Origin of the sequence: Lacihabitans sp. CCS-44, assembly GCF_024343735.1 — a bacterium.
Classification (GTDB): Bacteria; Bacteroidota; Bacteroidia; order Cytophagales; family Spirosomataceae; genus Leadbetterella.
This window is the reverse complement of sequence record NZ_RJUE01000004.1, coordinates 1-115,343: the sequence shown is the minus strand read 5'-3', so window position 1 is coordinate 115,343 and position 115,343 is coordinate 1. Positions and strand designations below refer to the sequence as shown.

106 protein-coding genes and 1 tRNA gene (1 of these 107 running past the window's edge) are annotated in these 115,343 nt (G+C 35.9%); 67 read left to right on the top strand and 40 right to left on the bottom strand.

Features of this window, described 5'->3' with window-relative positions; genetic code table 11:
* The 4 genes in view from EGI26_RS04100 to EGI26_RS04085 are tightly spaced (each overlapping or abutting the next) and all read left to right on the top strand, a layout consistent with a single transcriptional unit that may run on beyond the window.
* On the top strand, positions 1 to 169 hold the 3' portion of the coding sequence (locus EGI26_RS04100; protein ID WP_255076582.1) for an undecaprenyl-diphosphate phosphatase. It extends 623 nt beyond the left edge of the window; 169 of the gene's 792 nt are visible here — the last part of the coding sequence; its start codon lies beyond the left edge, outside the window; its stop codon occupies positions 167 to 169.
* The gene (gene truB / locus EGI26_RS04095; protein ID WP_255076580.1) at positions 169 to 849 is read left to right on the top strand and encodes a tRNA pseudouridine(55) synthase TruB; all 681 of its coding nucleotides are present in this window, start codon (positions 169 to 171) and stop codon (positions 847 to 849) included. Before EGI26_RS04100 ends, truB begins: the two co-directional genes overlap by 1 nt.
* Entirely contained in the window at positions 836 to 1,771 is a 936-nt protein-coding gene (locus EGI26_RS04090; protein ID WP_255076579.1) for a bifunctional riboflavin kinase/FAD synthetase, read from the top strand. The genes truB and EGI26_RS04090 overlap by 14 nt, the downstream gene beginning before the upstream one ends.
* Positions 1,764 to 3,452, top strand: a complete 1,689-nt coding sequence (locus EGI26_RS04085) for a hypothetical protein (protein WP_255076578.1) — start codon at positions 1,764 to 1,766, stop codon at positions 3,450 to 3,452. Before EGI26_RS04090 ends, EGI26_RS04085 begins: the two co-directional genes overlap by 8 nt.
* Here EGI26_RS04085 and pheA read toward each other — a convergent pair.
* Together pheA and EGI26_RS04075 are read right to left on the bottom strand one after the other, a co-directional pair.
* Positions 3,449 to 4,522, bottom strand: coding sequence for a prephenate dehydratase (gene pheA / locus EGI26_RS04080; RefSeq protein ID WP_255076577.1), 1,074 nt, complete (start codon positions 4,520 to 4,522; stop codon positions 3,449 to 3,451). The genes EGI26_RS04085 and pheA overlap by 4 nt on opposite strands.
* Before the next feature lie 12 nt (positions 4,523 to 4,534).
* Positions 4,535 to 6,418, bottom strand: a complete 1,884-nt coding sequence (locus EGI26_RS04075; protein ID WP_255076575.1) for a DNA topoisomerase IV subunit B — start codon at positions 6,416 to 6,418, stop codon at positions 4,535 to 4,537.
* A gap of 159 nt (positions 6,419 to 6,577) precedes the next feature.
* On the opposite strand from EGI26_RS04075, the gene EGI26_RS04070 reads away from it, so the two are divergent.
* The 8 genes from EGI26_RS04070 (at position 6,578) to bshB1 (ending at position 16,576) form a co-directional block, all read left to right on the top strand.
* Entirely contained in the window at positions 6,578 to 9,079 is a 2,502-nt protein-coding gene (locus EGI26_RS04070; protein WP_255076573.1) for an SLBB domain-containing protein, read from the top strand.
* Between the two features lie 2 nt (positions 9,080 to 9,081).
* Positions 9,082 to 10,173 carry a hypothetical protein gene (locus tag EGI26_RS04065; RefSeq protein WP_255076572.1) on the top strand — a complete coding sequence of 364 codons (1,092 nt, stop codon included), beginning with the start codon at positions 9,082 to 9,084 and terminating at the stop codon, positions 10,171 to 10,173.
* A 10-nt stretch (positions 10,174 to 10,183) separates the two neighbouring features.
* Positions 10,184 to 11,023 carry an ABC transporter permease gene (locus tag EGI26_RS04060; RefSeq protein WP_255076571.1) on the top strand — a complete coding sequence of 280 codons (840 nt, stop codon included), beginning with the start codon at positions 10,184 to 10,186 and terminating at the stop codon, positions 11,021 to 11,023.
* Between the two features lie 13 nt (positions 11,024 to 11,036).
* Complete coding sequence (locus tag EGI26_RS04055) at positions 11,037 to 12,278, top strand: ABC transporter ATP-binding protein (RefSeq protein ID WP_255076570.1); 1,242 nt, start codon at positions 11,037 to 11,039, stop codon at positions 12,276 to 12,278.
* A gap of 53 nt (positions 12,279 to 12,331) precedes the next feature.
* Positions 12,332 to 13,414: a DegT/DnrJ/EryC1/StrS aminotransferase family protein gene (locus EGI26_RS04050; protein ID WP_255076568.1), complete on the top strand. Its 1,083-nt coding sequence runs from the start codon at positions 12,332 to 12,334 to the stop codon at positions 13,412 to 13,414.
* A gap of 2 nt (positions 13,415 to 13,416) precedes the next feature.
* Positions 13,417 to 14,544 (top strand): glycosyltransferase family 4 protein, encoded by a 1,128-nt coding sequence (locus EGI26_RS04045; protein ID WP_255076567.1) that lies wholly within the window; start codon positions 13,417 to 13,419, stop codon positions 14,542 to 14,544.
* 92 nt (positions 14,545 to 14,636) lie between these two features.
* Positions 14,637 to 15,857, top strand: coding sequence for a M23 family metallopeptidase (locus tag EGI26_RS04040; RefSeq protein ID WP_255076566.1), 1,221 nt, complete (start codon positions 14,637 to 14,639; stop codon positions 15,855 to 15,857).
* Positions 15,857 to 16,576, top strand: a complete 720-nt coding sequence (gene bshB1, locus EGI26_RS04035) for a bacillithiol biosynthesis deacetylase BshB1 (protein ID WP_255076565.1) — start codon at positions 15,857 to 15,859, stop codon at positions 16,574 to 16,576. Before EGI26_RS04040 ends, bshB1 begins: the two co-directional genes overlap by 1 nt.
* Here the strand turns inward: bshB1 and EGI26_RS04030 are convergent.
* On the bottom strand, positions 16,559 to 17,320 hold the full coding sequence (locus EGI26_RS04030; RefSeq protein ID WP_255076563.1) for a glycosyltransferase family 2 protein: 762 nt from the start codon (positions 17,318 to 17,320) through the stop codon (positions 16,559 to 16,561). The genes bshB1 and EGI26_RS04030 overlap by 18 nt on opposite strands.
* Positions 17,321 to 17,839: 519 nt before the next feature.
* Here EGI26_RS04030 and EGI26_RS04025 point away from each other — a divergent pair.
* From EGI26_RS04025 to EGI26_RS04005, 5 genes are read left to right on the top strand one after another with little or no spacing between them, the layout of a single operon-like run.
* Positions 17,840 to 19,945 (top strand): YfhO family protein, encoded by a 2,106-nt coding sequence (locus tag EGI26_RS04025; RefSeq protein ID WP_255076562.1) that lies wholly within the window; start codon positions 17,840 to 17,842, stop codon positions 19,943 to 19,945.
* A gap of 5 nt (positions 19,946 to 19,950) precedes the next feature.
* The gene (locus tag EGI26_RS04020; RefSeq protein WP_255076561.1) at positions 19,951 to 20,772 is read left to right on the top strand and encodes a class I SAM-dependent methyltransferase; all 822 of its coding nucleotides are present in this window, start codon (positions 19,951 to 19,953) and stop codon (positions 20,770 to 20,772) included.
* A gap of 18 nt (positions 20,773 to 20,790) precedes the next feature.
* The gene (locus EGI26_RS04015; protein ID WP_255076559.1) at positions 20,791 to 21,999 is read left to right on the top strand and encodes a glycosyltransferase; all 1,209 of its coding nucleotides are present in this window, start codon (positions 20,791 to 20,793) and stop codon (positions 21,997 to 21,999) included.
* Positions 22,000 to 22,003: 4 nt separating this feature from the next.
* A complete protein-coding gene (locus tag EGI26_RS04010; protein ID WP_255076558.1) occupies positions 22,004 to 22,738 on the top strand; it encodes a bifunctional 2-polyprenyl-6-hydroxyphenol methylase/3-demethylubiquinol 3-O-methyltransferase UbiG in 735 nt (244 codons plus the stop codon).
* Positions 22,735 to 23,955, top strand: a complete 1,221-nt coding sequence (locus EGI26_RS04005; RefSeq protein WP_255076556.1) for a glycosyltransferase family 4 protein — start codon at positions 22,735 to 22,737, stop codon at positions 23,953 to 23,955. Before EGI26_RS04010 ends, EGI26_RS04005 begins: the two co-directional genes overlap by 4 nt.
* Positions 23,956 to 23,964: 9 nt before the next feature.
* Here EGI26_RS04005 and EGI26_RS04000 read toward each other — a convergent pair whose 3' ends face one another.
* Both EGI26_RS04000 and EGI26_RS03995 read right to left on the bottom strand, forming a co-directional pair.
* Positions 23,965 to 24,720: a class I SAM-dependent methyltransferase gene (locus EGI26_RS04000; RefSeq protein ID WP_255076555.1), complete on the bottom strand. Its 756-nt coding sequence runs from the start codon at positions 24,718 to 24,720 to the stop codon at positions 23,965 to 23,967.
* A 52-nt stretch (positions 24,721 to 24,772) separates the two neighbouring features.
* The gene (locus EGI26_RS03995; protein ID WP_255076554.1) at positions 24,773 to 26,287 is read right to left on the bottom strand and encodes a lipopolysaccharide biosynthesis protein; all 1,515 of its coding nucleotides are present in this window, start codon (positions 26,285 to 26,287) and stop codon (positions 24,773 to 24,775) included.
* Between the two features lie 130 nt (positions 26,288 to 26,417).
* Here EGI26_RS03995 and EGI26_RS03990 point away from each other — a divergent pair, with 130 nt between their 5' ends.
* A complete protein-coding gene (locus EGI26_RS03990) occupies positions 26,418 to 27,065 on the top strand; it encodes a class I SAM-dependent methyltransferase (RefSeq protein ID WP_255076548.1) in 648 nt (215 codons plus the stop codon).
* A gap of 42 nt (positions 27,066 to 27,107) precedes the next feature.
* On the opposite strand, the gene EGI26_RS03985 is transcribed toward EGI26_RS03990, so the two are convergent.
* Positions 27,108 to 28,445: a DNRLRE domain-containing protein gene (locus EGI26_RS03985; protein WP_255076547.1), complete on the bottom strand. Its 1,338-nt coding sequence runs from the start codon at positions 28,443 to 28,445 to the stop codon at positions 27,108 to 27,110.
* A gap of 191 nt (positions 28,446 to 28,636) precedes the next feature.
* Between EGI26_RS03985 and EGI26_RS03980 the strand changes: the two genes are divergently transcribed.
* Genes EGI26_RS03980 through EGI26_RS03970 form a run of 3 tightly spaced genes read left to right on the top strand, consistent with a single transcriptional unit; the run spans position 28,637 to position 30,344 of the window.
* The gene (locus EGI26_RS03980) at positions 28,637 to 28,993 is read left to right on the top strand and encodes a hypothetical protein (RefSeq protein WP_255076542.1); all 357 of its coding nucleotides are present in this window, start codon (positions 28,637 to 28,639) and stop codon (positions 28,991 to 28,993) included.
* A 32-nt stretch (positions 28,994 to 29,025) separates the two neighbouring features.
* Positions 29,026 to 29,628, top strand: coding sequence for a phage holin family protein (locus EGI26_RS03975; protein ID WP_255076539.1), 603 nt, complete (start codon positions 29,026 to 29,028; stop codon positions 29,626 to 29,628).
* Positions 29,625 to 30,344 carry an alpha/beta fold hydrolase gene (locus EGI26_RS03970; RefSeq protein WP_255076537.1) on the top strand — a complete coding sequence of 240 codons (720 nt, stop codon included), beginning with the start codon at positions 29,625 to 29,627 and terminating at the stop codon, positions 30,342 to 30,344. Before EGI26_RS03975 ends, EGI26_RS03970 begins: the two co-directional genes overlap by 4 nt.
* Here EGI26_RS03970 and rodA read toward each other — a convergent pair.
* Both rodA and EGI26_RS03960 read right to left on the bottom strand, forming a co-directional pair.
* Complete coding sequence (rodA, locus tag EGI26_RS03965) at positions 30,341 to 31,615, bottom strand: rod shape-determining protein RodA (RefSeq protein ID WP_255076536.1); 1,275 nt, start codon at positions 31,613 to 31,615, stop codon at positions 30,341 to 30,343. The two genes, EGI26_RS03970 and rodA, sit on opposite strands and share 4 nt — an antisense overlap.
* Positions 31,615 to 33,480, bottom strand: a complete 1,866-nt coding sequence (locus EGI26_RS03960; RefSeq protein WP_255076535.1) for a penicillin-binding protein 2 — start codon at positions 33,478 to 33,480, stop codon at positions 31,615 to 31,617. The genes rodA and EGI26_RS03960 overlap by 1 nt, the downstream gene beginning before the upstream one ends.
* A 235-nt stretch (positions 33,481 to 33,715) precedes the next feature.
* Here EGI26_RS03960 and tsaE point away from each other — a divergent pair, with 235 nt between their 5' ends.
* Genes tsaE through EGI26_RS03945 form a run of 3 tightly spaced genes read left to right on the top strand, consistent with a single transcriptional unit; the run spans position 33,716 to position 35,762 of the window.
* Positions 33,716 to 34,126: a tRNA (adenosine(37)-N6)-threonylcarbamoyltransferase complex ATPase subunit type 1 TsaE gene (gene tsaE / locus EGI26_RS03955; RefSeq protein ID WP_255076533.1), complete on the top strand. Its 411-nt coding sequence runs from the start codon at positions 33,716 to 33,718 to the stop codon at positions 34,124 to 34,126.
* The gene (locus EGI26_RS03950; protein WP_255076531.1) at positions 34,126 to 35,343 is read left to right on the top strand and encodes an alanine dehydrogenase; all 1,218 of its coding nucleotides are present in this window, start codon (positions 34,126 to 34,128) and stop codon (positions 35,341 to 35,343) included. Before tsaE ends, EGI26_RS03950 begins: the two co-directional genes overlap by 1 nt.
* 14 nt (positions 35,344 to 35,357) lie before the next feature.
* Entirely contained in the window at positions 35,358 to 35,762 is a 405-nt protein-coding gene (locus EGI26_RS03945; RefSeq protein WP_255076530.1) for a hypothetical protein, read from the top strand.
* Here the strand turns inward: EGI26_RS03945 and EGI26_RS03940 are convergent.
* The 5 genes from EGI26_RS03940 to EGI26_RS03920 form a co-directional block, all read right to left on the bottom strand.
* Positions 35,734 to 36,453: a lysoplasmalogenase family protein gene (locus tag EGI26_RS03940; protein ID WP_255076529.1), complete on the bottom strand. Its 720-nt coding sequence runs from the start codon at positions 36,451 to 36,453 to the stop codon at positions 35,734 to 35,736. The genes EGI26_RS03945 and EGI26_RS03940 overlap by 29 nt on opposite strands.
* Positions 36,446 to 36,997 (bottom strand): hypothetical protein, encoded by a 552-nt coding sequence (locus EGI26_RS03935; protein ID WP_255076528.1) that lies wholly within the window; start codon positions 36,995 to 36,997, stop codon positions 36,446 to 36,448. Before EGI26_RS03935 ends, EGI26_RS03940 begins: the two co-directional genes overlap by 8 nt.
* A 161-nt stretch (positions 36,998 to 37,158) precedes the next feature.
* Positions 37,159 to 38,466 carry a Gfo/Idh/MocA family protein gene (locus EGI26_RS03930; RefSeq protein ID WP_255076527.1) on the bottom strand — a complete coding sequence of 436 codons (1,308 nt, stop codon included), beginning with the start codon at positions 38,464 to 38,466 and terminating at the stop codon, positions 37,159 to 37,161.
* Between the two features lie 104 nt (positions 38,467 to 38,570).
* A complete protein-coding gene (locus EGI26_RS03925) occupies positions 38,571 to 39,512 on the bottom strand; it encodes an SUMF1/EgtB/PvdO family nonheme iron enzyme (protein ID WP_255076526.1) in 942 nt (313 codons plus the stop codon).
* A 76-nt stretch (positions 39,513 to 39,588) separates the two neighbouring features.
* Positions 39,589 to 40,986: a PQQ-dependent sugar dehydrogenase gene (locus EGI26_RS03920; RefSeq protein ID WP_255076525.1), complete on the bottom strand. Its 1,398-nt coding sequence runs from the start codon at positions 40,984 to 40,986 to the stop codon at positions 39,589 to 39,591.
* A 74-nt stretch (positions 40,987 to 41,060) separates the two neighbouring features.
* Here EGI26_RS03920 and EGI26_RS03915 point away from each other — a divergent pair, with 74 nt between their 5' ends.
* On the top strand, positions 41,061 to 41,933 hold the full coding sequence (locus tag EGI26_RS03915) for a serine hydrolase (protein ID WP_255076524.1): 873 nt from the start codon (positions 41,061 to 41,063) through the stop codon (positions 41,931 to 41,933).
* On the opposite strand, the gene EGI26_RS03910 is transcribed toward EGI26_RS03915, so the two are convergent.
* The gene (locus EGI26_RS03910) at positions 41,930 to 42,550 is read right to left on the bottom strand and encodes a CoA pyrophosphatase (RefSeq protein WP_255076523.1); all 621 of its coding nucleotides are present in this window, start codon (positions 42,548 to 42,550) and stop codon (positions 41,930 to 41,932) included. The genes EGI26_RS03915 and EGI26_RS03910 overlap by 4 nt on opposite strands.
* Before the next feature lie 61 nt (positions 42,551 to 42,611).
* A complete protein-coding gene (locus EGI26_RS03905; protein ID WP_255076522.1) occupies positions 42,612 to 44,195 on the bottom strand; it encodes an NAD(P)/FAD-dependent oxidoreductase in 1,584 nt (527 codons plus the stop codon).
* Positions 44,196 to 44,249: 54 nt separating this feature from the next.
* Between EGI26_RS03905 and EGI26_RS03900 the strand changes: the two genes are divergently transcribed.
* The 4 genes from EGI26_RS03900 (at position 44,250) to EGI26_RS03885 (ending at position 46,614) form a co-directional block, all read left to right on the top strand.
* Complete coding sequence (locus EGI26_RS03900) at positions 44,250 to 45,671, top strand: 4Fe-4S dicluster domain-containing protein (RefSeq protein WP_255076521.1); 1,422 nt, start codon at positions 44,250 to 44,252, stop codon at positions 45,669 to 45,671.
* Positions 45,672 to 46,190 carry an NADH-quinone oxidoreductase subunit J gene (locus tag EGI26_RS03895; RefSeq protein ID WP_255076519.1) on the top strand — a complete coding sequence of 173 codons (519 nt, stop codon included), beginning with the start codon at positions 45,672 to 45,674 and terminating at the stop codon, positions 46,188 to 46,190. It begins immediately after the preceding gene.
* Positions 46,183 to 46,488, top strand: a complete 306-nt coding sequence (gene nuoK / locus EGI26_RS03890) for an NADH-quinone oxidoreductase subunit NuoK (RefSeq protein WP_255076518.1) — start codon at positions 46,183 to 46,185, stop codon at positions 46,486 to 46,488. Before EGI26_RS03895 ends, nuoK begins: the two co-directional genes overlap by 8 nt.
* Positions 46,489 to 46,540: 52 nt before the next feature.
* Positions 46,541 to 46,614, top strand: a tRNA-Arg gene (locus EGI26_RS03885).
* A gap of 387 nt (positions 46,615 to 47,001) precedes the next feature.
* Here EGI26_RS03885 and msrA read toward each other — a convergent pair.
* Positions 47,002 to 47,634: a peptide-methionine (S)-S-oxide reductase MsrA gene (gene msrA / locus EGI26_RS03880; protein ID WP_255076516.1), complete on the bottom strand. Its 633-nt coding sequence runs from the start codon at positions 47,632 to 47,634 to the stop codon at positions 47,002 to 47,004.
* A gap of 327 nt (positions 47,635 to 47,961) precedes the next feature.
* Positions 47,962 to 48,843, bottom strand: a complete 882-nt coding sequence (locus EGI26_RS03875; protein WP_255076512.1) for a 1-aminocyclopropane-1-carboxylate deaminase/D-cysteine desulfhydrase — start codon at positions 48,841 to 48,843, stop codon at positions 47,962 to 47,964.
* 22 nt (positions 48,844 to 48,865) lie between these two features.
* On the opposite strand from EGI26_RS03875, the gene EGI26_RS03870 reads away from it, so the two are divergent.
* Positions 48,866 to 49,909: an RluA family pseudouridine synthase gene (locus tag EGI26_RS03870; protein WP_255076511.1), complete on the top strand. Its 1,044-nt coding sequence runs from the start codon at positions 48,866 to 48,868 to the stop codon at positions 49,907 to 49,909.
* Positions 49,906 to 50,352 carry a GNAT family N-acetyltransferase gene (locus EGI26_RS03865; RefSeq protein ID WP_255076510.1) on the top strand — a complete coding sequence of 149 codons (447 nt, stop codon included), beginning with the start codon at positions 49,906 to 49,908 and terminating at the stop codon, positions 50,350 to 50,352. The genes EGI26_RS03870 and EGI26_RS03865 overlap by 4 nt, the downstream gene beginning before the upstream one ends.
* Here EGI26_RS03865 and EGI26_RS03860 read toward each other — a convergent pair.
* Positions 50,349 to 51,164: a ZIP family metal transporter gene (locus EGI26_RS03860; RefSeq protein ID WP_255076509.1), complete on the bottom strand. Its 816-nt coding sequence runs from the start codon at positions 51,162 to 51,164 to the stop codon at positions 50,349 to 50,351. The two genes, EGI26_RS03865 and EGI26_RS03860, sit on opposite strands and share 4 nt — an antisense overlap.
* A 124-nt stretch (positions 51,165 to 51,288) precedes the next feature.
* Here EGI26_RS03860 and EGI26_RS03855 point away from each other — a divergent pair, with 124 nt between their 5' ends.
* Positions 51,289 to 51,510, top strand: a complete 222-nt coding sequence (locus EGI26_RS03855; RefSeq protein WP_255076508.1) for a DUF2905 domain-containing protein — start codon at positions 51,289 to 51,291, stop codon at positions 51,508 to 51,510.
* Here EGI26_RS03855 and EGI26_RS03850 read toward each other — a convergent pair.
* The 9 genes from EGI26_RS03850 to EGI26_RS03810 form a co-directional block, all read right to left on the bottom strand.
* Positions 51,491 to 52,990: a hypothetical protein gene (locus EGI26_RS03850; RefSeq protein ID WP_255076507.1), complete on the bottom strand. Its 1,500-nt coding sequence runs from the start codon at positions 52,988 to 52,990 to the stop codon at positions 51,491 to 51,493. The genes EGI26_RS03855 and EGI26_RS03850 overlap by 20 nt on opposite strands.
* Entirely contained in the window at positions 52,987 to 53,484 is a 498-nt protein-coding gene (locus tag EGI26_RS03845; RefSeq protein ID WP_255076505.1) for a metallophosphoesterase, read from the bottom strand. The genes EGI26_RS03850 and EGI26_RS03845 overlap by 4 nt, the downstream gene beginning before the upstream one ends.
* A gap of 1 nt (position 53,485) precedes the next feature.
* A complete protein-coding gene (locus tag EGI26_RS03840) occupies positions 53,486 to 53,983 on the bottom strand; it encodes an NADH-quinone oxidoreductase subunit C (protein WP_255076504.1) in 498 nt (165 codons plus the stop codon).
* 4 nt (positions 53,984 to 53,987) lie between these two features.
* Positions 53,988 to 54,911: an aspartate carbamoyltransferase catalytic subunit gene (locus EGI26_RS03835; protein ID WP_255076503.1), complete on the bottom strand. Its 924-nt coding sequence runs from the start codon at positions 54,909 to 54,911 to the stop codon at positions 53,988 to 53,990.
* A 67-nt stretch (positions 54,912 to 54,978) separates the two neighbouring features.
* A complete protein-coding gene (locus tag EGI26_RS03830; RefSeq protein WP_255076502.1) occupies positions 54,979 to 56,172 on the bottom strand; it encodes an ROK family transcriptional regulator in 1,194 nt (397 codons plus the stop codon).
* Between the two features lie 42 nt (positions 56,173 to 56,214).
* Positions 56,215 to 57,480 carry a hypothetical protein gene (locus EGI26_RS03825; protein WP_255076501.1) on the bottom strand — a complete coding sequence of 422 codons (1,266 nt, stop codon included), beginning with the start codon at positions 57,478 to 57,480 and terminating at the stop codon, positions 56,215 to 56,217.
* A 27-nt stretch (positions 57,481 to 57,507) separates the two neighbouring features.
* A complete protein-coding gene (locus EGI26_RS03820; protein WP_255076500.1) occupies positions 57,508 to 57,822 on the bottom strand; it encodes a Dabb family protein in 315 nt (104 codons plus the stop codon).
* 3 nt (positions 57,823 to 57,825) lie between these two features.
* Positions 57,826 to 59,019 carry a S9 family peptidase gene (locus EGI26_RS03815; protein WP_255076499.1) on the bottom strand — a complete coding sequence of 398 codons (1,194 nt, stop codon included), beginning with the start codon at positions 59,017 to 59,019 and terminating at the stop codon, positions 57,826 to 57,828.
* A 57-nt stretch (positions 59,020 to 59,076) separates the two neighbouring features.
* Positions 59,077 to 59,529 (bottom strand): MarR family winged helix-turn-helix transcriptional regulator, encoded by a 453-nt coding sequence (locus tag EGI26_RS03810; protein WP_255076491.1) that lies wholly within the window; start codon positions 59,527 to 59,529, stop codon positions 59,077 to 59,079.
* An 87-nt stretch (positions 59,530 to 59,616) separates the two neighbouring features.
* Here EGI26_RS03810 and EGI26_RS03805 point away from each other — a divergent pair, with 87 nt between their 5' ends.
* The 4 genes from EGI26_RS03805 (at position 59,617) to EGI26_RS03790 (ending at position 61,662) form a co-directional block, all read left to right on the top strand.
* Positions 59,617 to 60,195, top strand: coding sequence for a Maf family nucleotide pyrophosphatase (locus tag EGI26_RS03805; protein ID WP_255076489.1), 579 nt, complete (start codon positions 59,617 to 59,619; stop codon positions 60,193 to 60,195).
* A complete protein-coding gene (locus EGI26_RS03800; RefSeq protein WP_255076488.1) occupies positions 60,192 to 60,437 on the top strand; it encodes a T9SS type A sorting domain-containing protein in 246 nt (81 codons plus the stop codon). The genes EGI26_RS03805 and EGI26_RS03800 overlap by 4 nt, the downstream gene beginning before the upstream one ends.
* 77 nt (positions 60,438 to 60,514) lie before the next feature.
* Entirely contained in the window at positions 60,515 to 61,042 is a 528-nt protein-coding gene (locus EGI26_RS03795) for a 5' nucleotidase, NT5C type (protein ID WP_255076487.1), read from the top strand.
* 8 nt (positions 61,043 to 61,050) lie between these two features.
* Positions 61,051 to 61,662 (top strand): lysoplasmalogenase, encoded by a 612-nt coding sequence (locus tag EGI26_RS03790; protein WP_255076485.1) that lies wholly within the window; start codon positions 61,051 to 61,053, stop codon positions 61,660 to 61,662.
* Positions 61,663 to 61,664: 2 nt separating this feature from the next.
* On the opposite strand, the gene EGI26_RS03785 is transcribed toward EGI26_RS03790, so the two are convergent.
* Genes EGI26_RS03785 through EGI26_RS03775 form a run of 3 tightly spaced genes read right to left on the bottom strand, consistent with a single transcriptional unit; the run spans position 61,665 to position 63,641 of the window.
* Entirely contained in the window at positions 61,665 to 62,237 is a 573-nt protein-coding gene (locus EGI26_RS03785) for a MarC family protein (RefSeq protein ID WP_255076483.1), read from the bottom strand.
* An 18-nt stretch (positions 62,238 to 62,255) separates the two neighbouring features.
* On the bottom strand, positions 62,256 to 63,332 hold the full coding sequence (locus tag EGI26_RS03780; protein WP_255076481.1) for an aminotransferase class V-fold PLP-dependent enzyme: 1,077 nt from the start codon (positions 63,330 to 63,332) through the stop codon (positions 62,256 to 62,258).
* Positions 63,333 to 63,338: 6 nt separating this feature from the next.
* Complete coding sequence (locus tag EGI26_RS03775) at positions 63,339 to 63,641, bottom strand: autorepressor SdpR family transcription factor (RefSeq protein ID WP_255076479.1); 303 nt, start codon at positions 63,639 to 63,641, stop codon at positions 63,339 to 63,341.
* A gap of 183 nt (positions 63,642 to 63,824) precedes the next feature.
* Between EGI26_RS03775 and thrA the strand changes: the two genes are divergently transcribed.
* From thrA to EGI26_RS03750, 5 genes are all read left to right on the top strand, one after another.
* Positions 63,825 to 66,275: a bifunctional aspartate kinase/homoserine dehydrogenase I gene (gene thrA / locus EGI26_RS03770; protein WP_255076477.1), complete on the top strand. Its 2,451-nt coding sequence runs from the start codon at positions 63,825 to 63,827 to the stop codon at positions 66,273 to 66,275.
* Positions 66,276 to 66,287: 12 nt separating this feature from the next.
* Positions 66,288 to 67,217: a homoserine kinase gene (locus EGI26_RS03765; RefSeq protein WP_255076469.1), complete on the top strand. Its 930-nt coding sequence runs from the start codon at positions 66,288 to 66,290 to the stop codon at positions 67,215 to 67,217.
* Between the two features lie 111 nt (positions 67,218 to 67,328).
* Positions 67,329 to 70,808: a ThuA domain-containing protein gene (locus tag EGI26_RS03760; protein ID WP_255076467.1), complete on the top strand. Its 3,480-nt coding sequence runs from the start codon at positions 67,329 to 67,331 to the stop codon at positions 70,806 to 70,808.
* Positions 70,809 to 70,924: 116 nt separating this feature from the next.
* The gene (locus tag EGI26_RS03755; RefSeq protein ID WP_255076464.1) at positions 70,925 to 71,527 is read left to right on the top strand and encodes a DUF4254 domain-containing protein; all 603 of its coding nucleotides are present in this window, start codon (positions 70,925 to 70,927) and stop codon (positions 71,525 to 71,527) included.
* The gene (locus tag EGI26_RS03750) at positions 71,524 to 72,567 is read left to right on the top strand and encodes a glycosyltransferase family 9 protein (protein ID WP_255076462.1); all 1,044 of its coding nucleotides are present in this window, start codon (positions 71,524 to 71,526) and stop codon (positions 72,565 to 72,567) included. The genes EGI26_RS03755 and EGI26_RS03750 overlap by 4 nt, the downstream gene beginning before the upstream one ends.
* Here the strand turns inward: EGI26_RS03750 and murC are convergent.
* Positions 72,557 to 74,023 carry a UDP-N-acetylmuramate--L-alanine ligase gene (gene murC, locus EGI26_RS03745; RefSeq protein ID WP_255076460.1) on the bottom strand — a complete coding sequence of 489 codons (1,467 nt, stop codon included), beginning with the start codon at positions 74,021 to 74,023 and terminating at the stop codon, positions 72,557 to 72,559. The genes EGI26_RS03750 and murC overlap by 11 nt on opposite strands.
* A 153-nt stretch (positions 74,024 to 74,176) precedes the next feature.
* On the opposite strand from murC, the gene EGI26_RS03740 reads away from it, so the two are divergent.
* From EGI26_RS03740 to EGI26_RS03725, 4 genes are all read left to right on the top strand, one after another.
* A complete protein-coding gene (locus EGI26_RS03740; RefSeq protein WP_255076458.1) occupies positions 74,177 to 75,655 on the top strand; it encodes an arginine decarboxylase in 1,479 nt (492 codons plus the stop codon).
* Positions 75,656 to 75,949: 294 nt separating this feature from the next.
* Positions 75,950 to 76,363, top strand: a complete 414-nt coding sequence (locus EGI26_RS03735; protein WP_255076456.1) for an FdtA/QdtA family cupin domain-containing protein — start codon at positions 75,950 to 75,952, stop codon at positions 76,361 to 76,363.
* Between the two features lie 3 nt (positions 76,364 to 76,366).
* Positions 76,367 to 77,455 carry a DegT/DnrJ/EryC1/StrS aminotransferase family protein gene (locus tag EGI26_RS03730; protein ID WP_255076454.1) on the top strand — a complete coding sequence of 363 codons (1,089 nt, stop codon included), beginning with the start codon at positions 76,367 to 76,369 and terminating at the stop codon, positions 77,453 to 77,455.
* Between the two features lies 1 nt (position 77,456).
* Positions 77,457 to 78,350, top strand: a complete 894-nt coding sequence (locus EGI26_RS03725) for a glycosyltransferase family 2 protein (RefSeq protein WP_255076452.1) — start codon at positions 77,457 to 77,459, stop codon at positions 78,348 to 78,350.
* Between the two features lie 3 nt (positions 78,351 to 78,353).
* Here the strand turns inward: EGI26_RS03725 and EGI26_RS03720 are convergent, their stop codons facing one another.
* From EGI26_RS03720 to EGI26_RS03710, 3 genes are read right to left on the bottom strand one after another with little or no spacing between them, the layout of a single operon-like run.
* Entirely contained in the window at positions 78,354 to 79,487 is a 1,134-nt protein-coding gene (locus tag EGI26_RS03720; RefSeq protein ID WP_255076451.1) for a MalY/PatB family protein, read from the bottom strand.
* A 7-nt stretch (positions 79,488 to 79,494) separates the two neighbouring features.
* Complete coding sequence (locus EGI26_RS03715; protein ID WP_255076447.1) at positions 79,495 to 80,262, bottom strand: glucose 1-dehydrogenase; 768 nt, start codon at positions 80,260 to 80,262, stop codon at positions 79,495 to 79,497.
* 3 nt (positions 80,263 to 80,265) lie between these two features.
* Positions 80,266 to 81,003 (bottom strand): SDR family NAD(P)-dependent oxidoreductase, encoded by a 738-nt coding sequence (locus EGI26_RS03710; protein WP_255076446.1) that lies wholly within the window; start codon positions 81,001 to 81,003, stop codon positions 80,266 to 80,268.
* Between the two features lie 106 nt (positions 81,004 to 81,109).
* Between EGI26_RS03710 and EGI26_RS03705 the strand changes: the two genes are divergently transcribed.
* Complete coding sequence (locus EGI26_RS03705) at positions 81,110 to 81,493, top strand: hypothetical protein (RefSeq protein WP_255076445.1); 384 nt, start codon at positions 81,110 to 81,112, stop codon at positions 81,491 to 81,493.
* A gap of 9 nt (positions 81,494 to 81,502) precedes the next feature.
* Here the strand turns inward: EGI26_RS03705 and EGI26_RS03700 are convergent, their stop codons facing one another.
* The gene (locus EGI26_RS03700) at positions 81,503 to 81,646 is read right to left on the bottom strand and encodes a hypothetical protein (protein ID WP_255076444.1); all 144 of its coding nucleotides are present in this window, start codon (positions 81,644 to 81,646) and stop codon (positions 81,503 to 81,505) included.
* A gap of 209 nt (positions 81,647 to 81,855) precedes the next feature.
* Here EGI26_RS03700 and hisS point away from each other — a divergent pair, with 209 nt between their 5' ends.
* The 16 genes from hisS to EGI26_RS03620 all read left to right on the top strand — a co-directional run bounded on the left by hisS (position 81,856) and on the right by EGI26_RS03620 (position 102,591).
* Positions 81,856 to 83,223 (top strand): histidine--tRNA ligase, encoded by a 1,368-nt coding sequence (gene hisS, locus EGI26_RS03695; protein ID WP_255076443.1) that lies wholly within the window; start codon positions 81,856 to 81,858, stop codon positions 83,221 to 83,223.
* Complete coding sequence (gene mltG, locus EGI26_RS03690) at positions 83,216 to 84,253, top strand: endolytic transglycosylase MltG (protein WP_255076442.1); 1,038 nt, start codon at positions 83,216 to 83,218, stop codon at positions 84,251 to 84,253. Before hisS ends, mltG begins: the two co-directional genes overlap by 8 nt.
* A gap of 7 nt (positions 84,254 to 84,260) precedes the next feature.
* Positions 84,261 to 84,668: a thioesterase family protein gene (locus tag EGI26_RS03685; protein ID WP_255076437.1), complete on the top strand. Its 408-nt coding sequence runs from the start codon at positions 84,261 to 84,263 to the stop codon at positions 84,666 to 84,668.
* A gap of 1 nt (position 84,669) precedes the next feature.
* Complete coding sequence (locus EGI26_RS03680) at positions 84,670 to 85,587, top strand: YihY/virulence factor BrkB family protein (RefSeq protein ID WP_255076436.1); 918 nt, start codon at positions 84,670 to 84,672, stop codon at positions 85,585 to 85,587.
* Positions 85,588 to 85,828: 241 nt separating this feature from the next.
* Positions 85,829 to 86,803 (top strand): sugar phosphate isomerase/epimerase, encoded by a 975-nt coding sequence (locus EGI26_RS03675; RefSeq protein ID WP_255076435.1) that lies wholly within the window; start codon positions 85,829 to 85,831, stop codon positions 86,801 to 86,803.
* A 150-nt stretch (positions 86,804 to 86,953) separates the two neighbouring features.
* A complete protein-coding gene (gene dctA, locus EGI26_RS03670; RefSeq protein ID WP_255076433.1) occupies positions 86,954 to 88,195 on the top strand; it encodes a C4-dicarboxylate transporter DctA in 1,242 nt (413 codons plus the stop codon).
* Positions 88,196 to 88,199: 4 nt separating this feature from the next.
* Entirely contained in the window at positions 88,200 to 89,252 is a 1,053-nt protein-coding gene (locus EGI26_RS03665; RefSeq protein ID WP_255076429.1) for an SMP-30/gluconolactonase/LRE family protein, read from the top strand.
* Positions 89,253 to 89,459: 207 nt separating this feature from the next.
* Positions 89,460 to 91,751: an NADP-dependent malic enzyme gene (locus tag EGI26_RS03660; protein ID WP_255076428.1), complete on the top strand. Its 2,292-nt coding sequence runs from the start codon at positions 89,460 to 89,462 to the stop codon at positions 91,749 to 91,751.
* A gap of 412 nt (positions 91,752 to 92,163) precedes the next feature.
* Entirely contained in the window at positions 92,164 to 93,402 is a 1,239-nt protein-coding gene (locus tag EGI26_RS03655; protein WP_255076427.1) for an HD domain-containing protein, read from the top strand.
* 30 nt (positions 93,403 to 93,432) lie between these two features.
* Positions 93,433 to 94,431: a UDP-3-O-(3-hydroxymyristoyl)glucosamine N-acyltransferase gene (lpxD, locus tag EGI26_RS03650; RefSeq protein ID WP_255076426.1), complete on the top strand. Its 999-nt coding sequence runs from the start codon at positions 93,433 to 93,435 to the stop codon at positions 94,429 to 94,431.
* A gap of 8 nt (positions 94,432 to 94,439) precedes the next feature.
* Positions 94,440 to 95,831 (top strand): bifunctional UDP-3-O-[3-hydroxymyristoyl] N-acetylglucosamine deacetylase/3-hydroxyacyl-ACP dehydratase, encoded by a 1,392-nt coding sequence (locus EGI26_RS03645; RefSeq protein WP_255076425.1) that lies wholly within the window; start codon positions 94,440 to 94,442, stop codon positions 95,829 to 95,831.
* A 6-nt stretch (positions 95,832 to 95,837) separates the two neighbouring features.
* On the top strand, positions 95,838 to 96,629 hold the full coding sequence (lpxA, locus tag EGI26_RS03640) for an acyl-ACP--UDP-N-acetylglucosamine O-acyltransferase (protein WP_255076424.1): 792 nt from the start codon (positions 95,838 to 95,840) through the stop codon (positions 96,627 to 96,629).
* Between the two features lie 5 nt (positions 96,630 to 96,634).
* Positions 96,635 to 97,255 carry an ATP-binding cassette domain-containing protein gene (locus EGI26_RS03635; RefSeq protein WP_255076422.1) on the top strand — a complete coding sequence of 207 codons (621 nt, stop codon included), beginning with the start codon at positions 96,635 to 96,637 and terminating at the stop codon, positions 97,253 to 97,255.
* Between the two features lie 10 nt (positions 97,256 to 97,265).
* Positions 97,266 to 100,709 carry a gliding motility-associated C-terminal domain-containing protein gene (locus tag EGI26_RS03630; RefSeq protein ID WP_255076417.1) on the top strand — a complete coding sequence of 1,148 codons (3,444 nt, stop codon included), beginning with the start codon at positions 97,266 to 97,268 and terminating at the stop codon, positions 100,707 to 100,709.
* 10 nt (positions 100,710 to 100,719) lie between these two features.
* Entirely contained in the window at positions 100,720 to 101,172 is a 453-nt protein-coding gene (locus tag EGI26_RS03625) for a DUF4920 domain-containing protein (protein WP_255076414.1), read from the top strand.
* A 126-nt stretch (positions 101,173 to 101,298) separates the two neighbouring features.
* A complete protein-coding gene (locus EGI26_RS03620; protein WP_255076411.1) occupies positions 101,299 to 102,591 on the top strand; it encodes a dienelactone hydrolase in 1,293 nt (430 codons plus the stop codon).
* Between the two features lie 85 nt (positions 102,592 to 102,676).
* Here EGI26_RS03620 and uvrB read toward each other — a convergent pair whose 3' ends face one another.
* Positions 102,677 to 104,707, bottom strand: coding sequence for an excinuclease ABC subunit UvrB (gene uvrB / locus EGI26_RS03615; protein ID WP_255076409.1), 2,031 nt, complete (start codon positions 104,705 to 104,707; stop codon positions 102,677 to 102,679).
* A 179-nt stretch (positions 104,708 to 104,886) separates the two neighbouring features.
* Between uvrB and EGI26_RS03610 the strand changes: the two genes are divergently transcribed.
* Both EGI26_RS03610 and EGI26_RS03605 read left to right on the top strand, forming a co-directional pair.
* Complete coding sequence (locus EGI26_RS03610) at positions 104,887 to 105,633, top strand: hypothetical protein (RefSeq protein ID WP_255076404.1); 747 nt, start codon at positions 104,887 to 104,889, stop codon at positions 105,631 to 105,633.
* 175 nt (positions 105,634 to 105,808) lie between these two features.
* Positions 105,809 to 106,264 carry a hypothetical protein gene (locus tag EGI26_RS03605; RefSeq protein WP_255076403.1) on the top strand — a complete coding sequence of 152 codons (456 nt, stop codon included), beginning with the start codon at positions 105,809 to 105,811 and terminating at the stop codon, positions 106,262 to 106,264.
* 1 nt (position 106,265) lies between these two features.
* On the opposite strand, the gene dprA is transcribed toward EGI26_RS03605, so the two are convergent.
* The 3 genes from dprA to EGI26_RS03590 are packed head-to-tail and all read right to left on the bottom strand — an operon-like array spanning position 106,266 to position 109,100.
* Positions 106,266 to 107,372, bottom strand: a complete 1,107-nt coding sequence (gene dprA, locus EGI26_RS03600; RefSeq protein ID WP_255076401.1) for a DNA-processing protein DprA — start codon at positions 107,370 to 107,372, stop codon at positions 106,266 to 106,268.
* A gap of 4 nt (positions 107,373 to 107,376) precedes the next feature.
* Positions 107,377 to 107,688: a MerR family transcriptional regulator gene (locus EGI26_RS03595; protein ID WP_255076399.1), complete on the bottom strand. Its 312-nt coding sequence runs from the start codon at positions 107,686 to 107,688 to the stop codon at positions 107,377 to 107,379.
* Complete coding sequence (locus EGI26_RS03590) at positions 107,685 to 109,100, bottom strand: leucine-rich repeat domain-containing protein (RefSeq protein WP_255076397.1); 1,416 nt, start codon at positions 109,098 to 109,100, stop codon at positions 107,685 to 107,687. The genes EGI26_RS03595 and EGI26_RS03590 overlap by 4 nt, the downstream gene beginning before the upstream one ends.
* A 133-nt stretch (positions 109,101 to 109,233) precedes the next feature.
* Here EGI26_RS03590 and alaS point away from each other — a divergent pair, with 133 nt between their 5' ends.
* From alaS to EGI26_RS03575, 3 genes are all read left to right on the top strand, one after another.
* Positions 109,234 to 111,915, top strand: coding sequence for an alanine--tRNA ligase (gene alaS / locus EGI26_RS03585; protein WP_255076396.1), 2,682 nt, complete (start codon positions 109,234 to 109,236; stop codon positions 111,913 to 111,915).
* 330 nt (positions 111,916 to 112,245) lie between these two features.
* Entirely contained in the window at positions 112,246 to 112,884 is a 639-nt protein-coding gene (locus EGI26_RS03580) for a gluconate 2-dehydrogenase subunit 3 family protein (protein ID WP_255076395.1), read from the top strand.
* A gap of 28 nt (positions 112,885 to 112,912) precedes the next feature.
* On the top strand, positions 112,913 to 114,619 hold the full coding sequence (locus EGI26_RS03575; RefSeq protein WP_255076393.1) for a GMC oxidoreductase: 1,707 nt from the start codon (positions 112,913 to 112,915) through the stop codon (positions 114,617 to 114,619).
* A gap of 71 nt (positions 114,620 to 114,690) precedes the next feature.
* Here EGI26_RS03575 and EGI26_RS03570 read toward each other — a convergent pair.
* The coding region (locus EGI26_RS03570) for a transposase (protein ID WP_255076391.1) at positions 114,691 to 115,343 on the bottom strand (653 nt) is incomplete at its 5' end.

Genomic DNA, 115,343 nt, shown 5'->3' with positions numbered 1-115,343 from the left:
GTTAGGTGTTGGCAATTTAGTAGCATTTATTGTTGCTGTTGCCGCCATTAAATTCTTCATAGAATTTCTGCAAAAATACGGATTCAAGGTATTTGGGTATTACAGAATTGTGTTAGGAATAATCCTATTGGCATTGCTTTATTCAGGCGTTGATTTAAAAATTGTTTGATGAACGACCATTACAATGACTCCGTTTTATTGCTTGATAAGCCCCTAACCTGGACATCTTTTGATGTTGTAAACAAAGTTAGGTACGCTGGAAAATTCAAAAAAGTTGGGCACGCCGGTACATTGGATCCATTGGCAACGGGTTTACTAATCCTTTGCACTGGAAAAAAAACTAAAGAAATAGACCAATACCAAGCTCAAGTAAAAGAATATACTGGAAAGTTTATTTTAGGAAAAACTACGCCTTCGGCCGATGCAGAAACTGAAGTAGATGCGACTTTTCCTACAGAACACATAACCGCTGAAATGCTAGAGACAGCAAGAAATAAGTTTTTGGGCAAAATTTCTCAAGTACCTCCCCTATTTTCTGCAATCAAAGTAAAAGGCAAACGTGCCTATGAAGCCGCAAGGGAAGGAAAAACACTAGAACTTAAATCTCGTGAAATTGAAATTCAAGAATTTGAGATAGAGATCAATAATTTCCCAGAAATTTCTTTTAGGGTGATTTGTTCAAAAGGAACTTACATCCGTAGCCTAGCCCGAGATTTTGGCACTGAAGTAGGTTCTGGAGCATATTTAAGCGAACTCAGGAGAACGAAAATTGGAGATTTTTCGGTGGACAATGCAGAAACCGTAGAAACTATGGTTCAAAAAATCAAAGACTCAAATGAAGATTTATAATAAACTCTCTGATTTTCAACCCAAAGGCAATGCTGTAGTGACTACAGGCACGTTTGACGGAGTTCACGTTGGCCATCAGAAAATCATCAAAAGGCTGATTGAAAAGGCCAAGGAAATCAATGGAGAATCTGTACTGCTAACATTTTGGCCACATCCAAGACTCATCATTTCACCCAACGACGATAACCTTAAGTTACTCACCACAATAGATGAGAAAACCGAAATTTTGGAAAAACTAGGCGTTGATCATTTTATAGTTTTACCTTTTACAAGAGAATTTTCAGAACTAAGCTGTGAGAAATACATTGAGGATATATTATTAGACGGACTAGGAACCAAAGCCATGGTAATTGGCTATGACCATAGATTTGGCAAAAACCGTGAAGGAGGAATAGATTATCTTAAAAAACATTCGGAAAGGTTTAAAATTGAGATTGAAGAAATTTCGAGGCAAGAAATTGAAAATATAACCATAAGTTCTACAAAAATCAGAAATGCCATACTTCATGGCGATCTGAAATCTGCCAGTGAATTACTGGGAAGAGATTATCAATTCTCAGGACCAGTAGTAAAAGGAAGGCAACTCGGCAGGACCATCGGTTTTCCAACCGCAAATATTCAGGTTCAGAAAAAATATAAGTTGATTCCTAAAAATGGAGTATATGCTACGAATGTTTTTTTGAGAAATCAAAAATATCAGGGCATCATGAACATCGGCAATAGACCCACTGTAGATGGCCTCGGAACAACGCAAGAAGTTCATATTTTTGATTTTTCAGATGATATTTATGGAGAAACCATAAAAGTTGAAATTTTGGAATTTATCAGAGAAGAAACTAAATTTGAAAGTATAGATGAATTGATCAAGCAAATAAAAGTGGATTGCAATTCTGCACTGGAAATATTTTCAAAAAATGCATAAAAAAAGTAAGTATATATTTTGGACAATTTCCCTATTACTGATTGCCGCTTTATGGCTTTTTCAAAATAAAATCTCTGTAAACATTCCTTGGTGGGATGATTTTCATGGAATCATACTTCCGGTTTTTCATTTATTTTCCGACTTACCATTTCTAGAAAAAATTAAACTTTTCTTTTCATTAAATAACGAACACCGCGTCGTTAATGATAGAATATTTCTGCTTTTAATATACTTAATATCGGGCAATTTTGAGTTAAAGGCCTTGGCTTTATTGGGTTTCATAAACCTTATATTGATTTTCTTGGTCTTGGTGAAGGTTTCAAAACCACTATTTGGCAATCGTTTGTATTTACTACCGATAGCATTACTGATTTTTCATGCTCAATATTTTGAAAGTCTTCAGTCATTGATGGTGCCCTTTCAAAACTTCTCGGTCATTTTATATGTGTTTCTGACCTATTACTTTCTCATTTATAGAAAAAACAAAGGCCTAATTCCCGCATTTATTTTTGCCCTTTTAGCAATTTTTTCTCACGGAAATGGTATTTTGGCCTTCCTAATTGGGGCAATTATCCTTTTTTTCAACAAACGAAATAAAGATTTTATAGTTTGGAGCTTCTTATCTGTTGCGAGTATAATTTTGTATTTCTGGGGATATAAAAAACCAGAATGGAGTTCAGGAGTATCGGCCTTTTCTCAGCCTTTGACTGCCTTAAGGTATGTTTTTGAATTTTTTGGTGCTTATGCATTAAATATAACTGACTTATCTACAAGAGCTAAAGAGGTTTATTCTCATCCAATATCAGAGCTTTTTGGTCTATTTTTAGTAGTGACATTCTTAGTTATATTTCTAAAAAAATACCCATTGCTGTCAAAAAGACGAATGGAGGCAACGGACAAACTGAGACATTCAAAGGCTGACCAATTTATTATTTGTGTTTTTGGGTTTGTATTTGCCACTGGTTTAATGATTGGTATCTCCAGAACTGGTTTTTCGATGCTGAGTAGATATACCATTAATTCTTCATTTATGGCCATTGCGGTCTACATTTTCTTAGTTTCAAACATAAAAAGAAAAAAGGCGATAGGAATTGTGACAACCATTTTTTGTTCTATCATTCTTATTATCAGCTATTTTAACAATTATGAAATCGCTCTTTTCAACCGTAAGAATGCGGTAGCGGATGGGATTAACTTTCGAAAAATGGGCACTTGGTCGAATCAATATATAGACTCCTCTCACATTTCCAAGCTAAATCCATTGTTGGCAGAACCATATAAACTAAAGAAATATATCTTTCCAGCCTCTGTTTTGGATAATTATTCAACTATAAATTCATCAATTACCACAGAAAAACTTTCTTACAGTATAAATGATGGTATTCTTGAAATTTCAGGGGTGCTGAAAGAAAACATCAATCCAAACGCTAAAGAAGATGGAATTTATTTCTCTTTAGAAAATAAAGAAAAGCAGTTTATTTTTCCAGCAATAAATCAGAAAAACAACATTCTGAAAAGTATCTTACAACGAAAATACTTTTCAGATTTTTATCGTACAATTTATCCTGTAAAACTGATTCCAAAAGAGAAATATAACCTATTTAAGATAATTGTAATTGACGATAAAGTTTACAAATACGACTTAGGTAAAACTTGTGGTCCCGATGCTATGATTCGTTAGGCATTTCTTACATAACTACCCAAGACCTTTATGCTGTCTTGGTGCTTTTTCAAAACTTCTTGAAATTTCTCATCTTTGAAATAGCCCAAAAGCTCAATAAAGAACCAAAAATTAAAATCCTCATCGCCTTTGTATGGTCTACTTTCAATTTTTGTTAAGTTGATTTCTTGCTCTTTAAAGTCTTGTAAGAAACTCGCCAAAACTCCCGCTTCGTCAGTATGAGGTAATCTGGCGATTAGAGTGGTTTTATCATTTCCTGAAGGTAAGTTCTCAAACTTTTTGGATAAAATAAAAAACCTTGTTCTGTTATTACTATTATCTTCAATATTATGGAATAAAACAGGAATTCTGAACAATTTAGCTGCTATATCACTACAAATAGCGGCAGCTTCAGGATCTTCAGCAGCCAACTTTGCGGCCTTTGATGTAGACTCTACTTGTATTTCTTCTGGATTATGCTGCTCAAAATATTTATTCAAGAACCCACGACACTGTCTAAAAGCTATGTCTTTTGAGTATATTCTTTTAATTTTGGCCGGGTTTTCTGCTTCTGTAGCTAAACAAAAATGAACAGGAATTTTCAATTCAGCGGCTATATTCACGTTGGTTTCATTGAGTAAATCTACGGTCTCATAGACAATACCTTCTTGATTATTTTCGATAGGCACCACCCCAAACCTCACCCTCTCAGTTTCTACAGCTTCAAAAACAGATTTGATTGTAGGCAGAGTCATGTATTCTGAAAGAGCACCAAATCTACTTTCGGCGGCTTGATGCGTAAAACTACCTTCAGGACCAAGATAGGCTATTCTTTCAGGAAGTTCTATATTTCTGGCAGTTGCGAAAATCTCTAAAAATATAGCTTCTATAGCATCTCTTGACAAAAGCCCATCTGACTGACTATTTAATCTTTCAATTATTTGTTTTTCGCGTTCTGGCCTATAAATTATTTCTTTCGATTTATTTTTTATCTCTCCAACTCTTTGCACCCAATGCATCCGTTGATTCAAAAGCTCCAAAAGATGGTCATCTATTTTGTCTATTTCTTTCCTTACCTCGTCTAAAGTCACAGTTTTGTATTTTTAATCTTCTATAATTAGTTCTTTTTCTTCTAAAATATCTTTCTCAATAATCAAATTATCAATAATAAATACCTGACGTTCTGGTGTATTTTTGCCCATGTAATACCCGAGAATTTTCGGAATGGATGACTCTTTCTCAAATATTACGGGGTCCAGTTTTATCTCTTTGCCTATAAATGCCTCAAACTCATGCGGAGAAATTTCTCCCAGTCCCTTAAATCTTGTTATTTCTGGCTTTCCACCCAATTTACTCATGGCCACTTGTTTCTCTTCTTCAGAATAACAATAAAATGTCTCTTTCTTGTTTCTGACCCTAAAAAGGGGCGTTTGGAGAATATATAAATGTCCTTCACGCACAACATCGGGAAAAAACTGCAAGAAAAATGTTAGAAGTAATAACCTAATGTGTGAACCATCTACGTCCGCGTCTGTGGCAATGATGATTTGATTATATCTCAAGGTTTCTATTCCATTCTCAATATCAAGAGCGTGCTGAAGAAGATTAAATTCCTCGTTTTCATAAACCACTTTTTTACTTAAACCATAGCAATTTAACGGTTTCCCTCTTAAACTAAATACAGCCTGAGTTTCTGGACTTCTTGCTTTGGTTATGGAGCCACTTGCAGAGTCGCCCTCCGTAATAAACAACATGGTATCTAACCTACCCTCAAACTTCTCATCCATCAGATGATACTTACAATCTCTGAGTTTCTTGTTGTGCAAATTCGCCTTTTTGGCTCTTTCATTGGCTATTTTCCTTACCCCGGCCAACTCTTTTCGTTCTCTTTCTGATTGCTCAATTCGCTTTTTCAAAGCATCCTTTACGTTTGGATGCATGTGTAAAAAGTTATCTAATTCTTCCTTAATAAAATCATTTACAAAGGTTCTGACTGTTGGTGCGTTATCTTCCAAAGATATATTGGTAGAACCCAGCTTTGTTTTGGTCTGAGATTCAAAAACTGGCTCTTGGATTCTAACAGAAACAGCACCAATTACTGACTGACGGATGTCTTCTGGAGCATAATCCTTGTTGTAATGGTCTCTGATGGTTTTTACAATGGCTTCCTTAAATGCCGAAAGGTGAGTTCCACCTTGCGTGGTATTTTGGCCATTTACAAAAGAGTAATATTCTTCTCCGTACTGATTTCCGTGGGTGAGTGCAATCTCAATATCTGGTCCTTTTAAATGAATTATATTGTAACGAAGCGTGGATTCATCTGTTTTCCTTAATAATAAATCCAATAAACCGTTCTGAGAAATATATTTTTTCTTGTTGAAGTTCAATGCCAGACCGGCATTGAGATAGCAATAATTCCAAATCATGTTTTCTACATAATGAGGAATAAAATGATAATTTTTAAAAACTGTATTATCAGGTATAAACTCTACAAATGTGCCGTTCTTTTCACTTGTAATTTCTATTTGAGATTCTTCAACCAGTACACCTCTCTCAAAAATCGCCTTTTTAGATTCTCCCTCTCTGTAAGCAATTACCTTAAAATAACTTGAGAGGGCATTCACGGCTTTTGTACCAACACCATTTAATCCAACAGATTTTTGAAAAGCCTTGCTGTCATATTTAGCACCTGTATTGATCTTAGAAACCACATCTACAACTTTTCCTAAAGGAATACCTCGACCAAAATCTCTAACAGTAACTTTGCCTTCGTCGATTCCAATTTCTATAGATTTACCATGTCCCATCGCAAATTCATCTATACAATTGTCCATGACTTCTTTCAGCAGCACGTATATACCATCGTCTGGTGAAGTACCATCTCCAAGCTTTCCTATATACATACCAGGTCGTAAACGAATATGCTCTTTCCAGTCTAATGATTTAATACTGTCTTCATCATATAACGCTTTACTTTCTTCTGACATAATAATTTTCTATAAAATATGAGTGTAAACAAATTTATATTTAACTTTGCAATTCAAAGTACTTTTTAAAATAAAGACTTTTTAATTTAATTAACCAAAATTCTTCTGTTAATTTTGCGATTTAACAAGCAAAACCTAGAAAGAGCAAATTTTTAATTTATGAAATCTCCCAAATTTAGGAAGACAAATCCAATAGCAAAAGCACTCGTATTAATATTAATACAAATTGCTATAAAAAACACCATTTTTGCCCAAACTATACCTGCTAATCAATTACCGGCAACAGTTCCAACTCAAACAAACACTCCGACAACAACTAAAGAAAAAACTGCTACAAACAACAGAACTAATACCTTAAATAGGACACCTATTAATGCTCCTGCTAATACCCGGGATATTGAACTTACTCCCGCAGATGAAGAAGCAATGCAAACCGAAGAGAAACAAAGGCTTGAAAAAGAGGCCGAACTTTCGGTGGATCTGGCAAAAAAGACCATAATTAAAAGAACATTTGGAAGCTCTATTTTTACTAATTCAAAATTTGACCCAAGTGCTACTGTAAATATTGCCACCCCAAACAATTATGTTTTAGGTGCTGGAGACAAGATTGTTATGGACATTTATGGATATTCCCAATTTAAACAAACTGCAACTGTAAATCCTGATGGATTCATTGTTTTAGAAAAAGCTGGTGTTGTTAATGTTTCTGGTCTAAATATAGAAGAGGCTGAAAAGAAAATAAAAAATGCATTCTCAAAGATTTTTTTGGGTTTAAACGGTGGGAGTGGCTATCCAGCAAACACATTTTTAAAAGTCTCTCTAACTGGATACAGGTCTATAAAAATAAAAATAACTGGTGAGGTTGTAGCCCCAGGAACTTATACAGTTACGTCTTTTACAAGTCTTTTAAATGCATTGTATGCATGTGGTGGACCAAATGATATCGGTACTTATAGAGATATAAAATTAATTAGGAACAACCGTGTGGTAAGCACCCTTGATTTGTACGATGTCATTACTAAGGGTTTTTCAAAAGGAGATATGCTTCTGAAAGACCAAGATATTATACAAGTGGGTCCATACATTTCAAGAATAGCTATGGAAGGAAATTTAAAAAGAAAGGGCCTTTTTGAAGTTTTACCTAATGAAAATTTAAATACAGTGATAACCTTTGCTGGAGGTTTTGATCAGTATGCCTATTCAGAAAGAGTAAAAATTTATAGAAACACTTCAAAAGAAAAACGAATAATAGATATTAAAAACTTAGACTTTAAATCTAGCCCTGTTTACAGTGGAGACTCTATAGTAGTGGAAAAAATATTAGATAGGTTTGAAAACCTAATTTCAATACAAGGAGCCATTTATCGACCGGGAGAATATTCTTTAGATTCAAACCCAACCTTGCTAACTTTGATTAATTCAGCCGAGGGATTAAAAGAAGAGTCATTGCAAGGTAGAGTCAATATTATTAGAACCAATGACGATTTATCAATTTCGAATGTAACCGTGAATCTCTTGGACATTAAGACTGGAAAAAGTGCAGATCAGCCACTAAAAAGGATGGATAGAATAATTATTCCGAGCATTTTCGATTTAACAGAAACTTCATTTGTGAAAATCCAAGGAGCAATAAACAATCCTGACGCATTGATAGGTGTAGAAGTTCCCTACATTAAGGAAATGACTATCCAAGATTTAATTGTAAAAGTTGGGGGATTAACAGAAGCTGCATCTTTATCAAAAATTGAGATTGTAAGAAGGAAACGTAACGTGGATGCCAAACAAATTGACGCCCAAATTTCAGATATAATTGAGTTTGAAATTCGTCCTGATTTAAGTTTTGACTCAAAAAGTGAAAGTGTAAAACTGCTCCCCTATGACGAAGTTTTCGTAAGAACCTCACCTAACTATGAAAAACAAAACTTTGCATCTACCAAAGGAGAAGTAATTTACCCTGGTATATACGGTATCAAATATAAGGATGAAAAAATCTCTGACTTAATATCAAGAGCGGGTGGATTATCTCCACAAGCCTACATAAAGGGAGCAACATTGGTTAGGAAGACACTAATAAGTGATTTCCAAAAAACTCAAAGAGAAGAAGTCCTGAACAATCTCAACATAAATGTTAAAGTTAAAACTGTAACTGAAGATCTTGAAAATGAAGAGCCAGAACTTACTGAAGAAGGTGAAGTAATAGACAATATAATTACTGAGTCTGTAGGAATTGACTTGGAAAAAATCCTGAAAAACCCAGGTTCGGTAGAAGACCTCATTCTTCAAGATGGAGACGAAATAAACATTCCAAAAAAGCTCCAAACCGTAAGAATAGAAGGTGAAATATTATACCCAACAACTGTTAAATACCACCCAGAACTGAAGTTCATCGATTATGTATCGAAGTCTGGTGGTTTTACGAAAAAATCTGCTCGTGGCAAGGCTTTTGTAATTTATCCAAATGGTTCTGTTGACAGAACAAGGAAGTTTATTTTCGTGAAGATACACCCCAAAGTTGAGCCAGGAAGTGAAATCATCATTCCTGGAAAAACGGAGAATACACAAGCCCAAATAGCTCAATTTGGAGGCTTGGTGGCTACATTGAGTGCCACCCTTACTACAATAATTACAATTTTCGGATTCTTAAAACTCAACCAAAATTAAGAATGGATCAAAATATAAAAGTAGATCAAGTTTCAACCAAAGAGTTTTTCCTTTCTGTTTTTAAGTACTTTAAATTTCTTGGAAACAATTGGCAGATATTATTAGTGGCTTTAATTACAGGGTCAATTTATGATACTATAAATAATACTTTTTTAGATTCTGAGGACACATACAGTGGACAAATAACATTCCACTTAGAACTAGAGGGGGGTGGTTCTCAAAATCAATTAGGTGGGTTTGCTTCGGCTTTTGGCTTAGGGGCAGGTGCTGGTCAAGCACAAGGAGGTAGCTTACTTGCATCTTCAAATTTTGAAGCAATAATTCTTTCGGGAAATGTTTTTCAGAATGCATTCATGAGAGAAGTGAAGATTGGAGACCGTAAAGATTTGTTTATCAATTATTTTATTGATAGCAGCGACATTAAACGCAAAGAATGGGCTGGAAACTTATTTAGAGGGCCTTCGCCTTATACAGCATATAGATTTAAAAAGAAAAACATAGCAGACTTTACCCCTTATGAGAATCAAATTTTGGCTGACATTTATACAAAATTATATAATGTAACAAGAGTTGAACCAGACAAAAATTCTAGTCTAATAAGTATTTATTCTACAACCTCTAACGAAAAACTAACCAAAGACTGGATAGAAACTTTGATGGGAGCCACCGAGGATTTTTACAGAGATATGAAAACCAAAAAGACTAGGCAAATTTTGAGAGTGCAAGAAGGTCGTTTGGACAGTTTAGCATATGCTATGAAATATAATGACAAAAGGATTGCTAGGCTAACTTTCGATAATCCAAATGTTGTTGACCCATCAGGGATAATGAAGCAACAGCAAATATCAAGAGATAACACATATCTCTCGAATCAGTATTATACTCAGCTAGCTAATGTTGAAAGCCTCAATAGGTTGATTATAGAACAAACGCCTATTTTTACAGTTTTGGAGCCTGTTAGGTTGCCACTTTCCGTAATCAAAAAAACAGGATTTAGTACTCGACTAAGTGGATTAATAGCAATGGTGGCGATGATATTTATTATTACCATCCGAAAAACATATCTTGATGTAATGTCAGAAAATAGCAATTGAAAATTATTATATGAATTCAAAGGAGCGAATAATTACTGCAAAAAAATCCATAACCGACTACCTTAATGAAATTTGGGACTTTAAAGAGCTTTTTTGGATTTTAGCCAAAAGAGATATATTGGTTAAATACAAACAAACTGTTTTGGGTATTGGCTGGAGTGTTATCAGACCCTTAATAACCATGATAGTGATGGCTTTTGCTTTTGGAAAAATAGGAAAGTTAGATACAAATACAGCTATTCCATTTACACTAGTGGTAGCCCCCGGAGTAATTATTTGGTTGTTTTTTTCGCAGTCCTTGCAAGCATTGAGTCAGAGCATTGTCTTAAACTCAAACCTAGTCTCTAAAGTATACTTCCCTAGGCTTATAATCCCACTATCTACTATTTTCCTAGGACTTGTAGATGTTCTAATATCTATTTTTTTATTCTTTATTATATGTATTTGGTATCAATTTTTACCAGATTGGAAGCTATTTCTAGTTCCATTTTTTATTCTGCTTACTTTTATGGCTGCGTTTGGTATTGGTTTGATTTCCGCAGTTTTAAATGTAAAATTTAGAGATATTGGTCAAATCATACCTTTCGTTATTCAATTTGGATATTTTATTTCTCCTGTTGGTTATTTGACAGAAAGTGTAAAATCAACAGATCATGCATGGTATTACAAACTTTTCGTGCTTAATCCGGTAACAGGATGTATAGATGCACTCAGATGGTGTATGCTTGATGATTTTGCAAATTTTAATTGGGACAGTTTTATTCCATTGATTTTATTCATAATCTTTACTTTTTTCTATTCAATCAGATTTTTCAGAAAACACGAAAACTCTTTTGTTGACCATATTTAATTCGATTTAATAAATGACCGTACTTAGCATAGAAAATGTTTCGAAGAGGTATCAACTCAACCAAAAGGGAAACTCAACAGATGATTTGAGAGACACAGTTACTCGTTGGTCTAACTCAATATTTAAGCCTTCAAAAAACCACAATAAAAAAGAAGATTTTTGGGCATTAAAAGACATTAATCTAGAAGTGAAACAAGGCGATAGACTTGGTTTAGTTGGAGCTAATGGTGCAGGAAAATCAACTTTGCTGAAGGTTTTGAGCCAAATTACAGAACCTACCAATGGAATAGTAAAGGTTAAAGGTAGAATGGCAAGCTTATTAGAAGTAGGTACAGGTTTTCATCCAGAGTTAACAGGAAGAGAGAATATATTCTTAAACGGAGCTATTTTAGGTATGCAAAAATCTGAAATAGTAAAGCATTTTGACGCGATTGTGGATTTTGCGGGAATTAGTAAATTCATAGATACTCCTGTAAAACGCTATTCGTCAGGAATGTACGTAAGGTTAGGCTTCGCCATAGCAGCACACTTAGAACCTGAGATATTGGTAGTAGACGAAGTATTGGCTGTGGGTGATGCTGACTTCCAAAAGAAAAGTATTGGCAAAATGAGAGATGTATCTAACAGTGGTAGAACTTTGATTTTTGTTAGCCACAATCTCACCGCTGTTCAAGGGCTTTGCAACAAAGGTGCCTACTTAAGAAACGGAGAATTAATAAAGTCAGGAAAAATTGACGAAGTTGTCAACGAATATGTTAAAACTGTTTCAAAATTTCAGTTAAAACAAAATTGGGCTACACCTGATGAAGCACCTGGCAACGACCAAGTTAGAATAAAAACGATAAGTCTGACGCCAAATCAAGAAATACTTACAGATAACTTCGATACACGCACACCTCTAAAAATGGTATTTGAGTATTGGAATATGATGGATAATGCAGAACTTAATGTGAGTATTTTCCTGTACAGTATGACTGGAGAGTGCATATTTAATATCGGAGATGATGCTAAATTTTATCAACAAGGAATTGTTAGAGTTGAGTGTGATATTCCTGGAGATTTCCTAAATGATGGGTCTTATTATATTTCAGCAATGATTGTAAAGGATAGATTGGCTCCAGTATTTTTCTTTGAAGATGCCTTGGCATTTGATATCTTAGATTACAGAGAGGGTACGGATTGGTATGGAAAATGGCCAGGAGCGGTTAGGCCAAAAATGATTTCCGTAAATTCTGTCCAGAAAGAATTGCTATAAATCATATTTTACATTTGAATTTTAGGCTAGTATTGTAAAAAAATCGAAAAGGTTTGGAAAGGATAAACGTTACAAAATCATTTTTACCCCCTAAGGAAGAATATCAAGTATATCTTTCAGAGATTTGGGAAGCTAGCTGGCTTACAAATAATGGACCATTAGTAGTTGATCTTGAAGGAAAGATTTCTAAATACCTGAATACAGAATACTTCTCTTTTCTTGGAAATGGCACAATAGCACTGCAGATTGCTATAAAAGCGTTAGAATTAAAAGGTGAAATCATCACAACGCCATTTTCTTACTGTGCCACTACCACTTCTATAATTTGGGAAAATCTTCAACCAGTTTTTGTGGATATAAATGCCCATGATTTAAATATCAATGCAGATTTAATAGAAGCATCAATAACTAAAAATACCTCAGCAATTTTAGCTACACATGTTTATGGAAACCCTTGTGATGTTGAAAAAATAGATAAAATTGCAAAAAAATACAATTTGAAAGTGATTTATGATGCAGCTCATGCATTTGGAGTCAAATATATGGGTAAATCACTTTTGGAATATGGTGATATATCAACTTGTAGTTTTCATTCTACAAAAGTTTTTCATACAGTAGAAGGAGGTTCAATTGTATGCCACACCAAAGAAATCCATGAAAAAGTAAAATTACTTAGGAGTTTTGGCCATATTTTAGACAATTATTATATAGCTGGCATAAATGGAAAGAATTCTGAGTTCCATGCTGCAATGGGACTATGTAATCTCAACCATCTCTCAAATATAATATCTGGCAGAGAAAGAATTTTCAGAATCTATGATGGCTTACTCAACTGGAAACATCTCTACAAGCCGACCGAAAAACATCAGAATTTGGTTTATAATTTTGCATACTATCCAATAGTATTAGAGAGTTCAGAAATTACCTCTAAAATTATAGAGGCCCTAAACAAAGAAAATATTTACCCAAGACGATATTTTTATCCATCGCTCAATAAACTTCAATATTTGGCTGAATATCAAAGCTGCCCAATAAGTGAGGATATTTCTTGCAGGGTACTCTCACTCCCACTCTATCCAGATTTGGAACATCAAATAGTTGAAAAAATTTGTAAAATCATAAACTCAATTTTTTGATTTTGAAGAAAATAAAAAAAATACTTTTTGTTAGTCATGACACCAATAGAGCTGGTGCACAGCTCTATTTATTGAGCATTATGAAGTATTTTAAGCAAAATGGTATAGAAATTATACTTTTAGCGATAAACGATTGGGGAAGTCTAAAAGAAGAATTTAATGATCTGTTTCAAGTATATTATTTTAATGTTAATTCCTCTTCACATAGAAAATCTTTTTTTAAGAAACGACAGAATGTAATACAAGAAATACGAATAGGACACACCATTGACTTGATTTACATTAATACCATTGCAAGTGTTGACTTATTGCCAGAACTTTCAAAAACATTCGAAGCTCCAATTGTGAGCCATATTCATGAGTTGCAATATTCTATAGCTCAGTATGGCTCTCCAAACTCCCTCGATAATCTATTTAATTACTCGAACAAGATTATCGCATGCTCTCAAGCAGTAGCAGATAATTTGCAAGAATTTAGAAATTCAAAAAATATACGAGTTGTCCATTCATTTGTGGAGAATAGGCAAGTAATCGAAACTTCAAAGAATACCGATAAAGTAGCTATAAAAGAAAAATATGGGCTAGGTTTTGATAAAATATGGATTTGTGCATGTGGAAATGCCGATTGGAGAAAGGCTCCGGATATTTTTCTACAGATTGCTTCTGCTACTTTAAAAAAGAGTAAAAAATTTGGCTTTGTTTGGATTGGAATTAAAAGTGAAGGAGATCTTTTCTTTCAACTAGACTATGATGCAACAAAACTTGGCATAAAAAATGAGATTAAATGGATAAGCCCAACAAGTGAAGCCGTTGAAATTATTGATAGTTGCGACATTTTTCTGGTTAGTTCCAGAGAAGACCCTTTTCCTCTAGTGGTATTAGAAGCGGCATTGTGTGAAAAACCTATTTTGGGCTTTAAAAATACAGGCGGTGTTGACGAATTTATTGACGAAAGCTGTGGCTTTAAAGTTGAATATTTAGATGTTCAGCAAATGGTAAATCAAATAATTAGTCTTGACCAACAAATGATAAAATCTCTTGGAGAAAAATCAAAAAGTAAGGTTTTAACTAACTACAGCTTCGAAATTTCAATAAAGAAAATTGAATCCATTTTTAATGAAGTTGTTTAAATAAAGTCATGATTAAACTGGAATGACAATTTTTTTTTATCAAAACAGTTATAATCTAATGATTTCAAAGTTTTATTTTTAAAAAGATTATTATGAAGTTACCTATAAGCATTTTTTTTCTTTGTGTATTATTTACGTTTTCAGCCGTTGCTCAAAAAGAAAAAGGGAAAATATTAAATGCTCCAAAAATTCCCAAAAATTCCAAATCCACCATTACTCCAAAAGACGGAAAGGAAAAAACAAATGATGAATTTGATTTTACATTTGAAGATGAACCTAAACTTCGTTTCTCAAATCAATACGAAAACAACAACAGTAACAAAGTACCGAATACTGAAAATGCATCTTCAAAAGGTCTTGAGGGCATCAAAACAGAACCATTGAGAGAATTAAATCAAATCGTTCATGAAGACACTTCAAGCATTGACGAGGGTGAGCTTTTAGTTGTGGAAATAGAAGAAGACGCTCAGTTTCAAGGTGCTGACAAGATGGTAGAAATTGCATCCTATTATTCTGTTTGGGATACCAAAACGCTCGATCCTTATGGAATTGACCCAAAGGGCTTTGAGGAGCTAGTACCCATTACCTTATATAATGTAAGCGAAGGACGTAATTGGGCTCCTGTATTAGATAAAAGCTTGGTTACTTCGCATTTTGGTTGGAGAAATAGAAGGTGGCATAAAGGTACCGACTTAGACTTAGAAACTGGAGATAAAGTATATGCTCCTTTTGACGGTGTAGTTAGAATATCAGGTGTACACTCGGGCTATGGCAGAACAATTATCCTGAGACATTATAATGGAATAGAAACTCTTTACGGTCATTTGTCAAAATTTAATTATGAGCCGGGAACTTTCATAAAAGCGGGAGAGGAAATTGGTAAAGGAGGAAACACGGGGAGGAGTTCAGGTTCTCATTTACACTATGAAACAAGATTTGAAGGCAATCAATTTGATCCAGAAAATATCTACAATTTCAGATCCAATCCGATGGAACTTAGAAGTTCAGAATTTGTATTATCTCCCAAAATATTTGATTACCTAAGAGGTGGCTCTTCTAGGCCAACAAATATTATTGCTGAGCCCACTTCTATACAAAGCAGCGGTACGGCAGAAGACATAGAAGAAGAAATAGAAGAAGAGGAAGAAGTGCCTGTAAAAGTTGAGAAGAAAGTATGGTATACTGTTAGGCATGGAGATAATTTAACTGAAATAGCACGAAAATTTCACTCCTCAGTTGGTGAAATCTGTAGATTAAACAAAATAAGTGCCTACAAAAAACTGTTTGTTGGCCTAAAATTGAGAGTGAAATAATGAAAGTTGATATATTAGTATTTGCTGTACATCCAGATGACGCAGAGCTAAGTTGCTCTGGGACAATCCTCAAGCACATAGAATTAGGCAGAAAAGTAGCGATTGTTGATTTTACTGCTGGTGAGTTAGGTACAAGAGGCACTGCAGAAATAAGACTCAAAGAAGCTAATGACTCTAAAAATATTCTGACTCTTTGTGCAAGAGAAAATTTAGGATTAAGGGATGGTTTTTTCAAGAACGATGAAGAACACCAATTGGAATTAATCAAAGCCATAAGGAAATATCAGCCTGAAATAATACTAGCAAATGCTGTCGAAGATCGCCACCCAGATCATGGCAGAGCTGCACAGTTAGCAATCGATGCTTGTTTTTATAGCGGGCTAAGAATGATAAAAACATTTGATCAAAACGGTGAAGAACAATCAGCTTGGAGACCCAAAAACGTATTTCATTATATTCAAGACAGGTATATTGAACCTGATTTTGTAGTAGATATTTCTGGATATTGGGAGACCAAAGTAGCATCAATAAAAGCTTTTAAAAGTCAATTTTTTGACCCAAACTCCCCTGAGCCTGCTAGTTATATCTCATCTGCTGAGTTTATAGATTTCATAGAAGCGAGGTCAAGAGAAATGGGGCACAAGATTGGAGCTAAATATGGAGAAGGTTTTACAAAGACAAAAACTATAGCTGTAAACAATTTATTTGATATACTTTGATATCCTAAAAATATTAAAAATATCTGCTCTAAAGATGATTTTGAGGTGATTCAAAATATTTGGCAAAAGTCCAAAGTGACTTTTAAGCACCAAATATCGGTCTCTCCAAGATTTAAAAAGCTGTTGATGAGAAGTGCCTCCTTCTAAATATTTTGCTAAAATACCTGGATACTTTACAGTGCTATTTGCCTGTTTTAAACATTTTATTTCCCAATCAATATCAGCACTCAGATTATTCTCGATGTATTTTGGTGTCAAATTTCGTCTTACAATGAATGACTGATGACAAATCAACATACCCTTATTATATCCCTCCCAAGTAAGCTTTTCAGGTATTTTATGTGGCAAAATGTCAGATCTTAGTCCAACAAAATCACCCTTATTACTCACTAAAATGGTATCAGAATAAATAATATCTGTTTTTTTTTTACTCAAAACCTTCAATTTTTCGACTGCGTCGGTTTCTGCTATTTCATCTCCAGCATTCATAAACCACACATAATCACCTTTTGCTTTTGACAAACCTTTATTCATGGCATCATAAAGTCCTTTATCTCTTTCTGAAATTATAACAGAGAATAGGTCTTTATTTTTCTCAACAATTTCCATTGTTCCATCTTTTGAACCACCATCTATCAAAAGATATTCAAAATCATTAATCGTCTGATTTCTAATACTCTTCAAAGTTCGCTCTAGGTAATCTTGAGCATTGTAGGTAATGGTGATAATGGATATAAATGGCATAGCTAAAATAAAAAAAACTCTTGAACAAAATTACATCAAATACTTTAATTCCAGCTCTAAAAAACTATTCCTAAAGAACAAATCGTGAATAAGAAGACATTTTGCTATCTTTGGCATATTTTTAGTGTCAAAATATTGAAAAAACATCTATCCTAATATTTAAAATCAGTCTTTATGAAAAGTAATTTCAATCTGAAGAATATTACACCATACCTAATAGCCCTTGTATCATTTTTGTTCATTATTTTTTTGTATTTCACCCCTCTACTTAGTGGCAAAGTCTTATCAATGCATGATGTAAACATGTACATTGGTAATTCTAAAGAACTTTTAGATTTTCACGAAAAAACTGGAACATGGTCTTGGTGGACTAATTCGATTTTCGGGGGTATGCCATCTTTTATGATTACAGGAGGATACCCTTACAGTTTGTCTTCAAAGATCGGCCCGCTTTTTTATGATTTACTCCCCGCTCCTGCGAATGTAATTTTCCTATTAATGATTGGTTTTTTCATTTTCATGAAAACTTTAAATAAAAATAATGCCATATCAATTATTTCATCAATTGCATATGCATTGGGAACATACAATTTACTATACACAGAAGCAGGACATTTAGCAAAAATAGTTGCTTTAGCCTATGCTCCTCCTTTACTTGCAGGTTTTATACTAATTTTCAACAAAAAGTATTTGGCTGGAACCATAGTTACCTCTCTATTTCTAGCTTTGGAATTGTATGCAAATCATTTGCAGATCACCTATTATTTCTTTTTTGTTTTATTGGCATATTCAGTATATCGGATATTTGATTTTATAAATGCCAAAAATGGAAAAGATATATATAAAGTTGCTTTAGCTTTATTTATAAGTGCACTTATTGGCATTGGCATGAATGGTCAAAGACTTTGGAGTGCATATACTTACTCCAAAGAAACTACAAGGGGTATTTCAGAATTAAAAACTTCTTCTTCTGGCGAAAATAGTTTGGATAAAGATTATGCCTTTGGTTGGAGTTATGGAATAGATGAATCATTCAATCTAATTATTCCTAATTTAATGGGAGGAGGTTCAGCGGGTTCATTGACTAAAAAATCGGAAACGTATAAAGTACTGACTTCAGGAGGAGTTGATCCGAGTATGTCGGAGCAATTCATACAGCAACTCCCACTATATTTCGGTGGGCAGTCTTCTACATCTGGACCAGCCTACTCTGGTATCCTAATTTTTTTCTTATTTACTTTGGGATTATTTCTCTCAAAAGATCAATTTAGATGGACAATATTGGGGCTCGCTGTATTCTTTTTATTGTTGGCTCTAGGTAAAAACCTGCCTATTTTTAATAATTTTATTTTTGATTTCTTACCAGGCTACAATAAGTTTAGAGCTGTCACAATGTCGTTGACAATAGTCCACTTCTTATTGGTATGGGGAGCTGCAAATTGCCTTTCAAATCTGTTCAATGAAGAAAAAAAATCTTGGGATGAAATAAAGCGGCCAACACTTTATACCGCTGCAATCTTAATTGGGTTGATGTTCATTGGGTACTCTCTGGTAAATTTTTCAGGACCAAATGATCAAGGTTTCAAGACTTCGTTGTCTGGTTCTCTTGGATCTGAATTCTCAAATAGAGTATTAGTGGCTCTTCAATCTGATAGGGCAGATTTGGCATTTAATGACATAATACGTGGCATAATCTTAATATTTATTATGCTAACCAGTATATTTTTCTTTACAAAAAATAAAATTGCAAGCTCTTATTTCAGCATAATTACTTTGCTACTGATAACTTTTGATCTATTTTCTGTTGGTAAAAGATATTTTAACAACAGTGATTTTATGAACAAATCACAAGCAAAAGTTGTAATTGAACCTTCTGCAGCAGATTTGGAAATATTGAAAGATAAGGACCCAAATTATAGAGTACTAAACCTAACGACAGCATTTTGGTCAGATGCTAGAGATGCATATTTCCATAAATCAATTGGGGGATATCATGGTGCTAAACTAAAAAAAATACAAGAACTTTATGATTATCAGATGGTAAAAGATGGAAAATTGAATTTTCAAATTTTGAATATGCTGAATACTAAGTACTTGATTAGTAATAATGAACAAAACCAACCAATAGTTCAAAAAAACCCTGATGTATTAGGAAACGCTTGGTTAATTGACACCTTAAAAGTTATTGAGACTGCCGATCAAGAACTTAATTATTTAGAAAAAATAAACCCAAGAACTACGGCAGTAACTCAATCAAATCAAGGATTAAAAGCTAATATATATACACCATCCGTTGAAGATAATATTAAACTTATCTCCTACGCTCCAAACAAATTGATATATTCTGTTAGTACCAAAGCAAATCAATTTGCTGTTTTTTCTGAAATTTATTATAGAGGAAACAAAGACTGGAAATCTTTCTTAGATGGTGCGGAAGTCTCGCATCAAAAAGTAAATTACATACTCAGAGGTATGGAAATACCTAGTGGAAAGCATGAAATCACCTTTGAATTTAGACCTGAATCGGTAGAGAAGGGTAAATTCATTGACTTGGCCGCTTCAGTTTCATTCATATTGATTGGTTTAGTTTCTATAATAATTACAAAAAAGAAGAAGGATCAGTAAAAGTTATGAAGAAAAAAATACTGCGGTTTTTAAAAAAAATATGGTTTCTGAATTTTGTACGCAGAATGTGGGCTGCTTCAAATTACTTTAACTACAGATATTTTCAAATTTTTAAGTGGGGCTTAAATTCCAATGAGGACACAAATTTCACTTATGACATTACTTCTGATAACCGGAAGGTACTTATTCATACTATCTCTGCTATAACAAACACTGAATATAATTTAGTTGAAAAATACATAGAAGAAATAGAGAACGATCAATACTTAGTTGAAATAATTTCGCAAGCCATTGAAAATTCAGATTTTAAACACGTAGCAGACAAAAAAGTCAAACTAGGCAGGAGAATAGGTTGGTATGCTTTCATTAGAATTCTTAGACCAAAAGTGGTAATAGAAACTGGCGTTGATAAAGGATTAGGCTCCTTAGTAATTTGTTCGGCTTTATTAAAAAACAAAGAAGATGGTTTCGAAGGCAAATACTATGGAACAGACATAAATCCAGATGCAGGTTACTTTTTACAAGGCAAGTTCAAAACTGTTGGCTCAATAATTTATGGAGATTCGATTACTTCATTAAAATCTTTGAATGAAACAATTGACTTATTTATAAATGACAGTGACCATTCAGCCAATTATGAATTTGAAGAATATATGACTATTGCTAATAAACTCTCAAAAGGAGCAATCATTTTAGGGGATAATTCGCATTGTACTAGTAAACTAGCAGATTTCTCGTTGATCAGTAATCGAAAATTTTTATTTTATCAAGAAATACCAAAAGATCATTGGTATGTAGGGAGCGGTATTGGAATTTCTTATAACTAGTTTTTAAAATAACATTTGATGAAATTAGTTTTTATAAATACTTTTAAAAATGGCGGTGGAGCAGCAATTGCATGTCAAAGATTGATAGAGTCTATTAATCTTTACCAGCCTGATATTGAAACAAAACTGATTTATCAAACTAACACCAGAATACTCCAAAAAATACAAAATTTAGCTTCGTTAATTATTGAAAAAGGTTTGCTTTATTTCAAAATCAAAAATAAAAATGACATTTTCAAGTTTTCAACTTCTTTGATAGGAAGGAATTTAGCAAAGAATAAAAGTATATTAGAAGCAGACATAATTCATATTCACTGGACAAATAATGCCTTTTTAAGTTTACAACAACTCAAAAAAATAGTTGAACTAGACAAACCTATAGTTTGGACAATGCATGACATGTGGGTTTTTACTGGAGGCTGCCACTATTCTCGCGGTTGTGAGGAGTTTAAAAAGGATTGTGAAAAGTGTATTTATCTCAAAAAGGATAAAATTTCTGTTGACCAACATTCCTTTAAAGAAGAAATTTTTAAAAACAAGAATCTTAACCTTGTAGGCTGTAGTAAATGGATTTCTGATCTTGCAAAAGAAAGCTCCATTGGAAATGATAAGAATATATTGAATATTCCTAATCCAATAAATGGAAATAAATTCAAATACACGATTCCTGACAAAAATGAGAATCTGAATTATAAAACAATTCTTTTATTTACATCAGCAAATCTAAACGACCCGAGAAAAGGCCTTGATGTACTTTTAGCAGCTTTAAACAATCAAAAAAATAATACAATTCACTTAATTTTGGTTGGAAAGTCTAAAACTCCCCTAAATATACCCAAACATTGTTCATATGAGACGCTTGGATTCATAAGTAACGAGGCCGAGCTAATAAAAATTTACAATAAAGCCGATTTTTTCGTTTGCCCTTCATCAGAAGATAATTTGCCAAACACAATTATGGAATCATTAGCTTGCGGAACTCCAGTTTTATCTTTCGATATAGGTGGGATAAGTGATTTAATTCAACACAAGGAAAATGGTTTTTTAGTAAAAAATTATGGCGATTTACAAGAAAATTTAGCTACTGCACTTGATTGGGCAGTAGAAAACAAAACTGAATTTCGTAAAAAAAAAGAAAGTATTTCGTTGGACGCACGTCAGAAATATTCTTATTTGAAAATATCTAACGATTATATAAATCTTTATAAAAGATTATTATCAAATTAAACAAATGTCTAAAGATACCTTTACCGAAAAAGCTACATGGGAAAAATATTGGGAAACTTATAGTCCCGAGGTAATTACCAATGAAAATCAATTTAGGAGCCTTTTTGAAAGGATTAAAGATAGCAGTAATAACCAAAAATTTATTGAAATAGGCGGTTTCCCTGGTAGTTTTAGTATCTATTTCTCAAAATTCAAAAAATATAAGGCAACACTTCTGGACTATTTTATTTCAGAAAAAGTGATAAATGGCCTTTTTGAAAAAAATGGAATAAAAAGAGAAGAAATTGAAATAATTGAAACCGATTTTTTTTCATACTCTAATGATAATTTCTATGATGTAGTTTTTTCTTCTGGATTCATTGAACATTTTGATGACACAAAAAATGTTATTTCTAAACACGTAGATTTAATTAAAAAAAATGGCATTCTACTTATTACACTCCCAAATCTTACAGGCCTTAATGGCCTAGTTCAGAAACATTTAGATAAAAAGAACTATGATATTCACAACATAAAAAGTATGAATTTATTGTTTCTAAAAAAAATTTGCAAGGAGCTTGATCTCAAAAATATTGAAATTGATTATTACGGTAAACCAATGGTTTGGCTTGAGGCGACTGCCCCTCAAAACTCTTTTGTAAAAAGACTAATCAAACTTTTTTCTTTAAGTCTGAAGCTAGTCCCATTTAAGGGAAGGTACTTTTCTCCTTACATTTATATCTTGGCTGATAAAATATGAAAGTGGCTTTTTTATTTGGAGGATTACCACATTATTATGTACTGCTGTTAAATAAGTTGAATTCTATTAATAAGAATTTAGAAATAATAGTGTATTATCCTGAATCAAATGAGTCTCATAGTTTAGGAAAAAATGTTTACCAAGATAAAAAAAATGTACTTTTTAAAACGTTTGCCCTTAAAGAAACTTTAAACCTTTTTGGAAAACCAAAAATTGTTGGACTAAAAAAGAGGCTAGAAATAGATCTTCCTGATTTGCTCATCGTAGTTTGGCCTTATACCCTTTCAATATTTCTAGATTTTAATCTCTTAAGTTTCTTGAAAAAGAAAAACATAAAAATATTTGAAAAATCAATTCCTTATCAAGTGCCATATTTTAATAAAGCTTGGGAGTATTATAAAAATCCGGATAAAATATTAGATGAAAACCTAAAACCATTAGCCGTCAAAGGTCTCAAAACAAGCTTAAAGTATTACTTATTGACATTGTACCGAAAATACCAATTTAATAAAGCTGACGGTCATGTTTGCTATTTACCAGAAGCATTTGACATTTTAGGTAGCTATGGTGTTTCTAAAGAAAAAATTCATGTGATACTTAACTCACCTATTACAGAAAACTTTCTACAAGCTTATGAGTTAGTGTCTAAAGAAGAGCAAAAATTGGATAAGAATCCTTTCAGAATTATTCATATTGGTAGGTTAGTAAAATGGAAAAAGGTGCATCTTCTTATTGATTCAGTAAAAAAACTTTATGAAGAATTTCCAAAAATCGAGTTACTAGTATTAGGTGATGGTCCTGAACTAGAAAATCTCTCAAAACTTGCAAAAGATTTAAACCTTGAATCAAACATAAAGTTTGTGGGAAGTATATACGATCCAATTGAAATTGCAAGATACTTTTCTTGTTCCACTATATATGTATTAGCTGGAACTGGTGGACTATCAATTAACGATGCAATGAGTTTAAAAATGCCAATAATTTGTTCTGAATGCGATGGAACGGAAAAAGTTTTAGTCAAAAATGGTGTTAATGGATATATTTTTGAAACCGACAATGTAAATGATTTATCACAAAAAATTAAAAAAATCCTTGTAAATCCAGCTCTGGGGTCAAAAATGGGAGAATACTCTCAAGAAATTATTAAAAAGGAAGTCAACGAAAATATCGTTATCCAAAATTATATCAAAGCTTTTAGACAAATTAAAAAGTTTTGAGCAATTAGACTAGCTCTTGAAAATTTCTACTTCATCATTTTCTGCATCAAGTAACAAAGTAATTGTATTAATAAATTTAAATCTGAAGTAATCTAAAGGAACATTTGATAAAATCAGCTTTCCGTAGTATATCAAATATGCTTTCAATTTAGTGATTAAGTCTTTTTTCATAAAAAGATAAATTTCCTTATCATATATTTTATACGATTCATTTAAAATTTTAAACCTTTCTGTTAGTAGTAAAAACTTCAATAAAGTTGGTGTATAAATATTGATATGTCCATATGACAAAAAATGTTTTATTTTGTTTTCTGCACCAGATCGGTAGTCTTTAGGAACCTCAATTACAAGTTTCTGTGTAACCCTGTGAATTTCTCTTAATAACAACCTCTCATGCTCTACATGTTCTAAAACATGTGTTAGTATAACTAAATCAAAATACTTATCTTCAAAAGGTAACTGGTAACCATCAAATAATTGAACTGAAACTAGATTTTTTATTTTTTTAGATTCTATTTGTAATAATCCACTTTTTGATATTTCAACAGCATAAAGCTCACTTGAAAATTCCTCATTACTTAAAAATCTCAAAATACTACCGTCCCCAGCTCCGACCTCAAGGACTCTTTTAAATATATATCCTTTTGTAATTTCTAATATATTTTTCACTTTCTTAATGGCTCCCAACTCTCTCCATCCCTCGGTTTCCTTGCTATACTGTGAGCTATAACTTTCTTTATAATTATCTTTTACTCCAACTTTCATATTTGCACAAAATAATAATTCATTAACACCTATATCATCTAACAAAATTCACTTATTTCAAAAATCTATTTCTAAAAATAGAATAACACTGATTAAAAATTTTATCCAACTCATCTGACATTTTGAAATAAGCGATACCGCCAACAAATAAGGTCAAAATAACAAACGATCTGACAACAATATTGAGTAAATTCATAAATACACTGTTGCCAAATGAAGGGACCATAGATGCAACAGCAAATGTAAAAAATCCTAATAAAAGAACATAAATCGTTTGAGCTCTAAAAGGCTGCATATTAAACTTTACGAAAATAAATATATATTTCACCACATTATAGAAAATCCCTGAAACTAACATTGCCCATGCTGCTCCCACATAGCTATAAATCGGAATCAAATATATATTCGCAAATGTTAGGAATGAAAATCGAAGTAGAAAAAAATAAAAATCATATTTATAAAATGTAGAATGTCTTATCATTTCTGAATTAAGTCCCGTAGCCATATCTATTAGACAATATAATCCAACTAGTAAAACAACTATCTTTCCTTTGCTATAGATATTAGTATTAGGAATAATATTAAATATGTTCTCGACATTGCACCAAATGCCTAAAAATAGTAAAACTCCAATAATGAGTAAATTGAGAGATGATTTTTTATAAATTTCCTCAATATTTTTTAGATTATTTTGATTCCAAGATTCAGCTATTAGCGGTTCGCTAATAGCTGCAACCGCATTCCTTGGTATTGATATAACTAATGCTATATTTAGTGCAATTGCAAAAATACTTGTCGGTTCTAATCCTCCCTTATTAGCGGGAAGGAAAAACTTCTCAATATGAGGAAGTGTACTTGCTGCACTTCCAGCTATAAAAATCCAGAATCCGTATAAATATATTTCTTTAAAAATTGGCTTTTTTACAAAACTGAAATCCAATTTCAGAAATAAACTATGCAATATGAACTTTATGTAAAACAAATACCCTAAAACACCAATCAACAATGATATTACCATACCGAAAATCAATTGATTAAAACTTATTAACTGATAGCTAAATATAATGGCTAATATTGAATTAAACCCCTTATGAAATATCTCACGAACAATTGCAGGAAAAACAATCCGCAAATGTACTCTACAGTAGGCTTCCAGATTTGATTGGAGTATAATGAAGAAGGTAAAAATTGGGAATACCCAAAAATACTCTATTAACAGTGGAGACTCCTTTCCGTAAATATTTTCAAATAAAGAATTTGATCTAAAATATAGTACTAAAAAAACACAGTATCCTGTAAGGGACAGGAAAAGAGAGTTGCCTAATATTCCATTATGTTTCTCTTCTGAATTCTTAAATCGATTAAAAAACCTGACTAAAATATTTGGTGCCCCAAGATTAGAAATACTTGCAAAAACAATTGGATAGCTTGTTAGTAAAGTATAAATACCGAACTGTTCTGTCGAGAGGAATTTATTAAAGAGAAAAAGAACATTAATAGTTCCGATTATTACGCCAATGTAAGTAACAAGAGAGTTTTTAACACTTTGACGTATGATTATTCCCATTTAATAATTAAATCTGTATTTAAGTAATCTTAATTTGAACACAAAAATATACCATTCTAAGCAATTCTTACGAGTATGTATTGGTAAAGATTTTTAAAAAGAAGTAAATTTGTTCCATTAAAACTTATAAATGCGACAATTAAAGAATCTAATTTGGAAAATATTAAATTTCACAGCTATCGGACCACTATTACAACTCTACTTAGTGGGTGAAATTAAATCAAATGGCTGGCTTCGTTCATTCAAGACTAAAAAATCTGAAGACAGTGCAGGAAATCCAATTCCATGGTATACTTATCCTTTTGTAGACTTCTTAAAGGAAAAACTCAATAGAAACCTAACTGTTTTTGAATATGGTTGTGGCGGGTCTACTAAATGGTTAGCTGAGAGAGTTAAAAACATTGTAGCTGTTGAAGATCATGAAGGATGGTATCAAGAAGTATCAAAAAATATCCCAAATAACATAAAACTAATTTTTCAGACTATTGAAGAAAGAAATGATTATGCAAAATCAATACAATCAGAAATAGGAAATTTTGATTTAATAATTGTTGATGGAAAAATCAGGAATTTATGCATTAAATATTGCACTTCTAAACTTTCAGAAAGGGGCGTTGTAGTACTAGATGATAGTTTTAGAGAAGACTATAAAACTTCATTTGAGTTTATGAAAACAAATGGTTTCAAGCATCTTAATTTCTGGGGAATGACACCAGTAATTTCTACAAAATCATGTACAACATTATTCTACAAAACAGATAATATCTTCAATATTTAAAACTATTATTTCAAGAAAAATTAGTTTTGTGATGTCTAAAAGCTAGTTTCCTAGCGTATAGGCAATTGTTAATCTTGGATGCTTTGTAGCATCTGGATGATCGCTCGAAGCAAAAATCATGGATCTATAAATCTGTTCAGTAACTAAGGACATCATAAAGCCAAAGCTTTGCTCTGGATAAGTATGCTGGTCCCTAATTAAATTTGTAATATCAATAGTAACATCTGTTTCCAAACCCGTATTACTAGGAATGAAAACCTGGTTTTCATTAGTAACAGAAGGTTGCGTTGCCCATGTAACTCCCAACTCTTCCCAAGGAGAGGTTACTCGCCTTAGAACAGATTGATTAGAGGTATTTGCTCCGAATTGTTGTCCTACGGATGCATAATCCAAAGAAGTTTTGTTAAAGAAAAGATCTAAAGTTGCTTCTTTTATAATGGCATTTGCAGGCAGTTCACTTAAATCAAAATATATCAACGTTCTCCTTGAACCTGCACCTAGTCCTGCTGCGTTCCACGTCCATGTCATCACATGAAAATCTAATGACTTTCCAATATTAAGGTTAGGTAAGACTGAAGTAAAATTTGCATCTTTACCATCAGTTGAGTCAGGTTGGAGAATTAAAAAGTTCTCTTGTTGGTCAGTTGTAGCCCTTACTAGGCCATACTCCAAAGGCTCACAGCATAATGGGCTTTGCCCAAGTTCAAAAACATAGGGACAACAACCCTGAGACGGGCAAATGAACGATGGACTTGAAAAGGAGTAACTACCTACTGAAGTAACCGGAAGTATATTAGAAGTCTGATTTGCAATAGTTTGTCCATCTTTTTTCCAAACAATGTTGGTGATTTTTGAATCATCCAGAATAATTTGACGACCAAAAGTCGAAGACGACACTTTTATTGGCATCGAAAAACACGACCTTGTAAAATCATCTTCAGAATCTATATTGTTATTTGGAGTAGAATCAGAATCTCTTTCGTTTGACGAGAATATCTCAGCCTCAGCGTACCAAACACCATATTCCATAGGTATGTATTTCAAAGTCAGACTGATCGTCTCTTGAGCATTCAACTCAGAAATACTCCATAAACCACTTCCTACATCAAAACTACCCTTTAAAGGGTTAGCAGAGGCAAACTTAACAAATGGTGGAAAATACGGAATATTAATAAATACTTTGATATTTGTTGCCTTAATAGAACTTTGATTTTCTAATGTAAAAATTATCTTGCCTTCTGCTCCCATCTGAACAGTCTGATTCTCAGAGGTAGATTGAAGCCTTAAATCAATACTAATATTCGATTGTCCAAAGCATTCATATGAAAATTGCAATATGACGACTATCATTGCAAGAAAGTATCTTTGTGTGTTTTTCATTATATATTATAATTTTATCAGGAACTTCAAGAAAAATACAAGAAGTGTGCCAAATTTTTTAGAATTAAAATTGATAAAAAGATTTTATTATGGTATGGAAAATAAACTAAATAAATCCAAAAAAAAACACTAAGCCATTTTTCTACAAATCATTATTTGTAATTTAGCTGTAATAAAAAAATCCAAAACAAATGAAAAATTGCCCAGAGTGCGGAAACATTATTTTAGGACGGGTAGATAAGAAATTCTGCTCTGACATGTGCCGCAATAATTTCAACAACAAACTCAAGGTTGTCGAAGTAAATTATGTCCGAAATATCAACAACTCACTGAAGAAAAACCGAAGAATTTTAGAGGAAATTTGTCCTGAAGAAAAAAGCAAAACAACTCGTAACACGCTCAATGACAAAGGATTTGACTTCAATCATATTACACATCTTAGAAAAACGCTAAAGGGATCAGTCTACTATTTTGTTTACGATTATGGATATCTGGAGTTAGGCAATGATTTTTTTTTGATTGTCAAAGACAATAGAAGCAAAGATTAAACGTAGTAAATTGCATCATAAAAATATTTTTCATGTTTAGACTCACTCTCGTAACGCTATTTTGTATTTCTCTTTTGTCATGCCAGAAAAAACACTATGGCGGTTTTCAGAAATCCACTAGAGAAACTTTCTCCACTAAAACCAATGGCACTAACCTTTTATTAACCTCTGAAAATCCAATTTTTATAGAAGACCTTTCCCCAGAACCTAAAGAAATAGAGGCTTCTACTGATACCGAGTTGAGAATAGAAACGCTGCCATCTGAAATTAAAAATTATCATAGAATAAATAAAAAGCTAGAAAACACATCAAAAATCGAAACGACTCAAACAGAAGTTGAATTACCTCATTTAGATAAAACTACCGAAAACCAAGAAGTTAAATCTCTTAAACGTAATCCTGTTTTTAATGATAGCCTGAAAGTTGGCTTGGTGTTTCTTATAATTGCTGCGGCGTTAGCATTTGTACCTGCCCTACTCCAACTTGCTGTATTATTTGCAGTGGTTGCTATGGTTTTCTTATTCATAGGTCTCAAAAAACTATTTAATCGTAGGGCAAAAATCAAGAAAAAGAAAGAAAGAAAAGAGAATAATCAAATGAGGAAAGAGAAAGTTAAAGAAATGTTCAAGAAATGAAAAATATAGTTTTTTTACACGGTTTTGGAGAAAACGCATCGGTTTGGACGGATTTTATAGAATTATTAAATCCTGAAAACCAATACTTTACCCCTGACTTTTCACCTAAAAAGGATTGCTTTTCTATACCCGAATACGCAGATTGGTTGAAAAATTATCTTGACAAAGAAAAAATCAGAAAAGCGGTAATCATTGGCCATTCCATGGGTGGTTATATCTCTGTAGAATTTTGTAATAGATATCCAGAAATGACCCTTGGGCTCGGCTTATTTCACTCTTCTGTGGCCGCTGATAGCGAAGAAAAAAAAGAAAATCGAGATAAAACCATTCAGTTTTTAATAAAACACGATACCAATCTTTTTATCAAGCATTTTTATCCAAACATGTTTACGGAGGAATTCAAATCTAAAAACCCCGAATTTGTTCAAAAAAATATTGAGAAATTTAGCAAAATACCCAATGAAGCACTGTTAGCGGCTACTTTAGCCATGAAAAGTAGAGTCAGTTATATCGATAACTTAAGCGAATTTGAATTTCCTATTTTCCAGATATTGGGCAAACAAGATACTTTCGTAAGTTACAAAGATGCTTTGGAACAAACATTTCTCATGAAATCTCCAAATGTTTTGCTGTTAGACAATATTTGCCACGCTGGAATGCTAGAAAGCCCAGGAATTTGTGCTCAGTTTATTGACAATTTTATAGCTTCTGTCTAAACTTTATAGCTCCGGTGAGCATCTAGTTTAAGAAAAACAAAAAGTAACATCGTAAAGGACATCAATGAAGATCCTCCAGAACTAACGAACGGAAGGGGAATACCAATAACAGGCATTAATCCAACGGTCATACCGATGTTTACTAAAATATGGAAGAATAATATGCTGGCTACACCATACCCGTAAATTCTGGCGAATTTTGACTTTTGTTTTTCGGCTAGACTAAGTAGACGTGTGAGTAAAATAAAATACAAACCCAGTAAAACAAAGCTTCCCAAAAAGCCCCACTCCTCGCCTACCGTACAGAAAATAAAATCCGTAGATTGCTCAGGCACAAAATCAAACTTGGTTTGAGTACCTTTTAAATATCCCTTACCAATCGCTCCACCACTACCAATCGCTAGTTTCGATTGAGTAACGTTCCAAGCGGCCCCAAGCGGGTCAATATCTGGGTTTACCAATACCTTTATACGTTTTTGTTGGTGCGGAGCAAGCACATTATTTATAACAAAATCAACTGTGAGAACAAAACCTGAAAACAACACAAACAAGCCTATGACCCTTTGCAAATTCTGTTTGTTGCGTTCGTAGCGTTTCAGAAACAAATACCAAAACAATACACCAAACAATGCTAGCCCAAGAACCACCGCCCAGTTTGGAAATATCAACGCAAGAATCAAAAGCAAAATAAAAGATATAATGAGTGCTGGGTAAACACCAGGCAAACCTTCCCTGTAAAGCACTATCATAAGTGCCGCAAAAGTAAGAGCCGATCCAGTTTCTTTTTGTAAAATAATAATAATTGGAGGAACAAAAATAAACAAAGCCGCCCTAAAAGCGTATTTCATTTTGGATACATTTACCCCCATTGTACTCAAATACTTGGCCAAGGCCATTACTGTAAAGGTTTTGGCGAACTCTGCTGGCTGAAGTGAGAACGCTCCAAATTTTATCCAAGACTTCGAACCTTTAATGTCACTCCCGAGAAAAATTGTACCAATGAGAACTACAATCCAAATTCCATAAAAGATGTATGCAAAAGTATCGTAGACTTTAAAGTCGACAAAAAGAATAATCAGAATAAGCAAAAAAGCGACAAACATAAATAGTATTTGTCTACCCGCGTTATGCTCCAATGAAAATATGGGTTTGGGATTATCTACGTTGTACACAGCAGCGTAAATATTCATCAAACCAACAATCAAGAGGGCTACATATATCCATATTGTAGTCCAATCAATTCCTTGTTTTATATCTATGTCTTTAGCCATCAGTTTACAGGTTTAGCAGGTGTACTTACAGTTGTTGTTCTCGAAGCTGAGCCAGCTACAGTGGTCCATCTAGTATTTGCCACCTGCTCTTTGTAAGCCAATCTCTCAACTTTTCCTTTCAAATATTGCTCAATCATCAATCCACAGATGGGTGCCGAAGCTACTCCACCAAAACCTCCGTTTTCAACAACCACCGCAATGGCTATCTTTGGTTTATACTTTGGTGCGAAGGCTATAAAAATAGCGTGATCTTTTCCTTTCTTATTTTGAGAAGTTCCAGTCTTTCCACAAACTTCTATGCCTTCCACCTGAGCTGAACGTCCTGTACCCTCAGATACCACGAGTCCCATTCCCTTTGCAACTTCTTCAAAATGCCTCGGACTGATATCTGTTTTGTGAGTTTCTACTTTTATTCCTCTGATATTGTCCTTATTCACACCTGTTTTTTGTACCAAATGCGGCGTTAACCAATATCCCCTATTTGCCAATGTCGCACACAAATTTCCAAGTTTCAAAACATTCACTCCATATTCGCCCTCGCCAATGCTTAGTGAATAAATATTGGAGAATTTCCACTGATTTTTTCCGTAAACTTTATCATATCTTTTTACATCGGGCAATACGCCTTTGGTTTCTGATGGCAAATCGATACCTAATTTTTTGCCAAAACCGAATTTAGCAACAATTTGTCCCCAAGTCTCTAAACCTACTCTGGCTTGTGCAAATGGGCTAATTTCACTGTTGTTACCTATAATTTTCCTAAAAACATTATAGAAATATGGATTACTCGATAGCTGAATTGCATTGTAAAGATTGGCTGCCTCATAAGTACCGCTGTGGTAGGCAAACATTGTAGGAGCCCCAACAAATGAAGTCCTCGGAGTTATTACGCCCATTTCCAAACCAATAGCGGCTTGTACCAATTTAAAAGTAGAACCGGGCCTGTAAAATGCCGAAATCGCTCTGTTGTTCAAAGGTCTGTCAGGATTTCTACTCAAAACGGTGTAATTCTTTGAAAAAGCTTTACCCGATAATAAAGTTGGGTCATAAGTTGGGTAGGAACCCATCGCCAGTATTTCACCCGTTGACGGCTCAATCGCAACCACAGAACCTACTTTATTTTTAAACAAAGTATCTGCCAATTGTTGAAGCTCCAAATCTATGGAGGTGTACAAATTTTGACCTATTACGGCCATTGTATCATATTTACCTTCGTTGTACTGGCCTTTTTCTTCGCCTTTAACATTCATCAAAGTAAACTTCACACCTCTAATTCCTCGAAGTTCAGTTTCATAAAATTTCTCTAAACCCGACAAACCTATGTAATCTCCCTTTCTATAATATTCTTCTTCTTGTTCTTCAAACTTTTTTTGTGGAATCTCACCGATGTAGCCTAAGGCATTGGCAAGCGTTTTACCAGGATAAGTCCTGAAAAATGATTGTTCAAAAGTAAAACCCGGATATTGAATCATGGCATCTACCACACTTGCGTATTCTTCCTTGGTGAGCTGCCTTAAAAAAAGCGACGGCCGATCTTTAGAATATTCCCTAGCCGATGTTAAAGTACTATCTAAAAAGCCTTTGGTAATATTGAAAAGATTACAAAAAGAGGCTGTATCGAATGGATATACCTTTTTGGGCGTAACATAAACGTCGTACACTTCCTCGTTGGCCACGATAAGCTTGCCATTTCGGTCATATATTTGACCTCTGAGTGGAATGTTAATTTCTCGCCTGATAGAGTTCAAAGCCCCTAGCGACTGATACTTGGTGTCTAATATTTGCAAATAGAATAATCTAAGGATATAGATAATCCCAATGGCGTAAAAGAATATTAAAATAACTGGTTTTCTACTTTCGAGCATGAATGTAATGAGGACAAAATCACAAACAAAGTTCCGAAAATTTTACATCACTTTGTCACTTTCCTGTATAAAAAATATTTAGTTGCATTGCTTTTATCTAACAAAATCAAAAAGAAATTATAGTTTACCTTAAAAAGCTGATTTTTAGAATATTCATTTATCAAAAATTTTAAAAAAGTTGGAATTAATAAACTCTAGAATTTTAAAATATTAAATTTGCGAAAAACATTCTTAATTGAAATATTTAAATATTGGGGTTGAAAACCTGCCGCAAGTTGCTGATGAAATAATTAGAATTGGAAAAGAGCTTCCGATTTGGACTTTCGTGGGAAATTTGGGAGCTGGAAAAACTACCTTGATAAAGATTTTAGCCAATAAGCTTCATATTCAAGATTCCATAAGCAGCCCAACATTCTCATATGTAAATGAATATGACGGCAAAGTTTTTCATTTTGATTGTTACAGGTTGGGTTCATTGGAGGAAGCCTTAGATTTTGGAATTGAAGAATACTTAGACTCTGGCAAACCGTGTTGGATAGAATGGCCGCAAATTATAGAACCGATTCTTCCTACACCCTATTTGGAAATAAACATTGAACACAACGAGAACATTTCAAGAAATATATATCTTAAAATTATAAAATAATGGCGACAGATACTTTAAAAGAACTTGCTCGGGCTTCGGCCATTAGCCCCAAAGAATCGCCCTTTGCTATTCAACAAAAACACAACAACCTCAGCTTGGGACTTCCGAAGGAATCATCAGAGTTTGAAAAAAGAATAGCCTTGACGCCTGATGCGGTAGCCATATTGGTCAAAAACGGCATGTCTGTTTCTGTTGAAACTGGTGCTGGATTGAGTGCAAACTACTCAGACATGGACTATTCAAATGCTGGAGCACAGATTGTATTTAGCCGAAAAGAAATTTTCGAGAATGATATAATTCTAAAAATTGAACCATTAAAAGACGAAGAGTTTGAGTTTATAAAACTAAACGCCACGCTTATTTCTACACTCAACTTGGCAGTGTTGGATCAAGCCTATTTTAACAATTTAAATAAGAAAAAAATAACAGCGATTGCTTTTGAATTCATTGAAGATAAGGTTGGAGAATTTCCTATAATTCGAGCGATGAGCGAAATTGCAGGTAGTGCCGTTTTGTTGATAGCCACAGAGTATCTAAGTAGTGTAAATAACGGAAAAGGGATTATTCTTGGTGGAATAACAGGTGTTCCTCCTACGAATGTCGTGATACTTGGGGCTGGAACTGTCGGAGAATTTGCAGCAAGATCGGCTTTGGGCTTGGGAGCCAATATAAAAGTTTTTGATAGGCAGCTTTATAGACTACAACGGCTTCAATACGCTGTGGGAAGTAGAATTTTTACTTCAATTATCGACTCTGTAAATCTGAGCAATGCCATAAAAGAAGCAGACGTTGTGATAGGTGCTTTGAGAAGTGAAATTGGCGTAGCTCCAATGGTTATTACTGAAGAAATGGTTACTCAAATGAAGCCTAACTCACTGATCATCGATGTGGCGATTGATCACGGCGGCTGTTGCGAAACCTCCCAAGTTACAAGTCATGGTAATCCAGTATTTAAAAAACACGATGTGATACACTACTGCGTACCCAACATCGCCTCTCGTTTTGCTCACACTGCCAGTATTGCATTGAGCAATATCTTTACGCCTGTCTTGTTAAAAACAGAAGGATTGGGGGGGGTAAATGAAATGATTTTTCAGAATAAATGGTTTATGAAAGGTGTAGTCTGTTACAAAGGCAGCGTAACGAATTTACATTTAGCCAAAAGGTTTAATTTAAAATATAAAGACTTAGGCCTAATTCTATCGGCCAGATTCTAAAAAAAACATTAGATATGATAAATCACAGCAATGAAAATGTATTGATGGATGATGCTAATTCTCCAGAAATTAACCAAAAGCTTATGGGAAAGGTCTCATCTGACTTTATAAAAGTTTCTGAACACTTAAAAGAAGCTTCCTATCAAATAATCAAGAGAAAATTCTCAGAAAACCCAATTTTCATTTTAACAGAAAATCCTGTTGAAATCGGAGCTACTTTGTTTCAGCAAAATGATTTTAAGACCATTTACGAATACCGAGCGAGTTTTTTAGAAGAATTCATTTCTAGAAATATGATTGGCGAAGAATCTATTGAGTTTTTCAAAGAAAACTATAAAGACCCAGAAGAATATTGCTGTCTGTTTGTGATAGACCAAGCTTTCGCTGGCTTTATATATCTCCCGTTTCCCAATGATTAGCAGCATCAGTTAATATTTTTTTCCTGTTTAGAATAAACCCATAGGCCAAAAGAAACTTGGAGGAAATGTAAAGTGTCCTAATAATGGGGTAACCAAATTTAAAATCACCTAAGAATACATACCAAGAAGATATAATATCTGACACAGCCATCAATCCCACCGCAATAATGATGTATTTTTTGCCTTCAAAACTGTTGTTTAGCATCAATGAATATGCTCCCATTATGGCAAATTGAAACACGTAAAATATCATTAAGACAAATATGGAATCGGGAACGATTTCCATCAAGAAAAAACCAAAAAACAAAAATGCCGTTAGAATATACGGCCAGCCCTTCTTCATTAAATCAAAGTTGGTCAAGTTTTTCTTTTGAAAATTGGGCTGCCTAAGAAGAATTATATACAACTGATGCTCAACTAAATACAAAAAAACTAATATGGAATTTAGAACTTCAGTTTTTTGATAAACGAATCCTATTTCTCCCATAAAACCAAAAGCGAAAGCTGTAAAAAAAATATTGTCCGCATATAGGAGCTTCCCTTGTACTTGGACGTAATAAAAATAAACCAACAAAGCTCCAATGAAAAACTTAACTGCTATGTTTAAGTAAAAATTGCCAGTGTAATAGAAGGTTACTTCTAGTACCAGTAGTAAAAATACCAACAAAAATATCAATCTATTTTTATTCATATTTTGGTTTTAAATTAGTAGAAAAGCTCTCAATTAGAAATATTTGCGAAAATACATAAAAACCAAAACTAATCCCATAAAACTGTTCGATACTATTTTCTGAAGAAAATAAAAAGTAGAAGAGTCCATATAAAAACAACAAAGTCGTCCCGAATACACCAAAATAAAAAGAATAGTTATTTATGGGTCTATACATACTTAAAATGAGTATAATTACTACGAGAATGGCATATAAAACCAACAGGATGTAGTTCAAAACTTTTGTTTCTTCGAACACAAAATATCCAAAAATAAGAAAAACTAATCCTGCTGGTATAAAAATCTTAAGAACATCTATTTTTGACTCTTGAACTAAAATCGCTCCTTCTTTTCGGAAGACTATCAAAAACAGAAATTGAATTATAAGATGTAATGAAATCTGAATTTTATCTTTAATTTCAAACTCTTTGAAAAAACTCAATTCTAGCAAATCTGAAACAAATAGTATCAACAGAGCCAATACAATATGCTTATCAAAAGGCAATTTTCGCACTTTTCTATTCATTAGGTAATATAAAGAAAGAAAGGGTATGAAAAGTCCCAGAAATATATTGAAATACAGTTCCAATTTCAAAAATTTGGTACAAACACCCGCTACTCCAAATATTACTAAAAATAAAAAAGCAATAGTTTTCATTAGCAAATTATAATATTAAATATTGTTTACTAGATAATCTTGTCTTTTCCTGGTACGGGTATTGGATAAAATCCGTTGCTGTCAGGAAGTGTTTTAGGCATGGCATTCCAATCAAACTTATCTGGCATCAAATTAATATTTGAATTAATTGCATCCTCCCATTTTACCTTTTGGCCTGAATAAGAAGCCATTCTACCCAAAATACTTGTCATAGTTGCCATTGCACCATTCTCAGCATCATTTATAGGCTTATTGTTGACAATACAGTCAAACAATACATCATGTTCTACTTGGTAAGGATTTTTATCGTCCGCATCTCTGTGCCTCCAAAGACTATTTCCAGCTAAATCTGTTATTTTACCCTCTGTTGCACGACCTTTAGAACCCACCAAATGCTCAGAAACGTTGGAAACAGTACCTGGCTGATGTCTACATTGGCTATTCAAAATCATGCCGTCTCCGTATTGGAACTCCACATAATGATGATCAAATATTTCTCCGTATTCATTACCCTTCCTAACCTCACGCCCTCCCATACCGATTGCCTCAGTAGGATGGCCTCCTTTAAACCAGTTAATTACATCGATATTATGTATGTGTTGCTCACAAATGTGATCACCACACAACCACACAAAATAGTACCAGTTTCGCATCTGATATTCCATTTCGGTCATTTCCTTTTCTCTCTTCACCACCCACACGCCATCATTGTTCCAATAACACCTTGCCGAAACAATATCGCCAATCACTTTCTGATTGATAACTCTATCGTAGGTCTCCAAATATGATTTCTGATAGTGTCTTTGCAAACCTACTACAACCTTCAGATTTTTTCTTTTAGATTCTTCTGCAGCTTTCAAAACTCTTCGAATCCCGGGGGCATCTGTTGCCACTGGTTTTTCCATAAAAATATGCTTCCCTTGTGCCACCGCTTCCTCAAAATGTATTGGTCTGAATCCAGGAGGGGTAGTTAGAATAACAACATCTGCCAATGCAATGGCTTTCTTGTATCCTTCAAAACCTACAAACTTATTCTCTTCAGCAACTTTTACTCTTGCCTTGACTTTTGGATTTTTATCTGACATCAAAGACGTGTAACATTTATCTACTCTGTCCTTAAATGCATCGGCCATGGCCACTAAAGTTACATTTTCTTTAACAGAAAGTGCCTGAAATGCAGCCCCAGTGCCTCTTCCGCCGCAGCCAATTAGTGCCACTTTAATCTCATCAGATGTATTAGCGTAGAACGCCGATGAAATTTGTGGAGTAACTCCTAAAATTGCACCAGTAGCAAGTGAGGTATTTTTCAAAAATGACCTCCTGTCTAAATTACTCATTTTGTGTTTTTTTTTATGGTTGAATATGTATAAGTTTTTTTTATCGAAAATAGATATTAATAATTGTAATTTCAAATTCTAAATTAAAATTACGTTAAACGGTATCACTCATCCACCGGCGGGAGGGCAAAATAAGCATCTATTTCTTTTTGAGATGGAACAGAGACTGGTCTAACAATCCTAAAACCCAAAAATGGAGCATCGGTGAGCCACCATTTCGAACGGGGTATTTGGGGATCTCGTTGTTTTAATCGCGGTGTAGATGGTCGCCTGGCAGCACTTCTCAACATATCAGCATCATCGTCCCAATGTCCGCCCTTAATGGCATGGGGATACAACTCAAACATCTGATTATTAGGGTCTTTTGCTGAAATTTTAGAATAGTAATTTTCTTCGTAAAAGTCTGAAGTCCATTCTGAAACGTTGCCGTACATGTCATAAAGTCCCCATGCATTGGGCTTTTTACCTCCCACCACTTTGTAGGCTCCGTTTGAATTTTCGAAATACCATGCATAATCACCTATTTCTTTCGGATTATTTCCAAAATAATAAGGTGTATTTGATCCCGCTCTTGCGGCATATTCCCATTCTGCTTCTGTAGGCAATCTGTAAAAAACGCCAGTTGTTTGATATAACCATTTACAGTAAGCCCTGGCAGCGTATTGAGTTACATTACAAACAGGAAAACCTCCGTTTTTACCTTGTCCAAAACTCATTTCAACATAAGGTTTGGTGGGCCTAGCTATGGCATCCACCTTAAGGTTCTTCTCTGTTTCGAGCTCTTTATTTTGAAAAATCAAATAAGTATCCCAAGTTGTTTCATATTTTGACATCCAAAATGAACTAATTTCAATCTCCTTTTGTGGGCCTTCGTCTGGTCTTCTCAAAGCTTCTGATTCAGGACTTCCGATCATGAACTTCCCTCCTTTTATGGCTATCATTTCTATTTTTTCATTTGAATTTGGTATGTTTTGGGTATAGGAAGTGAAGTCTTCCACGAAAAAAAATCCTAAAAAAACTGCTGCTAATATTGAAATTTTTAACATATAAAATTCTTAAAATTAAATACTTAACACAAAAAAGGTAGTAATGTTTTATAAAATACAAAATGAAAAATTAGAATTATTTGCCCGATGGAATCAACCTAAACACCATGCCCGGGTTTTCCACGCCTATATAAATGAAACCATCTTGCCCCATTTTCACACTTCTCATTCTTCCTATATTCAGAAGTTCCTTGTGGTTTTCTATCACTTTATTTTCTTTTAAAACCACCCTCTCCAAATAATTAAATCTTAAAGAACCAATTATTAGATTTCCTTTCCAAGACGGGTATTTATCGCCCATCACAAAAGCCATACCCGATGGAGCTATTGATGGCAGATAATAATGTAACGGCTGCTCCATACCTTCTTTTTTTGAAAGATTGGTAATAGGTTTTCCGTCATAATTGATACCATAACTGATGGTCGGCCAGCCATAATTAACTCCTTTCTTTATGATATTTATCTCATCACCGCCTCTTGGACCGTGTTCATGTTCCCAGATTTCTTTTGTAACAGGATGCTGAGCTAAACCTTGGGGATTTCTATTCCCATAAGTGTAAAGTGTCTGACTATTTGGTGCTTTGCCATAAAATGGATTATCCTCTGGGATTCTTCCATCGTCAAAAATCCTGTGGACTTTGCCGAGATCATTGTCGGTTCCTTGGGCATATTCAAAATGCTTTCCTCTTTCCCCAACACTCAAATACAAATATCCTTCACCATCAAAAACAATTCTTGATCCATAGTGATGCGTAGTTTTTGTGTAAGGATTAGCTTCAAATATTTCTTTTAATTCCGTAAATTCATCGCCAACAATTTTCCCTCTCACCAAGGCAGTTGTAGTCCAAGTTGCACCTGCCTCTTCTTTGAATTTTGAATAACTCAAATAAACCCAACCATTAGAGGTATACTGTGGATGTATTTCTACATCCAACAATCCACCTTGACCTTTAGAAAGAGCTTTTGGAGTATTTTTTATTTCTACTTTCTGCTTGTTTTGGTCAATTTTGTAAAGTTTTCCAGCCCTGTCGGTTATCAAAAGTTGGCCGTCGGGAAGCTGGGTAATGCCCCATGGACTGTCAAAACCCGTAGCCACTGTGTCTAATTTCAAAGTCATAGAGCCCGATTTGAAAATATTGGTTTTAGGTTTTGCTGAAAACTTATATTGATCAACATTCACAAGGCTTTTCACAATTTGAGTAGCCAGGTTATCAATTTGTTTTGGCGAAAGCGTATTTTTCCAGGAAGGCATTCCAGCATCTACTGCTCCATTGGTGATTGTCTTGGCTATGTCTACCTTCGTGGTTCCATATTTCCACTTTCTATCTACAAATGCCTCTATTTTTTCTCCATGACAACTGGAGCAATATTGGGTAAAAATAGCATTTGTATTTTCATCAATTAGTTTATTGGTTTTTGCAAAAGAAAATGAGCTTGTAGAAATTAAAGTCAGAAAAAGAGTTATATTTTTCATTAATGATTTTTGTTCGATTGCGAAACTAAATAATTTTAGCGTAATTAAATTTTTTTATTATCTATTTTTAAAAAATGAAAAAATCAGCCTTCATTACTTTCGGACTTTTCCTTTTTACCATTATGAATATTTCTGGGCAAAAAAACATTCGATTAAAGGAGCAAATCATCGAATTAATGGCTAAAACCGAGGGTCATTTTGGGCTTGCTTTCAAAAATCTTGATAACAATGATACCATTTTTATCAATCCCCATGAATATTTTCATGCTGCTAGCACCATGAAAACACCTGTAATGTTGGAAATTTTTAACCAAGAAAAACAAGGGAAATTCAAAATTACGGATTCGATATTTGTTAAAAATGAATTTGAAAGCATTGTAGATAAAAGCAGATATTCTTTAAGTATAAACGATGATAGTGACGACATACTTTATCAAAAAATCGGGCAAAAAATGACGATTCAAGACCTCACTTATGAGATGATGACCAAAAGTAGTAACCTTTCAACAAACATTCTCATCGATAAAGTCGGTGCCGAAAACGTCATGAAACTACTGGCAAGTTTAAATATCAAAGAAAATATAGTTTTGAGAGGTGTAGAAGACCAAAAGGCCTTTGATGCAGGATTAAACAACAGAACGACTCCTTTCGGCCTTATGCAAATATTTGAACATATAGCCTTAACTCAACCCAACAACTCATTGATGTTGAATATTTTACTTGACCAGAAATTTAATGAAATTATACCAGCTCAATTGTCCAAGAACGTAAAAGTGGCTCACAAAACAGGTTCTATTACAGGCGTTCAGCACGATTCAGGCATTGTTTACTTAGCAGATGGAAGGAAATATGTATTAATTCTACTTTCAAAAAACCTTAAAAATGCCAATGACGGAGTAAAAACATTGGCTCAAATATCTAAGATGATTTATGATTATTTGAATTAAGAAATCACAATTTCTACAACTTCATTGATTATTAAGGCAGTAGCTCCCCAAATCCACTGATTTTGAATGTCAAAACCGGGTACCGTTAAGTTTCTTTTGCCTACGGTAATGTTTCGAGTTCCTTTGTTTTCGAGTTTTAAGAAATCGGAGAACTCAACTTCAAATATTTTCTCCACTTCCTTTTTGTCGGGGAAAAAATCGGGCTTGTAATCTAAATACCCCACAATAGGTTTTACTATAAAGTTGCTCACAGGAATAAAAACATCGGTCAATTCGCCCAAAATGTTTACATCCATGGCTTTTACACCTATCTCTTCTTGTGCTTCTCTTAAGGCTGTTCTAACCAAATTCTCGTCACTATATTCCATTTTTCCACCCGGCAAAGCCATTTGGCCACCGTGGGTTCCGTCATAAGCTGGCCTGAGAATTAGAGGCAGAAAAACATCTCCATCTGAAGGATAAAATGCCACCAGTACAGCACTTTGCCGAGTGGTCTCATTGGGTTTTATATTGGACATTAACCTTTCCTCATGCATGAACTTTCGTTGAAAATCCACGCCAGGCAATGGTCCTTTTAATTTGCTTGAAAGTGAGTTGATGAAGGGTTCAAAATACACGTTGGATTCCAGTTTGATAAACTAAAGATAAAGTTAAAAAACGAGAATTAAAATAATTCCGCTACAAATACTTCTCCGCAAATGCTTCTACGCATCGTTCCCCATCCATCGCTGCGGACACAATTCCACCTGCATAACCTGCCCCTTCACCACATGGAAAAAGTCGTTCAATTTCAGGGTGCTCTAATGTTTCTTTATCTCTAGGAACTCTCACAGGTGAGGAAGTTCTGCTTTCAATACCAATCATCTGACCTTCGTCATAGTTTCGCATTTTCTGGCTAAACTGCCTAAATCCATCCTTCAGTGGCTCTGCAATGGACTTTGGCAGAACATCATTAAAATCCATCGCTAAAAGCCCAGGCTGATAAGAAGTTTCATTCAATTGATAACTCTTCTTACTTTTATAAAAATCCTTTATTTTTTGTGCTGGCATGGTTTGCACAAATTCCTGGTTTTTACCTATGGCCTCTCTTACTTTTTTGTAGGCATTTTGTTCCACAGATTTTTGATATTCAAGAGCGGCCAAAGGGCCAAATGACTCAAATTCTTTCCAATCATGTTCGTTTATCGCCACCACTACGCCTGAATTAGCGAACACAGAATCTCTTCGAGAAGGTGACATACCATTTACTACCAATTCGTGCTGTTCTGTTGATGAAGGTACAATAAAACCACCTGGACACATGCAAAAGCTAAAAACACCTCTCTGAATTTGATTGTAATAAGTTTGTGCCACCAAAGAATACGAAGCCGCTGGCAATAAACCACGATCGTCTGCATGGTATTGGCATTGATCCACAAACAATTGCGAATGTTCTACCCTAACTCCCATAGCAAAAGGCTTGGCCTGAATGAGAACTTTTCTCTCAAACAACAACTGGAATACGTCTCTGGCTGAATGCCCAGTGGCCAAAATGACTCCATCAGCCAGGATTTCAGATTGGTTATTTATGCCCACTCCAAAAATTTCATTGTTTTTTAGCAGAACATCCGTCATTCTGGTTTCAAAATGAATTTCTCCACCGCCATCCAAAATAGTCTGACGAATGTTGGCTACCACCACGGGAAGTTTGTTGGTACCAATATGCGGATGTGCATCCACCAAAATCTGTTCGGTGGCCTCGTGATTTACCAATATTTCCAAAATTCTCCTTACATCGCCACGTTTTTTCGACCGCGTGTAAAGTTTACCGTCGGAATAAGTTCCTGCACCACCTTCACCAAAGCAATAGTTGGAGTCCGAATTTACGATGTGCTCTTTGTTAATGGCTGCAATGTCTCGCCTCCTGGCCCTTACGTCTTTGCCCCTTTCCAGAACTATCGGTTTTATGCCTAGTTCGAGGCATCTTAAAGCAGCAAATAGTCCTGCCGGTCCAGAACCGACGATTATTAAAGTCTTCGAAAATTGTTTTTTGAGATAATCATATTTTCCAAAATCTGTATTTTGAAAAGGAGAGTCTAGTGAAATTTCTATTTCCAGATTAATCTTGACTTCTCTTTTGCGAGCATCTATGGATTGCTTTAACTTCCTGAAATAAAAGTTCTTATCAGCCGAAATTTTAAAATTATCTCTAAGAAATTGCTCTAAAAGTTGCTCATCAAGGGCAATATTTGGAGGTAAAACGAATGCATGTATGTTTTCCATCGGAAAGGTTTTTATCCTTTAATTTTATCCCAAAACTAATAAAATTGTTTCAAAATGAAGCTATATTTGCACATGGCCTACTTTCAAAACATAAAAAGAGGAATAAAAACCACTACCAAGGGCTTAAGTCTGACCTTGAAGCATTTGTGGGCAGCCCGAAAAACCAAAGGAGCCTTGAATGTTCAGGACGAAAATTATTTCAAAATTTCAGAAGGATTTGTCACGCTTCAGTACCCTCATGAAAGCATTTCTGTGCCAGAAATAGGCAGATATCAGCTGGATTGTGAGATTGATGATTGTATAGTTTGTGACAAATGTGCCAAAATCTGCCCCGTAGATTGCATCGAAATAGAAGCCATAAAGTCGCCAGAATTGATCCGAACCACTTCTGATGGCTCACCTGTGAGGCTTCATGCGGCTAAGTTTGATATTGATTTGGCCAAGTGTTGTTTTTGTGGCTTGTGTACCACAGTTTGTCCAACAGAATGCTTAACGATGAACAGTGAATACGACTATAGTGTACTGGATGTCAGCCTATTGAACTTAGCTTTTTCAAATTTATCGGAAAAGGAAGCAGAAGAAAAAAGAACACTTTATGAGCAATTTGTAGCCGAAAAAGAGGCTGCTAAATTGACCAAAGCTGAGGTAGTTGCTCCAAAGACAGAAGCTGTTTCGGCTTTCAAGCCAAAGATGCCAAGTGCTTTTCAGCCTAAACCACCAGCGGTTGTTGAGGAAGAAAAAGCAATGTTGGAATCAGTTAAAAAACCAATTTTCGCACCAAAAAAGCCAACTCAGTCCGAAATAATACAAGAAAACTTAGAACAAACACCTGCCGAAAGGCCAAAACCCATTTTTAGTCCCAAGAAGCCAATAATGGCTGCATCGGAGAATCCAGAAACTGTTGAAATTAAATTAGAAGATATAAAGCCAAAGTTTGTCCCGAAGAAACCGATAACAGCCTCTGATACTCCTGTTGAAAATATTACGGTAACGGAAAAGCCTAAATTCTTGCCAAAAAAGCCTGTAGAAATAGCACGAGAAAATTCTGAGGTAGAGTCAAAACCGAAATTTATTCCGAAAAAACCTGCAGCGATAGTTTCAGAGGAAACTGTTAGTTCAGATTCAAATGTAGATTCAAAACCTAAATTTGTTCCTAAAAAACCGATTGAAGTTGTTTCAGATGCTGTTCACAATTCTGAGAAGAATGAAGGTGAGGTTAAGCCCAAATTTGTTCCAAAAGCTAAGCCAGAGCAAGTTGTATCAGACAACAAACCGATTGGATTCACTCCGAAACTTAAACCACAAATTGCTATCAATGAAGATGTTGCACCACCAAAACTAACTGGATTTGTACCAAAACTCAAACCAGTGATGACTGAAGTTACACCAATTGACTCTCCTAATGAGGGTGAATCAGAGGTAGAAATGCAAAAAAGTCCGGCAAAATTTGTACCTAAACTTAAACCCAAATCATAAATGGAAATAGTTCTTAGGGAGTTACAAAATGGAAATGTGGCATTTGGTATTTTTTGTCTGATAGCAATCATTGGAGCCTTGTATGTTTTGTTTTCTAAAAACGTCCTGTATGCATCCTATGGTCTTCTGGTTAGCTTTTTGGGCGTTGCAGGCATATTTGTTTTTGCTGGTGGAGAATTTGTATCTGCCGCTCAAATCATGATTTACATAGGCGGTATTTTAATATTGTTGATTTTTGGAATCATGCTGAGTTCCAACAAAAAAATGGGAAAAGGTAAGCTAAATATTGAGAACATGGATATGGTTTTTAGTCTTACCATAGCCGTCAGTTTGTCTTTATTACTCTCATTTTTGGTTCTGGAGTCAAAGTTTAATACCAGAAGTTTCAAACCTCAGCAACACATCAAAAACCTTGGATATAATTTAATGACCGACTCGGTTTTGGTCCTAGAGATTATCGGGGTGTTATTGCTCATGGCCTTGATTGGTGCCACTTATATTGCTAAAAAAGATGAATAATTTAACACCATACCTCATAGTTTCGGCTATTTTGTTTGCAATTGGTTTTGCGGTAATAGTTACCAAAAAAAATCTCATTTTGATGCTCATGGGAGTTGAACTAATGTTAAATGCCGTAAATATAAATTTTGTGGCCTTTAGTAAATTTGATAAAATCCCAGAAAAGGGACAAATTTTTGCATTATTCATTATGCTAGTTGCGGCTTCGGAAGTAGCTGTGGGCTTGGCAATTATCCTCAAAATAAAGAAATATTACGAAAATATCAACCCAGAAAAACTTACAGAATTAAAAAATTAAGTGACATTTTTTTTGGAATAAATAAGAAAACCACTACTTTTGCAGTCCAAATGGCTGTGTAGCTCAACTGAATAGAGCGTCTCACTACGGATGAGAAGGTTTGGGGTTTGAATCCCTACACGGTCACTAAGCGAATCGAAAGGTTCGCTTTTTTTATTTTGGAGCATCTCACTATGGATGAGAAGGTGGGCAGGGGTCGCTTCCGACTTTGAATAACAAACAGTCACAAAGCAAATCGAAAGGTTCGCTTTTTTTTTAGAGCGTCTCACTAGGAATGAGAAGGTTGGGCAGGGGTCGCTCCCGACTTTGAAGAACAAACGGTCACAAAGCGAATCGAAAGGTTCGCTTTTTTTGTTTTTAGAGCGTCTCACTACAGATGAGAAGGTTGGGCAGGAGTCGCTTCCCGACTTTGAATAACAAACAGTCACAAAGCGAATCGAAAGGTTCGCTTTTTTGTTTTAGGTCAAAAAAAGCTTACCTAACAAGGTAAGTCGAATATTAAAGATGCTAAACTCACTTCAACAACTCCGGAAATTTCTTCTTAAATCTTTGGAAACGAGGTACAGATACGCCAACTACGTACGACTGACTTGGATTATTTTTGACGTAATCTTGGTGATAATCTTCTGCGTCATAAAACTTCTCAAATTTAGTTATCTCAGTCACTATTGGCTTTTTGTACATTCCAGATTTTGCAACTTCTGCTTTCGCAGCATCAGCTATAGCTTTTTCTTCTGGATTCGAATAAAATATTATCGAGCGATATTGTGGACCAAAATCTGGTGCTTGGCCTATTGTAGTGGGGTCTTGTGACCCATAAAATACTTTTACCAAGGTTTTGAAATCCACAACTTTGGGGTCATAATACACTTCTACCGCCTCTGCGTGTCCTGTTCTGCCGCTTCCCACTTCTTCATAGGTTGGATTTAAGGATTTACCACCAGCATAGCCACTCACTACTTCTTTTACACCTTTAACCGACTCAAATACTTCTTCTACACACCAAAAGCAACCACTGGCAAAGTAGGCTTTGGTTAAACCAGCCAAATTTGCTTGAGCTTTTTTAGTTTTCTTTTGTGCTCGCGAACAAGACGATAATAGAAAGAGGGCCGAAAACAAAAACACCGAGAGAGATTTTAATTTCATGATATCGTTTTTAAGAAATGATTTACAAATACAACAACGTAAAAACCTTTCTAATTCAGAAAAGTTTTGAATACGAAACATATACGTTGAATTTGAACTTTTGGATATAATGTTTGCTGCTTTTTTATCAAAAATAAGAATCTACTAAATTTATTTTGAGGAGAAGCTATTCCTCAATTTGCACAAAGAAGGCACAAGAACCACAAAGTTTGGACTTAAAAAAAGTAAATAAAGGTGTAAAAAAGTCACATACTTCTTTGTGCAACTTTGTGTAAACCTTTGTGATCCTTTGTGTAATAGCTCATAAAGACAAAAATAGTTAAGATTTTAAAGGTCAGAAAGCCTTCCTTGCAAACCTCCGGTGTGCAGAAGCATAATATGAGTTCCTTTCTCGAAATAACCTTCTCTTATCTTTTGATATAGGCCAAAAATCATTTTTCCCGTATAAACTTGGTCTAGTCTAAAACCGTGTTTAGCTTCAAATGTCCTTATAAAACTCAAAAGTTCGTCATTATATTTTGCATAACCACCAAAATGAAATCTCGTTTCGAGTTCTGCGTTTTCAGGAAAACTTTTCTCCAAAAAGGCCGAAACTTCCTCTTTTAGAAAATCCCCATTTTTTAATACAGCAAAACCTAATACTTTGCCTTTGAAAACAGAATTATCCAACAAACCAGCCATGGTTCCGCCTGTGCCTACAGCCGTACAAACATAATCAGGATAAGTTTGTTCATCCAAAAGTTCAGCTACACCTCTGAGAGCCAAATGATTAGAGCCACCTTCTGGAATTACAAAATATTCATTCGAAATGCTACTGCTTAGCTCTGTCTTATTGCGGTAAGCTTCCCTGGTCACAAACTCAAACTTCATTCCTTTTTCAGAAGCCAATTTGAGCGTGGGGCTACTTTCTGCATTCAGTTCATCTCCCCGTATTATACCCAAGGTTTCAAAACCAAAAAGAAAACCCGCCTCTGCCACCGCCGCAATATGATTAGAAAATGCACCTCCAAATGTCAGAATTTTCTTAAAGCCCAAGTTTTTCGCTTCAATCAAATTATATTTTAATTTCCTGAATTTATTGCCAGAAACATGCTTGTGTGTGAGGTCGTCACGTTTTACAAATACTTTTAAGTCATTTTCGACAAATAAATCGTCGAAAATCTCGATTACTGGTGTCGGAATATTTATTAAACTTTCGAATTCAAGCATATTTTACGAAATTTGCACCCATATGAATACATTAGAAAAAAATATAGACGCTTTTGACGACGAAGAGGACGACATTATCGAAACCATTGTCATCAATGTTGACCCCGGTCAAACGTTCATGCGTCTTGACAAATACCTCTCTCATCATCTAAAAAGCATTTCAAGAAACCGCATACAGAATGCCATCGAGACAGATTCTGTAAAAGTCAATGAAAACAATGTTAAGCCGAGCTACAAAGTTAAGCCGTTGGACAAAATTACACTTTCGTTGGCAAAAGCAAGCGGTATACCTAGCGAAGTTTTACCAGAGGACATCCCGCTCAATATTGTTTATGAAGACGATGATTTGATGATTGTGAATAAATCGCCAGAAATGGTGGTTCATCCTGGCCACGGAAATCACACAGGCACACTTGTGAATGCTTTGGTGCATCATTTTGCCAACTTACCTACGGGAACCGACGGTAAGGTGCGTCCAGGCTTAGTGCATAGAATAGATAAAGGAACTTCGGGCCTTTTGGTGATAGCCAAAACTGAATATGCCATGCAGTTTTTGGCCAAACAATTTGCTGATCACACCACCGAGCGTACCTACAATGCTCTAATTTGGGGAGAGCCAAAAGAACCGAAAGGAACTATCAATGCTCACATTGGTCGTGGTTTTAAAGACAGAAGAATTTCAGACGTGTTTCCAGAAGGCGATTATGGAAAAGAAGCCATTACGCACTATGAGGTTATAAAAAACATGCGTTATGTATCTTTGATTAAATGTAAGCTAGAAACTGGCAGAACGCACCAGATAAGGGCTCACATGAAATATATCGGTCATACGCTCTTCAACGATGCTACTTATGGAGGTGATAAAGTATTGCGGGGAGATTTGTTCTCAAAATATAAGCAATTTGTAGAAAACTGTTTTGAAATAATTCCAAGACAGGCTCTGCATGCAAAATCGTTGGGATTCATTCATCCAACTACCAAAGAATGGATGCAGTTTGACTCTGAACTTCCAGAAGATTTTACTAAGGTTTTAGAAAAATGGGATCATTACTTACATTTTAAATGATAAATATAAGAAAAGCAGAGGCCAAAGATGTGCCTGCTATGATGGCTTTGGTAAACGAACTTGCCCTTTACGAAAAAGCTCCTGAGGAAGTTACAAACACCGAGGAAAGAATGCTAGAAGAAGGTTTTGGACCCAAAAAAGCGTTTGAGTGTGTATTGGTTGAGCTTGATGGAGAAATAGTGGGCATGTCCTTGTACTATTACAGATATTCTACTTGGAAAGGACGCCGTTTGTACCTTGAAGACCTCATTGTGACGGAATCGCAAAGAGGAAGCGGATTGGGCAAAGTATTGTTTGATAAAACCGTAGAAATAGCCAAAGAAGAAAACTGCTCAGGTATGATGTGGCAAGTATTGGACTGGAACACACCAGCAATCAATTTCTACGATAAATACAACACCAGATACGACGAAGGTTGGCTCAACTGCCACCTTGATTTTTAGCCCAAAGAAACATCCAAAAACATCATGATAGCGAAACCGATCATTACTCCAATGCTCGAGTAATCGGTTTCGTTGCCATTGTGTGACTCTGGAATGAGCTCTTCTACCACTACAAAAATCATTGCTCCAGCCGCAAATGCCAAAGCATAGGGTAAAATAGGAGTTGCGTAAAGAACCAATAAAGCTCCTAAAACTCCTGCCACAGGCTCCACCATACCACTTAACTGACCATATTTAAAGGCTTTCCATCTTGTAAATCCTTCTCTACGTAAAGGCACTGAAACTGCAGCACCTTCAGGGAAATTCTGTATACCGATACCAATCGTTAAGGCAATGGCACTGGTTAAAACACCAATAGAAGGATCTTGTGCTAAAACGCCAAAAGCCACACCAATTGCCAATCCTTCAGGAATATTATGTAAAGTGATGGCTAAAACAAGTAAAACACTTCTGTGCCAAGATGTTTTTATTCCTTCTGCATTCTCTGTTTTTTCGCCTAAATGTAAGTGCGGCAATATTTTATCCAAAACAAATAGAAACGCCCCACCGGCCAAAAAACCAACCACGGCAGGAATCCAGCCTATTCCACCTTTTTCCTCTGTCATTTCGATGGCAGGAGCCAATAAAGACCAAAAACTGGCCGCTATCATTACCCCAGCCGCAAAACCAAGCATGAGGTTGAAGAACTTGCGGTTGATGTTTTTAAAGAAAAAAACCAAAGAGGCACCAAGTGCTGTCACTCCCCATGTAAAAAGAGTGCCGAAAAGGGCTAATAGTACAGGATTTATTTTTAATATTTCTTCGTAATTCATTGTTAGACTAATCTAATTTATTTGTTATACATACAAAATTAAACTTTTTATTTTAAATTGTCTTATAAAAATAGAATTTTGCAAAGAATTAAATTTTAGGATTTTAAAAACAAAACTGGAATCTATGATCAATGGAAAATATATAATAGCTGCTGGATTGATTCTGGTATTCGTTGGTGTAATCATTTACTTCTTTGGAGATAAACTTTCTTGGATCGGCGGTTTACCAGGAGATATTAGAATAGAGAGCGAGAATATAAAAATTTACTTCCCGATAACCACAATGCTTATAATAAGCATTGTACTGAATCTTATTATTTGGCTTTTTAAAAAGTTCCTTTATTGAGGTCTGGCGTTTCGTAGGTCAATTTGCTAAGATAGAAAAACTGCTGGCTTGCCAATGTGTTCGTTGCTCTTGAGGTTTTATAGCCAAAAGCTAGAAAAGTATGTCTGTACCAAGAAAACAAATCAACTGTGATGTCGGAAACAAACTCCTTGTTTTTGCTACCAATGCTTAATGGCACAAAATCAATCGCAGGTTTGTCTTTGGCTATCAATTTCAGAAAAATCGTTTCCTCCTTTGGAAAAGCCACCAAAATACCTTCCTTGCTACTACTTACCTGAACTTTGTTGTTCAAAACCTCGCTCTCAATATTTTTTAAATCTATGCTATAATCCCATGATTTTTTTCCGTCAAAATCAAACGTACAAAACAAGCTTTGGGTAAATTTATAATTGTTAAAATCGCGAACAGTCCTGTAGTTTTCTCCCAAATGGAGCAGCGAATTTCTAGAATAATTAATTGCATTTTTATACTCTGGATAATATACTTCTCCCACTAAAAGCACTTGATTATCAAAAACATAAGGCTGCTGCAAATTGAGTCTATGTCGGATTTTGGGGTCACGGCCTTTCAGTTTTTTCGACAATAATCTGCCCTCCACTTTCTCTTGTCTTTTGGGAGAAAGGTATGTATAAAAATTCTGCAATTCTGAAAACTTAAAAAATTGAATATCTTCGGTTCGGTTCAACGGAGTAACATAAAAACCAGAAGAAAAATCCGAACAATTGTCAGCAAAGTTTCCGGCAAGGAAATAAGTATTCTTGGCAATTTTTAAGATTTTGGAGTTCAAGATTACATGTTTTTTATCTCCCAAGTCTTTCATAAACAACATCTTACCTTCAATATCAAATACAGAGAGTTTGAATTGACACTTCTTTTCGTCTTTTAGCATTAAGTAAATTTGCTTCTCACTTTCATTGACTTCCAAAGACAAAACTTTCAGGAAATTAGTGTGTATCTGCGGCAAAACCTTGGAGGTTTGGTCAAATAAACGGTGTAACTCCGCAACAGGCCTATCGTTGTAACTGCCCAAAATAATTACTTTAGTTTCTATGGCCGCAAAAAACTCCACGTCCATGTCGGTGAGCATGGTCGTTTCGGTTGTGATGGCGTCGCCCCGTTCCAAATCTATTTTGACGATTTTTATTTTTCTACCATCGGTCTCCTGCAAAAGACAAAAAAGGTAATCTTCGGCCTTAAAATACTTTACCAAACGATATGTTAAGCCTGGATCTATGGTATTTGTCCATTGAATTTTTAAATCTTTGTCGTATTTAACAAAATTCAGTCTTCCTTTTTTGCCAAAAAGAGAAGTCTGAAAATTCATGAGCAAGACTCCGTTGGTATCCAAAGAAACCACGCTGAAGTCATCCTCTAGATTACCATCCAAGGGTATCTCAACATCCACTGATTCAACCAATTGGCCGAATGAATGATGTGAAAATGTAATAAAAACCAAAAACAAAGCGAAAAATAATTTCATCGTTTTCCCAGTTCTATCACTTCCAGATTCGTGATTTTTGATTGTTCAATTTTCATTCTCATCACGGTTCGTATTTGATGAAAACCGTGCTTTCCTGCGGCTCCGGGGTTTAAATATACCAAACCATTGTTGGCCGGATCCTTAATTACTCTCAAAATATGCGAATGCCCACAAATAAACAAGTTTGGTTGATTAAATTTTAAGATTTTTTTTATTCTGGCTGAATATTTACCTGGCAAATTGCCGATATGCGTCATAAATACCTTAAAGCCGTCAATTTCAAAAATCAAATCCTCGGGCAATTCATATCTAAGTTCTTGGCTATCAATATTTCCAAAAACAGCTTTTACAGGCTTAAAATCTTTAAGTTGATCAAGGACGATTCGCTCTCCAATGTCACCAATATGCCATATTTCATCACAATCTTTGAAGTGCTCAAATACTGCGGGGTCTAAATAAGAATGCGTGTCGGAAATGAGGCCTATGAGAGCCATTTCAGTATTTAACTTTTATGCCATGGTAAGTTTCTTGCTCTTGGTAGTCTTTTCTCATCGGATGACCTTCCCAATCAGCGGGCATCAATATGCGGCGTAAATCGGGGTGATTATTGAATTTTACACCAAAAAAATCATAGATTTCTCTTTCGTGCCAATCAGCCGTTTTCCAAACACTTGAAACTGAGTCTATTTGGGCAACATCAAATAATGACCTGTCTATCTGCACTTTAAGAACGACAGACTTTTCGAATGGTATGGAACTCAGATGATAAATCATGTCTATTGTGCCTGCGTCGGTTCCGTTATCAATGGCCGTTATGCAGTTCAGAAAATCAAAATAAAATAATGGGCTGGTGTGAAGAAATTTACATACGGACAATAAACTCTGTGCCGATAAGCGTATGAAGGGTTGCGGGACATTATCAATAAACTGAGTGTCTATTTTAAGTTCTGTATTAATTTTCAAAGACACCTCACCGCTTATTGAAAAATCCATTTCTTTAATTTTTTTGTGCCAAAAGAAACATAACTGCCATTCTAACCGCCACGCCGTTTTCTACTTGATCCAATATGATTGAGTGACTAGAATCAGCCGCATCAGAGCTGAGTTCCACTCCCCTATTTATGGGTCCTGGATGCATCAGAACAATTTCTTTATTTAACTCGTCTAAGATGCTTTTGTTTATACCGAAATAAAGAGAGTATTCCCTCAAAGATGGGAAATATTTTAATTGCTGTCTTTCGAGCTGAATTCTGAGCACATTGGCTACATCGCACCAGACCAAAGCGTCTTTCACATTATCAAAAATCTGAACACCCAATGAAGTCAGGTATTTAGGAATTAATGTTTTAGGACCACAAACTCTCACGTCGGCACCAAGTTTTTGCAAACAAAATATATTTGAAAGTGCTACTCTTGAATGAAGAATATCTCCGATGATTGCTATTTTTTTCCCTCTCAAATCACCGATTTTTTCTTGCATCGAAAAAGCATCCAATAGTGCCTGAGTCGGGTGCTCGTGGGTACCATCACCTGCATTTACAATATTGGCTTTTATTTTATTTGAAAGAAAATGCGGTGCTCCGGGGCTGCTGTGCCTCATTACCACCATATCCACTTTCATGGCCAATATATTATTCACGGTATCTAACAATGTTTCTCCTTTTTTCACAGAACTACCTGCTGATGTGAAGTTTATGGTATCGGCAGAGAGACGTTTTTCCGCTAATTCGAATGAAAGCCTGGTACGGGTAGAATTCTCAAAAAACAGATTTGCGATTGTGATGTCTCGCAGAGAAGGGACCTTTTTTATCGGCCTGTTAATTACTTCTTTAAATTCTTTGGCAGTTTCAAGTATTAAATTAATATCGTTTTCGGTGATATTTTTTATTCCTAATAAATGCCGAGTACTTAAAGAATCCATCTATGATTAATAATTTTACAAAAGTAACAATTATTAAATATTTTGGAAGAAAAAACACTCATTAAAATCAATAAATCTTCAAATCGAGCATTTTACCAAACACCAACGATTTAGCTCCGAAAATTTTCGCTTGGTCTCCCATTGGCGATATTAACACCTTTAGGTTTTTCTTAAAATCGGTCAAGCAATACTTATTAATGGCCTGATTGAGAGTGGAAACAATCAACTCTCCGGCTTTGGTCATTATACCGTCAATGATAATTACTTCTGGATTAAACATGTGAATGGCAATAGATAGACCTTTACCCAACTCACGGCCAATGTCAAATATCAAATCGATACAAAACTCGTCGCCTCTTAATGCGGCCTCTATGACATCCTCCAATGATATTTCGCCCTTTTTCAAAGAAAGCGTTGAGGTTTTGCCTTCTGCCAAGCCTTGTTTTGCTCTGTTTATCAATGCCAAAGCCGATGCCACGGTCTCCAAGCAACCTTTTTTTCCGCAATGACACAAAGCTCCTTCAGGTTTAATTTGAATATGGCCCAATTCTCCAGCAAATCCATCTGCCCCTTTAATTATCTGACCATTACACATTATACCTAAGCCTATTCCCCAATCGAGATTGATTAACAAAACATTTTCTTTGTTTTTTGCTAATCCAAAATGATGCTCACCAAGCATAGAAGCTTGCGTATCATGGGTTATGAATGTAGGGATTTGTAAATGTTCTTGTAAAATTCCACCCAAAGAGAGACCATTTTGGTTGTGATGCGGATAGGTATAATTCAGCCCTTTTTCGATGCTCAACAAACCCGGCGACGAAATACCAACTGCCCAAACTGAGTAATCAGCTATAAAATTCTTCGTTTCCGTTTTGATTATATCTACAATGTCCTCTGAATTTATATCTGTCGCAACCGTACTTTTCTTTAATATTTCGTTTCTGAGATTTAAAAGATAAAAATTGGTTTCGTAAATATTCAAATCAACAATTACACAAAGGTGTTTGTCAGGATTCAAATCAAACAAGCTCGGCCTGCGGCCAGATTTTGTTTTAGAAGAACCCACCTCAAGAATCCATTTATCGGCTATTAACTCATTGATATAAACCGTAATAGACGGAACACTTGTGTGCAGTTTTTTTGCTAATTGAGCAATAGTAATGGCTCCAGAATTGTAAATCTCACGAAGAATTTCAACGATATATTGATTTTTCTTTATTTCTACAACGGAAGAAAATGACTCTGTTACTGGCTCCATAAATTATACTTGTTGACTTATATTTAACTAAGGGCAAACATATTAAAAATCTTCAATAACTTTTAAAAAGTGTACTCCTTTTGTAGTGTTTATCCTTGCGGCTTGCTTTTCAATTCTTGGATTTTGCCCTGCTGAAAATTTATAAAAATCAATTCCAGCACTGGGTTTGCCGAAATCTAAATATTGAAAAAAGCTTATGGCAAAATTCTTCCCAGTCTTATCAAAACTTATTCCTGAAGGCAAAATACCACTCAAAGACAAATTATTTTTGTTTGTCAAGGTGCCATCCGCCGAAAGACCTAAGACTGAAAGTGATGATCGGCCAGAGTTCCTCTCGTTTATTGGAAAATCGAAAGACTTCTTGGCGTTGACCACCAAAACATTATTTCCATCAGGATTTATAACCATAGCCGTTGGATTTTCTTCTACAAAAGCTTTCGAAATAAGAGAATGGCTCCCCTGATCCTCCAAATTAAATTTAACAACGAAGACTTGCCCATTACTCGCTTCTGAACTTATTTGATTGTGCGTGTCAAGCACCAAAAAATACTTGCCGTCATTTGTAAACAAACCCGTTTTGGGCACTCCATCAAGCTTTATTGTACTGCCCGACAACTCCAATCTGATTATCTTCTGTGTTGGTCCGTCTTTGATAATTTTCACAAGACCTATTTCTCTAGTGTCCTGCCTGATATACACCAAATAATCTTCTTTCGGATGCCAAATAACATCTGAAACTGAGCCGTTTGCCATTTGAGAAGGCTTAGCAATAACTCTTATGGGCTTGCCAAATTCATTAAGTTCAAAAATTTGCAATTCTTGGTTATAACCCTCAGCCGCTACAGCCAAATATTCATTTGTTTTGTTTAGAGCTATCGCCTTGGGATTCAATGCAACTGGAAATCTGTAGTCAGGTTTCAGATTTCTCAAGTTCGAAATATCTACTACGCTCACATAGCCACCGTCAGGCAGGCCAGCAAATGGTGCATTTTTTTCGTCTTTTTTTAGTGCCCCTTTGGTTTCTAAAACATAACAAAGTCGATTGTCTGACTTGAGAGCAATCGACTTGAAATTGTCAATTATAGAGTTGGAAACTATTTGTTCAGAATTGGTATAGGAGTCTTCATATTGCAGTGGAAACATAAATGCCCCCATCTTGTCAAAACCCGCTTTATCGATTTTCTTGGATGAATAACTGAATGTACCAAAGTCAGAATCCTGAAGATAAATAAGGCCTTTAGCATCGAAATTGATAGTTTGGGCCGAAACCGAATAAAACGAAAATAATAAAAATAAAAAATTCTTCAAAATCTAAATTTTTAAAACTAATCAATATTAACAGGCATCATAAACTTGTACCCTATCCCAAAGCATCGAACATTTGGCTATAAAGGCATGATGATCAGGATGATCTTGGTAAATGTCTTGGTTAGCGGCAGTGTCAAAGACAAAAGTAATGCTGAAATCGTAAGTATTGTCAATCACTTCGCGGTCGGTAGAAGCGGCTTGTCCGATGTAAGCATCGCCTATTTCTGCAATTTTTGAAAGTTCCAACAATCCCTCATGTAGCTGACTTCTATGGCTCTCGTTTCCTTTTTCTTTCAACCAAAAAAATACGGTATGAACAAATCCAGTTTTTAAATTTCCCATTTCTTAATTTTTATATGTGTTAAATAAATCTAATGTTCCTAAAAGAAAAAATTGAATGGACGAACCATGGGTTCCGGCAGCAATTCGCTCCAAAGTAACTTGACTTGACCCCTTGGCGGTCATGCCTTTCTGTGCTGATTCTGAGTTAAAAAATGGCACAAACGTGTCGGCATCACCATGGTATAAGCGAGTTGGAACTTTCGACTTCCATTCTGTTATATCATTGTCTTTAAGGGCCTCCAGCCATTTGGTTTCCGTTTTATTTTTTAGCCCCGCTATAAATGTAGGGTTCAAAACCTCGTTGAAACTTTTGGATATGGTCACATTCTGTTTATTGATTTTTATGTCAGATGCATAAGGCTCTACAAAGTAATCGGTCATTGGTCTGTTGAATCCATACAGCCTATCATAAGTCAACAAAACCCAAATATAAGAACGATTGTTGGTAGATTCTCCACTAGTTTTAGAATTAATAAATGACTCTAAAGTTTTAGTTTTGTCATAAGCTCCTGCTCCACAACTAGATGCCTTCAAATTAAATTGTGAGCTATATTTTTCTTCAATCAATTTTTGAGTGGCCAATGTAGCATACCCCCCTTCGGAGTAGCCAGCCAAGAGCAGATTATTATTCCAATTGATGTTTTCTTTTTTTATAAACTCTTTAACTGCCAAAAGAAAATCCACGTTTGATTGAGCCAGTCCCGTTTTATGCTCATAAGGATGAGGATAATTTTGAGAATCTCCATAACCCAGATAATCAGGCATGGCTATAATTACACCCGTAGAAGCAAAAAACTGCCCCAAAGCACTCTCTGACTGTTGATTGAAATAAGATGGAGCTTGGCTGTTGTCTGAAATAGTGCCATGCTGAACGCTTCCCAAAGCCAAAGGTTCCGTCAAGTCAGTCGGGACTATTATCGCACCGGAGGCAGTTATTTGGGTTCCCTCAGGAGTTTTGGTCAGGTATGAAATCTTGTGCAGTTTAATGCCCGATCTCACCAGAAACGAAACCTGAGCACTTTGAGCTCCAAAAGTTGTAGAAAGTGTGGTCAAAAACTCAGCTTTGGTGTACTTTTTAACCTCTGCAGACGAAACCAAATAATTGTCATATTCTAAGACGTCGTCTTCTTCGCAGGAAACAAAGAAAATCAAAACAAAAAACAGCCATTTCAAACTAAGTACATTCCTTCCTCGCATAATCTTCAAATAATTTTAATTTTCTTTAGAACGACTTCAACACGCTCCGATTGCGTACTAATTTCTTAATTTATCCAAAAGCCTATTCAATTCGTCAAATTCAGCTTCGGTCAGAGAATTCATGTCATTTTCAATTCCCTTAATGGCCTTAGTTACGTCGCCAAGAAACTCGGTTCCTTTAGGCGTAATTTTTACATCACAAGCCCTTCTGTTTCCTACTTTTTGGTCACGACTCACGTATCCTTTCGCAAAAAGCTTATCTACCAACCTCGACGCATTCGACATTTTATCTATCATTCTGTCAATGATTTCATTAATTGTAATCGGCTGGTCTTTTTGCCCATTCAATATCCTGAGAACATTGTATTGCTGAATACTTATATCGAAAGGTTTAAGATATTTATTTTGCTTAAAATGTATCCAATTATTTGTATAAAAAATATTCACCAAGGTTTTTTCATAATTACTTTTAAAAGGCTTGGTTTGTTTTATTTCCTGTTCTAAACTCATACTTTTGTACATTAGTGTATTTCCAAAATATGTATTTACATATATTACAAATGTAAAATATTTTTATTTGTTCCGAAAATTTAATAGATGAAACTTACAAAAAAGCTAATATTAGCCTCAAATTCCCCGAGAAGAAAAGAAATACTACGTGCATCAGGGTTTGATTTTGAAGTGATTGTAAGACCAACCTCAGAAGAATTCAACCCCGAGATGGTACACCACGAGGTACCCGAGCTTCTGGCAAAAAAGAAGGCCGAATGCTTTAATGACTTCGATGACAAGTACCTGATTTTAACCGCAGATACTGTAGTTGTTTTAGAAAATAAGATCATCAATAAGCCTGAAAATGAGCAACAAGCATTTGAAATGCTATCTGCTTTGAGTGGTAAAACGCACCAGGTCATTACGGGTGTTTGTATAAAAAACGGAATGGAATATAATAGCTTCATTGATATCACAAAAGTGGAATTTGATGAACTTACCGAGGCCGAAATAGGGTTTTACATAAAAAACCACCACCCAATGGACAAAGCCGGTGCTTATGGCGTGCAGGATTTCATTGGTATGATTGGTATTCCAAAAATTGAAGGATCGTTTTACACGGTCATGGGACTTCCTATTCACCTTATTTACAAAGCGTTAAAGCCATATATTATTTTTGAATGAAAGACGACATTACGATATTTCTGAACGAACAAGACGACAAAGTGTATGTTCGAGTACCTGATGACAAAGAGACTCACTTTGAACTTCAAAACCTAGCAGGAAGGATTTTGCAAGAAGCCACGCATGATAAAAGCCTACATGATTTTGACCTAACTGGCCTCGAAGATGGAATTTATTTTGTGCTCGTAAACCAAGGAAGTTTAATTAGATCTAAAAAAATAGTAAAAGGCTATCATCCTTAAAAATTTGAACAGAATTCGTCAATAGTGACAAGATATATGCAAATACTGTCCTTGCGACTTTGAAAAAACGATAAAATATGAAAACGATAATTATAGACATGGACGACGTGCTTGCCGATGCAAGTGCAAAGATTTTGGAAATCTTCAATGAATTAAACGGAACTTCGGTTGACAAAGATTTCTTTAACCATAGAGATTTCTACGAGTTCATAAACTCAGACGGACATAGATCTTACAGACCGCAGCTTTTTGAACCTGGCTTTTTTAGAAATCTTTCTATAATGCCTGATGCTCAAGAAGTAGTAAAAGAACTTTCCGAAAAACACAAAGTTTATATTGTTTCTGCTGCTACTGAATTTCCAAATTCTCTCAGAGAAAAATACGATTGGATGGCGGAACATTTCCCGTTTATTTCATGGAAAAACTTTATGCTCTGCGGAGATAAATCTATTGTAAAAGGTGATGTAATGATAGACGATCACGAAAAAAACCTAAAGACTTTCGAAGGCGAAACATTGCTTTATGATGCCATGCACAACAAACTTTTAACTGGCTATCAACGTGTTAACAATTGGCAAGAGATACACAAACACTTTTTTAATTGATGTAAACTATGCTTATTCGAGTAGCTTTTTTTATTGTTCTGGCTATAGAAATTTACTTTAGCACTACCCAGCAAAATTCATTGGTAAAAATCACCAAACCTTTGCTGATGCCGATACTAATGTGGATGGCATTTCAGCTGAATATTAAAGAAAAAAACTTATACATTGCTTTGTTTTTCAGTCTTTTAGGCGATATTTTCTTAATGTTTGGCGGAGAACTTTATTTTATGCTTGGCTTGGGCTCTTTTTTGTTGGCACACATTTTTTACATTTTGCTTTTTAAAAGTCAATTCAAATTTAGCCTTTTAAAAGCACTTCCGTTTGCTGCTGCAACATTAAGCTATTTCATGTTTATAAAAGGCGGAATTGACCCAAATCTATTGATTCCAGTAAGTGTTTATTGCCTTGTCATTACATTGATGGGAATCTTTGCCGCTGGAAGAAAAACAAACAATTCATCTTACAATTTAGTACTTTTTGGCTCGATACTATTTATTATATCTGACTCACTAATAGCCTTTAACAAATTCTATGCACCATTACCTGCCAGTTCGTTCTGGGTCATGAGCACGTATGGATTAGCTCAGTTTTTGATAGTGCTGGGCTGGTCAAAAAAGTAGAATTAAACGATGTTTGCTTTGATTAATTTGATGGCAATGGCCAAAAGAATGAGTCCAAAAACTTTTTGAAGAACTTCCACCGTTCCTGGTTCCATTTTTTTCTCCAACCAAGCCGACGATTTTAAGACAATAAATATCAAAACAAGGTTTACTAAGATGCCTACCACAATATTAACATCCTGATAAGCAGCCTTTAGAGAAATAAGAGAAGTCATTGTGCCGGCTCCAGCTATAATGGGAAAGGCAAGCGGCACTATAGAGCTTCCCTTTCCCTCATTGTTAGTATTGTGTTTGAATATTTCCCTTCCAAGAATCATTTCAAAACCGATAATCAACAAAATCAATGCCCCTGCCATTGCAAATGACTTCACATCTACGCCAAATAATTGCAGAATTTTTGTTCCTAGAAACAAATACCCGAACATTAAACTTCCAGAAATCAATGTAATCCTTTCGGCATTGATATGTCCTAGTTTCTTCCTCAGGTTCAAGATGATTGGTATAGACCCAAGAATATCAATAATAGAAAAAAGTATTAGAGAAACAGAAAGGATTTCCTTAAAATTGAATTTCATGGTTTATTTTTTTTAAAATTAAACATAATTCCCCAAAAGCCTAAAAAGCTCATCAAAATCTTCGTCTGAAATGGCTGGAAAGTTGGCAATTCTGAGTGTATTATTTTTCCATTCGCCATAACCTTTACCTACTATCACATTATTGGTCTTAAAAAACTCAACTGCCTTTGCCATATCTTTTGGAACAATGGCCACAACCGTTCTTGAAAGTGTTTTTGGGTTTTCAACAAGCAAATCAAAATGCTGATTATTTTCAAAAAAATCATAAATCCGCTCTGACCTTTGGTATAATTTTTCTGAAACGAAATTAATATTCGGCAATGTTTCCAAAAGTCGTTTAAACAAATAAATACCCAAAATATTTGGCGTATAATGTGTTTGAAATTTCTGAAAATTTTCCTCTATAAAAATCAGACTGTTATAATGATTTCGCTCATTTATTTCTATTGCTCGCTCCAACGCTTTGGGCGACACTATCATTATTCCTAATCCGGAAGGCATCCCAAAGCATTTTTGACTAGACGAAAACCAGACATCCGCATTAGAAATATCATAATTTTCTCCCCCTAAAGATGAGGTGGCATCCACAACAAAAAGAGCTTTTGGAGATTTTTCTTTCAGTTTCTTTATCGATTCAAATGAGGTATGTGTGCCATTTGAAGTTTCGCTTGAAACCCAACAAACCACGTCATTTTCAGTATCAACTTCTACTTCATCAATATTTTGATTTATAAAAAAACGAGTTCCTCGAATGCTTGGAAGCTCATAATTCGTGGTTGAATTTATTTGGGGATTTGTAACGGTGTATTTAAACCATTTTTTGCCAAAAGCTCCATTATACAAAAACTGCACTTTCCCTCTTATCAAAGACTGAGCACAAATCTCCCAACACTCTGTGGCAGAAGAAGTAAAATAAACCTTGTAATCTTCTGTAATATTTAGATGTTTTCTTAATAAACTAATCGTCTCTTCCAACAAATCCATAAAAGGTTGACTTCTATGGTTTTGCTCCAAAATGCCAGATTTAAAGGCTTCTGAAGAAAAGTCTTTTAAATTGTCATAAATCTTGGAAGGACCTGGATAAAAATTTAACATGAATAATCAATATTGACTTAATGGAATTCTAATCCTTGGTTTTTCGGCAATAGCCTCAGGCTTAAATAGTTGAAACCAGTTGATTATATCATCTAAAGCCGGTAGATTAATAGAATATATGATGAATTGCCCTTTTTTCTTTGAACTAACCAAGTCGGCCTGTCTTAATAAATCCAAATGATGCGAAATACTGGGTTTTGACATATTAAATCTATCTGAAATTTCGCCAGCTGTGGCATCACCCAACCGAAGAATTTCTAAAATTTCTCTCCTTGAAGCATCATTCAAAGCTCTGAAAATATTATTCATAATAATTTAACTATTTAATTGTACAAATAACTAATTAAAAATTTAGGAAACAAATAAAATTTCGATTTTTTCGATTTTTTGGCAGAATTCCAAATGGATATTTCGGTAAGGGCATAATAATTGGTATATTTGCCACATATAACGTAAGTGGCTTTTAGCCTTTTTCTGACAAAATTCTTTGATATGAAAGTCCTCAAATTTGGCGGCACCTCTGTTGGCACGGTAGATAGCATTAATCAAGTAATCCGTATAATCTCTGAAAATAAGCAACCTGTAGCTGTAGTTTACTCTGCAATGGGCGGAATTACCAACAAATTAATTGAAATTGGTTCTTTAGCATCAAAAGGAGATAGTAAATATTTAGATGTTCTTCAAAGCATCGAAGAAAGGCACTTTACGGCTATTAGAGCTTTGGTAGATGTAAAGTCGCAAAGTTCAATCATTGCGAAAATCAAAGGCAATTTCAATGAAATAGAAGACCTCTTGAAAGGCATCACCTACATCAGAGAATTGAGCGTGAGAACGATGGATCTGTTGGTGAGTTTTGGGGAACGACTTTCATCCCAAATCATCAATTTTGTTCTAAACGAAAGAGGTATAAAAGCCAAATATATTGATGCAAGAGACATCATAAAAACCAATAGCAATTACGGTTTTGCAGAAGTTGACTTTGACGAAACCAATACTTTAATTAATACTGCCTTAGCTGATAAGAATCAAGTTTATTGTATTACAGGTTTTATAGCTTCAAATAAAGATAATATCACAACTACCTTAGGAAGAGGTGGTTCAGATTACACTGCTTCTATAATTGGAGCCGCTTTAGGCTCTGAGGTAATAGAGATTTGGACAGATGTGAACGGCATGATGACCGCCGATCCAAGAAAAGTAAAAAATGCTTTTACTATTCCAGATATCTCCTATTCTGAAGCCATGGAGCTTTCGCACTTTGGTGCTAAAGTAATTTATCCGCCGAGTTTGGTGCCTGCTTTTTTGAAAAACATTCCTATAAAAGTTCTCAATACTTTTGAAAGTACGCATTCTGGAACAACAATTTCGAAAGAAATAAACCAAAAAGGATACTCTATCACAGGTATTTCATCCATTGACGAAATTTCTTTGGTAAATCTTCAAGGGAATGGCATGATTGGCGTTGCCGGAGTTTCTGCCAAATTATTCGGCCTTCTAGCCGATAATAAAATATCAGTAATTCTAATTTCCCAGGCATCTTCAGAACATTCAATCTGTTTTGCGGTAGACCCGAAATCAGCCGAAAATGTAAGAGATATTCTGGAGGAAGGCTTTAAAGCCGAAATACTGAATGGCGATATTGAGAATATCAGTATCCAGAATAACCTTTCAATAATAGCAGTGGTCGGCGAAGGCATGAAGTCCAGTTCTGGTACTTCTGGAAAGCTTTTCTCTGTTTTGGGTAAAAACGGTATCAATGTTATCGCCACCGCTCAAGGTTCTTCAGAGTTGAATATCTCAGTCGTAATCAAGAAAAAAGATATTTCAAAAGCCCTGAATGCCATTCATGAGACTTTTTTCGAGATTGATGGATTTACGCTTAATCTATATTTAGTAGGACCAAGTGGACAAATTGGCAAAACTCTTTTGAAACAAATAGCTCAACAATCCGCCTATTTAAAGAAAGAAAAAAATCTGAATATCAAATTAACAGGTTTGGCCAATACAAAAAAAATGTTGTTGGATTCTAATGGTATTGCCTTAGAAAACTGGAAAGAAAACCTTGACAATGCAGGCGAGAAAATAAACCTGAGCGAATTCATTACTGATATTCAGACGCTTAACTTGGCCAACAGTATTTTTGTAGATTGTTCGGCTGACAAAGATATTGTTCAATATTATTATCCACTTTTGGACAGTAACATATCTATTGTTACACCCAACAAAGTGGCCAATTCAGGTACTTACGAGGAGTATTTGGCTCTCAGAAACATTGCTAAAAAACGCAATGTAAAATTTCTTTATGAAACCAACGTAGGAGCAGGATTACCCCTAATAAATACGCTTCAAGGTCTGATAAATAGTGGTGATAGGATTCATAAAATCGAAGCCGTACTGAGCGGAACACTTTCTTTTATCTTCAATACTTTTGCGGCTGGTTTAAAATTTGTAGATGTCGTAAAGGAGGCAAAAGCAAAAGGATTTACCGAGCCAGACCCAAGAGACGACCTCAGCGGAACAGATGTGGCAAGAAAAATATTGATTTTGGCCAGAGAAAGTGGTATAAAACTAGAATTCAACGAAGTTGAAAATGTTCCTTTGTTGAGTTCCGAAGCCATGTCTGCCAAATCTGTTGAAGATTTTTATGCTGTCTTGGAAAAAGAGAATAGTCAATATGAAACTTTACTAAACAATGCTTTAGCAAAAGGAGAAGTTTTGAGGTTTATAGCAAGTTTAGAAAATGGCAAAGGCAAATTGGGATTAACCTCAGTCGGAAAATCACATCCGTTTTATAATTTGTCTGGTTCCGAAAACATCGTTTCATTCACCACAGAAAGGTATTTTAATAACCCTTTGGTAATTAAAGGACCTGGTGCAGGTGCTGAAGTAACCGCCATGGGCGTATTCGCCGACATTATCAGTTTAAGTAGTTTTTTAGCGTAAACCCCGTATAAATTGGATTCAATAAAAGTATATGCACCTGCCACCGTGGCCAATGTAGCTTGTGGTTTTGATATTTTTGGACTGGCAGTGGACAATCCTGGCGACGAGGTAATTGTAAAAAAAAGAAATGACGATAAGATTGTAATTGAAAAAATCACTGGAGACGAAGGTAAACTTACTTTAGACCCTGCCAAAAATACGGTTTCTGTTCCAATCATAAAATATCTATCTCAAATAGGCTTTAACCAGGGTTTTGATATTATTCTAAACAAAAAAATGCCGCTTGGAAGTGGCCTTGGAAGCAGTTCTGCCTCTTCGGTAGCTGGAGTTTTTGCCGTAAATCAACTTCTAGATTCGCCCTTACAAACCAAAGAATTGTTGCCTTTTGCCATGGAAGGTGAGAGAATTGCCTGTGGCTCGGCTCATGCAGACAACGTTGCCCCTGCCCTTTTGGGCGGCTTTGTTGTTATTAGATCTTACGCTCCATTAGATTTCTTTCAAATACCAACGCCTGAAAATCTTTTTGTTACCATCGTACACCCTGATATTGAGGTAAATACAAAAGACGCACGCCATATTCTAAAAAACGAGGTTTCGATGAAAAAAGCGATATCCCAAATGGGAAATGTGGGTGGTATGATAGCTGGCTTGATGAGTTCTAATTACTCTTTAATTGGCCGATCTATGGTTGATTTCATCATTGAACCCATCAGATCCATTTTAATTCCACAGTTTTTCGAAGTAAAAATGGCGGCTACTGATGCTGGAGCTTTGGGTTGTAGCATTTCTGGTGCTGGCCCTTCTATTTTTGCTTTTTCCGAAGGAAAAGAAATTGCCCAAAAAGTGGAAATTGCCATGAAACATGAGTTTGAAAAAGTGGGCATAGACACAAACTCTTATGTGTCAGCGATAAACAATGTTGGTCCGAAGATTTTGGATTAAAATTAAATACCAATTGCTGTTTTTCTGGCTTAGAAATTTAAAAAAACTTCAATTAATCAATCCATCTGATTTTCTTTCATATTTTTATGGAAAGTTTATTCAAACCATAAAATGAAAAGAAAATTATTCTCAAAAGCAATACTTTGTATTGCTCTAATTGGCTTTATTTACCATTCGGCCGTTGGCCAAGACTCTTCAAAAAAAGTACTTGTTTTTTCTAAAACCAAAGGATTTAAACATTCTTGTATCCCATTTAGCATAAAAGCGATTCAAAAATTAGGCATTGAAAACAGCTTTTCTGTTGACACCACAAGCAATTCAAGCTTTTTTCAAGATCAAAATCTAAAAAATTACCAAGCTATAATTTTCAATAACACCACAGGTGATGTTTTGAATAATGCCCAACAAGCTGCCATGGAACGATATATTCAAGCTGGAGGCGGATTCGTTGGAATTCACTCTGCGGCAGATACAGAATACGAATGGCCTTGGTACAATGAATTACTCGGAGCTTATTTCGAAAGTCATCCGAGCAATTCAAATATCAGAAATGCCAACGTCGAGGTCGCGGATAGAACGCATATTTCCACAAAACACCTTCCCGAAACGTGGAATAGAACCGATGAATGGTATAACTACAAAAAAATATACCATTACATAAAACCCCTCGCTTACCTCGACGAGTCGACCTATGAAGGAGGAACAAACGGAAATAACCACCCAATATCCTGGTATCATGAATATGACGGTGGCCGTGCTTTTTACTCAGGTGGCGGCCATACCGACGAAAGTTATTCTGAGCCAAGCTTCCTCCAGCATTTGATGGGTGGAATAAATTATGCAATGGGTGAAAATGTAAAATTGGATTATTCGAAATCTTACTCAAAAGAACTTCCTGAAGAAAATAGATTTGAAAAAACTGTTTTAGTTAACGACCTCAACAACCCTATGGAATTGGCAGTAGCACCAGATGGAAGAGTGTTTTTTACGGAATTAGCTGGAAATCTGACCATATTCGATACCAAAACCAATAAAAGAAAACTGATTCATAGATTTCCTTTAACTATGAAAGGCGGAACGGGGTTGATTGGAATCACACTTGACCCCGATTTTGAAAACAATGGATGGGTTTATCTATATTACTCACCACCTATCGAGGGCGAACCAATTATCTTCAATCTGTCAAGGTTTACAATCTCAAAAACCAATGTGATAGACCTAAATTCAGAGAAAATATTGCTGAAAGTTCCAGTCCAAATCAATAGTGGCTCACACCATGGTGGTTCTTTAGCATTTGATAAAGATAAAAACCTTATCCTTTCCACAGGAGATGGCACAACGCCTTTTCCTTCTGATGGTTATGCTCCCATTGACGAGCGAAGTGGCGAAAAATATTATCCCATGGACGCTCAAAGGTCGGCTGCAAACACCAACGATTATAAGGGTAAAATCCTAAAAATTCATCCAGAAAAAGACGGCACTTATACCATTCCTGAAGGAAATATGTTTAGCTCCCCAGCCCCCAGTGGGGGTGCGTATTCTGGTGACAAACCCTCTCCAAAGGGAGATGGCGGCCTTACGCTTCCCGAAATATTTGCAATGGGTGCTAGAAATCCTTACCGAATAGCCATAAATCCCAAAACAGCCACTATTTATTGGGGCGAAATTGGCCCTGATGCTGGCGTCGATATCAAAAGAGGACCGAGAGGTTATGACGAGTTTAATCAAGCTAAAAAACCAGGATTTTATGGTTGGCCTTACTTCGTAGGAAATAATTATGCTTATTCTGAGTGGAATTTTGCGGATTCCACAGCTGGCCCAAATTACGACCCAAACAATCCTGTGAACAATTCTCCGAACAATACTGGTCTTAAAAACTTACCAAAGGCAACGCCTCCTATGATTTGGTACCCTTACGGAATTTCCGATGAATTTCCTGAACTTGGACTTGGTGGTAGAAGTGCGATGGCAGGCGAATTTTATACTTTTAACAAATCAAAAGCTTCTCCAAAAGCTATTCCAGCTCATTATGATGGCTCATTGTTTGTTTTTGACTGGATGCGAAACTGGGTATTGGCATTGCGTTTTGATGAAAATGAAAATTATCTCAGAAATGAAAAATTCATGCCCAATTCTGGAGATTTTAGAAGACCTATAGATTTGGCATTTTCGGTAGATGGCATTATGTATATGCTTGAATATGGCTCTGTCTATGGAGCTGATAATGTGGATGCTAGATTGGTGAAAATAGAATACAACTCTGGCAATCGATCACCGAAAATCGATGCTTATTTTGCTAATAATGACGAAATTAAAAAAATAAATGCTCAATCATTTTTGACTTCTGAAAACAGAGCTTTTCCGAAATACAAAGAAATATCAGGCATAGCACCGCTTAGTTTTAGGGCATTTGCAAGGGCCATAGATCCAGATTTCGACGACAGACCTGAAATTTCTTGGTTATTGAATGGCAAGGAAGTTGGAAAAGGAGGAAAATATGAATCCACGCTGTCTGTGAACGGAACATATACCTTAACTGGAATAGCAAAAGACAAATCAGGCAAAACTTCTGAAGAAAAACTTAAAATAATAGTTGGAAATCAAAAGCCTGAGATAGAATTGGTTTCAAATAACAATACCACTTTTTACTTTGAAGATAAACCTTTTGAATATGAATTGAAATTCAAAGATGGGGACAACAAGGTTTTGAAAAAAGAGAAAATAATTTCCAAGCTAAATTACATACCTCAACCATACCGAACTATAGTTGAAACACAAAATGCGGCGTTAACTACTGTGGAATCAGGCTCTATTGGCAAAACACTTTACGATGGTAGCGATTGTAAAGCTTGTCATACCAAAAACCTAAAATCAGTTGGGCCGTCGCTTACGCAAATAGCTCAAAAGTATAATGGCAAGGCAGGAAGCGTGGATATGCTGGCAAAGAAAATTATTGAGGGCGGTGGCGGAAATTGGGGTCAAACACACGTAATGAGTGCCCATCCGCAATTGAACACAGCTGACGCGAGAGAAATTGTTCATTATATCTTTGCATTATCTGACCCTAAAAAAGAATTCAAAACAATTCCAGTGGCTGGAAAACTGCCTTTGGACAAACATTTGGATGACAAACCTCGTGGCCATTATAATATTTTGGCAGAATATACCGATGCAGCAAACAAAGGAACAAATATTCAGAAAAGCTCAAAAACTTTCCCTTTAAGACATAACATCTTAAGAGCAATGGATGCTGATATGCACCCTGGATTTGTTTTTGATTGGGGACAATTGAGAGAAGGCGGGTCAAAATCTTACTTGGTTTTCAGAAAAATTGACCTGAAAAATATCAAAAACATCAGTTTTGAATATGCATCTAAAGAATTTGATGGAGAAATACAGATTAGGAAAAACTCTGCTGCTGGACCAATACTAGCAAAAATAAATTATTCGCTCACTGGAAGTTGGGATAAAATGAATTGGGTAAAAACGGACATTGATTTGCCCGAAATATGTGATTTGTATTTTGTAGCTGTCAAAAAATCAAAGCCAACGGATAAAATCATTAAGTTTAAATCTATAAAATTTGAATAGACGTTTTTTCTTAAAGCATTTAAAGCCCAAATACACGTGTTTGGGCTTTTTTGATGCCTTAGGAAATCGATTCTAAAAAATGAAACTGGTATATTTGCGTTTCGAAAAATACAAAAATGCTAGCAAAAGAAATCAACGATATCTTCAGAGAATCTATATTAGACTATCATACGACTGACCATGTGGATGCCGAAATGCCTAAAAAATACCAAGATTCACCGCTTGGAAATTTGTTATATTTAAAAAACTGGATTGATACCGTTCAATGGCATCTCGAAGATATCATTCGTGACCCTAAGAACGAGCCATCATTTTTGGTAGCCGTCAAACGCAGAATAGATGCTTCAAATCAACACCGAACGGATACCGTGGAACAAATAGATGAGTTACTTTCTGAAAACTTTAAAAATGTTACAGTCCAAGAAAATGCGAGAATGAACTCGGAAACTCCTGCTTGGCTATTGGATAGAATGTCGATTTTACAATTAAAAATTTATCATTTCAAGGAGCAATTAGAAAGAAATGATGCCGATGAAAAACATTTAGACTCAGTAAAACACAAACTGATGATACTGGAGATTCAAGAGCAAGACCTCGAAAAATGTTATAATGAACTTATTGAAGACTTGGATGCTGGCCAAAAGTATATGAAGCTGTACAAACAGATGAAAATGTACAACGACCCCAATTTGAACCCAGTTTTTTATTCTCAAAAATGAAGAATATAATAATTTTTAGGTTTTCAGCGATGGGCGACGTGGCTCTGATACTGCCAGTGGTTTTAAATGCAATAAAACAAAACCCTGACCTAAAAATTACCATTGTTACCCGAGAAAAATTCAAGCCTTTTTTCGAAGGGCATAGCAATATTGAAGTTTTTACAGCAGATTTAGATAATAAACACAAGGGTCTTTTAGGCCTGTTCAGATTATTTCAAGAATTAAAGCGACTTTCACCAGACTATATCTTCGACTTACATCAAAATATCAGAACTCAGGTTTTAAAATTCTTCTTTTGGTTTACAAAAGCTGAAGTGTTTGGCTTCAACAAAGGAAGAAATGAAAAGAAAAAGTTAATTAAAAACCAAGAATTTAAGCAGCTCAGCCACGTTACAGAAAGATATTATTCCGTTTTCAAAGAAGCCAAATTAGTCTCTGAAAATTCAAAAATTGAAAATTTACCTGAATTCTTTAGAATTCCTTCAGAAACAGAAAAGAAAATTGAAAATTGGCTGGTGAAATTTAAAAGTCAGAGACTTATCGGAATTGCATCTTTTGCCCAACATAAAGGAAAAATCTGGCCAATTGAAAAGTATGCAGCTTTAATACAGCTTATTTCCCAACAATTTCCAACAACTCAAATAATGATGTTTGGAGGCGGAAAACAAGAAAAAGAAATAGTAGAATCACTCAAGAACAGATTACCACAAATCGAAAACCTGGTAGGACTTTTTTCTTTAAATGAAGAACTTGCACTGATCAAAAAACTCGATTTGATGATATGCGGAGATAGCTCAAATATGCATTTTGCTACTTTGTCGAATATTCCAGTAATTTCCATTTGGGGAAGTACACACACTTTTGCAGGTTTTGGAGCATTGTTTCAGCCTGAAAATTATACCATAGAAATAAGCAAAGAAGAACTCGCTTGTAGGCCATGTTCAGTTTACGGAAATAAACCTTGCATCAGAAAAGATTACGCTTGTCTGAATTGGATAAGCCCAGAGATGGTCTTCGAAAAAGTAAAAACTATTTTCTGAATTTATCTTTGATGGTACCCAGAATCCCGTTCCATTTTTTCTCTTTTTCGGGTTTTAACTCCGGAAAAACCTCCGTTACCGGTAAATCTAAAATCTCTTGAGCGAATTTGGCGAAGTCCATACCTCCAAAAGTACCAGATGACATTAACAATAGATTTGACTGAAACCAATTTTGAGATTTTAAAAAATCCTCCAATTCTTTTGCATCGGTAAATACCAACAAATCTTCTCTTCCAAAAAACGTCTTAATTTCTTCTTTGTCCAAAGCTGGCATTTTTTTCATTTCCAGTGTGTGCGGCGAAAAGAAAACTACGGCCAAATCTGCATCCGCAAGTTTTTGGTCATAATGAGGCAAAAACTCCTTATTCAAACTAGAAAATGTATGTAGCTCATAACAAGCCACCAACTTTCTTTTTGGATATAATTCTTTTGTGGCGTTGGTGGTGGCTCCAACTTTAGAAGGAGCATGAGCGAAATCTCTATAAATGTGTGTATTAGAATTACTTCCGAGTGTTTCTAGCCTTTTAGATGCACCTTTGAATGTCTGAATAGCTTCATAAAACATTTCCTCTGTAATGCCCAATTTCTCCAAAATCAACTTTGCACCTTGAAGATTCTTCATATTATGCTCTCCAAAAAGCTCAATTTGAAGCTCTCCACTTGGAGTTTCCAGGAAAACTTTCCCGTTTTTAACTTCGTAAGGGTGTTTTTTGTAAGGCATTTTCTGAACGTCGGCCCTATCCTTTTCACCTATTACTTTAACGATATCATCCGTCTCATCAAACAATAATGTTCCTGCCTTATCTATCCCATCAGCCAATTCTTCAAATGCCTTTACATAGCTATCAAACGTTGGAAAAACATTAAAATGATCCCAAGCCACACCACTAATCAACACAATATGAGGATGATAAAACAAAAATTTCGATTTCAACTCTATTGCAGACGACAAATACTCGTCACCTTCAATAATTATTACAGGAGCATCTTCAGTTAATTTCACCATCAAGTCAAAGCCCTCAATTTGAGCTCCAACCAAATAGTCAAAATTCCTTTTGTGATAAGCCAATACATGAAGAATAATACTGGTAATAGAAGTCTTTCCGTGACTACCCGCAATCACAACTCGCTGTTTCTGAACAGATTGCTCGTAAACATATTCTGGAAATGAATATACTTTAAGGCCTAACTCAGTAGCTCTTTGTAATTCAGGATTATCCTTTCTAGCATGCATTCCCAAGATAATTGCATCGAGTTCAGCATTAATTTTATCAGGAAACCAACCATATTCTTTGGGCAAAATACCCACTTTTTCTAGTCTAGATTTAGCAGGTTCGTAAATTTCATCGTCCGAGCCTGAAACTTGGTATCCTTTTTGGTGTAGAGCTAATGCCAGATTGTGCATAACCGCACCACCAACCGCAATAAAATGTACCTTTTTTGTAGAATTAATCATGTTTTATATTAAAAAAACCGAACGTATGTCGATAAACACTAAGATATGGTCTTGATAAGCTAACCTTATTTGCAAAGTTCTAAAAATTATGTCAATTTTGCACCATATTTTTTTCCTAGTTCTAAACTTCAACAATTTTCGTCAGTACAATAAATGAAGAGATACATAGATTTAATTCAGCAAACGTTTGAGTTTCCAACACGTGAATTTGGCGTAGATGCTAGAAATAATCTCCAGTTTAACAACGTCCCTTTGATGGATGTTATCAAAAAATACGGTACTCCACTTAGGCTTTCCTATTTACCCAAAATCGGCGAACACATAGAACACTCGAAGGTTCTTTTTAAAAACGCCATGAAAAAGTATAATTATAAAGGAAGCTACACTTATTGTTATTGCACAAAATCGTCTCATTTTAAATTTATCATAGAAACGGCCTTGAAGCATAATATTCATTTGGAGACTTCGTCAGCATTTGATATGCCCTTAGTGAAAACGCTTTTTGATGAAGGTAAAATAACGAAGGAAACATTTATAATTTGTAATGGGCACAAGCGTCCAAACTACTTGGAATACATCTCGGGCATGTTGAATGACGGTTTTGGTAACTGTATTCCTGTACTTGACAACCTTGGAGAAATAGATTATTACTTAGAGAATGTTACTGCTGAAAACGTAAATATAGGAATAAGAATAGCCACAGACGAGGAGCCTACTTTTTCATTTTATACATCAAGACTAGGAGTTAGATATAAAGATGTCGATGATTTGTACAATGATAAAATCAAGCCAAATCCTCATTTCAAGCTCAAAATGCTTCATTTCTTTATCAATTCTGGCATAAAAGACACTGCCTATTATTGGTCAGAACTTACGAGATTTATGTTTAAATATTGTGAGCTGAAGAAGCTATGCCCTGAACTGGACTCAATTGACATCGGTGGTGGTATGCCTATCCAGACTTCTATTGTTTATAATTTTGATTACCAAGCCATGGTGGACGAAATCATAGAAAACGTACAATGGATTTGTCATAAAAACAATGTTCCCGTGCCGAATATCTTCACAGAATTTGGAAGTTATACCGTAGGTGAGAGTGGTGCCATTCTATATAAAATCATAGACCAAAAACAACAAAACGACAGAGAACTTTGGTACATGATTGATGGTTCTTTCATAACTCAACTGCCTGACTCTTGGGGAATTGGACAAAAATACATTATGCTGCCAATAAATAATTGGGATGCTCCTTATACTAAGGTGAATCTTGGTGGATTAACCTGTGATTCTGCCGATTATTACAATACCGAGTCTCATTCGGAAGACCTTTACATGCCTATGGTAGATGATAATAATCCTGACGAAGAACAATACATTGGATTCTTCCATACAGGTGCTTATCAGGAATCCTTGGGTGGCTATGGCGGCATTCAGCACTGTTTGATTCCAGCACCAAAGCATGTTCTGATAGATCTAGACGAAAATGGAAACCTGACCACCGAACTTTTTGCAAAAGAACAAGGGGCCGAATCTATGATGAAAATATTGGGTTACAGAAGTGAACGCAAAAAAGCAGAGCCTTTAATTGTTCAGGATGAGAATATTAATTTTCAGAAAGAGAAAAAAGACTAAAAATAAAATAAGACCTCAAAAATATCGTTAGACCACTAAAAAAATCATTGAATGAAATCAAAATTGGCTCTCCTATCCCTTTTGGGACTGTTAATGTTCAGTTCGTGTAGAAAAACACCTTGTCCTGCTTACGGGAAAATAAATAAAAATATCTCAAAAACAGAGATTAAATCATAAAGCTGCTTCATTTGAAATAAATGATTAGTCAATTAAAATCATTTATTTTCAATACAATTGTTAGATTTTGGCATTTTTATATATTTTTGAGGTACTATACCTATACCCTAATTATAAATGGCCAACATTATCAAACTAAAATCTATCGAAAACCAAGATGGCATCCTTTCTGTTTTTGAGCACCTTATGCCTGGACATATAGAAAGAGTGTATTTTATCTATGGTGTTCCTGAGAATAAAATCAGAGGAGGGCATAGACACCATGAAACTTGGCAAGGTCTTATTTGTCTTAACGGTTCGTGCAAAATTTATGTCCAAGACAATTATGACTCTGACCATGTGTACGAATTGGATAGCCCAGGTAAATGCTTACTTCTGAAACCTTCTGATTGGCATCAAATGTTTGATTTTTCAGAAGATAGTATTCTTTTAGTCTTAGCCAATCAAAACTACGACCCCAATGATTATATTGACATGGCTTATAACCCTGAAAGTATATTTACTCATTTTGTAGGTTCACAATTCCAATAATTCATGGAAATTCCTTTTTTATCTTTAAAGTCCACAAATAAACCATTTGAAGATTCGCTGAAAATTGCATTAACAGATTTCTTGAGTTCAGGCCAATATATGTTAGGCAAAAGTGTTGCGAATTTTGAAAAAAACTTCGCAAAATACTGCCAGACAAAACACTGCATTGGTGTTGCCAACGGTCTTGATGCTCTTATACTTATATTAAATAGCTTTGAATTCAAGAAAAATGCAGAGGTTATAGTGCCTGCAAACACCTATTTTGCTAGTATTTTAGCAATTATAAAAGCGGGACTAAAGCCTATATTGGTGGAACCTAACCTTGAAGACTACCTGATTAATACAGATAATATCAAAAAAGCCATAAGCAAGGAAACTGTAGCAGTAATGGCCGTCAATCTATACGGAAGGATGTGTGATTACAAAAAAATCAATGAAATTTGCCAAGAGAATAAATTAAAATTAATAGTAGATTCAGCCCAAAGCCATGGAGCTGAATATCAAGATAGCAAAGATTGTTTTGGAGCAGATGCTATAGCTTACAGTTTTTACCCAACCAAAAACCTCGGGGCATTGGCTGACGCGGGTGCAGTAGTTACGGGTGACGAGCAATTGGCGAAAACAATAAGAAAAAATAGAAATTATGGCTCCGAAATAAAATATCAGTTTGATTCTCTAGGTTTGAATAGTCGTTTGAGTGAGCTTCAAGCGTGTTTTCTAGATATAAAATTGAAACATTTGGATGATGAAATATCGAAAAGAAGACATATAGCGAGACGATATTTGACAGAAATAAAAAATGACAAATTAATATTGCCGCCCTCTGATAGGATAAATCAAGATGCTTGGCATCTATTTGTAGTAAGAACTGATATTAGAGACTCTCTTATTAGATTTTTAAAAGAAAAACAAATTGGATTCGACATACACTATCCAATTCCTCCACACAAACAAAAAGCATTGAAAGAACTTAATGGATTAGATTTACCCATTACAGAGATTATTCATAAAACAATTCTTAGTTTACCCTTAAATTCTTCCTTAGTAGAAGATGAGGTGGATCATATCATTTTAACATTAAATTCGTATTAATATGTTAGATTTTTCTATAGTTATTCCAGTTTACAACGGTGCCAAAACTATTGAACGATTGGTGATAGATATTGAAAAAGAACTAGATAGTTATAATTTTGAAATCATTTTAGTAAATGATGGCTCAAAAGATGATTCTTCGAATATTTGTTTGGCACTAAGCAAGGAGAAAGCAAATCTGAAATTTATAAATCTAAGAAAAAACTTTGGAGAATTCAACGCAGTAATCTGTGGTCTGAGTTTCGTAGAGGCTAAATATGGAATTATAATTGATGATGACTTTCAAAATCCACCCTCCGAAATTTTGAAATTATATCAAAAAGCTGAAACAGATAAGCTTGATGTCGTTTATAGTTATTATGATTCTAAAAAGCATCACTGGTTTAGAAACCTTGGTAGCAGAGCTGTAAATTTCCTTACTACTTACCTTCTAAAAAAACCAAAGGACTTGTACTTAAGTAGCTTTAAACTTATCCACAAAGATATTATTTCAGAAATTGTAAAAAGCCGTAGCCCTCATCCATATATAGATGGACTAATATTTCAAGTAACAAATAATGTTGGCAGCCAAAAAGTAATACACAATAGTAGAGATGAGGGACAATCTAATTATTCATTAAAAAAGTTAATAAGCCTCACTTTGACTATCATTTTTGGCTATTCATTATTACCCTTAAGACTTACTTTTTTTGCAGGAATCCTTTCTATTATTTTTGCTTTAATCTACATGCTTCTATACGCTTTTTCTATAATTCCTGAGTGGGGTTCACCTATTGTAATATTTATGTGTGGTGTATTGATGTGCTCAGTTTCTTTGGTTGGGGAATACATCGGAAATACTTTCCTGATGATAAGTGGAAAACCCCCATATATCATAGAATCGGTTAATAAATAAAGGCTAAACCAATTGAAGAGATTCTTTGATTCTTATTATTGCTTCAATTAAGTTTGACTTTTGAGTAGCAAAATTTAGCCTAAAATACCCTTGACCACCAAATATTGACGCATCTTGTACACCTACACCATGTTTTTCAAGATGAGATACAAAATCGACAATTCCTGTTCTTTCAAAATTTATCCATGCCAAATAAGTAGCCTCCAACGGTTCCATTTTCAAGCCATCAATTGCGTTTATTTCTTTTAAAAGATACTCGTGATTGGCTCTTAAATATTTCAAAAGTTCAATCCGCCAAGGTTCTGAATCTTTATATGCAGCCAAGGCAGATTCCATAGCAAATACTGAAAGCATGGGCATCATACCGTATTTCGTTTTTTCAAATTTGTCTCTTAATACTTTATCAGGAATTATAGCAAATGAACACCCCAAGCCGGCAATATTAAAAGTCTTGCTTGGAGCCAACAAGGTTATACTTCTTGACTCTATTTCTTTGTTGAGAGATGCTATAGAAATATGTTGCTTGGACTCATCTAAAATCAAGTCACAATGTATTTCATCTGAACATAATAACAAATCGTTTTTTACACAAAAGTCGGCCAATTGTTCCAATTCCTCTTTTGAAAAAACTCTTCCGTTCGGATTATGGGGATTACAAAGCATGTACAATTTGGTACTTGGATTGACGTTTTTCTGCATTTCCACAAAATCCATCTCCCATCTATCATTTTGCCAAATAAATGGAATATCCTGCAATCGTCGATTACCTATCTCAGCAGCTTCCAAAAATGGTCTGTAAACTGGCGATGAGGTCATTACTGAAATATAATCATCAGAAATACACCTTGCAGAAGTGTGTAAACCTGGAACTAAACCTGGTAGCCAAACTATCCAATCTTTCTGAATTTCCCAATTGTGCTTTTCTTTTATTCTTTGCAAAACCACTTCCACTAACTCGTCCGGCGTCCGGCTATACCCTATCACTCCGTGGTCAATAATTCTACTTAAAGCTTTTTTTATGGGCTCGGCCACTTCAAAATCCATATCAGCTACCCACAGTGGTAACACATCTTCTGTATATTTATCCCATTTATAACTATTGGTATTTTTTCTGTCTACTATTTTGTCAAAATCCATCTCAATATTAAATTGTTGTTCCACCATCTACCTGAAAATTTACACCAGTTGTATAAGCCGACGCATTTGAGGCCAAATATAAAACCAAAGCTGCTATTTCATCAACCGAACCCATGCGGGCTATCGGCAATCTCTTTGTAAAATGCTCAAGCATCTTAGGATTCTCCCAAAGTGCCTGACTAAACTTAGTCTTTATCAAGCCCGGACTCAAGGCATTTACACGTATTCCGTCCATTCCCCATTCTTTTGCCAACACCTTGGTAAGCATATTCAGAGCCGCCTTGCTTACACTATACATGCCAAGACCAGGATCTGGTGTGGTACCAGCTATACTACTGATATTCACTATACTACCACCCCCATTTTGCTTCATAAAGGGATATACTAATTTGGCAAACTCAAACGGAGACTTCACATTTACTTGCATAATTTTATCAAAGGCATCTCCACTACAGTCCAATGAAGGCCCAAAAACTGGATTTGTGGCGGCGTTATTCACCAAAATATCTACTTGTCCAAAAACTTCGATGGTTTTGCTTAGAAGTTCTTGCAACTGATTAATATCGCCAGCATGAGCGGCCAATGGTAACACTTCTGCACTGTAATCATTCTTTATATCTTCCGCCAAAACCTCCAAATCTGTCTGTTTTCTACTGCTAATCACCACTTTGGCACCATATTGTGCAAAAACCCGAGCAATGGCCTCTCCAATTCCTTTGCTGGCACCCGTGACAATGGCCACCTTGCCATCTAACGAAAACATATCTTTTTTCATGGTTTATTGGGCAGTAATACCGCCATCTATGGTTAAACAATGCCCTGTAATAAAACTGGCGTTTGTAGAAGCTAAATAGAAAATCCCAGCCGCTATCTCCTCTGCTTCGCCAAATCGTTTCATTGGCGTACCATATTTCAAGCCCTCTTTATATTCTTTTTCCAAATTAGCAGTTTCTACCATGGCCGTATCTGTAAAACCCGGGCAAACAGCATTTACTCTTATTCCTTTTTTGGCATATTCAAGTGCCAAGGTTTTGGTCATGCCCACCACAGCATGTTTGCTGGCCGAGTAGGCTATGTGATTGGTCATTCCTACCAGCCCTGCTACTGAGGCCACGTTAATGATTGCACCATTTGCGTCTTTTTTAAGATGGGTTATGCCAAACTTTGTCATATAAAAAACGCCTTTGATGTTGATGTCTAGTATTTTATCAAAAGCGTCAATGGGATAATCTTCGGTTTTTACCCTTGGTCCTAAGATGCCAGCATTGTTTACTAATACATCTATTTCGGTATTTAAGTTTTCATAAAACTGTCGAACTTCTTGGCTGTTAGCTACATCACATTTGTAATAAACCAAGTCAGAGCCCAATGTTTTTATTTTTAGTTTCAAAGAAGAATTTGCCTCGTCTGCCAAATCTACACCAAAAATCTGGTAGCCATCCTTTGCAAAAATCAGAGCAGTGGCATATCCAATACCCGAATTAACCCCCGAAATCACAACTTTCCGTTTTATCATTATAGTTTTTGTTGATATTATTGGTAGCAATTTAGCAATATATATTCTCGAAATATTGGTTTTTCGGGCAATTTTAAACAAAAAACTATATTTTTGTAAAACTAATATGAATCAAAAGAAAATTAAAGATATGATTGTAAAAGAAAAGAAAGCTCCTGGGGAGAAGTTAATTAAAAAAATGTCGCTTAGGACCAAATGGATACTTACCTCCATTTTGAGTTTCTTAATTATTGGTTTGGGCCTCAGTTTTTTTGTGTTTTCTTGGAATAGGCTTCAAATCGGATTCGACAAAGCCACTTGGGGATTTATGGTTTTATTGAGCTTGGCAGTATTTTACTTGGGATTAGTATTTTACGGCAATTCCATCATGTATGCCACAGAAATACGCTCCCGTAAGATTTGGAAGCAGAAACAGAAAGATTTGAAGAAGAAGAGATTTGTAAACAAAGGAACCGAAAAACTAAATATACAAAAAAGCCCTCAATCTTGAGGGCTTTTCTTATTTTGATGTTTCTGCTTTTAGATCCTCAATATCAACTTTCTTGATGTCAGGTCTAAGTGTAAGTCTTTTTACAGCCGCCACTTTATTATTAGATATAGCTCTATTTTTACGACTTTTTCTTTTTAACTGAGTAACTCCCATTGCTAAAATATGTTTTAATGATTCTTTATTGCTTCAAACGAGGTGCAAAGGTAAGAAATTAATCATTTAAATAAATACTTTCTAAGAAAATAAATTCTCAAAACATTTATATCACCTTTCATACCATTTTCAGGATAATTCCTAAATAGAGAAGGAATTTTCGAGCTTAATCTTTATTTTTGCAAAAAATTAATAGTCAAAAATACAATATGTCTAAACCGAGCTTAGCTAGAGGAACGAGAGACTTCGGCCCGGAAACAATGGTTAAAAGAACCTTCATTTTTGACCAAATAAAAAAAGTTTATCAAAAATACGGGTTTCTTCCACTGGAAACACCCGCCATAGAAAACCTGTCGGTATTGATGGGGAAATATGGGGAAGAAGGAGACCAATTGTTGTTCAAAATCTTAAATTCAGGAGATTTTGCAAAAGATATCACTAACAATGACTTAGAAAATGGTTCTAAAGAAATCTTAAGAAAAGTATCAGAAAAAGGCCTGAAATATGATTTAACGGTGCCTTTTGCGAGATATGTTGTAATGAATCGCCACCAATTGGCCATGCCTTTTAAGCGTTTTCAGATACAACCTGTGTGGAGAGCCGACCGACCTCAAAAAGGAAGATACAGAGAATTTTACCAATGTGATGCCGACGTGGTAGGAACCGAGTCTCTTATATGTGAAGCAGAAATAGTAACTATGCTGCATGAAATTTTTGAAAATTTGGGAGTTTCAGAATTTGTAATAAAAATCAATAATCGAAAAATCTTAAGTGGCATAACCGAAACCATCGGGGCCAAGGGCAAAGAAGTAGACCTTTGCGTAGCGATAGATAAACTGGATAAAATAGGCAAAGAAAAGGTAGAAGAAGAATTGCTTCAGAGAGGCTTCAATGCGGAAAATATTTCTAAACTTCAGACGCTTTTTACCCTGCCAATTACGCAAGCTGCAATGTTTTCCACACTAAAAAACTGGCTAAAAGATTCAGAAATTGGCATTTTGGGTGTACAAGAATTAGAAGAAATTTGGATTTTGGTAGATAAAATGCAGCTGCAAAACCCCAAAATAGCTTTTGACCCTTCATTGGCACGTGGACTTAGTTATTACACTGGGGCAATTTTTGAAGTAAAGGCACTGAATGTAAGTATTGGAAGTATTTCTGGCGGTGGTAGATACGATAATCTTACCGGAACTTTTGGCATGCCTGGATTGTCTGGTGTTGGAATATCACTCGGTGTGGATAGAATCTATGACGTTATGGAGGAGCTGGGGATATTTCCGGAGCAATTGCAACTTTCGTCTACCAAGGTTATGGTAACGAACTTCGGTGATGAAACTTTATCAAAAAGCTTGGAAACAGTGGCTATTTTGAGACAAAAAGGAATAAATTCCGAAATCTATCCTGAAAACTCCAAAATCAAGAAACAATTTGAATACGCCGACAAAAAGAAGATTCCGTTTGTTGTAATTCTTGGCACTGAAGAAATAGAAAAAGAAATATATTTAATAAAAAACATGAAAACTGGTGAGCAAAGTACCCTCACCCTGAACCAATTAAAAGAATCGCTCGATGTTTAAGAACAAAAAAGTATTAGCATACCTATTAGTAATAGTTTCTAGTTTGGCCGCCACCATGGCATTTTATTTTTGGCAAGTAGCTTATAGTCCGAATCTCAATGTGGATGGAAAGGAAAAATTCGTTTTATACGTACCTAAAAATTCTACTTACGAAAGCTTGATGGACACTTTACACAAACACAAAATCATAAATGATGAGGTTGCTTTTGGATTCATGACCAAAAGAATGGCTCTTAGAGAAAGTATAAAATCAGGCAGGTACGAAATAAAGCCAAATGCTGCCAATAAAGAGATCATTTCGAAGATCAGAAGCGGAAATCAAGATCCGGTAAAACTGACTTTCAATAATGTAAGAACTAAAGAAGACTTGATAAAGAAAATTGGCACAAAACTAGATTTTGATTCAAATTTGCTTTTGGAGAAAATAAAAAATGAAAGGGTGTGTTCAAAATATGGATTTACGAGTGAAACCATCATGTGCATGTTTTTGCCAGATACGTATTTTATTTATTGGGATAGCAGTGTTGACGACTTCTTAAAAAGAATGAACACAGAGTATAAGAAGTTTTGGAATGAAAAGCGACTTTCACAAGCTCAAGGTATCAATATGACACCAATAGAGGTGGGCGTAATGGCATCAATTGTTCAAAGCGAAACCAATAAACCTGATGAGATGCCAAGAGTAGCTGGAGTATATGTAAACAGAATAGCCACAAACATGCCTTTGCAAGCTGATCCAACAGTGAAATTTGCTGTTGGTGATTTTTCGCTGAAAAGAATACTTACCAAACACCTGAGTATTTCTTCTCCTTATAACACTTACAGAAACACAGGATTGCCTCCAGGTCCTATAGCCCTGCCAGAGCGGGTAGCACTCGATGCGGTTTTGGATTATGAAAAACACAATTATACTTATTTCTGTGCCAAAGAAGACTTCTCAGGATATCATAATTTTGCGGCAACCTATACTGAACATCTAAAGAATGCCGATATTTACCAAGCGGCTCTTGATGCCAAAGGTATAAAATAAGGAAAACATGTATAGTTTCGATTCAAATTATAGAGTAAGGTATGCTGATGTTGACCAAATGGGCTTCATGTATTATGGAAACTATGCAAAACTTTTTGAAATTGGGCGTGTAGAAGCCTTGAGGAATTTGGGCGTGAGATACAAGGATTTAGAAGATGGAGGAATATGGATGCCAGTATATGAAAACAACTCAAAATACTTAGAACCAGCCAAATACGACGACTACTTAACTATCAGATGTATCCTCAAAGAAATGCCAAAAGTTCGGATTGTTTTTGATACTGAGATATTGAACGAAAATAACAAAATAATTCATAAAGGCTTGACCACTTTGGTTTTCATAAAAGCCGATACTCAAAAAATCACGACTTGTCCACAAATAATTATCGAAAAACTAAGTCCTTTTTTTAAGTAAAATGAATAAAAAAATTGAAAATATCGTAAATCTCATATCTGAGAGGCTAAAAAGTGTTTATATTTTCAATACAACTGTATCATTATATATTTTTATTACCATTCTCTACAAGAAAATAGTAAATTTTGATTTAGATCAAAGAGCTGCGGCAGTATCTTTTAGTTTCATGCTAGCCGTATTTCCTGGTACTATTTTTTTGTTTACTCTCATTCCTTACATTCCTATTCAGAATCTGGAGGTTCTGATAATGGATTTCCTGAAAAACCTGATGCCAGAGGGCTTGTATGAGAGTGTTAGCAATACTATTCAAGAAATCATCAGTCGTCCACGTTTAGATATTCTATCTTTTGGTTTTGCTTTTGCCATATTTGCAGCTACCAACGGCATGTCATCTCTTATGAGAGCGTTTAACATGGCCTTAAAACAACGAGAGAAACGGAGTTATATAAAAGCTAGATGGATAGCTTTTCTTTTAACTAGTTTACTGATTGTGGTTCTATTAACAGCTATTATTGTCCTTATAGTTGGCAAAATCACACTAAACTACATTACAAGAAAAGAGTTTGTTGGCCAGAATATCAATATTTGGGGTATAAATATTCTCGGGTATGCTTCCATTTTTATCATTTTCTTTTTTGGTATTTCTTGCATATATTACTTTGCTCCAGCTATGCACAAAAAACTCAAATTCTTTAATTTCGGAGCCTTATTTGCTTCCATTTTGAGTATTTTAGCAACAAACCTGTTTTCATTTTATTTAGAAAACTTCAACTCTTACAACAGGCTCTATGGTTCTATTGGGACTCTTATTGCCATAATGGTGTGGATTTATTTAATAGCTCTCATACTAATATTAGGATTTGAACTTAATATTAGTTTTTTGAGTGCTGCGAATAGGTCCAAACAAAAAACACCGTAGCAATCTCGTGCCGACGGTGTTTACAATAAACCTTAACCCATAAAAAAAAATCTTTGTTGTGTACCGAATATTTTTCAAGTTTTATGCCATAATTCTACTGGCCGTGTAAATCTTATTTTGCGGATACAGTGAGCCCCTCAATGACTAAACCTAGCCGAAAGTAGCAGTTTTAAAAAATTTGCTTTTAAAATCTTAGCTTAAAGCCTTAAATTAGATTTTATTTTACGATTAAACCCTGACAATGAAACATTCAAGAAGAGATTTCTTAAAAAACTATGGAATTGCGGCAGTTTCTGCTCCAATTTTACTTCAAAATTTGGGAGGCTGTAAGTCAAAATCAGACCAAACAACCGCTTCAGAAACAACTGTAAGCGTACCTGCAATAGAAAAATATGGCCTGCAACTTTGGACAGTAAAAGAAGACATGGCCAAAGACCCAAAAGCTACGCTTAAAGCCATTGCTGACTGTGGATACACGCAGATAGAAAGTTTTACAGGAGATAAAGGAGTTTTTTGGGGCATGAAACCTGTAGAATTCAAAACTTATGTGAGCGACTTAGGAATGCAATTGGTCAGCAGCCACATAAATCCAGACTTTACGACCAAAAAAGAGACAGAAGAAGAATTCAAAAAATTAGTGGATGATTGTGCTTCTGTTGGGGTTACTTACATTTTGAACCCTTTCCCTGGAGAAATTAAAACCGCAGACGAATGGAAAAAAATAACTGGGGGATTGAACAGACAAGGAGAAATAGCCAAAGCCGCTGGTATAAAAATGGGCTACCACAACCACCACATAGAGTTTTTACCAACCTCCGATGGAACTTTACCAGAAGAAATCATGCTGAAAGGCACCGATGCTGATTTGGTAAGTTTTGAACTGGATTTGTATTGGGTAGTAAAAGCTGGCCAAGAGCCTGAAAAATGGCTAAAAGATTATGCCAACAGATTCAAATTAGTACATATAAAAGATCTTTACAAAGAAGAAAGGCTGAAAGAAATAGAAGCTACCGAGAAAAAAGAAGATCCTTTCTGGCCATTAGGAGCATCCACTACTTTGGGAAATGGAAGAATAGATTTCAGTAAAGTTTTAAAAACTGCCAAGGAAAACGGGGTAGAATATTACATTGTTGAACAAGAAAGATTTGACAAATCAACGCCGCTTTTGGATATAAAAACCGACGCAGAATTTATGAAAAACTTGAAGTTTGTATAAATAACGGAAAACTAAAGTCAAACAAAATCCAAAAAGTTTTAATAGAACTTTAGCTAAACGAATTGGATTTAAAGTTTTAAATTTAATTGCTTATAATTCGAAAATTCGTGCAAAAACATCTTTCGCTTTTTCTAAAAATATGACACTAAAATGAAAAAAATCTTTACCAACCTAACTTTCTGGGTGTTGACTGCCATTACTGCAGGGGCATTGTTAGGGCATTTTGCACCTGACAAAGCCGTAGAATTCAAATGGCTCGGCACAAGATTTATCGATATTGTAAAACTCTTTATCAATCCAATCATTTTCCTGACTATATCCTTGGGGATAAGTGGAATGGGAGACCTCAAAAAAGTTGGAAAGGTTGGTTTAAAAGCACTTATATATTTTGAAATTGTAACTACCTTCGCATTGTTGGTCGGTATCCTTGTAGCCAACATCATACAGCCAGGAGCGGGAGTAACAACAGGAAATTTGGATGGTGCCGATTTATCTGAGTACACCAAAAAGTCAGCGGAATTCAGTTGGTTAAAATTCCTAAAAGATAATCTGACCATTCAAGTTTTGATTTTCTCTATTGTATTTGGGGTAGTTTTGAGCAAACTGAAGCAAAAAGTTGTCATTACAACATTTTTGAACAAGATTTCCAAATATGTATTCAAAGCACTACATTGGGTTATGTTTTTTGCACCATTAGGTGCGTTTGGTGGTATGGCCTTCACAATAGGTAAATACGGCATAAGGACCTTATTTCCATTGGGTAAACTCATGCTGTCGGTATATGCCACCATGGCCATATTTGTGTTCGTAATTCTTTATTTCATCCTGAAATACTATAAAATAAGCATCTGGAAATTCTTGAAATATATCCGAGAAGAACTGCTTATCGTTTTAGGCACTTCATCGTCTGAGGCGGCGTTGCCATCTTTAATGGAAAAACTCGAAAGAATGGGTTGCTCAAAATCAGTTGTAGGTTTGGTCGTGCCTGCAGGTTACTCGTTTAATTTGGACGGCACCACCATTTATTTGTCCATGGCTACAATATTTCTCGCCCAGGTATTTGGCGTTCATCTTACATTTGAGCAAATTTTAACCATCATAGGCATTTTAATGATCACTTCCAAAGGAGCTGCTGGTGTTACAGGCAGCGGATTTGTCGTATTGGCATCCACGCTTTCGGCTGTGGAAGTTATACCAATCGAAGGCTTAGCTTTGTTACTAGGAGTTGACAGATTTATGTCAGAAGCAAGAGCAATTACAAATTTTATAGGCAATGGTGTGGCCACTATATGGATTTCTAGAAATGAGAATGAACTAGATATGAACAAACTTCATTACGCACTCAATCACTTAGAAGATACTGAAGATATATTAAAAGATAATTTTAGCTAATAACATGAAACGTTCACAGAAATTTCTCCTCTCACTTATCATTGTTGGAGGTATAGTATACTTTATTATTCAAACTACCATCAAAGCAGGTGTTTTTAATAGCATTTCGGATATAAGTGATTACCGACTAAGTACCCTTCCAAGCATGCCAGGTGTAGAAGACATTACGATTGACCAACAAAACAATGTGGCTTATTTGAGTGCTCATGATCGCAGAAATCCCAAAAGCACGGGTGCCATATTTGCTCTGAACTTGAATGATTCTACCAAAACATTAATCAATCTGACGGATCGTTTCAAGATCAGAGAATTTCGTCCGCACGGAATTTCACTATTAAGTATTCAAGACAAGAAATTCTTATTTGTTATTTCTCACAAAGACAACAAAAACGATATTCTAAAATTCCAGATTTTGGGAGATAGTCTAAGCTATTTGAGCAAGTATTCAAGCACAGACTTCGTGTCTCCAAACGACATTTTGGCTGTGGCTGAAAACCAGTTTTTTGTGACTAACGACCACAGTAACCGCTCCAAATGGAAAGTATTGTTCTCTGATTTTTTAAGAATCCCAACGGGTAATGTCGTTTTTTATGATGGAAAAATTTCGAAGATTGTCAGCGAAAAAATTACTTATCCTAACGGCATAGCACTTTCGGATGATGGTAGTAAAATTTACGTGGCTTCTACTTTAGAAAAAGCTATTCATGTTTTTGAACCTCAAACACAAACCAATTTGCTTAAATCGGTAGATTATATTTCAACAACCTATGCACCTGACAATATCGAAATAAACAAAAATGGAAATTTAATAGTTGGGTGCCATCCAAAGCTTTTTGCTTTTATGGCTCATAAAAAAGATGCTTTAAAAAAATCGCCATCAGCAGTAATAGAAATAATGAAAGATAATTTTAAAATACAAAAAACGCTTTATCTCAATGACGGCCAGCAAATTTCTGGCTCTAGCGTAGGGGCTCCTTTTTATTCAAAAAATGGCCAACAAAGTCTTTTAGTTGGGAGTGTATTTGAGCCGAAAATAATCTTATTAGAAAAAAACTAATCTAGAATAATATTTGGCAAAAACTATGAACTCCATTCATATCGAAATAAATATCAAAAGAAAACAAACTATCCATAATAATTATATCACAATACCAAATATTATTCTGCTCATTTCGACTTTTCGTCCTATATTTTTAACCAAAACATAGATGCATTTCGCCATTTGATGCTTAGTTTAGCACTCGAAAACTGAATTTATTTTTATATGAACAACGACAAAACGCTTAACGAAGAAGCTCTTGAATATCATGCCAAAGGCAGGCCTGGCAAAATAGAAGTAGTGCCTACAAAAGAATACGCCAACCAAAGAGATTTATCTTTGGCCTACTCTCCGGGGGTGGCAGAGCCATGTTTGGCCATACAAGCCAACCCTGAAGACGCATACAAATACACCGCTAAAGGCAACCTTGTGGCCGTAATCAGTAACGGAACAGCCGTTTTGGGTCTTGGTGATATCGGTGCCATGGCAGGAAAACCAGTGATGGAGGGGAAAGGGCTACTTTTCAAAATCTATGCAGACATAGACGTTTTTGATATCGAACTCAACACCAAGGATGTGGACGAATTCGTTCGTACTGTCAAAATAATGGAGCCTACTTTTGGAGGTGTCAATCTTGAGGACATTTCTGCTCCAGAATGTTTCGAAATAGAAGAAAGGCTCAAGAAAGAGTTGAATATACCTGTGATGCACGACGACCAGCATGGAACGGCCATTATTTCGTCTGCTTCTTTGCTCAATGCTTTAGAATTGGTTGAGAAAGACATTACGAAAGCCAAAATCATCATTAATGGTGCAGGAGCTTCGGCCATTTCTTGCACAAGACTTTATAATGCCTTAGGTGCAAAAAAAGAGAATATCTTTATGTTTGACTCCAAAGGACTTATACACCCAGACAGAACAAACTTGGACGGCAAAAAGATAGAATTTGCTAACAACAACATGCCTATCGAAACCACTTTAGCACAAGCCATCAATGGAGCCGATGTGTTTGTGGGACTTTCGAAGGGCAATGTTCTGTCTAAAGAAATGGTGAAAACCATGGCAAAAGATTGTATAGTTTTCGCTTTGGCCAACCCAACGCCAGAAATATCTTATGACGACGCCATGGATGCCCGTGAAGATATTATTGTAGCCACAGGCCGTTCGGACTATCCCAACCAAGTGAACAACGTTTTGGGTTTTCCGTACATTTTTAGGGGAGCCTTAGACGTAAGGGCCAGCGAAATAAACGAGGAGATGAAGTTGGCAGCCGTAAGAGCTTTGGCTGCTTTGGCTAAAAAACCCGTGCCGGATATTGTGAACATGGCCTACAGTGAAGCCAACTTGAGTTTTGGCAGAAACTACATCATTCCAAAGCCTGTAGACCCGCGATTGCTTACTTCAGTAGCCCCAGCGGTGGCCAAAGCCGCCATGGAAACCGGAGTTGCCAAATTTGCGATTACAGACTGGGATGCCTACGAAAACCAACTTTCTAAAAGACTTGGCTTGGACAATACCCTAACAAAGGCCATCATGACCAAAGCCAAAAAGAACCCGAAAAGAGTGGTATATGCCGACGCCGAAAACCTTACCGTACTCAAGGCCATTCAGCAGGTAATACAAGAAAAAATAGCCTACCCGATACTTTTGGGAAATAGAAAGCTGATAATGAGTATTTTAGAAGAAAATAGCATTTCTCTTCCAGAAGACATCGACATCATAGATCCTAAAGAAAGCAAAAACGAATCTGAGAAAACCAGATTGGCAGAATTTGCAGACTTGTTTTTTGATAAGCGAAAAAGAAAGGGGTTGACCAAACCTGACGCCATGAACTTTGTGACTCGCAGAAGTTACTATGCCTCACTGATGGTAGAAACGGGTTTGGCAGATACTATGATAGGCGGTCTTACAAGAAACTATCCAGATACCATTCGTCCGGCTCTTCAGATTATTGGGCCAGAAAAAGGCGTGAAGAAGATATCGAGTATGTATATTTTAATGACCAAAAAAGGGCCATTATTTTTGGCAGATGCTACCATCAATTTTGACCCAACCATAGACGAGTTGGTAGAAATTACGGAATTGGCCGCCAAAGAAGTAGAGAAATTCAATATCAAACCTAGAATTGCTTTGGTTACTTACTCCAATTTCGGTTCGGTACCAGAAGGCCCCGCTCCTATCAAGATGCGTAAAGCGGTAGAAATACTCAAGCAGAAACACCCTGGAATGGTAGTAGACGGAGAAATGCAAGCCCACTTGGCATTTGACACCGAGTTGCTAAAAGAAAATCATCCATTCTCAGACTTGGCAGACGGCCCAGCCAATACTTTGATATTCCCGAATCTTTCTTCGGCCAATATCGCCTACAACTTGCTGAAAGAAGTAGCAGGAATTGAGAAAATTGGCCCGCTATTGATGGGACTCAAAAAACCAGTTCAAGTATTACAATTAGGTGCCTCAGTGAGAGAAATCGTGAACCAAACGGCCATTTCGGTGGTAGATGCCGTGAAGAAATAATTTTTTTGTGATTTGTATTTTGAACGACAGTCTTCATTTGGGGGCTGTCATTTTTTTGCGATTGTGGTTATTAGCACATGGATTTTATGGATTTGACACGGATTAAGCTTGAAAATCTGTGATAAACAGCTTTCCCGTGGTATCCTTTTTTCAGCATGTCAAACCTATTTATCTCAATACACCCTTCAATGTTTAACAGTTGCATTTAGTTTTTATTGAAGGACCAATAAAATATAACCTTTGACCAAGTTATAATTTTCTGTATAATAAACAAACTCAAAGAGAATTTCAAATTAAAAGTCTGGTCCAGTACCACAAAAAACAAAAATATTAGAACCCTTGTTTTTTTTTCAAGAACTTTGTGACCCAAACGCATTGTTATGCATTTGCAATTCATCATTCCAAAAACATTTTGACAAACAAACGCAAAATATTCAACGACCCCATTTATGGCTTTATAACCATACCGTCTGATTTTATATTTGAGATTGTGCAACACCCTTATTTTCAGCGTCTCCGGAGAATAAAACAGTTGGGCATGGCGGAGTTGGTTTATCCCGGAGCCTTTCATTCACGTTTTCAGCATGCTTTAGGAGCTATGCATCTGATGAACGAAGCCCTGAATACGCTTCAATCTAAAGGCCTGATGATAATGGAAGTAGAGCGTGAAGCTGCTTTGGTGGCCATTTTGTTGCACGATATTGGTCATGGGCCATTTTCGCATGTTTTGGAATACGCCATTCTCAAAAATGTCAACCACGAAGCCATTTCAGAATTGCTCATGGAAGACCTCAATCGTCAGTTTGAAGGCAAACTCACTTTGGCCATTGAGATGTTTAAAGGTACTTATGACCGTAGTTTTTTCCATCAACTCATTTCTAGTCAGCTTGATATGGACAGGATGGATTACCTCAATCGTGACAGTTTTTACACGGGCGTGGCAGAAGGAAACATTGGGGCCGAACGTATAATAAAAATGCTCCATGTAGTTGATAACCAATTGGTAGTAGAAGAAAAAGGGCTTTTAAGTGTAGAAAACTTCTTGGTGGCACGTCGACTGATGTATTGGCAAGTTTATCTTCACAAAACCTCTGTTTGCTCCGAAACCATGGTCTTGAAAATATTTGAAAGGGTAAAAGACCTCTTGAAAGAAAACATTTTCGTAGACATACCAAAACACCTCCAAGTATTTTTTAACAGAAATATAAGCAGAGAAGATTTTGAGAACGACGGCTCGCTTTTACAACATTTTGTAAACCTCGACGATGTAGACATTTGGTATGCCCTCAAAACTTGGCAGCACCACAGTGACCCTGTTTTGGCAAATTTGAGTCAAAACATAACCCATCGAAATTTGTTCAAAATAAAACTAGAAGTTGGTCTAAAAACAGAAGGATTAGAGGTAAATGTTCTACAAACTTTTGAGGACAATAAGATACCGAAAAACCTCCAAAAGTACTTTTATAAAAAGGGGCAAATTAGCAACAGTGGCTATGCTTCACAAAACGACAATATAAAGATTCTAATGAAAAATGGGAATATATTGGATGTTTCTGAAGCTTCTGACTTACCGACCATCAAGGCTATGAGTAATATTGTCAAAAAAAATTATATTTGTTATGCCAATGACGTATATTTACCATCGTTTTAAAGGCCATTTACATCATCTCATTTATCATTAATGGAGTTTTCGATAACACAAATAGCTCATCTTTTAGGGGGTGAAGTAAAGGGAGACGGAGATACACTAATACATAATTTTGCCAAAATAGAAGAAGGAAAACCCGGCTGTATTTCTTTCTTGGCTAATCCAAAATACGAAAATTATATATATCAAACAGCCTCTAGTGCGGTTTTGGTCGCTAAAGATTTCGAACCTAAAGAGCCCATCCAAACCAATCTAATTTTAGTAGAAGACCCATATTTGGCCATCAGCACGCTAATGGCCGAATACAAAAAACTGTCTCAAAATTCAGCTGAGGGAATCGACTCCATGACTTCCATAGCCAAAGATGCCGTCATTGGTAAAAATATTTATATTGGCCCATTCAGTTTTGTGTCATCTGGTGCTTCTATTGGTGAAAATAGTCAAATTTTTCCCCAAGTATTTATAGGCAAAAACGTAAAAATTGGAAAGAATACCATTATTCATCCAGGTGTAAAAATATACCAAGATTGTGAGGTAGGTGATAATTGCGTTATTCATGCTGGAGCCGTAATCGGAGCCGATGGATTTGGATTTGTGCCAGATGCCAGCGGTGTCTATCAAGATGTTCCGCAACTGGGCAACGTGATCATAGAAAACAACGTAAGCATAGGAGCCAACGCTACCATAGATAGGGCTACCATGGGTTCTACAAAAATATGCAATGGCGTAAAAATCGACAATATGGTACAGATTGGCCATAATGTGGAGGTGGGAGAAAATACGGTAATTGCTGCTCAAACAGGTGTGGCGGGCTCCACAAAAATAGGAAAATCTTGTGTTATAGGAGGACAAGTGGGTTTTGCAGGACACCTAAAAATAGCCGACGGCACACAAATAGGTGCTCAAAGTGGCGTAGGAAAAAACATTACCGAACCCAAAGGAGCTTATTCAGGCAGGCCTCTTTTGCCTATAAAAGACCACTTGAAGCTTTTGGTCAATTTGAGGAGATTAAATGATAATTTGAAAAAATAAATATCGATATGAATTTAAAACAACACACCATTGCCGAATCAGTGAGTATTGCTGGTAAAGGACTACATACAGGTGAGTTAGTAAATGTTACGCTTAAACCAGCCGCCATCAATCACGGAATTGTTTTCCAACGTGTTGATTTAGAGAACAAACCCTTAGTTCCAGCTTTGGTAGACTACGTAGTAGATACCAGTAGAAGCACGGTTATAGAAAAAGATGGAGGACGTGTAGGCACCATAGAGCATTTAATGTCGGCTTTGGCGGGATCTCAAATAGATAATATTTTGATAGAAATAGATGGCCCAGAACTACCTATTTTGGATGGGTCCGCATTGCCTTTCCTCGAGCTCATTGAATTTGCGACTCCGACCGAGCAAAATGCTTTGAGAAATTATTTCTCTGTGCCAGAGGCAGTTCATTTCAAAAACGATGATAAAAGTATAGAATTGGCGGCATTGCCATTAGACGATTACCGTCTGACAGTAATGGTGGATTTTAACTCTCAAATACTTCATAGTCAGCATGCTCAATTGCACGAAATCAGCCTTTATAAAGAACAAATAGCCCCATGTAGAACATTCGTATTTGTTCACGAACTTGATTTCCTTGCTAAGCAAGGCCTTATAAAAGGAGGTGATTTAACCAATGCCGTTGTAATTTCTGAAACCGATTTGACAGATGGTAACATAAAAGACTTGTCTATTTTACTTAATAAAGAATTAGAAAGTGACGGAAGAGCTGGAATATTGAACGACGAAAAATTGAAGTTTAACAATGAACCAGCCAGACACAAACTACTGGATTTAATGGGAGATTTGGCTCTTATTGGCCGTCCATTGAAAGCCCACATTTTGGCCGCAAGGCCTGGTCATGCCTCTAATGTTGAGCTAGCTAAACTCATAAAAAAACAAATTGCAGCAAAAAGTAGTGCTGCCCCGTATTTCGATGCCAACGCAGAGCCCGTTTTAAACGTATTAGATATAGCGAAACTTTTACCCCACCGTTATCCGTTTCAGTTAGTAGACAAGATAATGTCATTGGATGGGACTACTGTGGTAGGAATAAAAAACATCACGATGAATGAGCCGCAGTTTACGGGTCATTTCCCTGATAACCCAGTGATGCCGGGTGTTTTGCAAGTTGAGGCCATAGCTCAAACAGGTGGCGTTTTGGTGCTTACTTCAACAGGTGAACCAGAAAAATACTGGCCTTATTTGGTAGGAATTGAAAATTGCAGGTTTTATAAAAATGTTTTGCCGGGCGATTCGTTAGTGATAAGATGCTCTCTTTTGGCACCCATCAGAATGGGAGTAGCCAAAATGCATGGAGAAGCTTGGGTCGGAAAAAACATGGTGTGTTCGGTGGACATGACCGCAAGATTAGTAAAGAAATCCAATTAATAATATATGAATCAGCCGTTGGCTTACGTACATTCAGACGCGAAAATTGCTCAAAACGTAGTGATAGAACCCTTTGCTGTAATCCATAAAGATGTGGAGATAGGCGAAGGTACTTGGATAGGCTCACATGTCATCATTATGGAGGGAGCAAGAATAGGCAAAAACTGTAAAATATTCCCTGGAGCAGTTATTTCTGCCGTTCCACAAGATTTAAAATTCAAAGGTGAAAACACCGTTACCATCATTGGTGACAATACCACTATAAGGGAATGCGTGACCGTGAACAGAGGAACTGCAGACAAACACCGCACTGAAATAGGTTCTAACTGTCTAATAATGGCTTATACGCACATAGCTCATGACTGCATAGTAGGCAACAACGTCATCTTGGCGAATGCCGTACAATTAGCTGGTCATATTACAGTGGGTGACTTCGCAAACATCGGTGGCATGTCAGCAGTACAACAGTTTGTAAAAATCGGCAACCATGCCTACATTGGAGGTTGCTCGCAAATAAGAAAAGACGTTCCTCCATTTATTAAAGCAGCCAGAGAGCCACTTTCTTACGCAGGCATTAACTCTGTGGGATTAAGAAGAAGAGGATACTCCGACGAAAAAATATCAGAGATTCAGAATATTTACAGATACATATACCTTCGAGGACTTAACAATTCCGATGCTATTGCCTTGGTAGAGTTGGAATTTCCGGCAACCGCTGAAAGAGACGAAATCTTAAATTTTGTAAGAACCTCAGAGCGAGGAATCATAAAGTCCGGAATTGCTAAAAACATCGACTAATTTTGTTGAAAATTTCCCTAGAAAATATTGGCAAGAAGTTTAAAAACGAATGGATATTTCGTAATCTGAGCTTTGAGTTTTCAAAAAACGAACCTATTGCCATCATTGGGCCAAATGGCTCAGGGAAATCAACACTGATGCAGGCCTTGGCCGGGGCTATTCCAATAAATGAAGGAAAAGTAACATACACCAACCAAGCAAAAGCGATTCCAGACGAAAACTGGCACGAGTTGTTGTCATTTTCAGCACCTTATCTCGAACTTATAGAAGAATTTACGCTAGCAGAGTCTGTAAACTTTCATGTCAAATTTAAGCCTTTTCAGGAAGGTTTAAGCACAGCTGAGTTTTTGCAGATAATAGAATTAGAAAAGCATAAAGACAAACCAGTAAAGAATTTCTCTTCGGGCATGCGTCAAAAACTGAAGCTTGGTTTGGCTTTCTATAGTCAAACCGAAATTCTGTTGCTAGACGAACCTACTTCCAACCTCGACCAAAACGGATTTGATTGGTACATCTCACAGGTAGAAAAAGCCATCGAAAACAAAATTGTAATCGTATCTTCAAACGAACCTAAAGAATATATTTTTTGCAAAAACCACCTAAATATCCTAAATTTCAAAAAATAATGGCATTCAGATGGCTCTTGCGAGACGCTTACTCTTATTTCTTGTGTTTTGGATTGTTATTCAATCTGTTGCCTCTGCGTATATTTTTATAAAAAACCAAGGTCAATGGCCTTCTGAGGTGCTTTATCGCACTTCTATTCCTTCGGGACAGCTTTGGATTACTCAAAAAGGCTTGGTCTATCAGCTCTACGAAGCCGAAAATTCTCCACACTTTTCATCGAATAGGCAAGCTAAGAAATCATTTTCTACCCAAAATATCAGTTTAGAATTTAAAAACACTTGCCATTCCTCTAAAAAAGAAAAGGCTGTGGCTCAGACTTTTAACTTTTTTATTGGTCAAAATAAAGATGAATGGAAGTCGAACGTGCCTGCCTTTGAAGAAATTTTACTTGAAAATGTTTTCGACGGTATTGATTTTAGGATGTATTCTGCGGATCAATCGCTTAAATATGAGTATATTGTGAAACCCGGAGCTGATGCCAGTCAAATCAAATTCAAATACCTTGGTGCCAATGAAACACTGATTCAAAAAAATGAATTGATTCTCAAAACCAACTTTGGTATTATCAAAGAATTCCAGCCTTTCACTTACCAAAGTACTAATAACCGGAAAAAACCTGTAAAGTCGAGTTTTAAAATAACCGATGATTATATTTCCTTTCAACTGGCGGAATACAACCATAATCAAGAACTTATTATAGACCCCGAACTGGTTTTTAGTACCTACTCAGGTTCATTGTCAGACAATTGGTCTCATACGGCCACTTATGATTCTAAAGGAAATACTTATGCCGCTGGTACTGTTTTCGGCGTAAATTTCCCAGTTTCCTTGAGTGCCTATCAACCAAAATCGGGAGGAACCACCACTCAAAACGATGTGGGCTACAGAACAGATATCGTGATTGTGAAATACTCAGAGGATGGCAAGGATATTCTTTACTCTACCTTTTTAGGTGGAAACGAATCTGAAGTTCCTCATAGCTTGATAGTTAATTCAAAAGACGAGCTGGTGCTTTTCGGAACAACCTCATCCACAACATTCCCAATGACAGATGCTTCGTTTGACCGCACCTTCAACGGTGGCACTTTGCTTAACGGCCCGCCCATCACCTCCAACATTGCTTTTTTTTCAGGAACAGATATTTTCGTAACTGTACTTTCTGAGAATGGGGATAGACTATTGGGTTCGACTTTCGTTGGCGGAACCGAAAACGACGGTATTCATGACTTTAGGGCATTAGAAATCCAAAATTATGGCGATGAATTCAGGGGTGAAGTGTATGTAGACAACGCCGACAATATCTACGTAGCCAGTGTGAGTACTTCGGCAAATTTTCCGGTTCATAACCCAACACAAACAAAAAAGTCTGCTTACGACGCAGTAGTTTTCAAACTCAACAAATACTGTAACTATCTACTATACAGCACCTTTATTGGTGGAAACAACTATGATGCAGCTTACGGAATTAGGGTAGACAAAGCGAGCAACATATATGTATGCGGCGTAACGCTCAGTAAAGATTTCCCTATGGTGGGTCAAGGTTTTAGAAAATCCTTTGGTGGTGACTCAGAGGGCTTTATTATAAAGATAGAGAATCAAAGACTGACGGCATCGACTTTCATCGGCACGTCTAAAGGTGACCTAGCACAGCTCATTGACCTAGATTTAGATGGGAATGTTTATACTTTAGGCTCAACTCTAGGCGAATATCCAGTGACCAGTGGGGTTTATCAGAATGCAAAGAGTGGGCAGTTTGTGCAAGTATTGTCAAACAATTTAACAGCTTCTAGATTTTCATCCATATTCGGCACTGGACGTTCCTTCGGAACTGTCGACCTAGTACCAACGGCGTTCATGGTTAATGATTGCGGTAATATATATGTATCTGGTTGGGGCGGTCGAGTAAACTCTGAGAACGGCTATAATAAAAACAGTACCACCAAAGGGCTTCCTATCACAGAAAATGCCTTCAAAAAAACGACCTCAGGAAGTAATTACTATTTTGCCATTTTTGAAAAAGGCTTTAAATCACTGCTTTATGCCACTTATTTTGGGTCCACTCCTCCAACCAATGCAGACGAAGAGCGTGGTGACCATTTAGATGGCGGAACCTGTCGTTTTGACAAAAATGGTACAATCTATCACTCGGCATGCGTGTGCAAGGCATTTGGTTTTGTAGAATTTCCATTGAAAAATGCGGCCGAGCCTAACCATAGAAATGGCAATTGCAACATGGCGGCATTTAAGTTTAATTTGGATGCTCTGAACGCAAAATTTGACTTAAAAGATGGCTCCATGTTGAATCCAGGAGAAATATGTGCACCAACGAAAATAGACTTCGACAATAATTCAATTGGCGGAGAAACCTTTGAATGGTATGTCAATAATTCAAAAATATCAACAGGAGAAAATATCAACTACACTTTCACGGATTCTGGTCAATATAAAATAAAACTAGTGGCCTATAATAAAGTAACCTGCAAAGCTGTAGATTCTACTTTCAGAACCTTAAAAGTAAAGTCTTTTAATCATCACGTTTCTAACGACACCACTATTTGTCCTGGTGCACAGGTTTTTATGAATGCCTCTGGCGGAAAAACATACAAATGGTCTCCAAGTCAATTTTTCCCAAACTCCACAAAGGATAGTGTAACTACTAAAGTTCAAAACACCCAAATTTTCACTGTTGAAATCTCAAACCAAGAGTGCAGCATCAAAAAAGAGATAAAAGTAAGTGTCGAAAATACCAAAACAGACTTCGGAGCTACAAATAATGCTACTGTTTGCAAAGGAAATGCCATTGGTCTAAATGCCTCAGGATTGGCAGAAAGATTTGTATGGTCTGGCGAAGGGATTTCTGACTCAACCAAGGCCAGCATTAGCATAAAACCCAACAAAACAAGCACTTATACTGTAAAAGCATTCTATTCTGACGGCTGCAATCCGCAAAAAACGGTAACAGTTACAGTGGATGAAAGTGTAAAACTCGATTTTGACTTTGAATATAAATTTGCTTGCTATAAGCCTTCTGAGATAGTTTTCAATAATAAAAGCACAGGTGCTACGAGTTATATTTGGAAAGTTGGCGAAAGTCCTGAAACATCAGACATTTCTAATTTTTCAGTAAGAACAAACCTGAATACTACCCTGACTTTAAAAGGTTTAAGCAATGCGGGCTGTGCTTTTGAAACAACCAGAAACCTTGATCTAAAAACTTATGACGGAATAATTCCGAACGTAATTACACCCAACAATGACAAAAAAAATGATACTTTTGTAGTTGGATATCCCCCAAGTGCTTTACAGATTTTTAACACTTGGGGAAAAAAAATATTCGAAGATTTCAACTATCAAAACGACTGGGGAAATAAAACCAATGCTGGAACGTATTATTATTTAATAACAATACCCAACGGCCAAGTCTGTAAAGGATGGCTCGAGGTTCTAAATTAATCAACAAAAAATGAAAAACTTATTAATCACAATTCTATTCTTGAGTTTAACGAGCATCGCTTTTGGACAAAAATACGATGCTTTTGGAAAGAAAATTAAACCGAGCGGCTCATCAGAAGCAACGGCATTGAAAGGTAAAACCGAGTTTGATGCAAAAGCCGTAAAAATTGAGGGAGAAGTAGAGTCAGTATGCCAAGCTGCCGGCTGTTGGATGAAAATTAAAACGGCCGATGGTCAAACTATGAGAGTTACTTTTAAGGATTATGGTTTTTTTGTACCCAAAGACATTGCAGGCAAAAAAGTAATATTTGAGGGAATTCCTTCCGTAAAAACCACCAGTGTGGCCGAACTTCAACACTATGCAGAAGATGCAGGCAAGTCGAAAGAAGAAATTGCGAAAATCACATCACCTAAAACCGAGTTGACTTTTATTGCTGATGGTGTTTTGGTACCAAAAAATTAAGTTAATTAAGAATTCAAATAACCCATTCAGTGAACACTGAGTGGGTTATTTTTTTGCTTTAGCCCTAAAATAAACAATACTTGTGTAGATTTGTTAAAGATTCAAACCTTCCATAAAAAACCTTAAATGAAAAAACAATACGCTTTGCTTAATTTGGCAGTTGCACTGTTCATTGCCTTTTCCTCTTTTTCGCAAAATACCGAATTTATCTATGGCGATGCCTTACCCGATTCACCTCTTTTATCTGCTCGCGGTGATTATAAAGTTGGAGTAAAAACAATCGAGTTCACAAATACAAATCAATTGGACATCCTTAAATCCAAAGGAACAGAATCGGCATTTTACGATAGAAAATTGAAAGTAGAGGTTTGGTATCCTGCAAATTTAGGCTCTGAAGAAAAAGAATTAGTCTTTTATGACGAGGTAATGGGTTCTTCGAACGATCCAAAGAGGCCCTTGATTCCGTTTACCTTTCAAGGAAGAGCTTTGAGAGATGCCAAACCTGTAATTTCAGATGGAAAATTTCCGTTAGTAATTGTCTCTCATGGGTATTTGGGTTCAAGGTTACTTTTGACTTATTTAACCGAAAACTTGGCCTCAAAAGGCTATATAGTTGCGGCAATTGATCATGCTGAATCTACTTTTAGAGATGCTGCAGGTTTTCCGAGTACCTTATTGAATCGCTCAAAAGATGTACTTTTTGTATTAAACCAAATGGCAGAATTTGGCAAAAAGAAAGATTTCCTATCAGGAATACTTGATGCAGACAATACAGCTTTAATAGGCTATTCTATGGGTGGATACGGCGTTTTGAATGCTGCAGGGGCAGGATACAGCGACAATTCTCTAAAACTATTCGGTGCTTTGACGGGCGGAAGTACAGCCTTAGTGACAAGATTGGGCTCAAATGAAGAATACAAAGCAAGTCTAGATTCTAGAATAAAAGCAGTGGTTGCATTTGCTCCTTGGGGAATGGAACGTGGTGTTTGGGATGCTGAAAGTTTAAAAGGACTAAAAATCCCAACTTTCTTTTTTGCTGGAAGTCAGGACGATATTTCTGGATATGAAAAAGGCATTAAAGCCATTTATAATGGTGCTGTAAATACTGACAGATATATGCTTACCTACATGAATGCCCGTCACAATGTTGCTCCAAATCCACCGCCAGCGGAGTCACTTAAACCGGGTTTACACATAGATGAATATTACAGATATGCGGAGCCTTCTTGGAACGAAAAACGCATCAACAACATCAATCAACACTTCGTTACAGCGTTTTTGGGCATTCATTTGAAGCAAAAAGATTTCGGTAAATATTTGAATTTACCTCAGGATTCTAACACAAAAACTTGGGAAGGTTTTAAACCTCGTTCGTCAGTTGGCTTGGAACTTTTGCATGCTATGCCTGAAGGTAAATGAGTTCCATTTTTATGGCACGCTGATGACACTGATTCCTTCGAAAACGTTGATTTACACGGATTTCTTTTCGGGAATCCGTGTTTTTTTATACCTTCTCCAACTCCCCTAACCTATCTTTCAACTGGTTCATCTCATCTCTGAATCTGGCTGCTTGAAGGAAATCAAGCTCTGAGGCTGCTTTTTCCATTTTGGTTTTCGCTTCTTTGAGAAGAATTTCCAACTGGGGTTTGCCCATGTAAGCCATAATTGGATCTGCCGCCAAATTAATTCTTTCAGGCTCCACATAATAGCCTTTGGTGGAAGGCTTGAAATCAGCAATAGAAGTTTGCTCCATAATGGCCTCCTTGCTTTTCAGAATGGTTGTTGGCGTGATTCCGTTGGCTTCATTGTATTCTATTTGTATAATTCTACGCCTATTGGTTTCATCTATAGCCTTTTGCATAGAACCAGTCATACGATCGGCGTACATAATCACTTTGCCGTTGGAGTTCCTTGCGGCCCTACCAATAGTTTGAATCAATGAACGAATATCTCTCAAAAAACCTTCTTTATCTGCATCCATAATGGCTACCAAAGACACCTCGGGCAAATCTAAACCTTCTCTCAAAAGGTTTACACCCACCAAAACATCGATAACGCCGAGACGCAATTCTCGCAAAATCTCCACCCGTTCCATGGTCTTGATTTCGGAGTGAATGTAGCGTCCTTTTATACCAACTCTTTCTAAATATTTGCTCAATTCTTCTGCCATGCGTTTGGTCAGGGTTGTCACCAACACACGCTCGTCTTTTTTTATTCTGCCGTTTATCTCATCCAAAAGGTCGTCTATTTGGTTCAAACTTGGCCTAACATCAATCTCAGGATCTAAAAGTCCTGTGGGTCGAATGATTTGCTCTACCACTACCCCACCAGCCATATTCAGCTCATAGTCTGAAGGTGTGGCACTTACAAAAATAGTTTGAGGTGTAAGGCTTTCGAATTCCTGAAAAGTCAGTGGGCGGTTATCCATAGCCGAAGGCAGTCTGAAACCATATTCCACCAAAGCCGTTTTTCTTGACCTATCTCCACCATACATAGCTCTGATTTGCGGCATACTTACGTGGCTTTCGTCCACCACCAAAAGAAAATCCTCAGGGAAATAATCCAAAAGACAAAAGGGTCTTTCACCAGCTTTACGTTTGTCGAAATACCTCGAGTAATTTTCTATACCGCTGCAATAGCCCAATTCCCGCATCATTTCCAAATCAAACTCCGTCCGTTCTTGTATTCTTTGAGCTTCCAAAACTCTGCCCTCGCTCTCAAAATACTTGATTTGAGCCACCATATCGTCCTGAATGAGCTTTATGGATTCTTGCATGACTTCTTTTCCTGTCACAAATAAATTTGCCGGAGGAATAACAATTTTGGGCTCAGACCTTATTTTCTTTCCCGAGTTAGCATCTATCATCTGAATTTCCTCGATGTCATCCCCAAAAAATATAATCCTAAAGGCAAAATCGGCATAACCAGGGTACACATCCACTGTGTCACCCTTTACCCTAAATGTGCCTCTATTGAACTCTACTTCGGTTCTTGAATAGAGAATTTCTACCAATTTATACAAAAACTTGTTGCGACTAATTACATCACCAACAGCGACTTTTATAATACTTTGCTTGAACTCGTTGGGATTTCCAGCACCATAAATACATGATACAGAGGCTATAACCACAATATCTCTCCTACCCGACATCAATGAAGAAACCGTTGACAATCGTAGCCTGTCAATTTCCTGATTGATCATCAGGTCTTTTTCTATATAGGTATTTGTGGAAGCTATAAATGCCTCAGGCTGGTAATAATCGTAGTAAGAAATAAAATACTCGACGGCATTTTCTGGAAAAAACTGCTTGAATTCACCATAAAGCTGAGCCGCAAGGGTTTTGTTATGACTCAAAATCAAAATCGGCCGGTCGATTTGCTGAATCACGTTGGCAATCGTAAAAGTCTTGCCGCTACCAGTTACCCCCAAAAGTACGTTTGATCTTTCGCCCGATTCAATGGCTTTGACTAATTGTTCAATGGCTTGGGGCTGGTCCCCAGTGGGTTTAAAATCAGATATCAGCGAAAAACTCATAGTTCAGAAAATTATTATCAAATATACTTCAATATGGTTTAAACAAAAAATTAGCCTCAAAACGCTAAGAAAATTGGTTTTTTTTTGACCCACAGTTAAGTTTCTAATAAAATGAGAAACATCATAACTATTCCAACGTTTTTAGAATAAATTTGGTCTTTATTAAAAACTACAACGATATGAAAAATTTAATACTCGCAATTTTTACATTAGCAACTATAACAGCAAGGGCTCAACAAACTCAAGAAAAAACTTTGAAAATCTTCAAATTTCAGCCTTTCAGCCTCATAACTGGTTCTATGAATTTTGGAGAAGAGATATTTAATAAATCAAAAACTAGAAGCACAGTAATTGGCTTAGGCATCAGGTATATAAATAGAGAAGATGATATTTACGACAATTACGGATCTGTTTCTTCATACAAACAAAACTCTAAGTGGCAAGGAGCCACTGCTAGCATTGAAAGAAGGTTTTACGTTCCTGGATTTTTCTCTGGTGATAAATACAGCTTTATCAACGACAAATCTAAATTCGGCGTATACCTTTCCCCAGGCCTAAAAGTAGAGTACAATGTAAACGACTATGATAAAGGGAGCTTTTATTACCTCACAGATTCTACGAAACCCAACAACATCACCAGCAAATTTTACCAAAACTCAGGCAGAGTCGCCTACCTTGGTGTCATGCCCAATATGAACATTGGTTTGCAGTTTACAATATTCCAGAATCTCTATATTGATACTTATATTGGTGGCGGAATCAGATTTATTTCGCAAAAAAAATCAAAAGAGTTAAAGGACATTATCCCTCCAAATGTTAACTCATTCGGGTATTATGGAGCAAACGACAATAGTGCCTTAACTACTTTTGTAATTAAAGAGGGCGTTCAGCCCAACTTTGGCTTCTCTTTAGGTTTGAATTTCTAGAAAATTGATTGCCAATAAATATCTTTTTCCCTAAATTGCTCTTAGATACCCTAAAGTTAGAATGTTAAAAAATCTGAGAAGATTTTCAACCTATTTACATGCTTCAGCCAGTTTAAAGATGATTCTGCTGGCTTTTTTTTCACAAGTGATTTTTGCGGTTTTTATAATTCCAAAAATGGAAACGCTTATCAATCCACTTCAAAATCAGGTACTTTTGGAGTTGAGGTTTGGTTATACATCAAATCAGTTTTATGACCTGATGACTTCGATTGGAGGTATAGGTATAACATACTATAAAGTCTATGTCCTATTTATCGATATCCTCTACCCTATCATCTATTGTATTTCCTACAGTTTATTGCTCAGTTTATTTTTCAGAAACTCTTTTTCGAGGAATCACTATTTTCAATTGTTCAATGTATTTCCTTTTCTGATTGGCTTTGCTGATGTTTTCGAAAATATTTCGATAGGGTATTTATTGTTTGCTTTTCCAGCCCAAAACCTATTTATGGTAAAGTTAGCATCATCCTTTAGCCTGCTAAAATGGGGATTTACGATGTATAATATTTTGCTCATGCTTACGGGTTTGTTTGCTTGGGGTTTTAGAACACTATTAAAAGCCAGAAAATAAGTTATCGAAGTGCAAACTTTTTACCTGGACTTTGTTTTACCAAATCAGCAAATTCAAGATTTAATAAAATAGAAGCCAGTTTATTGAGGTGAATCTGTGAATGCCAACTTAAATCATCAATCAGCATTTCGCCGTTTTGAATTAACAAGCTAAGCACTTTACTTTCCTCCTGAGTATATTTTGAAAGGTCAAACGCCTTTTCAGTTTTCTTGGTTTGAGTATTTTCAGCATCCCATTTCATCCATTCTACAAAATCTTGCATATTGGTATATATCTGAGCTTTATTGTTCGAAACTAGATAATTTGGACCCTCAGAATATTTTTGAAAAATACCTCCGGGTATCGCGAATACCTCCTTATTATAATTATTTGCATATTCGGCTGTAACCATAGAGCCACCCTTTCTGGCAGATTCTACCACTATTGTAGCATCAGCCAAAGCAGCAATAATTCTGTTTCTGGCTACAAAAAAGGAAGGTTTTGTGAGCGTACCAAACGGTTGTTCTGAAATAAGCAATCCAGTTTCTTCAATCTCAAGTGCAACTTTTTTATGAGCACTCGGATAAACAGTCTCCAAACTATTGGCCAAAACAGCCACAGTTGACAATCCATTTTTCAGGGCAGCTTTGTGTGCAGCAATATCTATTCCATAAGCCAAACCGCTCACTATCTGCACATTATGCTCTTTCAAAGAACTTACTATTTCTTCTGTAGATTTTTTGCCATAATCCGAGGCCTCCCTTGTACCTACAATGGCCAATGATTTCGGGAAATCCAAATTGCCCTTTCCCTTAAAAAACAAAATAGGTGGGGCTTCGAAAATCCCCTTGAGTTTTTTTGGATATTCGTCTTGTTTGTAGCTTACTATTCTTATATTATTTTTTACACTGTGCTCAACTATCTTTTCGGCTTCTATAAAAGCTTCATGATTTTCTTTGATTTTAGAAAGCGTAAACTTACCCATATTGGGTACTTTCATGAGTTTTGCTGGTGGCATTTCGAAAACTTCCTTGGCACTTCCAAAGGTGTTAAGCAATTGCTTAAACATCACTCCGCCAATTCCTTCCGTTTTACTTAGGGCAATTTCATACACCAAGTCTTCTTGCATAGATTTATTGTTCTAATCCTACTTTTAAATATTCTAAGGTTTTTTTTATTTCCTTCAGTCTGTTTATCACTTCGTCGTTTACAGTCTCTTTTGCTACTTTTAGTTTCAGTTTTTCTTTTGCACCTTCTATTGTAAATCCCTCTTTATGAATCAGATCTACAATTTTCTGAAGCTTTTCGATGTCAGTGTGTGAATATTTTCGATTCTTCCCAACTTTCAAAATATTAATCCTAAAAGTACGGACATAAAAATCAACGCTCGTAATTGGAATCTCCAATTGTTGTGCTACTTCTTCCGTACTAAAAAATATTTTCATTTGACGCTAACCGATTTCTTCTCCAAATCTACAATTATTTGTTGGAGTTCTGCAAATTTAGTAGGGTCAGATTCGAAATCATTGGCCGATAATGCTACATTTTTTAGCTTTGTCACTTGAGATAAAACTCCAGCTCCTGACTTTATTCTGTTGTTTGAAATATCTAAATAAGTGAGTTTCATTGCAAAATTCAAATGCTTTGGTACAGTTTCTAATAGATTAAAACCAATATCAAGATATTCCAAATTTGGAGGAAAACTGTCAAAAATACTGAGTTTATTGTGATGGGCATAAATTGTTTTTAAACTGATTAATTGGCTCATATTATGTGGAATACCCCATAAATTATTATTAGAAATGGCAAGAGTTTCAAGTTTCTTTAGCTTCGTAAAACCATCTGGGAGTGATTTTAAATTATTATGGTACAAATCCAAAACTTGGAGGTTTTTCAGTTTACCAATGTTTTCAGATAAACGGAATATTTGATTATTGTATAAATTCAAAAATTCCAATTTCCCAAATCTTCTAAATCTTACATTGTTAGTTTGTTTTATAAAATTATTCGCAAGATGTAGCTCCTTTAGCCTTCTGTTCTTTTGAATTTTCTTAGGGAAGGCCGTAAAATAATTATCACTGAGATTAATAACTTGTATTTTCTTATTCCTCTTTATCGTTAATGTTCTTTCACTTAATAAATTATCTGTAAGTATAATTCGCCTTAGGTTTGGTAATTTTTTGGCGTTTATTTTTAAAGCCTCAAATTCGTTTTTACTAAGATTCAACTCTACTAAATCTTTAAATTTATAAATTTCATGTGGTAGACTTTTAAGACCTAAATTCTCCAATTTTAGTTCTTTGGTAGAAATATCCTTAGTAGCTAGAATATTTTTAATTGCAACCTCTGAACCTTTAGTTTTTGTTATAAACGGATTTACTTTAAAGTTGCCGTTTATTTCGTATCTCAAAACTGGATTATAATGAAACTGACAATTTTTCAGAGCCTCTTTAAATATTTGCTTGAAATTATCAATTTGAAAATGTTCATCAACTACCTGGTATTCAAAAGCATAAGTACCACCAAATTCAAATTTTTTTTGATTATAGGCTCCGAACCAGAACTTCAAACTATCTGGCTTGTTTTCTTTATTCATGAAAACTTTGAAGCCTATTAGCAAATCATCATTCTCAATTTTTTCTAATTTTTGATCTTTTTTGATTCCAATTTGAACAATCCTCTGAAGCAAAAAATTGTTTGTCCTAAGACCAGAAAGCATTTGATTATCTATATCAATATTTAACCTTTGCTTTGTCATCAAATCATACTCTGTCTGACTTTCCACAAAAATGATTCTCTGAGAAAAAACTGGAAACGTAAAAAAGGAAAGGGCAATGCAGGCAAGTAGTGTTTTCATTGTGATTTTTGTTTAGAATATAAACTTAAAACTAAATAATTAGTTTTAAAAGAATATTCAATATTTTATTCCTTAAATGACCAAAAAAGTCTAATTTTGCACCTCTTTTATTGGAAATAAATATACTTTTTATATGACTTCGCATCAGATCAGGAAAGCATTCTTAGATTTTTTTATTTCAAAAGGCCACTTAATTGTCCCTTCTGCCCCATTGGTGGCTAAAAACGACCCCACTTTGATGTTTAACAACTCAGGGATGGCTCAGTTTAAGGACTTTTTCTTGGGCAATGGCACTCCGCCAAAATCTAGAATAGCCGATACCCAAAAATGCTTGCGAGTAAGCGGAAAACACAATGACTTGGAAGAAGTGGGTTTTGACACCTACCACCACACTATGTTTGAGATGTTGGGCAATTGGTCTTTTGGCGATTATTTCAAAAAAGAAGCATTGACTTGGTCGTGGGAATTGTTGACAGAAGTGTATAAACTACCCAAAGACAGAATCTATGTGTCTGTTTTTCAAGGAGATGAAAAAGACGGCGTGCCTTTTGACCAAGAAGCATTTGATATTTGGAAAGAAATTATTGGAGATGAAAGCAGAATAATTCTAGGCAACAAAAAAGATAATTTCTGGGAAATGGGAGACATCGGCCCGTGCGGTCCTTGCTCTGAAATCCACATAGATTTACGAGACCAGGAAGAAATTGACATCATTGGTGGTAAAGAATTGGTGAACAACGATCACCCGCAAGTGGTGGAAATATGGAATAACGTATTCATGCAGTTTGAGCGTAAAGCAGACGGCTCGCTGCTGACTTTACCAGCCAAACATGTGGATACCGGAATGGGATTTGAGCGTCTTTGCATGGCCATTCAAGGTAAAAAATCAAATTACGACACTGATATTTTCCAAAATACAATATCTGTTATTGAGGAACTTTCAGGCAAAAAATATGGTGTAAATGGCACTTTACGCTCTGATAACTACGTAGATGTGGCCATGCGAGTAATCTCAGATCACTTGAGAGCGGTGAGTTTTGCCATTGCAGACGGCCAATTGCCTTCCAACGCCAAAGCTGGCTATGTAATTCGCCGAATTTTGAGAAGAGCGGTTCGTTATGGTTACTCCTATTTAGATTTCAGAGAACCTTTCATTTGTAAATTGGTACCTGTTTTGGCTACGCAATTCGAGTTTGTATTCCCGGAATTGCACGCTCAGGTAGATTTTGTAACCAAAGTGGTAGAGGAAGAAGAAAAAACTTTCTTGAGAACTTTGGAATTGGGACTGAAAAGATTAGACCACATTTTTGCAGATTCAAAAACCATCGAATCCAAAACATTAGACGGAAATACAGTTTTCGAACTTTCAGATACTTTTGGCTTTCCTGTAGATTTAACTGCACTTATTGCCCGGGAGAAAGGATTCTCGATAGACGAAGAAGGTTTCAAAAGTGCGTTGGCTGAGCAAAAAGCCAGAAGCCGCAAAGATGCAACAAAAGAGGCTGCTGATTGGATAGAACTTGGTGACGTGGATGGAGTGGAATTTTTGGGTTATGATTTTGAAGAATCACCAGCTCAATTGATGAAATACCGTTCTGTTAAAACTAAAGCTGGTGACGAATTGCATATCGTATTAGACCAAACACCATTTTATGCTGAAATGGGTGGTCAAGTCGGTGATATTGGTACTATTTCATTTGAATTGAATGGTCAAAACCACACTTTGCAGGTGATTGACACAAAAAAAGAGAATGATCTTTTTGTTCATATTACAAAAAATAGCAAAATAGTGGATGTATTGGAACAAACCCAAACTCCTATTAATGTTTTTGCCAAAATAGATGCTGAAAGAAGGAAAGATATAGAGAAAAACCATACTGCTACGCACTTGATGCTTTCTGCTATGCGTAAGGTGTTGGGTAGCCATGTGGTACAGAGAGGTTCGTACCAAAACGATGAAGTTACCCGTTTCGACTTCTCGCATTTCTCTAAAGTGACCAACGAGGAATTACTTCAAATAGAAGACATCGTAAATGAGAAAATCAGAGAAAATATAGCTTTGGATGAAAAACGCAATGTGCCGATAGCCGAAGCGATGAATTTTGGAGCTACAGCTACTTTTGGTGAAAAATATGGCGATTTCGTACGTGTTATTACTTTTGACCCTAATTTCTCTGTTGAACTTTGTGGTGGTACGCACGTGCCAGCCACTGGCGAAATCGGTCTTTTCAAATTCACTTCTGAGGGGTCTGTTTCTGCTGGTGTACGGCGTGTAGAAGCTATCACAGGCAAGAAAGCCTTGGAAATGATGCGATCACAAGGCGAAACCTTGGAACAAATAAAAGGCCTACTCAAGGGTGCTGTTGATTTACCAAAAGCCATTGAAACTTTGATAGAGGAAAAGAACCAATTGCAAAGGAAAATTGAAAGTCTTGAAAACGAAAAACTTCAAATAATAAAAACAGAGCTTTTGGCTAAGATCCAAAAGAGCGGTAATCTTATGTTTATTGCTGAAAAAGTTGAAGTACCATCTGCTGACAGCCTAAGACAATTGGCCTACGACCTCAAAAAACACATGGAAAATGCAGTGGTGATTTTAGGAACGGTAATAAACCAAAAGCCAAGTTTGGCAGTTATGATAGATGAAACTTTGGTATCAGAAAAAGGTCTAAACGCCGGAAATACCGTTCGTGAAGCGGCCAAAGCCATGAAAGGCGGTGGTGGTGGACAACCACACTTTGCCACAGCAGGCGGTAGTGATGCAGAAGGATTAACAAATGCAATAAACAAAGCAAAAGAGTTGATTTTTGGGTAAATGACAATCGTAAGAAAAATTACTAAATGTTTCATTATATCGCCCAACACTGTTTGAACACAATCAAAATTCTCTACAGTGACGTCTCTCTTATTAAAGCACTGACTAAGAGAATTTTGATTGTGTGAGTTTGCTGGGTGCAGTTTTTTTTGTTTCGTTTTTTTTCGAAAAAAAATGAAAGCCCAGGCGGCAGCCGACACAAAGTATATTTTCAAGTTATTTCGATAAAGAAAATAGGACATACAATTTGAATGTTTTTTCTTTGCAAGCCTGATTTTACTTACTATTTTTAGGAGCGATTTTATTTTACAACCTTATAATTTTATTAAATTGAAAAGAAGAGACGCATTACAAAGGGTTGCCCTCATGATGGGAGGAGTGGTTTCTGCACCCACAATGATTGCAATTTTAAATGGCTGCAAAGCTTCAGGAGATGCAGCATCAGGAGCTGCATTTAGTCTAACCAAAGACTTACAAGCTTTGGTTTCAGAAATAGCCGAGGTGATTATTCCCAAAACAGACACGCCAGGAGCAAAAGATGCTGGTGTGGGTCCATTTATAGAGATGATGTTGAAAGACTGTTACACCGAGGCTCAACAACAACACTTTATCAAAGGATTGGAAGACGTTGAAATAGAATCGAAAAAACTAGGCTCAGGTTTTGTGGCATTGGCTGCTGACAAGAAGATTCAAGTTATAGCTGCCATGCGAGACAAAGCCAAAGCAGAAAGTGAAAGTGCTGAAAAACAAGCCAAACAAGTAGACACAGAGTCTGGTTTGACCAAAGAAAATACAAGTAAAAAAGTAGAGCCGCCAGTTCCATTCTTCAATCTGATGAAAGAATTAACGGTGTTCGGGTTCTTCACTTCGGAGCCTGGCTCAACCCAAACATTGGATTTTGTGCCAATTCCTGGCAGATACGATGGCTGTGTAAAGTTACAACCAGGCCAAAAAGCTTATGCTATTTAATTATTAATCAACCTATTATAAATAAAAAATGAATTTACAAGGTAAAGGAAAAGAGTCTGTAACCTACGATGCTATAGTGGTTGGTACAGGTATTTCAGGAGGTTGGGCTGCCAAAGAACTTACAGAAAAAGGGCTTAAAGTATTGATGATAGATAGAGGTAGAGATGTAAAGCATGTTACTGATTACCCTACTGCCATGAAGGAGTCGTGGGAATTTGACCACAGAGGTCGCCCAGACAATCAAGTAAAAAAAGACTATTGGGCTGGAGTAAGAACGGGTTATACAGCCAATGAAGAGCACAGACATTTTTTTGAGAAAGATATAGACAATCCGTATGAAGAAACCCGTAGATTCGATTGGATTAGAGGATATCATACAGGAGGACGTTCGTTGCTATGGGGTCGCCAAAGTTACAGATGGAACGAAAGAGATTTTACAGCCAATCTGGAAGAAGGCGTAGGTATTGACTGGCCCATTCGCTACAAAGATCTCGCACCATGGTATGAATATGTGGAGAAATTTGCAGGTATCAGTGGCTCAAAAGAAGGCTTGGATGTATTGCCAGACAGCCATTTTCAGCCAGCTATGGAACTTAACTGCGTTGAGCGTGAAGTAAAAAAAGGTGTCGAAAGCAAATTTGCTGGTCGTCATATCATAGTGGGTCGTGTGGCACATTTGACTGCTCCTACTGAGGAACAAACCGCTCTTGGTCGTGGTAAATGCCAGTTTAGAAACCGTTGTATGAGAGGCTGTCCTTATGGAGCATATTTCAGTAGCCAGTCTGCTACTATACCAGCAGCAGTAAAAACCAATAACCTTACTTTGGTAAACGACAAAATTGTTTACTCTGTAATTTTTGACGACGAAAAAGGCAAAGCAACTGGCGTAAAAGCTATTGATCAAAATACCAAAGAAGAAGTTGAATACTTCGCAAAAATAATATTCTTAAATGCATCAGCTGTAAATTCGGCCTGGATTATGATGCAGTCAAAATCAAAAACCCACCCGAACGGACTTGGAAATGCATCTGACCAATTGGGAAGAAATGTAATGGATCACCATTTGGGCGTTGGAGCTTCAGGTACTTGGGAAGGATTTGACGATATGTATTATTATGGAAGAAGGCCCAACGGCATCTATATTCCACGTTTTACAAACTGGGGTAACGACAAGCGTGATTTCTTGAGAGGTTTTGGCTATCAAGGCGGAGCTTCAAGAGGAAGAGCAGAAGATGAGCAGGGTTTTGGAGCAGGTTTTAAAAATGCACAAACCAAACCAGGCCCATGGAATATAAACATACAAGGCTTTGGAGAAACCTTGCCTGACGCTACCAACAAATTTACGCTTACCGACAAAAAAGACAAATGGGGTTTACCTATTATCAATTTTGATGCGGCTTGGGGTAAAAATGAATGGAAAATGAGAGAGGCCATGGAAAAAGAAGCCAAAGATATGCTTGAGGCTGCTGGCGTGAAAAACGTGACGACTTATCACGACAAAGAAAAAGCTCCAGGTATTGGTATTCATGAAATGGGAACTGCCAGAATGGGTAGAGATGCCAAAACTTCGGTGTTGAATGCCAACAACCAAGTGTGGGGTGCACCAAACGTATTCGTTACGGACGGAGCAGCCATGGTATCAGCATCTTGCGTAAACCCTTCATTGACTTACATGGCACTTACAGCCAGAGCTGCAGACTATGCTGTCAAAGAATTGAAGAAGATGAATTTGTAAGGATTTGAAATCTATGAATATTGAAAGCCACCTCTTGGGGTAGTCATGGTCGGAAGAAATTCCGGCCATTTTTATGTTTTAAAGTGTATATTAGGATTTCCACCAGATAAGATTACGATTTCTCTTATCAGCAAGTTTCTGACCTCCATTTTAAACCTTCTTTTTGCGGTTTTATAACTAAGGTTGTTGGCATGCTTATATACAAGTATCAGCATTGCTGCTATTAAAGTCATGTAAAGCATTACTTTTATTCCATTTTCATTTAGTGAAACCAGATGACTTACATTAAGCTCTTGTTTTATAAAGCGAAAAAACACTTCTATGTCCCAACGTTTTTTATAAATATCGGTAATTTCCTTTGCCGTCAAGTCGAAGTTATTGGTGATAAATGCCATTTTATACTCTCGATTGTTTTTACTTTCGGTCATAATTAACCTTAAAGGAGTCTGTACAATTTCCTCTCTATAATGAAGATTTCCTTTCTTATTTTGTATAGGTTTTCCTGTATAAAGGTAGACCTTACTATCTTTTAATAAGGTTAATGACCCTAAGTCACAATCGGTATTCGAGTTTATTAATGACGAAAGCTCTTCGTATTTGCGATTTTCTTTGGCTCTGGCTACGAACTCAATTTTCTTAGAAGAAAACTCGCTCATAGTTTGTGTTGACTGCAATCCTCTGTCAATAACATAAATATTCTTATGGTTAGTGTTTTGTAAGACAT

What these genes read in the sequence shown, in the direction of transcription:
- truB (WP_255076580.1), top strand. Translation starts at nt 169, where the DNA reads ATGAACGACCATTACAATGACTCCGTTTTATTGCTTGATAAGCCCCTA.
- EGI26_RS04090 (WP_255076579.1), top strand. Translation starts at nt 836, where the DNA reads ATGAAGATTTATAATAAACTCTCTGATTTTCAACCCAAAGGCAATGCT.
- EGI26_RS04085 (WP_255076578.1), top strand. Translation starts at nt 1,764, where the DNA reads ATGCATAAAAAAAGTAAGTATATATTTTGGACAATTTCCCTATTACTG.
- EGI26_RS04075 (WP_255076575.1), bottom strand. Translation starts at nt 6,418, where the DNA reads ATGTCAGAAGAAAGTAAAGCGTTATATGATGAAGACAGTATTAAATCA.
- EGI26_RS04070 (WP_255076573.1), top strand. Translation starts at nt 6,578, where the DNA reads ATGAAATCTCCCAAATTTAGGAAGACAAATCCAATAGCAAAAGCACTC.
- EGI26_RS04065 (WP_255076572.1), top strand. Translation starts at nt 9,082, where the DNA reads ATGGATCAAAATATAAAAGTAGATCAAGTTTCAACCAAAGAGTTTTTC.
- EGI26_RS04060 (WP_255076571.1), top strand. Translation starts at nt 10,184, where the DNA reads ATGAATTCAAAGGAGCGAATAATTACTGCAAAAAAATCCATAACCGAC.
- EGI26_RS04055 (WP_255076570.1), top strand. Translation starts at nt 11,037, where the DNA reads ATGACCGTACTTAGCATAGAAAATGTTTCGAAGAGGTATCAACTCAAC.
- EGI26_RS04040 (WP_255076566.1), top strand. Translation starts at nt 14,637, where the DNA reads ATGAAGTTACCTATAAGCATTTTTTTTCTTTGTGTATTATTTACGTTT.
- bshB1 (WP_255076565.1), top strand. Translation starts at nt 15,857, where the DNA reads ATGAAAGTTGATATATTAGTATTTGCTGTACATCCAGATGACGCAGAG.
- EGI26_RS04030 (WP_255076563.1), bottom strand. Translation starts at nt 17,320, where the DNA reads ATGCCATTTATATCCATTATCACCATTACCTACAATGCTCAAGATTAC.
- EGI26_RS04025 (WP_255076562.1), top strand. Translation starts at nt 17,840, where the DNA reads ATGAAAACTTTAAATAAAAATAATGCCATATCAATTATTTCATCAATT.
- EGI26_RS04020 (WP_255076561.1), top strand. Translation starts at nt 19,951, where the DNA reads ATGAAGAAAAAAATACTGCGGTTTTTAAAAAAAATATGGTTTCTGAAT.
- EGI26_RS04015 (WP_255076559.1), top strand. Translation starts at nt 20,791, where the DNA reads ATGAAATTAGTTTTTATAAATACTTTTAAAAATGGCGGTGGAGCAGCA.
- EGI26_RS04010 (WP_255076558.1), top strand. Translation starts at nt 22,004, where the DNA reads ATGTCTAAAGATACCTTTACCGAAAAAGCTACATGGGAAAAATATTGG.
- EGI26_RS04005 (WP_255076556.1), top strand. Translation starts at nt 22,735, where the DNA reads ATGAAAGTGGCTTTTTTATTTGGAGGATTACCACATTATTATGTACTG.
- EGI26_RS04000 (WP_255076555.1), bottom strand. Translation starts at nt 24,720, where the DNA reads ATGAAAGTTGGAGTAAAAGATAATTATAAAGAAAGTTATAGCTCACAG.
- EGI26_RS03995 (WP_255076554.1), bottom strand. Translation starts at nt 26,287, where the DNA reads ATGGGAATAATCATACGTCAAAGTGTTAAAAACTCTCTTGTTACTTAC.
- EGI26_RS03990 (WP_255076548.1), top strand. Translation starts at nt 26,418, where the DNA reads ATGCGACAATTAAAGAATCTAATTTGGAAAATATTAAATTTCACAGCT.
- EGI26_RS03985 (WP_255076547.1), bottom strand. Translation starts at nt 28,445, where the DNA reads ATGAAAAACACACAAAGATACTTTCTTGCAATGATAGTCGTCATATTG.
- EGI26_RS03980 (WP_255076542.1), top strand. Translation starts at nt 28,637, where the DNA reads ATGAAAAATTGCCCAGAGTGCGGAAACATTATTTTAGGACGGGTAGAT.
- EGI26_RS03975 (WP_255076539.1), top strand. Translation starts at nt 29,026, where the DNA reads ATGTTTAGACTCACTCTCGTAACGCTATTTTGTATTTCTCTTTTGTCA.
- EGI26_RS03970 (WP_255076537.1), top strand. Translation starts at nt 29,625, where the DNA reads ATGAAAAATATAGTTTTTTTACACGGTTTTGGAGAAAACGCATCGGTT.
- rodA (WP_255076536.1), bottom strand. Translation starts at nt 31,615, where the DNA reads ATGGCTAAAGACATAGATATAAAACAAGGAATTGATTGGACTACAATA.
- EGI26_RS03960 (WP_255076535.1), bottom strand. Translation starts at nt 33,480, where the DNA reads ATGCTCGAAAGTAGAAAACCAGTTATTTTAATATTCTTTTACGCCATT.
- EGI26_RS03950 (WP_255076531.1), top strand. Translation starts at nt 34,126, where the DNA reads ATGGCGACAGATACTTTAAAAGAACTTGCTCGGGCTTCGGCCATTAGC.
- EGI26_RS03945 (WP_255076530.1), top strand. Translation starts at nt 35,358, where the DNA reads ATGATAAATCACAGCAATGAAAATGTATTGATGGATGATGCTAATTCT.
- EGI26_RS03940 (WP_255076529.1), bottom strand. Translation starts at nt 36,453, where the DNA reads ATGAATAAAAATAGATTGATATTTTTGTTGGTATTTTTACTACTGGTA.
- EGI26_RS03935 (WP_255076528.1), bottom strand. Translation starts at nt 36,997, where the DNA reads ATGAATAGAAAAGTGCGAAAATTGCCTTTTGATAAGCATATTGTATTG.
- EGI26_RS03930 (WP_255076527.1), bottom strand. Translation starts at nt 38,466, where the DNA reads ATGAGTAATTTAGACAGGAGGTCATTTTTGAAAAATACCTCACTTGCT.
- EGI26_RS03925 (WP_255076526.1), bottom strand. Translation starts at nt 39,512, where the DNA reads ATGTTAAAAATTTCAATATTAGCAGCAGTTTTTTTAGGATTTTTTTTC.
- EGI26_RS03920 (WP_255076525.1), bottom strand. Translation starts at nt 40,986, where the DNA reads ATGAAAAATATAACTCTTTTTCTGACTTTAATTTCTACAAGCTCATTT.
- EGI26_RS03915 (WP_255076524.1), top strand. Translation starts at nt 41,061, where the DNA reads ATGAAAAAATCAGCCTTCATTACTTTCGGACTTTTCCTTTTTACCATT.
- EGI26_RS03905 (WP_255076522.1), bottom strand. Translation starts at nt 44,195, where the DNA reads ATGGAAAACATACATGCATTCGTTTTACCTCCAAATATTGCCCTTGAT.
- EGI26_RS03900 (WP_255076521.1), top strand. Translation starts at nt 44,250, where the DNA reads ATGAAGCTATATTTGCACATGGCCTACTTTCAAAACATAAAAAGAGGA.
- EGI26_RS03895 (WP_255076519.1), top strand. Translation starts at nt 45,672, where the DNA reads ATGGAAATAGTTCTTAGGGAGTTACAAAATGGAAATGTGGCATTTGGT.
- nuoK (WP_255076518.1), top strand. Translation starts at nt 46,183, where the DNA reads ATGAATAATTTAACACCATACCTCATAGTTTCGGCTATTTTGTTTGCA.
- msrA (WP_255076516.1), bottom strand. Translation starts at nt 47,634, where the DNA reads ATGAAATTAAAATCTCTCTCGGTGTTTTTGTTTTCGGCCCTCTTTCTA.
- EGI26_RS03875 (WP_255076512.1), bottom strand. Translation starts at nt 48,843, where the DNA reads ATGCTTGAATTCGAAAGTTTAATAAATATTCCGACACCAGTAATCGAG.
- EGI26_RS03870 (WP_255076511.1), top strand. Translation starts at nt 48,866, where the DNA reads ATGAATACATTAGAAAAAAATATAGACGCTTTTGACGACGAAGAGGAC.
- EGI26_RS03865 (WP_255076510.1), top strand. Translation starts at nt 49,906, where the DNA reads ATGATAAATATAAGAAAAGCAGAGGCCAAAGATGTGCCTGCTATGATG.
- EGI26_RS03860 (WP_255076509.1), bottom strand. Translation starts at nt 51,164, where the DNA reads ATGAATTACGAAGAAATATTAAAAATAAATCCTGTACTATTAGCCCTT.
- EGI26_RS03855 (WP_255076508.1), top strand. Translation starts at nt 51,289, where the DNA reads ATGATCAATGGAAAATATATAATAGCTGCTGGATTGATTCTGGTATTC.
- EGI26_RS03850 (WP_255076507.1), bottom strand. Translation starts at nt 52,990, where the DNA reads ATGAAATTATTTTTCGCTTTGTTTTTGGTTTTTATTACATTTTCACAT.
- EGI26_RS03845 (WP_255076505.1), bottom strand. Translation starts at nt 53,484, where the DNA reads ATGGCTCTCATAGGCCTCATTTCCGACACGCATTCTTATTTAGACCCC.
- EGI26_RS03840 (WP_255076504.1), bottom strand. Translation starts at nt 53,983, where the DNA reads ATGGATTTTTCAATAAGCGGTGAGGTGTCTTTGAAAATTAATACAGAA.
- EGI26_RS03835 (WP_255076503.1), bottom strand. Translation starts at nt 54,911, where the DNA reads ATGGATTCTTTAAGTACTCGGCATTTATTAGGAATAAAAAATATCACC.
- EGI26_RS03830 (WP_255076502.1), bottom strand. Translation starts at nt 56,172, where the DNA reads ATGGAGCCAGTAACAGAGTCATTTTCTTCCGTTGTAGAAATAAAGAAA.
- EGI26_RS03820 (WP_255076500.1), bottom strand. Translation starts at nt 57,822, where the DNA reads ATGGGAAATTTAAAAACTGGATTTGTTCATACCGTATTTTTTTGGTTG.
- EGI26_RS03815 (WP_255076499.1), bottom strand. Translation starts at nt 59,019, where the DNA reads ATGCGAGGAAGGAATGTACTTAGTTTGAAATGGCTGTTTTTTGTTTTG.
- EGI26_RS03810 (WP_255076491.1), bottom strand. Translation starts at nt 59,529, where the DNA reads ATGAGTTTAGAACAGGAAATAAAACAAACCAAGCCTTTTAAAAGTAAT.
- EGI26_RS03805 (WP_255076489.1), top strand. Translation starts at nt 59,617, where the DNA reads ATGAAACTTACAAAAAAGCTAATATTAGCCTCAAATTCCCCGAGAAGA.
- EGI26_RS03800 (WP_255076488.1), top strand. Translation starts at nt 60,192, where the DNA reads ATGAAAGACGACATTACGATATTTCTGAACGAACAAGACGACAAAGTG.
- EGI26_RS03795 (WP_255076487.1), top strand. Translation starts at nt 60,515, where the DNA reads ATGAAAACGATAATTATAGACATGGACGACGTGCTTGCCGATGCAAGT.
- EGI26_RS03790 (WP_255076485.1), top strand. Translation starts at nt 61,051, where the DNA reads ATGCTTATTCGAGTAGCTTTTTTTATTGTTCTGGCTATAGAAATTTAC.
- EGI26_RS03785 (WP_255076483.1), bottom strand. Translation starts at nt 62,237, where the DNA reads ATGAAATTCAATTTTAAGGAAATCCTTTCTGTTTCTCTAATACTTTTT.
- EGI26_RS03780 (WP_255076481.1), bottom strand. Translation starts at nt 63,332, where the DNA reads ATGTTAAATTTTTATCCAGGTCCTTCCAAGATTTATGACAATTTAAAA.
- EGI26_RS03775 (WP_255076479.1), bottom strand. Translation starts at nt 63,641, where the DNA reads ATGAATAATATTTTCAGAGCTTTGAATGATGCTTCAAGGAGAGAAATT.
- thrA (WP_255076477.1), top strand. Translation starts at nt 63,825, where the DNA reads ATGAAAGTCCTCAAATTTGGCGGCACCTCTGTTGGCACGGTAGATAGC.
- EGI26_RS03760 (WP_255076467.1), top strand. Translation starts at nt 67,329, where the DNA reads ATGAAAAGAAAATTATTCTCAAAAGCAATACTTTGTATTGCTCTAATT.
- EGI26_RS03755 (WP_255076464.1), top strand. Translation starts at nt 70,925, where the DNA reads ATGCTAGCAAAAGAAATCAACGATATCTTCAGAGAATCTATATTAGAC.
- EGI26_RS03750 (WP_255076462.1), top strand. Translation starts at nt 71,524, where the DNA reads ATGAAGAATATAATAATTTTTAGGTTTTCAGCGATGGGCGACGTGGCT.
- murC (WP_255076460.1), bottom strand. Translation starts at nt 74,023, where the DNA reads ATGATTAATTCTACAAAAAAGGTACATTTTATTGCGGTTGGTGGTGCG.
- EGI26_RS03740 (WP_255076458.1), top strand. Translation starts at nt 74,177, where the DNA reads ATGAAGAGATACATAGATTTAATTCAGCAAACGTTTGAGTTTCCAACA.
- EGI26_RS03735 (WP_255076456.1), top strand. Translation starts at nt 75,950, where the DNA reads ATGGCCAACATTATCAAACTAAAATCTATCGAAAACCAAGATGGCATC.
- EGI26_RS03730 (WP_255076454.1), top strand. Translation starts at nt 76,367, where the DNA reads ATGGAAATTCCTTTTTTATCTTTAAAGTCCACAAATAAACCATTTGAA.
- EGI26_RS03725 (WP_255076452.1), top strand. Translation starts at nt 77,457, where the DNA reads ATGTTAGATTTTTCTATAGTTATTCCAGTTTACAACGGTGCCAAAACT.
- EGI26_RS03720 (WP_255076451.1), bottom strand. Translation starts at nt 79,487, where the DNA reads ATGGATTTTGACAAAATAGTAGACAGAAAAAATACCAATAGTTATAAA.
- EGI26_RS03715 (WP_255076447.1), bottom strand. Translation starts at nt 80,262, where the DNA reads ATGAAAAAAGATATGTTTTCGTTAGATGGCAAGGTGGCCATTGTCACG.
- EGI26_RS03710 (WP_255076446.1), bottom strand. Translation starts at nt 81,003, where the DNA reads ATGATAAAACGGAAAGTTGTGATTTCGGGGGTTAATTCGGGTATTGGA.
- EGI26_RS03705 (WP_255076445.1), top strand. Translation starts at nt 81,110, where the DNA reads ATGAATCAAAAGAAAATTAAAGATATGATTGTAAAAGAAAAGAAAGCT.
- EGI26_RS03700 (WP_255076444.1), bottom strand. Translation starts at nt 81,646, where the DNA reads ATGGGAGTTACTCAGTTAAAAAGAAAAAGTCGTAAAAATAGAGCTATA.
- hisS (WP_255076443.1), top strand. Translation starts at nt 81,856, where the DNA reads ATGTCTAAACCGAGCTTAGCTAGAGGAACGAGAGACTTCGGCCCGGAA.
- mltG (WP_255076442.1), top strand. Translation starts at nt 83,216, where the DNA reads ATGTTTAAGAACAAAAAAGTATTAGCATACCTATTAGTAATAGTTTCT.
- EGI26_RS03685 (WP_255076437.1), top strand. Translation starts at nt 84,261, where the DNA reads ATGTATAGTTTCGATTCAAATTATAGAGTAAGGTATGCTGATGTTGAC.
- EGI26_RS03680 (WP_255076436.1), top strand. Translation starts at nt 84,670, where the DNA reads ATGAATAAAAAAATTGAAAATATCGTAAATCTCATATCTGAGAGGCTA.
- EGI26_RS03675 (WP_255076435.1), top strand. Translation starts at nt 85,829, where the DNA reads ATGAAACATTCAAGAAGAGATTTCTTAAAAAACTATGGAATTGCGGCA.
- dctA (WP_255076433.1), top strand. Translation starts at nt 86,954, where the DNA reads ATGAAAAAAATCTTTACCAACCTAACTTTCTGGGTGTTGACTGCCATT.
- EGI26_RS03665 (WP_255076429.1), top strand. Translation starts at nt 88,200, where the DNA reads ATGAAACGTTCACAGAAATTTCTCCTCTCACTTATCATTGTTGGAGGT.
- EGI26_RS03660 (WP_255076428.1), top strand. Translation starts at nt 89,460, where the DNA reads ATGAACAACGACAAAACGCTTAACGAAGAAGCTCTTGAATATCATGCC.
- lpxD (WP_255076426.1), top strand. Translation starts at nt 93,433, where the DNA reads ATGGAGTTTTCGATAACACAAATAGCTCATCTTTTAGGGGGTGAAGTA.
- EGI26_RS03645 (WP_255076425.1), top strand. Translation starts at nt 94,440, where the DNA reads ATGAATTTAAAACAACACACCATTGCCGAATCAGTGAGTATTGCTGGT.
- lpxA (WP_255076424.1), top strand. Translation starts at nt 95,838, where the DNA reads ATGAATCAGCCGTTGGCTTACGTACATTCAGACGCGAAAATTGCTCAA.
- EGI26_RS03630 (WP_255076417.1), top strand. Translation starts at nt 97,266, where the DNA reads ATGGCTCTTGCGAGACGCTTACTCTTATTTCTTGTGTTTTGGATTGTT.
- EGI26_RS03625 (WP_255076414.1), top strand. Translation starts at nt 100,720, where the DNA reads ATGAAAAACTTATTAATCACAATTCTATTCTTGAGTTTAACGAGCATC.
- EGI26_RS03620 (WP_255076411.1), top strand. Translation starts at nt 101,299, where the DNA reads ATGAAAAAACAATACGCTTTGCTTAATTTGGCAGTTGCACTGTTCATT.
- uvrB (WP_255076409.1), bottom strand. Translation starts at nt 104,707, where the DNA reads ATGAGTTTTTCGCTGATATCTGATTTTAAACCCACTGGGGACCAGCCC.
- EGI26_RS03610 (WP_255076404.1), top strand. Translation starts at nt 104,887, where the DNA reads ATGAAAAATTTAATACTCGCAATTTTTACATTAGCAACTATAACAGCA.
- EGI26_RS03605 (WP_255076403.1), top strand. Translation starts at nt 105,809, where the DNA reads ATGGAAACGCTTATCAATCCACTTCAAAATCAGGTACTTTTGGAGTTG.
- dprA (WP_255076401.1), bottom strand. Translation starts at nt 107,372, where the DNA reads ATGCAAGAAGACTTGGTGTATGAAATTGCCCTAAGTAAAACGGAAGGA.
- EGI26_RS03595 (WP_255076399.1), bottom strand. Translation starts at nt 107,688, where the DNA reads ATGAAAATATTTTTTAGTACGGAAGAAGTAGCACAACAATTGGAGATT.
- EGI26_RS03590 (WP_255076397.1), bottom strand. Translation starts at nt 109,100, where the DNA reads ATGAAAACACTACTTGCCTGCATTGCCCTTTCCTTTTTTACGTTTCCA.
- alaS (WP_255076396.1), top strand. Translation starts at nt 109,234, where the DNA reads ATGACTTCGCATCAGATCAGGAAAGCATTCTTAGATTTTTTTATTTCA.
- EGI26_RS03575 (WP_255076393.1), top strand. Translation starts at nt 112,913, where the DNA reads ATGAATTTACAAGGTAAAGGAAAAGAGTCTGTAACCTACGATGCTATA.